This window comes from Streptococcus sp. sy018 (assembly GCF_007859185.1).
GTDB lineage: Bacteria > Bacillota > Bacilli > Lactobacillales > Streptococcaceae > Streptococcus.
In genome coordinates, this window is the sequence record NZ_VOHN01000003.1 from 57,672 (window position 1) to 169,181 (window position 111,510).

A 111,510-nucleotide genomic window follows, 5' to 3' on the forward strand; every position below is an offset into this window, starting at 1 on the left:
GCGATTTTTCAGGCTGGAGAAATTTGGCGGGAAGAACACACTGAAATTAAAGTAAATGAAAACACTGGAGAGGTTACTGAAAAAGTAGCACTACCGCAAACTTTCACAGTTGCTAAGATATTAAGTGAGATTGTAACCTTTGCTTTTATCACTAAAAGCAATATTCCTGATTACAGTTTGTTATATATCTATGATTTAGATGAAGGCATTTACACGGCGAGCAATGATCTTTTTAACTTGTTTTGTAAAACTTTTGATGTTAGGATTAAGCCCCGTGAGTGGTCACAGATTAAGTTAATGGTTAGAACCTTGACCAAGATTAAAAAACCTTTGGAGAGCGCAAACCTAGTACCAGTTGAGAATGGAATTATTGATTTGACAACCAAGGAACTTTTGCCATTTAGTCCTAAGTATGTTATCACAAGTAAAATTAACACTGCTTACAAAGCACCGGAGAAAGTCCCTGTTGACCGAGAGGGTAAAACTTTTGATGATTGGTTGAAGACGATAGCTTGTGATGATGAAGAACTGATTACTCTTTTTTGGCAGATTATCCTTGAAGCTATTAATCCTAACCATACCCGAAATAAGTTTGCTATTTTTTACGGTGAAGGGAATAACGGAAAAGGAACGTTTCAGCGTTTCTTGATTAACTTGATAGGAGAAAGCAACATCTCAGCTTTAAAACCTGCGCAGTTTGCTGAAAAGCATAATTTAGAAACGTTAGTCGGTAAAGTTTGCAATATTGGAGATGAAGCACCGAATGAATACCTAAAAAATCCATCCGATTTGATGAGTGTTACAAGCGGCGATACTGTGTTAGTCAATCCGAAAGGGCGACCAGCTTTTGAAGCCACGTTTAAGCTATTTAATATCTTTTCAGGGAACTATCTTCCAACTAGTGGCAATAAAGCCAAGGGGTGGTATCGTCGAATTATGATTGTACCTTTTAATGCCGATTTTAACGGTGAAAATGAGAAGCCCTGGATAAAAAATGAATTCCTAGCTGATAAAGAGGTTTTAGAGTATGCACTTTATAAGGCTATCAATCAAGAACCGTTTACTCATTTTATAGAACCTAAGGTAGTCAAGAGCTTGCTAGAGAGCTACCAAGAAGATAACGATTATTTGCTTTCATGGATAAAAAATGAATATATGGGAAGAGGTTGGCATGAATTGGAGGTTGTCCCCGTCTTTATCCTGACAAACTCACTAAAAGAGTATGCTCAAGATATGGGGATCCCTAAGCCAAATGTTTATGGAGCGGGTAAGGAAACCGTAAGACATCTGCATCAATTAACCAATAATCGGTATCAATTGAAAAAAGCAAGGGTTAAGGTAGAGGATTTTATAAAGCTAGATCCTGGAGGTTTTCAAGAGCGAAAATTGTCAGGGGTCAATCACTCAGTTACTAAGGAATAAAAAGTGTTGACCTTGTTTTGATAGCTTAAACCCTTGATATAACTGGATTTTTAGAAAAAATGTTGACCTTGTTGTTGTCCTTCTTTTTGAGAACGTCAACGTTAAAAAAACTGACACATCAACCCTTTTGGTTAGGTCTGTTTACCTTGTTACATTCTTTTTAACTCTTCATATAGAGAAAAAAAGTAGGTATATAAAAAAAATAGGGAGCGATAAAAAAAGAATGTAACAAAGTTACGATAAAGTGAAAACCCTTGGGGCTGTAAGGATTAGGGCAAAAAAAAGAACGTCAACAAAAAACGAAAGAACGTCAACAAAAATGTATCAAAAGAACAAACAATTAAAACAATATTAAAAAGGGGACTAGCAGATGAACTATTTATTATATTTTCTTGCTGCGTTATTAGGGTATCTAGTAGGTCGTTTGATTACTCGCTATTTTGAAAGGAAGGAGAAAAAGAAATGATCTTGACCAAGGACGATATGGCAGGCATGACTTATCAATTATCCGATGGCTCAAGATTGCCCTTAGAACAACTGGCTAAGTTTTTTGACGAGGTCGAAGATTTAATTTTAAGTCAAAAGCAGTTTACGATTGGCGACACCTTAGCCATGCAACTATTGGCCATGAATTACAATAATCAGATTTTGAATTATTTGAAAACCAACTAAAAAGAACAGGAGACAAAAAAACATGACATTAAAAACAATCTCAAACAAATCTAAAACTTTCATTTATGACTTTTCAGACGAAGAAACAGCAACAGTAGCAAGTCATGCAATTCTTGGCTATATGGTCGGAACATATCACGCGCCAATGGTTGACGTAAGAATTAAAAACACAAGTCAGTTGGTGCTGGAGTATGAAGCAGACAAGGACAAGAAACTGAATAAAATCTTTAAGAAGATTTGTGATAATCTCAAAGATTATAAGACAAAATCAAAAGAAAACGAACAGGTAGAAAAACAATATAAGCTGCAGCGTGTAGAACAACTGAAACAGTCAGAAACCTTTAATAGTTTGATTGAAAAGGTGGTGGCGTATGAGTTAGAGCTATTAGATTATGCTGACCGTTTGCTTAGTGATGAACCTCTTTTGATGGATAGTGAAACCGCACAAGGTACGCTTGATTTGGTTGGAGATGAAGCTGTTAAATTGTTAACGGAGCTTGATAGAAATCAAGATTATCAAGGATTGTCAGACTATTTTTAAGTTACTGATCAATGATTAAGAGGCTAAGGCCTCTTTTTGATTAGTGATGCTTTTTTCAAAACGAACACGGCAAGGGTGCGTGCATATAAGGGTGCAGGAAATGGAACGAGATAGTAGAGGGAGATTTTTACCTGGTAATCAAGTTGCCAAAGGTAATAAAGGCAATAGGCAACCCAAGTATGGAAATAAAAACGCTTTGAAACATGGCCTGAACCAACGTTACACAGGGTTATTACCTAGCCGGACGGGTGGTTTATCAATTTACAAGGGCGGTCTTTACTTGGGAACATTACCAAACAAGTATTTTCAGCGATCAAAAAGTGGTGAACTTTGGATAGATAAGCGAGCGCGTGATTATCTTATTTTGGTTTGTGGCTTTTCTGCTAATATGTTTGAGATTACAGAGTAGTTAAAACGAATTGGCATTAGTTGAGTAATTGGAATGTGTGAATAGGGAAAAGGTCGGAATAAAATCCTATATAGACGAACAATTAAACAAAAATAATGGAAAATACTGGAAAAATTTTTATTATAGGGGACTGGCATTGCTATCAAATGCTATGGTTAGACCTATATAGATATACTCACGCGCAGCATTACAATTTTATTTTATCAAGTCTTAAAAAATCTAACATGCTAACAAATGCTAACTTTTCACGTTATTAAGTAAACAAGATGAACAGCTAAGATAATCTTACTAAGAATTAGTCTTTAATTTTACTTACTCAATTAGTCATATTAAAAGACTTTGTCATAATCCTATATTAGAACTTGAGAATAAGACAGTATAAGTTGCTATAATATAGCTGAGATTAAAATTTAGGGGGTATTTTGGAGCGTTGGAGGATAAAACGATAAATAATATTAGTTGTTGTTAAAAGCTCTTAGAAACGATTTTAAGGGCTTATTTTGATATTGTTAAATTAGGAGTGATAAAATGCCAGATACTGAAGCATTAAGCAGACATGCCGACAGAGTACTAAAAAATTACCGTAACTTTCAAAAGTTGGCCAACTTATCAAGTAAGCCTTTTTCTTTGAAAGGTCAAAAGTTAGTCAATGAGATTGATCGTGTTATTGATGCCATGACTGGAACAGGTCAAGCTATTCTTATCAATCAGTACTTAAGAAGGCCTAAGGAGAGAAAGAGCCGTAAAGTCTTTTGTGAAACATACCAGATTAGCGTTAAGGAATATGACAAAGAAAGGCAGCAAGCACTCAATGAATTTGCCCAACAGTACCGAGGCGGAGCGTTATTGAAAATAGAACGATCTAGCTATTAAGTATTAAGATTATGATATAATACAACAGGCACTATCTAAACCGCCTTAGTAAGGAGGTGAGAGCATGCAACAACTTTTATTTTTCTTTCTTGAAACTATATCAAGAACAATAATCGGTTGGTTAGTCAATCAATTATTAAATTGGTATAAAGACAAGAAAAATAGATAGTGCTTAAACGCACAAAAGCCCCAAAGGTTGGCAGACCTAAGGGGCTTTTTAGCACTATTTGAGCAGTGCAACAACTTTTTTCATCACTATTATATCTTTTCTTAAGTCAATTAGCAAGCAGTACAAGCAAGCTAGAGAAGAAAAACAGAAGATAGTATTAGATTGACAGTAAGTAGGAACAATTACAGCAATTAAGTAAAAAATAACAGTAAGAAAGTATCAAAAATCTAGTCTTCACTTGAATACGTGCTATACGTGTGTCATAATAATAGTGTCAGGAGGTAAAAAAATATGCTTGTCACTTATCCAGCCTTATTTTATTATGACGGTACAGATGAATCTAACGTGCCTTATTTTGTTACTTTTCCAGATTTTGAACACTCAGCAACGCAAGGGGTAACTGTGGCTGATGCCTTAGCAATGGCTAGTGATTGGTTAGGAATTAACCTAGCTGATTATATTGAGAATGGTCGTGAATTACCTAAACCGTCAGACATTAACACCTTATCTTTAGTTGATAATAATCCGTTTTGTGATGATGAAGATATAGTATTTGATTATGATAAAAGTAAATCTTTTGTGTCTATGGTTGTTGTAGATCTTACTGATTACTTGAGTAGTCAAGAACCTGTAAAGAAGACATTAACTATCCCACGTTGGGCGGATAATTTAGGCCGTGAATTAGGTTTGAATTTTTCTCAAACATTAACTGAAGTAATCGCAGATAAGAAAATACAAGCCTAGTAATTAGACTAGGCTTTTTTCACGCACAATAGAAAAAAGCACCTCGTTAGGTGCTGTTTTCTTGCCTGCTGAACTCATTAAAGTTTACTTCCTTTTTTGTTACCCTTTAAGTTGCCTGTACTTGTTATTAAATGGTTGATTTTCTCAAACATTAAGCTGATTATGAATTAACATAAGCCTACTTTTACATATTTATCCAAGGTAGTATATCAAAATGCTTTAATTTTAAGTATTATATTCAAAAAGTCCATGTCTTATGGACTTTTTTATTTTGTTGAAAACCATACTTTCTTCTGGTTCAATTGACTGGTAAGATGGAGTAAATTGATAGTGCTGACAGTATTTTTGAACAGTTTAGGCTTTCTTTTATTTTTTCTTTATGTAAAAGTCATCTATTTTGTGAAAAAATATACTTGAAAATAAATGAGCGTACCCATTGACAAAACTCTTACTTTCTTGATATATTATTATATGAAAACGCTATCAAAATAAGGAGGTTGTTATGACAACTAAAGATATCAGCCCTAAAAAGGGTATTCTCATGTTTTATACCTTGCTGATTGCTTATATCACATTTGCAGCCAGCTGGGTCGGCGGATCTAGTTTAGGTCCCCAAGTAGTCGCAACGTTTTTTGGAGATAAAGGGGTTGACCCAACTATCTCGGAAATGGTTAACTATACAATCACGATTGCTCGTGTTATTGCCAATTTCTTAGCAGCGGCTGTTTTGGTTAAATTAGGTATTAAAAAAGCGGCACAAGTAGCCATTGCCCTTCTCTGTTTTGCCATGGTGGCAGCTTGGATGCCTAACTATTGGTTCTACATCGTAGCTCGTATGATTATGGCACTTGGTGGTTCAATGATCATGGTTTATATGAACCCAGTCGTTGTTCGCTTTGTTTCTCAAGATAAAAAACTGTTCTACTCATCTTTTATCACTGCTAGTTACAATATTGGCGCTTTCTTAATCGCAGTAGCTTTTGCTCTATGGGCAGACGCTTTGCGTATGGATTGGCGTATTACCCTTAGTGGTGTTGCATTAGTTGCGATTGTAACCTTTGTTGTTTGGTTGGTTTGTGCTGAAGATTTTGAAACAGGAGGTCAAAGTACCGATCAAGTGGCAACTTACTCATACGGTATGGCTCTTAAAGATTCGTTTGTATGGCGTTTTGCTGTCGGATTTGCAGCCTTTCTTATCCTTTATGTAATGTCACTAAATACTGTTCCAAATCAATTGGCAAAAGAATTCCCAGAAATTTTCCAAGCTAGTTACATGGTTCTTGCCGTATCTGGTGGTGGTATCATGGGAACCTTGGTTCGTTTGAAGAGTCCTGTAAACCGCGAACGTAAACCATACTTGGTAATGCTAGGTATTCTTGCAATTGCGTCAATGGCACTTGGTATTATTTCAGTAGCTGTTCTTAAATTATCGCTACTAGCTTATCTATTGTTCTTTGTGAGTGGTTTCTTGATTTTCTACCAATATGCAGTTTATCTCAATATTCCACATGAGTTGCCAAATATGAACCCACAAAAAGCAACCTTGATGTTTGGTATTATCTGGGGTGTAACTTATGGTCTTTACACTATCTTGAATTTCATTTGGAGTTGGATTTATGCCAACATGGGTTACTGGGCATCTAACATCTTCTACTTCCTAGTACCAGTTGTTTATCTTTTGATGATTATGACACTCCCAGAAACTTATAAGAAAAAATAACAGATAAAAAACAGTCTAAGTGACTGTTTTTTTGTTGTTTCAAAAAAATATATAAAAAATTTATATATTAGGCTTGACAGGACAATTAACTTGCTATATACTTGATGTATAAAATATTTATATATAAAAATTATATACAATAAAAAAGGAGGGAAAAGATGTACTTTCCAACATCATCTGTTTTGATTGAATTTTTAATCTTGGCAATTGTTGATCGTGACGATTCCTATGGTTATGAAATTAGTCAAACAGTTAAGTTTTTAGCAAGTATCAAGGAGTCAACCCTTTATCCAATCTTGAAAAAATTACAAAAGGCAGGTTATTTGGAAACCTATAGTAAGGAATATCAGGGACGACAGCGAAAATATTATACGATTACAGAACAAGGGCGTCAGCAGTTAGAATTTTTGAAGCTGGCTTGGCAGGATTATCGCACGACAGTGGATAACATTATTGAAGGGAGATTGAACAATGACTAAGACCGAGTATTTGGGAAAATTAAGTAAGTATTTGAAGAAGTTGCCTCGAGAAGATTATCAAGAGGCCATGGATTATTTTGAAGAATATTTTGCTGAGGCAGGGCCTGATAAAGAAGCTGAGATTATGGCAGAGTTAGGTAGTCCTAGGCAGGCAGCTCAAGATATTATTGACAATATTTTAGACAAACATTTGCTAGATGAGAATAAACAATCATCCAATAAAAAACTTATCTTAATTTTGATTTCAGCAATTCTAATTAGTCCCTTTGCGATTCCAATCTTTCTTCTGTTAATTGGTGTCGTGGTGGCTATGACCGTGTTTGGATTCGCTGTTATGATGACACTTGCTTTTGGCTTTGGAATTAGTTTGTGGGAAGCGTATATGTTGGCTCAAACATCTCTAGCAGCAGCGAGTATGTCAGTAGGATTAGCCTTGGTATGTTTAGCAATTTTCCTGTTCGGTGTTTGGTTTATCTTGATATTAGGAAAAATGCTGCTTTGGGTAGTTCTTGTGATGATGAAATGGATTAGAAAAAGAGGGAAAAAAGCATGAAAAAATGGCAAAAAAGACTGTTTCTAACAGGCAGTATTAGTGCAATGTTGGGTCTAGGATTTTTAGGACTTGGCTATCTTAATGGAGGTCTTGATGATATTAAAACGTATTCAGGAGATTTTGTTCAGCAAACCGAGACTTACGATCAAGTGACTGATGTGGATTTGACCTTGTTTACACGTCGTATGAAAATTGAAGAATCAAGTGATGACAAGGTTCACCTGTCTTACTATGATAATAAGAATTATCTAGATCAGCTAAACGTTAGAAATAATCAAGGTAAATTAACTCTTAGTGAAGAAAGTAATCAATCGAGAGTTACAGGTTTCTTGACTGCTGTTGGGTATTTTTTGAATGATAAACAATCAGAGAAGCAGACGGTAGTGCTATCTATTCCAAAGGGAAAACGTTTAACTAGTTTGGTTGGTGATGTTGTCCTAAGCGAAATTCAAATCAATAATCAAGTCATTGATCAAGTTGATTTAGTAGGCAGTGTTAATGTTCAATCGAGCCAAATTTTTGGTGGTCGTATCACAAGTGGAGAGACTGAAAGTATGCAGCTATCTTTTCAAAACAGTCAGTTGAATAATTTAAGATTAGATTTAGTAGAAAGTACTGTTCTATTTACTAATACCAATCTTGCTCAATCTAACATCATCTTGAGTGGAGGGGATTTGACTGCTAATAATCTAACTTTGGATAAGGTTACTCTTACTGGTTCTTCTACAGAGATTGACATTAGCGGCCTTTCTCTAAAAGAAGATGTTAAATTGACTAATGAGGACAATAGTATCAATCTTCAGTTAGCCTCAGATAGTAGAAACAAATTAGGACTTGACTTGTCGGTGATGGGTGGCACCTTAAAAGTTGCTCCTGATCTTATGAAGGGTGCCAACACTCAACAAGGAGAAGATGATTTCCAACAAGTCACCAAGACCTTGGATGACCAAACAGCACTGCTTACGCTTAATGTCACAGAAGGAGATGTAACACTTGAATAAGTTAATTCCACCTATACAAATAGATGGAGTTTTAAGGTTTTCAAATTAACTAAAATTTTTTAAAAAAATAAGAAAACTCTCGACAAAAGAAAGCGCTATCTATACAATATAAGTGTAAAGAGGTTAACGTTAACTGAATAAATTAATGATGGAGGTTTCATTATGAATTTTTTAAAAAAACTATTTTCTCGTAACGAAATTAATTTAGGTATTCTATCTTTTGGTTATACTGGAAAAAAATGGCATTGGTAGGAGTAAGGAGTATTTTAATCCTTGCATATTATATAATTTAAAGTAGCTACTAATAGTTGCAGTTGAAAGGAGATAGTTATTCCTTTCAACTGTTTTTATTTATTGAAAGTTTGATATATGACAGAAAACTATCATAAAGTTGAATCTGTAATGATTCCAATTGGAATAGTTGTAACGGCAGGACTGTTTATTAATGTGGGTAACATTTTAGTTATCTTGTTAGGTATAGATAATCAAGTGATGATGAATATAGTTTTAGCTATTTCATCTTCAATAGGATTTATAGCAATACCATTATTATTTTTACATTATTTAGGATTTAAACTCATTAAACTTAAATTTAATGTTGGTTCTGCTATTATTTTAACCACTATTGTTTTGTTTATTTCTATTTTTATTTTTAAATCAGAAGAGGTTGCTCATGCATTTATTATTGCAACGTGTGAGGAGATTTTATTTAGATTAATTATACTAAGCGTATTATTATCTAGTTTTAAAAAACGAGATGCTATAATTCTAGGATCTCTAATGTTTGGAATTCTTTTGCATTTAAATGGTGATTTTCTAATAAATTTTATGACAAAATTTCCTGCTAGTATTATTTTATATATTTTAGCAGATCGTTTTGGTCTACAAAGTGCAATTGCTTTTCACTGGTTTTATAATATTTGTATTGGAAGTCTGCTTGGATAAGGAGAGTGCTCTATGTTATTTTATATCATTATATCGAGTATACTAAATATTCTCGCAATAATTATTGGAACAAAATATCTGTCACATTTAACAATTTTAGGATTTACTTTTATTATTTATCTTTTTCCAATAATATTGAACTCAGTACTTTCTGTTTTAGCGATGTTGAAAAAGAATGTCACTGTATATTATTGTTTTGTTTTCCCATTATTTTCTCTATTGACTTATATTGTGATAGGATTATTTTTAGATGGTTCAACTCTATGGGTTAAATTTGTTCAGAATAATACGATAACCAACGGAGAGATGTATATTAAGGTAAATAATAGTTTAATTGAACCATCTCAGATAATATTTGTATTTTTGCTTTATTTTTTAGTGGAATACATCGGCTTAAAAATTTTAGAACGTATGGTACAAAAAAATGGCAGTAATTGAAGTAAAAAATTTAGGAAAAAAATATAAAGGCAATAGTTTCTACTCTTTGAAAGATGCTAACTTTATCATTGAAGAAGGAGATATTGTCGGATTAGTTGGTAAAAATGGTTCAGGAAAAAGTACTTTATTGAAAATATTATCAAAATCTCAAATGCCGACAGAAGGTAATGTGTTTTTTAATGGTAAAGATATTTTTAAAAAAGATAATATTCTTAAAGATTTCGGAATTATGATAGAACCTGTATTTTTCCCTCAAATTAGTGTTGAAGAAAACTTAAAATTATACCTTAAAATTCATAAAAAAGAACAATATTTGGATAATATTGAGAAAACATTGAGATTAGTTGGGCTTTGGGAGGCAAAAGATAGAAAACCAGTGGCTTTTTCGTTTGGTATGAAACAACGAACGGCTTTAGCTTTAGCGCTTATTACAGAGCCTAAAGTTGTATTATTAGACGAACCATTTGTTGGTTTAGATCCAATTGGAGTTAAAAATCTATTGGAGATTTTGAAAAAATGGTCAGAATTAAATAAAACATCAATGCTTATATCTAGTCACCAATTAGCAGAATTGGAAGGGTTATGCACCCGCTACATTTTTATTGAATCAGGGGTCACCAATGACAATATTAATACGAAGCAAAACAGCATGATGATAGAGTTAAATGATTGTTTAAGTGATGAAAATCGTTATTTGATAGAGGAGCTTATAAATCATTATGGATTAGATTATAACGAGAATAATATTGAAATAACTAATTCTATCAATAATCAAGAGTTAAATGATATTTTAGGACAACTTGCAGCTGCTAGTCTAATCAAAAATGTTTTATCAAAAAAAGATAGTTTAGAAAGATTATTTGTGGAGGAATAAACATGAATTACTTAACTTTACCTTTTTTTAAAGCATTGTTAAAGAAAAAAGAATCAAAGATTGCATTAGCTTTCAACTTATTTCCGATGTTACTTATTGCTGTAGGTCTATTTAATACAAATTTTATGCGACTAAGCGCACCAGAAGGTTCGTTAAGTTTTTTAGAATTTTTTAGTGCAGTCTTATCGACACAATATCAGATGACTCTACCATTGATCGTTTTTATTTATATTGTTAGTACAATTTTTAGAGATGAAATAACAAGTAGTGTGATGTATCTGTATAAGGATGTCAGTAGAAAAATTATTTTAGATGCAAAGCTAGGAGGAATCCAGCTATTTCAAATATTGTATCTGACGATAACCTTCTTTTCGTCATTAGTTACTTACTATACTTACTTGATTCATCAATCTTATACGTCCGGAAGATTGCTTCCTAATAATACTGACGATTTGCAATATACCATAATCAGTATTTTGGGGACGATTCTGGTATTTGTTCTGTGTATGATGGTGGCTAGTTTGTCTTCAATTGTTCTAACAAATGGTTTTACAATGCTTGTGGGAATTATTTTTGCACTTGTTTCATATATAGCTCCCCATCTTGATTTACTCAAATATGTATTTCCGAATGGTTATATTAATGTTTTGGACGAGTTCTCTTTTGGAGATAGTTTATTGATTCTTACGCTGTTATTCATGATATATTCAACTGTTATATATGTAGTTTCACTACACTTATATAATAAAATTCAATATTAGTAAGCTGAGGTGGAGGATGGGGAATAAAAAAAGATTACCTATCGTATTTCTAACTAAGCGTTTTTTTCTTAAGTCAGAACAATTCTTATTTTTATTAGGATTAGTTCTAAGTATAATAGGTGCTTTGTCTGCACTTATTTTACCTTTTATTGTAGGAAGTTTAACTGATAATGATAAAATGAATTATATTTTATCACATAAAGGCATACTTTTTATAGGAGTGGTTATCGTTTTTATCATTTATATTATTCAGGGATTATCTGCATTTTTACTGGGTAAAGTTGGTGCGGGTGTTATTAAGAATATGGAAAACGAATTTGTTAATCATAGTTTATCGTTGCCTATTGATCAATTAAATAAATTTTCGGCAGGAGATCTTGCAAGTCGCTTGACAAATGATATATCAGCAACAGCTAGAGTGATAACAACAACTATTCCCCAATTAGTGATAAATAGTATTATTGTTTTGGGTACGAGTATTATTCTTGTGTCAATAAACTTTAGACTTACAATGATAGCTTTTTTAGTAACAGGGCTGGCTAGTTTACTTTTTATACCATTTAATAGAAAGTTAGAACAACTTTATCATCTACATCAAAGTTATTTAGGTACGATTAGTGGAAATTTTACTCAAAGGATTTTGAATAATAAATTAGTGAAATCTTATTTAGGAGAAAAACAAGAAGCGAATTCCTTCAGTGCTAGATTTGATAATATTTATTCTAATTTTGTTAATATGGTTAAAACGGCATCTATTCTTAATACTTTAATATCTGGTTTGTTAATTTTTCTAGTATTTAGTTTTCTATTATATACTAGTTGGCAAGTCAATAAGGGACTTCTATCTATTGGTGAAATGGTGACCTTTATTTTATATATTATTCAAGTAATTAGTCCGATGACAAGTATTTTTACTAGTATATCGGAGTTTTTTGAATCTAGAGGAACCTTACAACGTATTACACATGTTTTAAATGCTGATATTGAGGTCGATTTATCAGAAGAAGCTAATTTTGATATTTTAAAAGGAGAGATTTCATTACATAACTTATCTTTCAGCTATAACAAAGATAAGAAAATTTTAAATAATATCAATATAGAACTCCCAGCCAAAAAATTTATAGCCATAGTTGGACCCAGCGGTTCTGGTAAGACAACTTTATTTTCTTTACTATTAAAATTTTTTAATAACTACGACGGAGATATTTTAATAGACAATATTTCTTTAAAAAATATTTCTGCGAAATCTATGAGGAAACAAATTTCTTGCGTTTTTCAGGAAAGTGGCTTTTTTTCAGGTTCTATCAGGGATAATTTACTATACGGAAAGAATAGCGATGCGACTGATGTAAGTGTCCAAGATGCCATACAAAAATCAGGAGCAAGTGAGTTCATCTTTCAATTTTCAGATGGCTTAGAAACCATTATTGGAGAGGAAGGAGTACAGCTTTCTGAGGGACAAAAACAAAGGTTAAATATTGCTCGAGCTCTAATAAGTAGTCCTAAAATTTTATTAATGGATGAGGTAACAGCAAATCTTGATACAATAACTGAAAATCTTGTTATTCAGAGTCTTTTGGAAATAAAAGAAACGGTAACTACTATTGTTATTGCACATCGTTTAAAAACTATTGTTGAATCTGATTTAATTATCGTATTGGAAAAGGATGGAACAATAAAACATTTTGGGCCCCATCAACAACTACTTGAACAAAGTGAAACTTATAAAAAGTTGTATAACGAAAGCTTATTTTAGAGATTTCGAGTATCAGTTTATTCAGGATATAAAAGTATACGAAATATCTCTGGAACATTTGATTCAAGAGGTTTTAATCATAAGAAATCAGTTTAACTAAGGTTTAAAATTTTTAAAAAGATAATTTTTATTTACTTACAGAAGATTCAATGTTTACTGGTAAACTTGAATCGTTAAAATAATTTTTCTAATTTAATATATATAAGAAAAGCCCATTAAATTGGGCTTTTTGAAAGGTTATTTATGCCCCCTGCAGGGATCGAACCTGCGACCCACGGATTAAGAGTCCGCTGCTCTGCCAGCTGAGCTAAGGAGGCGACATGCTGTATTGGTGCCGTTATCCACGATTTGTATTGAACCCGTACAAAGTAAACAGGTGGGCGACTCGCTTTGACTTAGTTGTTTCCGAGTGTAACGGCCTACATACTGCCAAAAGACTTTTGTCTCCCGAAAATACAAAAAATAGTCGGTCAACACTTAGTGTGGATTCGTACACCACAGCAATTTTTATATCTTTATCATATCACATTTATTAAAAAATTCAAGTCCTAGCAGTCATTTTTTGAGAAGGCTTTCATGGTTTTTTAAGAGTTGGTCGATTCGTTCTTTGGTCATGGCTAAGGCTCGTTCATACTTTCCTGTTTGATTGGGTTGAAAATAATTTGCCCTAGCCAATTGTTCAGGTAGGTAATCTTGTTTAACCCATTTGTCAGGATAGTTGTGGGGATAAAGATAGTTTTGGGCATTGCCTAATTCTTGGCTACCAGCATAATGCCCATCTCTTAAGTGTCTAGGAATAGGAAGATTGCCATGCGTTTTCAAATCAACTAGAGCTTGATCCATAGCCAGATAGGCTGAGTTGGATTTTGGAGATAAAGCTAAATCAATCACCACATTTGCAATCAATATCCTTGCTTCAGGAAAACCGATCTTTTGAGCGGCCTCAAGGGCAGTTACGGTATGAATTTGGGCTTCTGGGTTAGCGAGTCCAATATCTTCATAAGCAATCACAGTCAATCGTCTAGCCAAACTAGGTAAATCTCCTGCTGCAATCAGGCGAGCAGCGTAGTGAAGGCTAGCATTAACATCTGAACCACGGATTGATTTTTGTAGGGCTGATAAGGTATCGTAATGCCCATCACCATTTTTATCCATAGTGATGTAAGACCTTTGCAGGCTATTTTGGATAATATCTAGTGTGATATGACGACTACCGTCTTTTTCTTCTGGGGTAGATAAAGCGGCTAAATCAAGTGAATTGTAGGCTGAACGCAAATCACCATTGGTGGAAATGGCGATGAAGTCCAAGGCGTCCTCATCAAGTCTTACTGGGAAAGGAAACCCTCTTTCCTTATCAGTTAATGCTAGCTGGATAGCTTGTTTGACTTGTTCAGTGGTCAAGGGTTCTAGCTCAAAAATCTGTACTCGGCTACGAATGGCAGGGGTGACAGAGAAGAAAGGATTTTCTGTTGTTGCCCCAATCATAATCATTATTCCTTGCTCTAGGAGCGGCAGCAGAAAATCTTGCTTGGTTTTATCCAAACGGTGGATTTCATCAAGTAGAAGCACTAAACCACCTGAAAATTTGGCTTCTTCGGCAATTTCCTGTAGTCGTTTTTTGCTATCAATCGTAGCATTAAAGGTACGAAAGGCATACTTGGTTGTGCCAGCGATAGCACTAGCAATCGACGTCTTACCAATGCCAGGTGGCCCATACAAAATCATAGAGGTTAAACGGTTGGCTTCCACCATTCGACGGATAATTTTACCTGTGCCAACCAAATGCTCTTGGCCGATAATCTGATCAATGGTTTGGGGTCGCATGCGAAGAGCGAGATTGTCTATCATAAGTATCCTTTCCAATGCTTTATGGTATAATTATTATACTATATTTAGATAGTGGGGAAAAGAAGATGACTCAAGTGACAGTTGCGATTTTAGAAGATTATTTGCGTCATCGCTATGGAGCAGGAATGCCTGAGCAAGCTCTTTTTATGAAATTGGTGGAAGAAATTGGCGAAGTGGCAGAACTACTCAATCAGCGTGCAGGTCGTAAAGATATAGTAGCTGAAACAGACTTATCTGAACGTTTGGCAGAAGAGTTGGCAGATATTTTACATTATACCTTGGCTTTGGCTGCAGTTAATCAATTAGACATGACCAAGACAATCTTAGAAAAAGACAGGCAAGCATCGGTCAAATACGGTCATCAAACTAATCTAGAAACATTTATGGAACAAAGGAGATAACAATGGCAAAGTATGGTTTTTTATCAGTATTGGAAGATGAAATGGATAAGCATTTTCACTACGATTATGCGATTGATTGGCAAAAGCAAAATCATGCAGTGGAGTTGAGTTTTATTTTGGAAGTAGGGTTGGCAGATGTGGAAGAACCGGTAGCCTTAGAAGAATTTGTTCTTTTTTACAATCCAGAAAAGACCAAGTTTGACGCAGAAGACTACCTAGTGGCTCTGCCATTTGAACCTAAAAAAGGCTTTTCACGAGAGTTTCTATCCTATTTTGCTCAATACCTTAACCAAGTGGCAGATGAGGGCTTAGACGGTATTATGGACTTTCTCGTGGACGATGAGCAGGAAGATTTTGTCATGACTTGGGACAAGGAAACCTTTGAAAAAGGCAAGACAGAACTGACTGAAACAGCCTATTATGCTTATCCGAGGTATTGAGATAAAATTTAATCAGTAATTGAAGAATAGGGGAATTATATGAAAATTGATAAACCTCTTTTAGATATCGATTGTAATATCTGCAAAAATATTGAATCTATTTTGATTAACAATCAACGTGGCTTTTTCTCACAGAATATCTTAAATGTGTTACGTAATTTTGTTGAGCATATATCTATAAAAATTTATAACTATGATAAACAGTGTGATTTGAACTGGGAATATGCTAGTATTGAAGCTGGTATGAATTATATTAAGAGTAGGGGAGAGTACCGTTTTATAGCAAAATTTCATAAATTATTACAACTCTCTGTTTCACATTATACACTTGATGAAGGTAATGCTGAGAGATTGATATTGAAATATTACGAGTATCTTTTGAGAATTAAAAACTATATGAGAGATACTTTTGATTTCGAAGTTTTGCATAATTTAAATTTATTTCCGCTTTATCAAGACACGATATCGGAAGAGTACTATTCTAAAATTGTAACTGTAATTGACAATCCAACTTCTTCTAATGCTTTTAGCGAACGTTACTATATTCAGAAGATAAAGCCATTCTTTGTTAATCAAAAAATCTATTATGAGGTTACCTATACAATAACGCAGGGAGATTCTAGTAAATTTGATAGGATTATAGCATATACTGATAAAGAAATCTTATCCAATTATGCTACTAAGTTATGGTTAAAGAAGGAGAATATAGAAATTTATGGAGAACAGTTACCTATTTTAGTCGTAGCTAACTGGGAAGTTTCGGTTAGACCTTGTGAATTTAATACATTTAAAAAAATTTTGAAACTCAAAGGTCCAGATATTACTACTTCCCATAAGGAATATCAAATCTTAATGGCAGTTTTGAAACTATATAATATGAATTTTATCGATATTATAGATTTATCTGCTCAAGACTATAACAGATTACGTGATGTTGTTAGGAAAAAAGCTCAAGTATTGCCAATATTTGACATTCTTGACGTTGTTCGTGATGCTAGTATCCATCAATTACCAGGTGTTAATGTTCTTCGGTATTTGCTGTTTTATCTGAATAATAAAATATTGAAGAATCAGTATTATCACGATAGGTATTATTTGAATAAGTGCAATGGGGGAAATAGATATTTATCAGAATTTAGGTTGCATATGGCTTGTATTCCTTTTGATGAAATGCCTTTTTGTACTTCTTTAAGAAACCATAATCCAAAGTTATACGATTTATTGGAGTGTATTGATACTACTAATCGAGAGCATGAATTTTTAGCTCGCTTAGTAAAAAATAATACTGAAGTCAGAGGACTTTTATATACCCCACTTAAAGAAATTAAAGAGATATATGGAGACAATGCTGATGTATTAATAAATGAATATAATTCCAAATTATATAAAGAACATCGGCATAGAAGTATAATCTCGGATAAAGGACATGCATATTTATCTGGATATGAGAACAATGTGATAGCAGTTATCAAAAAACTACAAGATTTTTCTGTAAGGAACAATCGGAATCATAGTCAATTTGTCCGAGCTTGGCTAGACAAGGAAAATCATAATATAGATGATGAATTTAAAAAAGAAAAATTAGTAACATTATTTGAACATTCTGCGGTATCTTTGATATATGGTGCTGCAGGAACAGGAAAGACATACTTTTTGAACCATATTGCTCAATTATTCAATTCTTCTAAAAAGTTATTTCTTGCGATCACTCATACAGCCGTTGAAAATCTTAGACGCCGTATTACAGCAGCGAATTGTGAGTTTGGTACAATAGCTAGTACTATGTTTGTAGATACTGAATGTGATATCTTATTTGTCGATGAGTGTAGCACGGTTAGTAATGATGATATTAATCAACTTTTTGATAAAATAAAAGCTAGGTTTGTTGTGTTAGTTGGAGATATTTACCAGATTGAATCAATTCAGTTTGGAAATTGGTTTACAGTTGCTAGAGATTTTATAAAGCCAGAAGCGATTGTAGAATTAGAAAAACCGTATCGTACAACAGATGTTAACCTATTAGAGATTTGGTCGAAATTTAGAAAGTTAGATGATGATATTCTAGAATATTTAGCAAGATATAATTATAATTACCAAATAGATAATACTCTATTTCAACGTGATGATTCAGATGAAATTATATTGAGTTTAAACTATGATGGTATCTATGGTATTAATAATATAAACAGAATGTTACAAGCTGTTAATCCCAATCCAAGTATTGAGTGGAATTCTAAGTTATATAAAGTTGGAGATCCTATTGTTTTCAATGACTCAACCCGCTTTAAAGGTGTGTTATACAATAACCTCAAGGGAGTGATAAGAAAAATTGAAATACAGAGTGATGATTCAATTTTATTTGATGTAGAATTAATTGATAAACAACTGAGTGGGGTTGAAGTTGATGGGTATGAGCTAGAGTTGGTAGATGACTATCAGGATATAAGTAATTCGGTTGTTAGATTTTGGGTTAATAAATATAGAAGTACTGATGAAGATATTGATGATAATGGTGCTATTGTACCGTTTCAGATTTCTTATTGTATTTCGATTCACAGAGCTCAAGGTTTAGAATACAATTCAGTTAAAATAATCATTAACAAAGAAATTGACGAACAAATTACGCACAATATATTTTATACTGCAATCACAAGAACTAAAAATTATTTAAAAATATACTGGAGTCCGGAAACAAGTCAACATATTATTGGGAATTTGCAAATTAAACAAAATAACAAAGACAGGTCTTTTATAGAGCAAAAATTAAGTTCATAGGAATTTATAGAGTGTGAGTAATTGGCAAGAAGTAAGGATTCCGATTATATGGATATTGAGGAAGTGGTCTTTGATCATACGACTGTGACTGTATTTAGGCTTGTGTTTAGCGATATGGTGGTCCGTGTTTGTTAGATTTGAACTATTGAAAGGACAAATAATGGAAAAATGGCAGGAAATTGAACTCACGGTGGAGCGTGAGCAGGAAGAATTGGTTAGTAATCTCTTGATTGAAACAGGTAGTCAGGGGGTTGCTATTAGTGATTCGGCTGATTATCTTGGACAGGAAGATCGTTTTGGTGAGCTTTATCCTGATGTAGAGCAGTTAGATATGATTAAGGTGACGGGATACTATCCAGATACGATGGAGTTGATGCAAGTGCGTCAGCAAATCGAGCAGGGCTTGGCGATCTTACAGCTGAATGATGTGAGCATTCGTGTGCAAGAATTGGCTGAGGAAGATTGGGCTGATAATTGGAAGAAGTACTATGAACCGGCTCGGATTACCCATGATTTGACCATTGTGCCATCTTGGACGGAGTATCGGGCAAGTGCTAATGAAAAAGTTATCCGCCTAGATCCAGGCATGGCATTTGGGACGGGAACACACCCGACCACTAAGATGAGTTTATATGCCTTGTCGCATGTTTTGCGTGGTGGTGAGACCGTTCTTGATGTTGGGACAGGGAGCGGAGTTTTGTCTATTGCCAGTTCCTTACTGGGTGCTAAGGAAATATATGCCTATGATTTGGACGATGTGGCCGTGCGCGTGGCACAAGAAAACATTGCCCTTAATCAGACCGTGGCTAATATCAAGGTAGCAGCAGGCGATTTGTTACGTGGTGTGGAGCAAGAAGCTGACGTCATTGTTGCCAATATCCTAGCCGATATTTTGGTAAATTTGACAGACGACGCTTATCGCTTGCTCAAGCCAGAAGGTTACTTGATTATGTCAGGGATTATTTCAGACAAGTGGGACTTGGTTAAGACCAAGGCTGAAGAAGCGGGTTTCTTTTTAGAAACTCACATGATTCAAGGTGAGTGGAATGCCTGCATTTTCAAAAAAACAGAGAACGTTTCAGGAGTGATTGGTGGCTAATGCAAGAATACTTTGTAAAGGGAGTACCGACTGGGCAAAACGTGATAATAACAGATAAGGATACCATTAAACACATGTTTACGGTCATGCGTTTGCAAACGGATGCTCAAGTCATTTTGGTATTTGAAGATGGAATCAAACGTTTGGCAAAGGTAGTGGATCCAGCTAGTCAAACTTTTTTGATTGTAGAAGAATTGCCTGATCATGTTGAGCTACCAGTTGAGGTGACGATTGCCGTAGGATTTCCCAAGGGAGATAAGTTAGACTTTATCACGCAAAAGGCGACGGAATTAGGAGCTAGTCAGATTTGGGCCTTTCCGGCAGACTGGTCGGTTGTGCGTTGGGACAAGAAAAAATTAAACAAAAAAGTTGAGAAATTAACGAAGATTGCTCAAGGAGCAGCTCAACAAAGCAAGCGAAATCGCATACCTCATGTTGAACTTTTTGCAGACAAGCAGGAATTTTTAGCTCAATTATCCCAGTTTGATCAGATTTTTTTGGCTTATGAAGAGAGTGCCAAGGCGGGTGAAAAATCGAATTTGGTCAAGGGTCTAGAACGAGTCACGTCTGGTCAGAAATTGCTCTTTATTTTTGGGCCAGAAGGGGGCATATCGCCAGATGAATTTGAACGACTGACCACTCTTGGAGCTTGTGCAGTGGGCTTGGGTCCTAGAATTATGCGTGCAGAAACAGCTCCCCTATATGCCCTTAGTGCCCTTAGCTATGCCTTAGAGCTAAACACTTAACAGGCAGTAGAAAATAACATGCCTTTTCTAACAAATATGATAAAAAATACAGCTTTACCATGAGTGGTTTTAGTGGCTTGATTTGATAAGGTTTTGGGAATTTTAATCACTTATGGTATAATAAAAGGTAAGTTAGATAGGTGGAATAGCGTTTTGAGAAAAAGTTATCGGGTAAAAACAGAAAAAGACTTTAGTTTGATTTTTGATCAGGGAAAAAGTGTGGCCAATCGTAAGTTTGTTGTCTATTTTTTGGTCAAAGATCAAGCTCACTTTCGAGTTGGTTTATCAGTTAGCAAGAAGCTAGGTAATGCTGTTGTTCGTAATGGCATTAAACGACAATTTCGCCACTTATTACAAGAGTTTTCTCCTTATCTACTGGCCTATGATTTTGTCGTCATTGCTCGAAAAGGAGCGGAGGAACTTAATCATCAAGACTTCAAACAAAACCTGCGTCATGTGTTAAAATTAGCAGGACTTTACCAGGAAGGGAATAATCATGAAGAAAAAACTAATGTTTAGCACATGGATTTTAGGAGCACTTTTATTCCTATCAGCATGTGGTCAAGAACCTGTAACCAGTCAGTCAAAGGGCTTGTGGGATAGTTTGGTTTATCTCTTTGCCCAAGCCATCAAAGGACTGGGTTTTGGTGGCCAAGTTTGGTTGGGGATTGTGCTATTTACCTTGCTGATTAGAACGATTCTTCTGCCCTTGTTCAATATGCAGATGCGTTCGAGTCAGAAAATGCAAGAACTTCAACCGCAACTGCGTGCGTTACAGGTAAAATATTCTGGTCGTGACACAGACAGTCGTCTGCGTTTGGCAGAAGCCAGTCAAGCTCTATATAAGGAGTACGGCGTCAATCCGTACGCTAGTCTGTTACCACTACTGGTTCAGATGCCAGTGTTGTTGGCCCTTTACCAAGCACTGACTCGTGTAGATTTTCTCAAATCAGGAACATTTTTTTGGGCAGAGATTGCCCAACCAGATCCCTATTTTATCCTACCTGCTCTAGCAGCCATCTTTACTTTTTTATCGTCTTGGCTGATGAGTAAGGCTGCAGTAGAAAAGAACGGTGTCATGACAGCAATGACTTACATGATGCCAATCATGATTCTATTGATTAGTTTTAGCTTGGCAAGTGGAGTTGTCTTGTACTGGGTGGTGTCAAATGCCTATCAAGTTTTCCAAATTTTACTCTTGAACAATCCTTTCAAGGTGATTGCTGAGCGTGAACGTTTGGCCCAAGAAGAAAAAGAAAAAGCGTCCAAAATTCGCCGTGCACAAAAGAAAGCACAAAAGCGTAAAAAATAAGGAGACAAGTATGGTTTTATTCACAGGAAAAACTGTTGAAGAAGCAATTGAAAAGGGCTTGAAAGAATTAAACTTGTCACGTCTGAAGGCTCGTATTCAAGTGGTTTCTCGAGAAAAAAAGGGGTTCTTGGGTTTTGGTAAAAAACCTGCTCAGGTGGAAATAGAGTCCATTAGTCCAAGTCAGTCTGCCAATGTGTCAAAAAATCAAGAACGTGACCTTTCCCAAACGTTTGGTGATACAAGAGAGCTTCGCAAAGTAACCAGCATTATCAAACGTTTGGAAGAACGTGGCGAATTGCCGGTAGAGTCAGCTCCAATAGAGGATTTGTCAGAATCTAAGATTTTCTCAAAAGCCTTGTTGAAAGAAGCTCTAGGCTTAAATTTTGAACAAGAAGAGCAAGTAGTAGAAACAGAGCCTGAAGAAGAGTCCTTTAATATTGAAGATGAACCAGTAGCTCAGTCAGTAACAGAAGATGAACCACAAGAAGAAGTGGCTGATGTGGACACGACAAATGAGCAACTGGCTCAAGCAACTGAACAGGTCGTTGACTATGTGCAAACAATTATTGATGAAATGGATGTTGAGGCTGACATTGCAGTCAGTCATCAAGGGCGACGTATCAAATTGCAGATTGATACCTCAGAAGCTGGTCGTGTAATTGGTTATCATGGTAAGGTTTTGAAGTCCCTACAATTACTGGCTCAAAACTTTTTACATGACCGCTATGACCGTCAATTTGTGGTATCAATCAATGTGCATGATTATGTCGAGCATCGCATGGAAACCTTGGTTGATTTTACTCAGAAGATTGCAAATCGTGTCTTAGAGTCAGGTGAGGCCTATACGATGGATCCGATGAGCAATCAAGAGCGTAAGGTGGTTCATAAGACCATTTCCAAACAAGAAGGAGTAACCAGCTACTCAGAAGGTAGCGATCCGAATCGTTATGTGGTTGTAACCCCAATTAACTAGGAAAAGAGAGGAGTTCCCTCTCTTTTTATCTGCACAATTTAACCGTTGACGATTTAATATTAGCCACTTAGCCCAAGTTTACCCACAAGGTGTCTTTTATTTGCTATGATAAAGACAAGAAATGAGAAAGGAGAACACCATGAAATGGCAGTTTAAGGAAGACGTCACACAAAATGAATTAAGTGTCACAATCAGTAAGCAAGCCTACGATCAAGAAGTTGCTGCCTTGGTTTCTTATCTGGATGATTTTAGTCATGGAACAGCCACGATGATTCCCATAAAAACAGCCGATAGGATAGTCATGCTTGCAGTAGCTGATGTAGTTTTGGTTGAAGTATCTGGCGATGATTTGCTTATCAAAACTGAGCATCAAACCTTGGTTTTTCGAGAACGGTTGTACCGCTTCAAGGAAAAACTATCTACGACAGATTTTGTACAAGTTTCTCGTCAGACCATTATCAATATCAATCATCTCAAAAGTTTAGAGGCTAGTTTTTCAGGTAATCTGTTAGCCCATTTGACAGGTGGTTTGAAAACTAGTGTTAGTCGCCGTTACGTAAAAGATCTAGAAAGGATTTTAGGGATATGAAATTATTAAAATCATTTATCATTGGAGTAGGCATTGAAGCAATTATCTTTTTATGCTATATTGTCGCCATTGGTTTTGTGCCGACAGCTTATCAACTTATTAGTGTGCTAGGGTTTGGTGGCTTGATGGGAGTGGCAGCTTTGATTTTAGATTTGGAGAGTATTAACTTTGTGAGTCGATTGGTCTTGCATTTTTGTAGTATATTTCTACTTGTGGTTGTAATGCTTTTGTCAAATCAATGGTTAGATATGACAAACATTTTATCTATTGTCCCTAGTTTTGTGTTTATTTATGTTGTTATATGGCTAGTTTCATTTAGTTACGATATAGCTGTTTCAAAAAAGATTAACCAGCATTTGAAGAAAAACCTTGACAAGTAAGGTTATCTAATATAGAATGATAGAGTATGTTTAGTATCTGATCAAAAATAGCCGGCTAAACTAATACGAAAATCTATGAGGAGGTTCCTATCGTGAAACGTACTTATCAACCAAGTAAAATTCGTCGTCAACGTAAACACGGTTTCCGTCACCGCATGTCAACTAAAAACGGTCGTCGCGTACTAGCAAGCCGTCGTCGTAAAGGACGTAAAGTATTATCTGCATAAGATAAAAAGAACCAGCAGTAACTCGAGTCTGCTGGTTCTTCTTTTTTATTGTTCTTTGGGGACTTCTTTCATCAGATAGGTTAGGAATTTTTCGCCCATTTTCGAAAGATTGGCCTTTTGATGTTTCAGGTAAACGATTTCGATTTCGTCGTCAATATCTAAAGGGATGGATGCGATGTTATGGTCATTAAGCTGGCTATTGATGATACCCGTCGCCAAGGTGTAGCCGTTTAGGCCGACCATGAGATTAAAGAGGGTGGCGCGGTCACTGACCACGATGGACTTTTTATGTGACATTTGAGAGAGAATTTCCTCTGAAAAATAAAAGGAATTGTGAAAGCCCTGATCATAACTTAGGTAGGGAAAGTCAGCTAGTTCATCAAGGCTGACTCGCTCACGTTGTGATAAAGGGTTGTCCTTGCTGACAAAGATATGAGGATGGGCTTTGAAAAGACTGGCATAGGTCAGTTGATTGTCTTCAAACATCTTAGTTAGCACATCACGGTTATAGTTGTTAAGAAAGAGTACACCGATTTCTGAGCGAAAATTTTTCACGTCATCAATAATTTCCCAAGTCCGTGTTTCACGCAAAAACAGTTCATACTGGCTCATGTCGATTCCTTTTAACAAAGCCACAAAGGCATTGACTACAAAGGAGTAGTGCTGAGAAGAAACGCTAAACAGTTCACGATTGGGCGTTTGATTTTTATAACGTTCTTCCAAAAGAGATGTCTGCTCAACGACCTGTCTAGCATAGGATAGAAATTCAACGCCGTCTCTGGTTAGGGTAATCCCTTTTGAATGGCGAATAAAAATCTCAATCCCCATTTCTTGTTCGAGTTCACGAACGGCATGAGAAAGACTGGGCTGGGTAATAAAGAGTTGCTTGGCAGCTTCATTGATACTGCCGGTTTCAACAATTTTGATAATATAATGAAGTTGTTGGATACGCATAGTCCTATTTTAGCACAAAATAAAAGATAAAAATTGAAAAAAAATCTATTCTATGATAAAATGAAGTGATAATTTAAGAAATAATTAAGACAAAGGAACGATATGGCAAAGAGAAGTAGAAAGAGACGTAAGAAGCAGACCAGTTTGAGTGTCGTTAATTTAGCTTTGTTGCTACTTTATACACTTATTTCAATCCTTGTGGTTTTTACCATGTATTCCTATCAATTTTTAAACTTTAGCCAGGTTAACAATATCTATACAGGTGTTTTAGTCTTAGTCTTTGTTGTTGGCTTGCTATTTGTATTATTAAGGAAAGCGCCTCGTCTGACAGCTGTTTTGCTAGCACTATTTGTCTTCATTGGTGTTGTAACACTCTTTTTTTTCAAGTCGGCTATTGATGTTACAGGTAAATTAAACGAAACAGCCTCATTCTCTGAAATGGAAATGAGTGTGGTTGTTCCCAAAGATAGTAATATTTCAGCAATTTCTCAAGTAACGGAAGTTCAAGCGCCACTTGGTCGTGACAGAACCAATATTGAAAATGTCATCAATCAGGTACAAGCAGAAAAAAATCACACTTTGCAAGTGCAAGATGTCGAGTCTTACTCGGTTGCTTATGACAACTTGTTGGCTGGGTCAAGTCAGGCAATGGTTCTAAACAGTGCTTATGCTAGCTTATTAGAATCAGACTATACCAACAAGCTCAAAACGATTTACACCTATAAGATTAAAAAAGAAGTGACAACAACTGCCCAAACGAATGAAGCAGTTGACGCAGATGTTTTTAACGTCTATATCAGTGGTATCGACACTTACGGTCCGATTTCATCTGTTTCTCGTTCAGATGTCAATATCATTATGACGGTCAATCAAAAGACGAAAAAGGTCTTGTTAACCACCACACCTCGTGACTCTTATGTTCAGATTCCTGACGGTGGCAATAATCAGTACGATAAGCTGACTCATGCGGGATTATACGGTGTGGAAACATCAATGAAGACTCTGGAAAATCTATATGGTATCAATTTAGATTATTATGCGAGAATCAACTTTACTTCTTTCTTAACCCTCATTGATCAGGTTGGTGGTATTGAAGTTTATAACGACCAAGAATTTACCAGTTGGACAAATAGCAAATACACTTTCCCAGTGGGAAATGTGACCCTAAACTCTGAACAAGCCTTGGCATTTGTCAGAGAGCGTTATTCATTGGCTAATGGTGATAACGACCGTGGTAAAAATCAAGAAAAGGTCATTGCAGCAGTTATTGGTAAATTGGCTTCAATTAACTCAATTTCAAATTTCTCTGCTATTATCAATGGTTTAAGTGGTTCAATTCAGACTGATATGCCTTTGTCAACTATGATGACGATTGCTAATGGTCAGCTAGAATCAGGGACAAATTATGAAGTTATCTCACAAGCTTTAACAGGCACAGGTTCAACGGGTCAATTGCCATCATACGCTATGCCAAATGCTAGTTTGTATATGATGTCTATTGACGAGAATAGTCTGGCTACTGTTAAGCAAGCAATTACAGATGTTATGGAAGGTCGCTAAATGATTGATATTCATTCTCATATTATTTTTGATGTTGACGATGGTCCAAAAACATTAGCAGAAAGCATTGCTTTGGTTACAGAAAGTTACCAGCAAGGCGTTCGAACAATTGTAGCGACATCTCATCGTCGTAAAGGCATGTTTGAAACACCAGAAGATAAAATTTTGGCCAACTTTCAACAATTACAAGTTGAAATGTCAGAACGGTTGCCTGATTTAACCTTGTTGTATGGTGGAGAATTATATTATTCTGGTGATGTCCAAAAAGGATTAGAAAACCAGACCATTCCAACAATGGCAAACACACGATTTGCCTTGATTGAGTTTAGCATGGCAACACCTTGGAAAGAGATTCATAAGGCAGCGACGAAAGTTCTGCTGTTAGGGATTACTCCAATTATTGCTCATATCGAGCGTTATAATGCTTTAGAGTATGATAAAAAACGTGTGAAAGAGCTGATTGATATGGGGTGCTATACACAGGTTAACTCAAGTCATGTCTTGAAACCAAAGTTATTTGGTGATAAAGCCAAACTATTTAAAAAACGAGCGAGATTCTTTTTAGAAGAAAACCTGGTTCATTGTGTTGCGAGCGATATGCATAATTTAGCTGAACGTAAGCCATACATGAAACAGGCTAGAGAGATAATTGCTAAAGATTTCGGTTCGAAACGAGCCAAAGATTTATTTGAAAATAACCAAAAAATATTATTAGAAAATGATTTTATATAGGAGATAAAATGGATACACAAAGCTCTAAGCATTTAGAAATTGATTTTCTTTATTTATTGAGAAAACTATGGGGTAGTAAGTTTCTAATTACCTTGATTGCAACCATCGGCGCTACACTAGGATTGTTGGTTAGTCTTTTCCTAATCACTCCAGAATACACCTCAACAACCCGTATTTATGTAGTTAACCAAAACTCTAATACAAACAATATTACGACACAAGATTTACAAGCGGGTGATTATTTGGTTAATGACTATAAAGAAATCATCACGTCAAATGACGTCTTATCAGCAGTAATTGCTGAGAATGGTTTGGCTATGGATGTTAGTGAATTGTTGAAAAAGACTCGTGTCTCTATTCCTGCATCAACTCGTGTCATTTCGATTTCAGTAGAGGATAAAAATCCTCAAGAAGCAAGTAAATTAGCTAATTCAATTCGTGAATTATCAGCAGAAAAAATTAAGTCTGTGACGCGTGTCGAAGATGTTACAACATTGGAGGTTGCAGAGCCATCTGATAAGCCATCTTCACCAAAGACAAAACGTAATATCATTCTTGGCGCTTTAGTAGGAGCTATTCTAGCAGTTGTTGGGATTCTCTTAGGTGAAGCCTTTGATGATCGCGTGAAACGTCCAGAAGATATTGAAGAAGTTCTTGGAATGACACTATTAGGTGTTGTGCCAGATACGGATAAATTGTAAAAGAGAGGATTTTATGTCACAGTTAGAATTAGTTAGAAAAAAAGCTCTGCTAGCTAAGAAAGCAGAGGAGTATTATAATTCAATTCGTACTAATATTCAATTTAGTGGTGCACAGTTGAAAACAATTGTTGTTAGTTCCGTCCAACCAAATGAAGGAAAATCAACAACCTCAACTAACTTAGCAATTTCTTTTGCACGAGCAGGATTCAAGACTTTGTTGATTGATGCGGATACTCGTAACTCTGTTATGAGTGGAACGTTCAAAGCTAACGTTCGTATCACAGGGTTGTCGAGCTATTTGTCTGGCAATAGTCAATTGTCAGATGCCATTTGCGATACTAATGTGGAAAATCTGATGGTTATTCCGTCAGGTCAGGTACCACCTAATCCAACCAGTCTATTACAAAATAGTAATTTTACGATGATGTTGGAAACGGTACGTGATTTATATGATTATATTATCATTGACTCACCGCCGATTGGATTGGTTATTGATGCGGCAATTATTGCCAAACAATGTGATGCGAGCATTGTTGTTACAGAAGCAGGAAGTATCAAGCGTAAATTTGTTCAAAAAGCGAAAGAGCAAATGGAGCAAAGTGGTGCACAATTCTTGGGTATTATCTTGAATAAAGTAGATCCGACCTTAGATGCTTACGGTGGCTATGGTGGCTATGGTGGCTATGGTGGCTACGGTCGCTACGGTGAGTACGGTAAGAAAGCTCAAGAATCTAAGAAAAAACGTAAAAGAAAAGAAAAGAAGCAAAAATAGTAGTAAGTTAGGAGAGAAGAAAAATGACTCGTTCACAAACAATTTATATCAATGTTGTTAAACGATTTTTTGATATTATAATTGGTTTATTGGGGATTATTTTTCTTCTTTTTCCTAGTTTCCTTGTCATTTTTGCCATTTATAAATATAAAAAATATGAAGGCAGCATCTTTTTCACACAAGACCGATTCGGTAAAAATGGCAAATTATTTAAAATTATCAAGTTTCGTTCTATGGTGACAAATGCTGAAGAGTTATTGAAAGCTGACAAGGCACTTTATCAGAAATATATTGCTAATAGTTATAAATTACCACCTGAGGAGGATCCTCGTTTAACATCTATTGGTGGATTTATCCGTAAAACTAGCATCGATGAAATTCCTCAATTTGTGAATATTTTAAAAGGTGATATGAGTTTTATCGGCCCTCGCCCAATTTTAAGTGATGAATTAAGTGAATATTCTAAAGAAGAGCAACTTGTTTTGTTATCTGTTAAACCAGGAGCTACTGGTTGGTGGCAAGTGTCAGGACGTAGTGATGTTTTGTATCCTGAGCGTTGTGAGTTAGAGCTTTATTATGTTAGAAATGTTTCATTTATGTTGGATGTTAAGATTTTATTGTTGACGATTAAAAAAGTCTTAATAGGTCAAGGAGCTCATTGATACTAATAGAATAAGAGTATGAGGTAAATATGGCAAAAACATTCCAATCTGTCCGTGTAAATTTCATTATGAATTTTATTTTGACGATTTCTAATTTTATTTTCCCACTTATCACGTTTCCTTATGCTTCACGTGTTTTAGGAGCAAGTGGTGTTGGGACAGTAACGTTTGCCAGCTCGATTATTTCTTATTTTTCTATGGTTGGTATGCTTGGTATTCCAACCTATGCCATCCGAGCCTGTGCAAAGGTAAGAGATGACCAAAAAAAATTAGAAAAAACCGTACAAGAAGTCATGCTATTAAACTTTTTAGTCATGCTTGTTGCTATCTTTTTTCTATTGATTAGCATTTTTTCTATTGATCGCTTTGCTCAAGAAAAAACCTTGTATCTTATTTTATCGAGCACACTCATTTTTAATGTTTTAGGGGTCGATTGGCTATATCGTGCTCTTGAACGATACACTTATATTACAATTCGTTCCATTATCTTTAAGTTTTTGGCCTTAGTTTTGTTGCTGTTATTGGTTAAAACAACAGATGACTATGTTTTATATGGAGCTATTAGTGTGTTGGCGTCGGTGGGTTCAAACCTATTGAACTTTCTAAACTTACGTCGCATTATCAATTTAAAACCAAGTGAAAAATTAGATTTACGTCCCCACATTCGACCGAGCCTAACCTTTTTTTTGTTGTCAGTATCTGCAATTATTTATCAGAGCGTTGACACAACTTTATTAGGTTTTATGGCTGGCAATGAGGCTGTTGGCTATTATTCTGCTGCAGTAAGATTAAAGCAAATTTTAGTTGGTGTAGTAACCTCTCTAGGAGCTGTACTAATGCCACGCTTGTCTAATTATATTGAAAATGGACGACATGAAGAATTTCAGCGATTATTACAAAAAGCGATTAATTTTGTTTTTGTGGCCTCTTTGCCACTAGCTGTTTATTTTATCTTATTAGCTAAAGAAAGCATTTTATTTTTATCTGGTGATGGTTTTTTACCTTCAGTTCTTCCTTTGCAACTCATTATACCCAGCATTGTGTTTATTGGTTTTTCAAATGTTATGGGATTTCAGGTCTTGGTACCAACCAATCGAGAAATTTTAGTGGTTTATTCAACGATTGCAGGAGCCGTGGTTGATTTAATTCTAAATTTATTTCTCATTCCCTTGTTCGATGCAAGTGGTACTGCTTTTTCAAGTAGTGCGGCGGAATTTGTTGTTGTCTTAGTTCAGGTTTATCTATTGAGAGAACTCATACCGACCTTGTTAAAACAGAGTTCATTGACAAAGGCACTTGGTAGTGTTGTGATTGCAAGTGTCGTGACACTATTGGTAAAACCGTTGTTATCTGGTGTCTTTTTGACATTAGTTATCACAGCCCTGTTATTCTTTAGTTCTTATAGTATAGTTTTGTTATTAACAAAAGAAAAATTTATCACGGAGTTGGTCACTTCGCTAGTTAAAAAGTATAAATAGAGGAGTTATTATGTCACAATACGATTATTTAGTTGTTGGAGCGGGTCTCTTTGGAGCAGTTTTTGCTCATGAGGCAGCTTTGAAGGGTAAAAAAGTAAAAGTGATTGAAAAACGCGATCACATTGCAGGAAATATTTACACGCGTGAAGAAGAAGGCATTCAAGTTCATCAATATGGGGCACATATCTTTCACACATCAGATAAAGAGTTGTGGGATTATGTTAATCAATTTGCTGAATTTAATCGCTACACAAACACACCAATTGCTAACTACAAGGGAGAAATTTACAATCTTCCTTTCAATATGAATACCTTTAATAAATTATGGGGTGTAGTAACACCAGAAGAAGCGCAAGCTAAGATTGATGAGCAACGTTCAGTTCTTGGTGGTAAAACACCAGAAAACTTGGAAGAACAAGCTATTTCTTTGGTTGGTACGGATATTTATGAAAAGTTAATCAAAGACTATACTGAAAAACAATGGGGCAAGGCTTGTACTGAATTGCCAGCCTTTATCATCCGTCGTTTGCCAGTTCGTTTGACTTATGACAACAATTACTTTAACGATACTTACCAAGGGATCCCAATCGGTGGTTACACACAAATTGTTGAAAAAATGTTGGCTCATGAGAACATTGATGTTGAAGTGAACGTCGACTTCTTTGCCAACAAAGAGCAATACCTTGCAGATTATCCAAAAATTGTCTTTACAGGGATGATTGATGAGTTCTTTGACTACGAGTTGGGTGAGTTGGAATACCGTAGTTTGCATTTTGAAACAGAAACACTTGATATGGAAAACTATCAAGGAAATGCTGTGGTAAACTATACTGATAGTGAAACACCTTACACGCGTATCATTGAGCACAAGCATTTTGAATTTGGTACACAACCAAAAACGATTATTACTAAAGAGCATTCAAAAACATGGGCAAAAGGTGACGAGCCATACTACCCTGTTAATAATGATCGCAACAACCACCTTTACAAAGCCTACAAAGACTTGGCAGCAAAACAAGAAAATGTCATCTTTGGTGGACGCTTAGGTCATTATCGTTATTACGATATGCACCAAGTTATTGCGGCAGCTCTTCAATGTGTGCGTTCTGAATTAAAGGATTAGAGAGTTGAAAAACATAAAGATTATTGTCGCTACTCACAAACGTTTTCAAATGCCTGCTGATCAAAATCTCTACGTTCCAGTACATGTTGGTCATCAAGGTAAGGAAGATTTGGGTTATACAGGTGATGACACAGGGCAGCACATTTCACACCTAAATCCCTATTATTGTGAGTTGACAGGACTTTATTGGGCATGGAAAAATATGGATTGTGACTATCTAGGTTTGGCTCATTATCGTCGTTATTTGACAAAAAAAAGCCAAGCCTACCAAGAATCCATTCAAATTGATGATGTCATTTTGTCACAAGCAGATATTGAAAATCTATTACGTCAAGCAGATGTCATTTTACCAAAGAAACGACGTTATTATATCGAAACCTTGTATTCACATTATGCACACACGCACGAAGCAGAGCACTTAGATGTGACAAGAGAGATTTTGAAGGAGTTGTTCCCTGCAGATCTTGCTACTTTTGACCGTGTCATGAAACAACGTAGTGGCTATATGTTTAACATGTTTATCATGTCAAAAGAGTTGGTCAATCGCTATTGCGAGTGGTTGTTCCCAATCATTGACGAGTTGTATGCACGTTTGGATATTACAGGCTATTCTGCCTTTGATGCACGTTTGTTTGGTCGTGTGAGTGAACGCTTGTTTAACGTTTGGTTGGCAAAAGAAACTTTGGTTATTAAAGAAGTACCGTTTATGTATATGGAAAAAGTCAATCTGATTCATAAAGGGAAATCATTTTTGCAAGCCAAATTTCTAGGTAAAAAATATGGACAAAGTTTCTAAGAGGAGACTATGGATAATAAGTTAAAAATACAATTACATGAATTTATTTATTTTATGGCATTGATTCCTTATCTAATTGTTTCAATGTTAAAAACAACAATGTTTAGTATTCCTGGCATTACTTCAGATATTGTAATGGTTAGTCTCTTTTTTGCGGTTGTTAGTATTTTTGTTAAAGGTCAATTGAGCTTGACTTATTTATCAACGATAGGATTTTTTACAATTTTAGGAGTGGTTATTTGGCGACAAACAGGACAATTTACGGTTTTAGAATCAGCTATTTTGCTAGCAGGTGCTTATAAAGTAGATGTTAGCAAAATCATGAAAATTTATTTAGTGATTGTCGGTGGTCTAATAATTATTGCCTTTTTAGCCTCTCAAGTAGGTATTATTGAAAATTTAAGATACATTCGTCCACGTTCTGGAATTGTACGAAATTCGTTTGGGATTATTTATCCCACAGATTTTGCAGCACATATCTTTTTTCTCTATACGGTAATTATTTATCTATATGGTCGATATAAACATGTTTATTGGTTAACAGCTCTAGGTCTCTTTCTTGCATGGTTGGTTTATCGTTTCTCAGATGCTCGTTTAGACGCTGCTACCATAATGGTTTTGTCCATATTATACTTCTTGGTATGGCATCAAAAAGTGTGGATTAATCAATGGTTACGATTGACATCTTGGGTACTAATGATTGTGTATCCGATAGTTTCTTACTGGTTAACAATTAATTATCGTTATGGTGATACATTTTATTATACAATCAATCGTTTACTTTCTGGTCGTTTAATCTTGGGACAAGCAGCTTTACGTACCTATGGTATCAAGTTGTTTGGCCAAAATATTGTATTTATTGGTAATGGTGGTACCTTAAGAACTTCTAGAAATTATAACTTTGTTGATAGTTCTTATTTGAAGATTTTATTACTTTATGGTTTGATATTTTTAATGTGCTATGTTTTATTGATGGTTTTTTTCATCTTAAATCGTTCAAGAAAAAAAGATTATCTTTTTTTAGCGGTTTTTACGATGATTGGTGTTAATAGTATGGTTGCTCACCACTGGCAAGAACCTGTTTATAATATCTTTTCGATTTTAGTTTTTGCTAATTTTGATATATTAAAAACTAAATGGACAATAAAGAAAGATTTACATGATTATAATAGAGGAGTTATTGATACATAGCCAATAGTGAATCCAATTTGGCGTGAAGATTCATCTGTTTTGAGAGAAAAAAGACGAAATCAATCGAATTTATTATCAGATGTTAAAAGAGTTTGATGAATTTTGTAAGAATCAATTAATAATATAGACTATTAGCAAAAGGTGATTTTTTGATTAATGCTTATTTTTATCAAAGTATTATTCCTTGGGATGATATGGTTTTACAAACATGTGGTCAAGATAAGTTTTTAATAGTGTTAAAATTCACAAACAAAAAGATAAGATGAGTTGTTAAAATGATACACTATATTTTTTATGAAGGTAAACTTGCAAGTTATCAAAACTGTTATCTTAAAAATTTCTTTTAGAAAACAAAGATAAGACGATTTTACAATGAAAGAGATAAATATCATGAGAAAAAATGTCTTGATGATTGTTCCAACCTTTAATTATGCAGGTGGGATTGAAAGTTTTGTTATGAATACTCTTCGTTTTATGAATCACGAAGTCTTTCAGATTGATATTATGACACATGAATTAACAGCTCATGATTATGTTAAAGAAGTTGAAAAATATGGTGGACAGGTTTATCAACTTCCACGCTTTAGTCCACGAAACGTTTCTCAGATTAAAGAAATGTATGAGTCAATCTTGCAAGCGAAAAACTATGATGTTGTTCACTGTAATATGGCTAATGCGGCGTTTTTGTATTTAGGAATTGCCAAACGCTATCGTATTCCAGTAAGAATTTTACATAGTCATCAAAATAAAGCAGCTGACAAATTGAGTCATGCGATTAGAAATGTTCCGTTGCTTTATATTGGGAAAAAATGGCTGACCCATCGTATTGCTTGTTCAAAAATTGCAGGTGATTATTTATTTGGTAAAGCACCTTATGATCTTGTTTATAACGCTATTGATTATAATTTGTATCAATTTGATTCTAGTGTCAGACGTGAAGTGAGAACAGAACTAGGTTTTTCAGAATCGGATGTTATCCTAGGTCATACGGGACGCTTAACTCCTCAAAAAAATCAATTGTTTTTGATTCAACTTTTGTCAGATTTGCGTCAAAAATCGTTGGATAAATCGTATCATTTGGTTCTTGTTGGTGAAGGAGAAGATAAGGAAAGTCTGTTGAACTTAGCTGCTACCTTGCAAGTATCAGAATTTGTCCACTTTTTAGGTGAACGCAATGACATTCCAAGATTACTGCAAGCCTTTGATTTGTTTGTATTTCCTTCTTTATATGAAGGAGTTGGCATTTCTGTGTTAGAAGCACAAGCGGCAGGTTTATATAGTATTTGTTCAAGCGGTGTGCCAGAAGAAGCAGACATCTCACCAAGTATTGTTCATTTGGATTTGAATGATAAACAAGCTTGGTTAACAGCCATCGACCAAGTTTATCATCGAACAGCTACTCCACCTGTCTTAGATGAAAAATATGATATTCGACAAAATGCGGAAAGGTTAAGTAATCTTTATCATCGCTATTTGTCATAAAGGAAAATGAAGATAATGAAAGAATTGACTACTCGTGAAACGCAAGAGCAAATTTATCAAATATTAAAAGATTTTGTGTCTTTTTGTGACCGTCATCAGTTAGAATACCGTCTATGTGGGGGGACGATGCTCGGTGCCATTCGTCATTCAGGATTTATTCCTTGGGATGATGATATTGATATTTCTATGCCAAGACCAGATTACAATCGTTTTCTAGCTTTAAGTCAACGAGAGCCTATTGGCTCTCATCTTGTTGTGTCTTCTTATGAACAAGGTCAGTTGGATTATCCATTTGCTAAGCTATTAAACACTAAGACAAAGATTGAGAATTCTTTTGTTAATAATGATGGGTCGGATCATTTGTGGATTGATATTTTACCAGTTGATGGTTTACCATCAGATTCAAATGAATTAAATCATCATTATCGAAAGATTAAAAGATATCAGCAATTACTTATGGTGTCTCTATCAGCCTTTGGTACAGGTCAATCATTTTTAAAAATGGTAGTCAAATCGATTTTGGGTCCCATATTACGTTTAATTGGCTCAAAATATTTTGGAAGAAAATTAGATGAACTGGCCCAAAAATACCCATATGAAACTTCAGAAAATGTTGGTGTTGTTTCCTGGGGATTATACGGACCATCAGAATCATTAGTCAAATCAGATTATAGTGAAAGTGTTTTGGTAACGTTTGAGGGTGGACAATTCAAAGCTCCTAAAGCTTGGAAAACCTATTTAACAAATCTCTATAAGGATTATATGCAACTACCCCCAGAAGATAAACGGAAAGTTCATTTGTCTAAAGCCTGGTTATTAGATGATTGATGAGTTTAATATTAGTTATAAAATAACGATACGGATAAAGGAGAATCCATGAATAAAGTTTTAACCATATCAATAGCAGCTTATAATGTCGCCGACTATATACGTGAAACCTTGGATAGCTTAGTTGCCTCAAAATTTATTGATGATTTAGAAATTTTTGTGGTGGATGATGGCGGACAAGATGATACATTAGCTATTGCCCAAGACTACCAAAAACGTTATCCTAATAGTGTTATTCCTGTTCATAAAGAAAATGGCGGTTATGGGACAACTGTTAATTATAGTTTGGAGCATGCGACAGGTCGTTATTTTAAATTACTTGATGGTGATGATTGGGTTAAAACAGAATCTTTGGATCAATTGGTTGAACAATTAAAGAATATTGAGACGGATTTGGTAGTGACACCTTTTCTTAAAGGTCCTAGCATGGCTGAGATGGAGCTTCAGGATTATAGTTCACAATTACCGATAGCAAAAGAGCAACAGCTTAGTGAGCTTATGAATCCGCCAATTCTAGGAATGTGGGCGATGTGCTATAAAACAAGTGTTCTTAGAGAATCTGGTTTGAAATTACCAGAAAAACTGTTTTATACAGATCAGATTTTTTGTACGGTTCCTATTCCATTTGTGAAAACGATTCAATATTTTGATTTTCCGATTTATTGTTATCGTTTAGGTCGTGATGGTCAAAGTGTTAGTAAGGAATCTCGTATAAAAAATGCTCAAATGACGTTGGATATTTGCCGAGAATTGACAAGTTATATTGCTAAATATAAGGAACATGACAACTATCCGTATCTTTTAAAACGTGTATCGTCGTATTATTTATCAGCATTGAAAACAATTTTACTATCCCCTATATCTGCTGATACGATTTCTCGTTTTAAGGCGTATGATCAGTTGATCAAACAACTTTCTCCAGAAATGTATCAAGTTATCGTTTCAGAGGGTAAGTTTGGTAAAATTGTTCGTATGGCACGTCAAACCAATTATCTTGGTTTGTGGTTGTTGTCTATTATATACAAAAATGGAATTAAAAATTGGGCATAATGTGACTCATTTGGTAAATGAAATTATGTCTGCCACTAATGGCTTTGAAAGGATAAAAGATGATTTATGCAGGAATTTTAGCAGGTGGTAAAGGAACAAGGATGGGCCTTCAAGATATGCCTAAGCAATTCTTAGAATTGGGAAATCGTCCTATCTTGGTACATACACTAGAAAAATTTATCTTGGTACCTGAGATTGATGTAGTGGTTGTGGGTACGCATCCAGATTGGTTAACTTATACAGAAGATTTAATTGATAAGTATTTGGCCGCTTATAAGGAAAGAATCCTAGTAACAGCAGGTGGAGCAGATCGTAATACAACGATTAAACATATTATTGAATGTATTGATCATCACTATCCAATCACGGCTCAAGATATTATCATTACGCATGATTCAGTTCGTCCATTTGTTAGTCTAAAGACTATTCAAGAAAATATTCGATTGGCACAGATAAGTGATGCTGTAGATACGGTAGTAGAAGCGACTGATACAATTGTGCAAAGTCGAGATGGCCAAGTGATTTCAGAAATTCCAGAACGACAATACCTCTATCAAGGGCAAACGCCACAAAGTTTTAAACTGGTTGATTTCCTAGACTTGTATCAAAACCTTTCTGAAGAAGACAAGCAAATTTTAACAGATGCTTGTAAAATTTTTGTCATCAATGACAAACAAGTAGCCTTAGCCAAGGGTGATTATGCTAATATAAAAATCACCACAGTTACAGATTTGAAAATCGCTAGAAGTATGATTGAGGAAAATTAACTATGTTAAATCAAGTGTATCAGTTGATTAGACCGAAGACGATTTCTATAAAATATCAAGATTTATCTATTGATATGTCTGATAAAGTATTGATTAAACCTCATTATATGGCGATCTGTCATGCGGATCAACGCTATTATCAAGGCAAGCGTGATCCAAAAGCATTAGCCAAAAAATTGCCGATGGCTCCCATTCATGAAGCTAGTGGTATCGTATTGGCTGATCCAACAAATACCTATAAACCTGGACAAAAGGTGGTGATGATTCCTAATCAACCACCTCATCTTGGAGATGAAACGTTTTATGAGAATTACCTCAACGGTTTACATTTCCTCTCTAGTGGATTTGATGGCTTTATGCAGGAAACAATTGCTTTACCTGTTGATCGTGTAGTTCCTTATCAAGATATTGCCGATGAAATAGCTGCCTTGTCAGAATTCTCTAGTGTTAGTATGCATGCTATTGCTCGTTTTGATCAACTTGCTCACCACCAACGAGAACGTGTGGTCATTCTAGCAGATGGTAGTTTGTCTTATGTTTTAGCAACTGCCTTACACTATCGTTTTCCTGATATTAAAATAACAGTCATTGGTCGTAATCTAGAAAAACTACGTCTATTTAATTTTGTAGAATCAACCTATTTGACTAATGAAGTACCAGACGATTTGAAATTTGATCATGCCTTTGAGTGTGCAGGAGGTCAAGGAAGTGAACCTGCCATCAATGACATTATCGATTATCTTAAGCCTCAAGGTACAGTTGTTTTAATGGGAGTTAGTGAGAATAAGATTGCGATTAACACCAGAGATATTTTAGAAAAAGGCTTGACAGTCGTAGGGTCATCAAGGTCTGGTCGTAAAGATTTTGAAGCAGCTGTCGAGATGTTACAAGACCAAACCATTCAGAATCGTTTAAAAAATATCATTTATCTTGAAGCACCAGTTCAATCAGTAGATGATATTCATCGTGTTTTTGCAACAGATTTGACAACCTCTTTTAAAACAGTATTTAAGTGGGATATTTAGACTGATTTTTACGAAATCATATTATCCTTGATTGATGTAAGAAAGAATAATCGTGTCTCAAAAGTTAGTTAGTTTTATCATACCTGTTAATCGTTTAGATCAAATCATTAGACGAACCTTGTATAGTATTATAAATGCTTGCTCATTTGACCTTTCAATGATTGAAATCTTGATTGTTGAAAATGGAAAAGCTATTTCACTTAGCAAGACTTTGCAAGATGTACTAGAGTCTTATCCGGATTTGATTGTTTTATTACAATCTAAGGAACATGTTTCTGCTGCTAGAAATATAGGAATTCAACATAGTCGAGGTCGCTGGTTGGTTTTTGTTGATGCAGATGATGAACTGGTACCACAACACATGTCTGAGCTTGTCCAAGAGTTGCAAAATTCCCAAGCTGATTTTCTGGTATGTGATTTTTTTAAAAGCAATCAGTTGCTTCAATTATCTGTTTTATTATCTAATAAAACATTAGAAGAACAAAAGCGTCTTATGATTAGTAAACCAACGTTATTCATGACCGTTTGGAATAAATGTTTTTCTCGTGAGTTTATTATTAAGCAGCAAATTTTCTTTGATGAGCGTCTGCGTTTAGCAGAAGATGGTGATTTTATGTTGAATGTTTTGAGTCAAACAAGAGGTTTTAAAGTCTTTGCTCATCCATATTATCGTTATTATCAACATAGTCAATCCACGATGGGACGATTTGATGATAAGAGTAAGGATTACATTCAAGCAATGGTGCTCGCTAAGGAAAAATACTCAAGCTTACTAACGTTTCAAGGGGGATTAGAAAAGTATATATTGACACATTTGAATTTGATTCTGGTTAGAGAGACATTCAATTATCAAAATAATCAAAGTTTTCGAGATAAAAAGAAAGCATTGCAAGTTTTGATGGAACACCCTATTTTCAGAACGAGCTTGAGTCGTCTTTCGATTAGTTCATGTGTGTCTTTATATTATTTAACGATTGTGTTATTAAAATTACGTTGCCATACGTTAGTAGGTGTGGCTTGTACACTGAAATCTTATGTCAATAGCAAACGAATAACCTGATAGATTTTATGGAAAAAATAGATATTGTAGTACTCTGGGTTGATGATAAAGATTTAGAATGGCGTCAGTTAAGAGATGTTTATACAAATACGGTATCGTCAGAGCTTACAGAACGATTGTATCGTGACTATGGCACCTTTCAGTATTGGTTTAGAATGATTGAAAAGAATGCACCTTGGGTCAATCAGATTTATTTGATTACGCATGGTCATCTGCCACCGTGGTTGAAGCAAGATCATCCTAAATTGAAGATTATCAATCATCGTGATTATATTCCAGAGATGTATTTGCCGACATTTAATTCTAATGTGATTGAGTTAAATTTACATCGCATTGACTCACTGTCAGAGAATTTTATTTTGTTTAATGATGATACCTTTGTTATTAAACCTATTGCGCCTTCTGATTATTTTCAAGGCCAATTACCAAAATTATCTGCTGTTTATAATACGATAGTTCCTTTTGAGAGCTTTTCTCGAGTAATCTATAATAATGTGGAAGTATTAAATCGTCATTTTAAAACAAAAGCTGCTTTGAAAAAGAGTTGGTGGAAATTTTTTAATATTGCCTATGGTAAAGACATGCTAAGAAATATCTGTTTACTACCATGGGGTTTAACTGGTTATGTTAATTATCATCTTCCTAGCCCACTAAAAAAATCAACTTTGACGCGATTATGGGAGTTAGAGTATGATGTGTTACATGAAACTAGTCAACATCATGTTAGAGATAATCGAACAGACATCAATCATTGGTTGCTGAATTACTGGCAGATTGAAACAAATCAGTTTATGCCTGCTCCTACATGGTTTGGCCAGTATATGACAGTTAATGAAATTCATGCACTAGAGAGAGCATTCAAAAACAATAAGACAGCTGTTGTTTGCGTGAATGACTCTCAAGATACTGATGAGAAAAATTTTCAAGATCTACTAAAATTATTTGAAGAATATTTCCCTGAAAAATCATCTTTTGAGCAATAGGAGGACAAATGGATTATATTATTGAAACAAGAAATAAGGGTCAAAAGCATGCCGGAGCTAAGGCACCAGATGACATTGTAGCGATTTGCCAAAAACGTGGCATGGGAACATTTAGTTTTCCAATTTATCCATCACATTTACATAAGTTGATTCGTCAATTTTGGATGTTATTTACTTGTGTGAGAGTATGGTTGATGATTTTAATGAAAACTAAATCAGGTGACCGAGTGATTTGGCAACATCCTATTTATGGAATTCGTTATGCTTATTTTTTCATTGGTTTGATAAAAAAATGGAAAAAAGTAACCTTCATTGCTTTAATTCATGATTTAGAGAGTTTGCGTAGTACTGGTGGTGATTTCCATCTGATGAATTCTAATACTTCTGCCATAGCAGATAAGGGGTTATTATCTCGTTGTGATTTTGTGATTAGTCATAACCAGTTTATGACAAATTATTTATTGGAATTAGGTATTGTAAAAGAAAAAATTGTTAATTTAGAGATTTTTGATTACCTTTATAAAGATGTTCCAGATCGCGATACAAATTTGGGAACACCATCTGTTTTGATTGCGGGAAACTTAGGTCCGGTTAAAAGTCCTTATATCTATAAATTATTAGAGTTACCAATTGATTTGAGATTATATGGGATTTTATATGAGGGAGATAAGGATGACCCACGCTATAAGGGGGCATTTCCACCAGACGAGTTAATTGAACATTTGGATGCGAATTTTGGTATTGTTTGGGATGGTACTTCACTTGAAGAATGTACGGGAAATACAGGACAATATTTACGTTTTAATAATCCACATAAAACCTCTCTTTATTTGGCTGCCAAGCTACCTATCATCGTGTGGCGACAAGCTGCAATTGCGACATTTGTGTTAGAGAATGGTGTTGGTATTGCAATTGATCGCTTATCAGATTTGCCTCAAGTATTGGCGAATATGTCACAAGAAGAGTATGCTGAAATGCTCAATAATGTTAATCAGATTTCAGAACGTATTCGAACAGGTTATTATACCAATAAAGCCTTAGATGCTTGTCAATAAATAAAACTCGTTGATTAACGAGTTTTTATTATTTTCTGGTCTATGATATAATGGAACAAGATATAGAGAGATAGAAAGTAAGTAAATGAATATTTTTGATACGCATACTCACTTGAATGTGGAAGCATTTTTTGGTAAAGAGGCAGAAGAAATCCTACTAGCTAAGGAGCTTAGTGTCACGAAAATGAATGTGGTTGGTTTTGACCGTCCTACCATTGAGCGTAGTTTGATGTTGGCTGAAAAGTATGATGAGATTTATGCCACCATTGGTTGGCACCCGACAGAAGCTGCTTCTTATGATTTAGCTGTGGAAGATTTTATCAGTCAGCACTTAACTCATAAAAAAGTGGTAGCTCTGGGTGAGATTGGCTTGGATTATTACTGGATGACTGCCTCAAAGGAAAAGCAAGTAGAAGTTTTCCAGCGTCAGATAGAGTTAGCTAAAACTTATGATTTGCCTTTTGTTGTTCATACACGTGATGCTATGGCAGACACTTATTCAGCCATAGCAGAAGTGGGTGTGGGAGCAGCAGGTGGCATTATGCATTCTTATTCGGGTTCTTTAGAAATGGCAGAGCAGTTCCTTGAGCTTGGTATGATGATTTCATTTTCAGGAGTGGTGACCTTCAAAAAGGCGACAGACGTTCAGGAAGCAGCGACATATTTACCCTTAGACAAGATATTAGTTGAAACGGATGCTCCTTACCTTGCCCCTGTGCCTAAACGTGGTCGTGAAAATAAAACGGCCTATACACGTTATGTTGTTGAAAAAATAGCAGAATTGCGTGGATTGAGTGTTGAAGAAGTAGCAACTGCAACTTATGAAAATGCTATGAGGGTGTTTAAACTTGACCAATAAGATAAAAATTCAAGAAGTTATTGTGGTTGAAGGTCGAGATGATACGGTTAATTTGAAACGATTTTATGATGTTGATACCTATGAAACACGAGGCTCAGCCATCAATGTTGAGGATCTTGAACGGATTAGAAGATTGCATGAACAACGTGGTGTCATTGTCTTGACTGATCCGGATTATCAAGGGGAACGGATTCGACGGATGATTACTCAAGCGATTCCAACGGTCAAACATGCTTTTATCAACCCAGATGAAGCTGTGCCAGAATCTAAAAGTAAGGGGCGGTCTTTGGGGGTTGAACATGCTAATTTTGCAGATTTAGAAAAAGCCCTGCATGGCTTGCGCGGCCAAGGTCAAAAAACACGCTCATTTAATATTAGTCAGACAGATTTGATTCGTCTAGGGTTGTTGATGGGTGCAGATAGTCGTCAACGTCGAGAATATTTGGGTCAAAACCTTCGTATTGGCTACTGCAATGGGAAACAACTATTGAAACGTTTGGAGCTTTTTGGGGTGAATTTGCAAGAGGTTGAAAAATGTATGAAAGATTATGAAAGGAAAAGGGATGAGAATAGCAGACTATTCAGTAACTAAAGCTGTTTTAGAACGTCATGGGTTCACATTTAAGAAGTCTTTTGGTCAAAATTTTTTGACGGATACTAATATCTTACAAAAGATTGTGGCGACAGCAGAGATTGATAAGGGGGTCAATGTCATTGAGATTGGTCCAGGTATTGGGGCTTTGACTGAATTTTTGGCAGAACAAGCAGCAGAGGTCATGGCTTTTGAAATCGATGACCGCTTGCTTCCGATTTTAGCTGAAACCTTGACTGATTTTGACAATGTCCAGGTTATCAATGAAGACATTTTACAAGCTGATTTGCAGGAGCGAATTAAAGGTTTCAAAAACCCGAATTTGCCTATAAAAGTTGTGGCTAACTTGCCTTATTACATTACCACTCCTATTCTGATGCACTTGATTGAGAGTAAGATTCCTTTCAGTGAGTTTGTGGTGATGATGCAAAAGGAAGTAGCAGACCGCATCTCTGCTCAACCTAAAACTAAGGCTTACGGTAGCTTGTCTATTGCTGTTCAGTATTACATGACGGCTAAGATCGCCTTTATCGTGCCTCGGACAGTTTTTGTGCCTGCTCCTAATGTGGATTCTGCTATTTTGAAAATGGTTCGTCGCAAGGAACCGTTAGTGACTGTTAAAGACGAAGACTTTTTTTTCCGTGTGGCCAAAGCGTCTTTTGTTCATCGACGTAAAACCCTATGGAATAACTTGACTAATTATTTTGGTAAATCAGATGATGTCAAGATTAAACTTGAACAAGCCCTTACTCAAGCTCAGTTGGCAGTAAATTTAAGAGGGGAAGCCTTATCTATTGAAGAATTTGCTCGCTTAGCAGATTGTTTATGGGAACAATTCGCTCATTAAGTTGTAACACCTTATCTTAATAAGATAAGGTGTTTCCTTTTTTTGAAATCAGTTTCTAAAAAAGAAGAAAAATTTTCGAGTTATTGCTTACGCTTTCATTTTATGAAAAAACATGTTAAACTTAGGTTGTTAGGATATAAATATGCATAAGAGGGAAACGATGGACAAAAAGGAAGTCATTGGCAATAAAATCCGTGAGGAACGCAAGAAAAAAGGGTTAACTCGTGAGCAGTTTTGTGGCACTGAAACAGAGTTGACGGTAAGACAGCTCATGCGGATTGAACAAGGCAAGTCCCTACCAACCTTGGTTAAATTGGAATACATTGCTGAAACATTGGGACTTTATGTGACAGATATTTTGGGTGAAAATAGTATTCAGATTCCAGAAGAATACTTTGAGAAAAAGTACCTTTTGTTTAAGAGTAGTTCTTATGGTGATGCCGAACGAATTGCAGAGAAACACCGCATCATTGAAGAAATTTATCAAGATTATTTTGATTTTTTGCCAGATGAAGAACTGTTAACCTTAGATTTGATTGAACGTTTGTTAGATTGGCGAGTTAATCCTCAAGGTGAAAGTGGAGATTCGTTGTTTGCTGATTATTTTGGACAGGTTCTCACCAAAAAGGTTTATGTGTTGAATGATTTACTTTTACTACAATATTATGCGGTACAATGTCAGGATATTACTTATGAATCAAAAAAATTAGAAACTTGTTTTAAAAAAGTGCTACAACAAGGCATACAAGGAAATGAATTTTATAATGTTGCATTACTCGGAGTTCTAAGTGCATTTGCTGCCGTTTATCTTGTAAATCAAGATTATGAAAAGATGTTGCAGGCAGTTGAACAAATGGATAAGATTATTCAACAAACCTTGCAACAGGTGTATCGACCAGTGACCTTATGTTTTAGAGCTAAGTATATTACTTATCAGCTTCAAGATAAAGTAAAAGCTGAAAAGACCTATGATATGGCAATTTTATTGGCTCAAGACATGGGAGATGACATTCTTTTGGCTAATTTAGTCAGAGAAAAAGACATGGATTTAGCACATTTAAAGAACAAAAAGTGACATCTATGTCCTGTTGTTATTTTTGTTTTATAATATAATGGTGGTATCATGATAAGAAAGGATAACAGATATGAAAAAGCTATTAGTGCTTCAATTTGTTTTTAGTATTTGGCTTCTTATTACTGGTTAGTATAATGATTGATAAGAGAACATTTGTTCTCTTTTTTTATCAAATGATAGAGATTTGGTAAGGGGTATGACATTATTAGGTGTTAAGACATTTTTTTGCTATAATAAAATAAAGACAAAAGGGTAAAGGAGATCATTTGCAAGGAAGAATTGTTAAGGCTTTGGCTGGTTTTTATTATGTTGAGTCAGAGGGTGTGCTATATCAGACACGAGCGCGTGGTAATTTTCGTAAAAAGGGTCAGACGCCTTATGTTGGCGACTGGGTTGATTTTTCAGCTGATGAAAATTCGGAAGGCTATATTTTAGCGATTCATGAGCGACAAAATGCTTTAGTTCGTCCTCCTATTGTCAATATCGATCAAGCTGTCGTTATCATGAGTGCCAAGGAACCAGATTTTAATGCCAATCTTTTAGATCGTTTTTTAGTACTTTTGGAACACAAAGACATCAAGCCTTTGATTTATATTTCAAAAACAGATTTACTAGAAGATACTCAAAATCTTTCAGAAATAGCAAGTCATTACCAAGCTATTGGTTATGACTTTATAACTGAGATGGCTGACTTATTGCCTTATTTATCTGACTGTGTGACAGTTTTTATGGGGCAAACGGGTGTTGGAAAATCAACGCTGTTAAATAAGTTGGCACCAGAGTTAGCTTTGGCAACGGGTGAAATTTCTGATAGTTTGGGTCGAGGTCGTCATACGACCAGAGCAGTCAGTCTTTTTCATGTTTATAGTGGTCTGATTGCTGATACCCCTGGTTTTAGTGCCTTGGATTATGAAGTCACTACCAGTGAAGACCTCAATCAAGCTTTTCCAGAGATTAAACATCATTCAGCTAAATGTAAGTTTAGGACTTGTACACATACGCATGAACCAGCTTGTGAGGTCAAATCGGCTGTCGAAACGGGTCAAATTTGGCAGATGCGTTATGACAATTACTTGCAACTGCTCAGTGAGATTGAAAATCGACGTGAAACTTATAAAAAGACAATCAAGCGTCAGTAAAGAAAGCTGACGTTTTCATTAGAAAGAGGAAAAAATGAAACGAGTTAACCATATTGCACCATCTATTTTAGCGGCAGATTATGCTAATTTAGCAACTGAACTTAAACGCATTGAAGAAACTGGTGTTGATTATGTGCATATTGATTTGATGGATGGTCAATTTGTTCCTAACATTAGTTTTGGAACGGACTTGGTTGCAAGTATGCGTAAACACAGCCAATTATTTTTTGATTGTCATTTGATGGTGGTGCAGCCAGAACGTTATATTGATGCTTTGGCTCAAGCTGGTGCGGATATAATGACCATTCATACAGAAAGTACCGTTCATATTCATGGAGCCTTGCAAAAAATTAAGGCAAGTGGCATGAAGGCAGGAGTTGTCATTAACCCAGGGACTCCTGTTAGTGTATTAGAACCTGTTTTGGAGTTGGTGGATCAAGTCTTAATCATGACGGTCAACCCAGGATTTGGAGGTCAAGCCTTTATTCCTGAAATGATGAAAAAAGTTGAAGCGGTGGCAGCTATGCGTGAGGCTAGTGGCCTAGATTTTGACATTGAAGTTGATGGTGGTATTGATGATACTACGATTGGTTTAGCAAAATCTGCAGGGGCTAATGTCTTTGTGGCGGGCTCTTATCTCTTTAAGGACGATTTGTTGGCACAGGTCAATAAATTACGTGAGGCTCTGAATGACTAAGGTTGCCTTGTTTGCAGGTGGTGACTTGTCTTATTTTACTCGTCAATTTGATGTGTTTGTTGGGGTTGATCGTGGTAGTTTGTTTCTTTTGGAACAAGGTTTGGCTTTAGATTGGGCAATTGGCGATTTTGACTCAGTGAGTTCAGAAGAATTTGCGAGAATTGAGGCGTCGGCAGGTCATCTCATAACAGCACCTCGTCATAAGGATGATACGGATACTGAATTGGCTTTGATTAAGATTTTTCAAGCCTTTCCAAAAGCAGAAGTGACGATTTTTGGTGCCTTGGGAGGTCGTTTGGATCACACCTTGACCAATATTTTTCTACCAAGCCATCCAGAACTGAGTGCCTATGCTCACCAGATTTGTCTAGTGGATGATTTAAACCAAGTGACTTATCGACTGGCTGGTCAACATGAGTTGTATCCAGAAGCAAATTTTGATTATGTTTCTTTTTTGGTAGAAGGTTCAGGAATCTTGCAACTAGAAAATGCCAAGTATCCCTTGAATGAGGCGAATTTTTTTGAGCGAAAAATCTATACCAGTAATGAGTTTTTGACAGGTCCGATTAAACTTAGCCTAACGGATGGTTATGTTATCATAATTCAAACAAAAGATAGGAGCTGATAATGGAAATCCTTTTCTTAATCATACTGATTTGCTTGGGTCTTGCTTTGATAGTCTTGTATCGCCGTTTGGTCGAATTGCAGAGCAGTTTACAAGAAAATTTGGATAATCAGTCTGATCGATTATCAGATCAACTCACCTATCAACTGGATTTGGCCAATAAGGAGCAACTGCTCAGCTTGTCCAATCAGTCTAATCAGCAGCAAGCTGAGTTGTATCAGCAGTTGACAGATGTTCGTGACGTTTTGAATCGCAATTTGACTCAGCAACGTGATTGGTCAGACAAGAGAATGGAGAGTATCGCTCAGCAATTAAATCAAGCCGTTCATACTATGCAAACCTCCAATGAAGAACGTTTGGAGCAAATCAGACAAACTGTTGACGAAAAGCTAGAACAGACTCTTCATCGTCGCCTGCAAGCCTCCTTTGAAACGGTTTCTCTTCAGTTGGAAAATGTTAACAAAGGTTTGGGCGAAATGCAGAACTTGGCGCGTGATGTGGGAAGTTTGAGTAAGGTATTGTCTGGCAGTAAAACTCGTGGGATTTTAGGGGAATTGCAGCTGGGTCAAATCATCGAAGACATGCTCAGTCCTCAACAATACGAACGAGAGTTTGCTACCGTTAGTGGTAGTCAGAATCGAGTAGAGTATGCCATCAAGCTACCTGGTCAAGCTCAAGGTCAGTTTGTGTATTTGCCAGTTGATGCCAAGTTTCCTTTGGATGATTACTACCGTTTGGAAGAAGCCTATGATTTAGGAGATAAGCAAGTGATTGCTAAGGAGAGAAAACAGCTTCTAACCAGTATCAAGGGATTTGCCAAGGATATTGCCAATAAATATCTCAATCCACCAGAAACTACCCAGTTTGCCATCTTGTTTTTACCAACCGAAGGGCTTTATGCTGAAGTCGTGCGACAGGCTGATTTCTTTGATGCTCTTAGACGTGAACAACACATTTTAGTGGCTGGGCCAAGCACCTTGGCGGCACTTCTTAATTCTTTATCAGTCGGTTTTAAGACCTTGAATATTCAAAAAAATGCCCATGACATCAGCAAGATTTTGGGCAATGTTAAGACAGAATTTGGAAAATTTGGTGGGTTATTGGAAAAAACTCAAAAACAACTTCGTACAGCGAGCAATAGTTTAGATAGTTTGATGACCACTAGAACCAATGCGATTGTTCGAGCTTTAGATAAGGTTGATAGTTATCAAGATCAAGATACAGCCTTTTTACTGGGAATTTCTCAACTAGGAGGAGAGAATAATGAAAATTAGTCAGATGAAAAAAGACCAGAACTTTGAAGGATTTTACCTTATTAAAACAGCTGAAGTTCGTAAAACACGTGCGGGTAAGGATTATATCGCTCTAACTTTTCAAGATGATAGTGGTGAGATTCAGGGTAATCTTTGGGATGCTCAACCTCACAACGTCAAAGAGTTTATTGCCGGTCGAGTGATTTATATGACAGGACGACGCGAGGTTTATAATGGTACGCCTCAGGTAAATCAATTAAGTTTACGTCTGCCCCTAGAAGGTGAGCCGTCAGACCCTAGTCTGTTCAAGGAAAAACCACCTGTCAATGTGAACGAAGTCAGAAATTACTTGGAGCAGATGATGTTTAAAATTGAGCAGGCAACTTGGCAACGAATTGTTCGTGCTCTTTATCGTAAATATGATCAAGCTTTCTATCATTTTCCAGCTGCTAAAATCAATCACCATGCTTTTGAAACAGGTTTAGCCTATCATACGGCAACTATGGTTCGTTTAGCCGAAAGTATTTGTCAAATCTACCCTAATCTTAATTCAAGCTTACTATTTTCAGGTATCATGTTACATGATTTAGCCAAGGTTTTAGAACTATCAGGACCAGATCAAACAGAGTACACTTTAAGAGGTAACTTGTTAGGGCACATTGCTTTAATCAATGAAGAAGTGACAAAGATTGTTTTAGAATTAGGATTGGATGATGAGCGAGAAGATGTCGTGATGTTACGACACATGTTACTCAGCCATCATGGTCAGTTGGAATATGGCAGCCCAGTTCGTCCGCATTTAATGGAGGCTGAAATCTTGCATATGATTGATAATATTGATGCCAAAATGATGATGATGACAACTGCCCTCAATCGAGTGGATGATGGTGAATGGACAGCCAAACTTTTTGCGATGGAAAATCGTTCTTTTTACAAACCCAAATTGGACCAATAAAACTTTAGAACATTGTTGAAAACAATGTTCGTTTTTTGTATAATATTATCATATAATGACAGAAAGATATGAAAGAGAAGAAGCCTATGAAAATAAGACGAAGTGAGCGTATGGTGGTTATTTCCAATTATTTGCTCAATCATCCTTATAAATTAACAAGTCTTAGTTATTTTGCCGAACAATATAACTCAGCTAAGTCATCTATTTCTGAAGATATTGCCATTATCAAACGGGCTTTTGAAAAAACTTCTGTTGGTGAAATAGAAACCTTAGCTGGAGCCAGTGGTGGTGTGATATTTCGTCCAACTATGGATCAAGCTGAAGCCCGTCAGGTTTTGGAAGAGCTAAAAGAACTCTTGGCTCAGAGTGATCGCATTTTACCAGGAGGCTATATCTACCTATCAGATCTTTTGAGTACGCCTCGTATTTTGAAAAATGTCGGTCGAATTATTGCTAACCATTTTCGTCATGAAAAAATTGATGTGGTGATGACAGTAGCAACCAAGGGTGTGCCTCTAGCTAATGCAGTAGCCAATGTTCTTGACGTTCCTTTTGTCATTGTTCGCAGGGATTTGAAAATCACAGAAGGTTCAACGGTATCGATTAACTATGTCAGTGCTTCAAGTGATCGGGTGGAAAAAATGTTTCTCTCAAAGCGTAGCTTAAAACCCAATAGTCGTGTTTTGATTGTTGATGATTTTCTTAAAGGTGGGGGAACCATTACAGGTATGACGAGTCTGTTAGCAGAATTTGATTGTGATTTGGCAGGCGTAGCGGTTTTTGCAGAAAATAGCCAAGAAGAACGTGAGGATTTGACCTATAAGTCATTGCTAAAGGTGTCGAAAATTGATATGAAACACAATCAACTCACAGTTGAAATGGGCAATATCTTTGACTGATTATCTTGTCAGTTCATGAAAAATTTGATATAGTTAGAGATGCATTAAAGGAGGATTAAAATGCCATTATCAACCCTATTGATTTTTGTAGCCATGTTTGGACTCATGTTTTGGATGCAAAATCAACAAAAAAAACAAGCCAAAAAAGCAGAAGAAGAACGCCAAAATTTAAGTAAAGGTGATCAAATTGTCACAATTGGTGGTATGTACGCTGTCGTTGACGAAGTTGACTTGGCTAACAATAAGATTGTTTTAGATGTGGATGGTATTTATTTGCCATTTGAATTGACAGCCATTAAACGTGTCGTAGCCAAAGGAACAACTCAGGCTGCTAGCCCTGTCGTTGAAGAAGCAAGTGAAACAGCTATTGTAGAAGAGTAGGATTAGCCTACTCTTTTTGTGTAAAATGAACAAGTGACTAGCAAAAGCACCTTAAAATATGATAAAATAGTAGTAGTTCTAACAAGTAATAAGGAAATTTATGTTTACATTTAAGAAAAAAAAAGTTGTTGAAGAAGGTCTAGAAAAAATCCCTCAGCATATTGGCATTATCATGGACGGTAATGGTCGCTGGGCTAAAAAAAGATTGCAACCGCGTGTCTTTGGTCACAAAGCTGGTATGGATGCTTTGCAGGCTGTTACAATAAAAGCAGCTGACCTGGGTGTCAAGGTACTGACTGTCTATGCTTTTTCAACTGAAAATTGGTCTCGTCCAGAAGATGAAGTCAAGTTCATTATGAATCTTCCTGTTGAGTTTTTTGATCGCTATGTCCCGGAATTGCATAAAAATGGTGTGCGAGTTGAGGTGATTGGTGAAACAGATCGTTTACCCAAAGAAACTTTAGCTGCCTTAAATCAAGCACGTGAGTTGACCAAGGATAACCAAGGGTTGATTTTGAATTTTGCCTTGAATTATGGTGGTCGTAGAGAGTTGACCTTGGCAGTACAAGAATTGGCTCAACAGGTGGCTGATGGAAAACTGACAGCGACGCAGATAACAGAAGAGTTGATTGCTGAGCATTTACAGACCAAGCACTTACCAAAAGCTTATCAAGATCCAGACTTGGTAATTCGAACGAGTGGTGAGTTGCGTTTGAGCAATTTTTTACCTTGGCAGGCAGCTTATAGCGAGTTTTATTTTACAGAAGTGTTGTGGCCTGATTTTGATGATGAACAGTTATTGCTAGCACTAGTTGACTATAATAAACGTCATCGTCGTTTTGGAGGTCTTTAGAAGGGAAAGTCATGAATCGTGAACGTTTAATTTATGGTGGTATTGTTGGAGCAGTTTTTTTGTTCTTTCTATTGATAGGGGGCGTGTTTTTTCAACTATTTGTAGGTGGTTTGGCTATACTTGCTGTCGTTGAACTATTGCGAATGAAAAAATTAGAAGTTTTTTCACTAGAAGGCATGTTGACTATGTTAGCGACTTTTGTCTTGACGGTTCCGCTACAAAATTATTTTCCATCTTTACCGATGGACGCTAGTTTGGCAGCCTATGCTATTGTCGTGTTCTTGTTGTTATCAGGGACAGTATTCAATGCTAGCCAGTATAATTTTGATGATGTTTGTTTCCCTATTGCCGTCAGTTTTTATGTCGGCATTGGGTTTCAAAATTTAATCGCTGGTCAGATGGCAGGCTTAAATAAGATACTTTTGGCGATTTTCATTGTTTGGGCAACGGATATTGGTGCCTATGCTATCGGTCGTCGTTTTGGTCGCCATCAATTATTACCACAAGTATCACCTAATAAGACAATTGAAGGGAGCTTGGGTGGTATTGCGTCTGCTCTGTTTATAGCTATTCTTTTCATGTTGATTGATAAGTCAGTGTATGCGCCACGTCATTTTTTGACCATGTTGGTTTTAGTTGTTATTTTTAGTGTTTTTGCTCAATTTGGTGATTTAGTTGAAAGTGCCATTAAGCGTCATTTTGGCGTTAAAGATTCAGGTGATATTATTCCTGGTCATGGAGGGATTTTAGATCGCTTTGACAGTATGATTTTTGTGCTTCCGATTATGGACTTTTTCGGCTTATTTTAAGAGCAAGAGAGGAAGTTGATAATGTTTGGAATTTTAACATTTATTCTTATTTTTGGTGTGATTGTTACCGTTCATGAGTATGGCCATTTTTACTTTGCTAAAAAAGCGGGTATCTTGGTACGAGAGTTTGCCATTGGTATGGGACCTAAGATTTTTGCTCATCGAGGACAAGATGGTACACTTTATACCATTCGTCTGCTGCCTTTGGGAGGCTATGTGCGAATGGCAGGTTGGGGAGATGACAAGACTGAAATCAAAACCGGTAGTCCTGCCAGTTTGACGCTTAATCAAGCTGGAAAGGTTATTCGTATCAATTTATCTCAGAAACAATTAGATGTAAATAGCCTTCCCATGTCTGTTTTATCTTACGATTTAGAAGATAAGCTTCAAATCACAGGTCTGGTTTTAGATGAAACAAAGACGTTTACCGTTGATCATGACGCCACTATTGTTGAGGTTGATGGCACAGAATTGCGAATTGCTCCCAAGGATGTTCAATATCAAAATGCCACAGTGGCAGGTAAGTTGATGACCAACTTTGCTGGCCCAATGAATAATTTTATCTTGGGAACTGTGCTTTTTATGGTTTTAGTTTTTTTACAAGGTGGTGTTGCTGACTATTCTACCAATAAAATGGAAATCAATTCTCAAGGTGCCTTGGCAGCAGCAGGGGTTAAGACAGGCGATCAAATTTTAGCTGTCGGAGATTATCAAGTTACCAATTGGGAAGATTTAATAAAAGCTATGGATCAGACGACTGCTAACTTGACAGAAGGACAAGCCATTCCTGTTCGTGTCAAATCTGGTCAGACAGAAAAAACACTAGATGTCGTTCCCAAAAAAATCAGTGATACTTATGTGATTGGGGTTTCTCCTGGTCTCAAACGAGGCCTTTGGGACAAAATTTTCGGTGGCTTAAAAAGTTCAGTACTAGCAAGCGTAAGAATGATTGTGGCACTTAAAAATCTGATTTTACGTCCCAATTTGGACGGTCTCGGTGGCCCAGTAGCCATGTACCAAATCAGTAATCAAGTTGCCAATCAAGGCTTGAATCGTGTGATTGAATTGATGGCGTTACTGTCTATCAATATAGGTATCTTTAATTTAGTGCCAATTCCAGTTCTTGATGGTGGAAAAATTGTTATCAACTTATTAGAAGGCATTCGTCGTAAACCACTGAAACAAGAAACAGAGAGCTATCTGACTCTGGCTGGTGTGGTCTTTATGATTCTACTCATGCTGGCTGTAACATGGAATGATATCATGCGAACATTTTTTAATCAATAGAAGAAGGAAAAAGTTATGAAACAAAGTAAAATGCTTATCCCAACGTTAAGGGAGATGCCAAGTGATGCTCAGGTAATCAGTCATGCCTTGATGGTGCGTGCAGGATACGTTCGTCAAGTATCAGCGGGGATTTACGCTTATCTGCCCTTAGCTAGTCGCACCTTGGAGAAGTTCAAGACAATTATGCGAGAAGAGTTTGATAAAATTGGTGCGGTTGAGATGGAAGCTCCAGCTCTTTTGACGGCAGATTTGTGGCGTGAAAGTGGTCGTTATGACACCTATGGTGCCGACCTTTATCGTTTGAAAAACCGTGACCAGTCTGATTTTATCCTTGGACCAACCCATGAAGAAACCTTGACCATGTTGGTTCGTGATTCGGTTAAATCTTATAAACAGTTACCACTTAACCTTTATCAAATTCAATCTAAATACCGTGATGAAAAACGTCCTCGTAATGGTCTATTGCGTACGCGTGAATTTATCATGAAAGATGGTTATAGCTTCCACCAAGATTATGACAGCCTTGATGTGACTTATGAAGATTATCGCAAGGCTTATGAAGCAATTTATACCCGTGCTGGTCTTGATTTCAAGGCGATTATCGGAGATGGCGGAGCGATGGGTGGTAAAGATAGTCAAGAATTTATGGCGATTACACCAGACCGTACAGACCTAGATCACTGGTTGGTTTTGGACAAATCAATTGCTTCACTTGATGAAATCCCAACTGATGTGCTTGATGAAATCAAGAAAGAATTAACCTCTTGGGTGGTATCAGGTGAAGATACGATTGCCTACTCAAGTGAGTCAGACTATGCAGCTAATCTTGAAATGGCGACAGATTCCTTTACGCCGTCAACTAAGGTGGTAGCTCAAGACGAGATGGCTAAGGTGGAAACACCAGATTGCAAGACCATTGATGACGTGGCTGCCTTTTTACAAGTTGCCGAAGAACAAACCATCAAAACCCTTCTCTTTATGGCGGACGGTCAACCTGTTGTTGCTCTTTTGGTGGGTAATGACCAAGTCAATGATGTGAAATTAAAAAATCATTTAGCAGCAGATTTTCTTGAACCAGCTAGTGTAGAACAAGCTCAAGAGGTCTTTGGTGCAAGCTTTGGTTCGCTTGGTCCAGTTGGTTTGGCTGAAGATGTTCGTATCATTGCTGACCGTAAGGTTCAATATTGCTATAATGCCGTAGTTGGTGCCAATCAAGACGGTTATCATTTGACAGGTGTTAATCCAGAACGTGATTTCAAGGCAGAATACGTGGATATTCGTGAAGTGCGTGAAGGTGAATTGTCACCAGATGGAAAAGGCACACTCAAGTTCGCTCGTGGTATTGAGATTGGTCATATTTTCAAACTAGGGACACGCTATTCAGCTAGTATGGGGGCGAATATCCTTGATGAAAATGGTCGCAGTGTTCCAATGATTATGGGGTGCTATGGTATCGGTGTTAGCCGTATCTTGTCTGCTGTTATCGAGCAACATGCCCGCTTATTTGTCAGCAAGACACCAAAAGGTGATTTCAAATACGCTTGGGGAATCAACTTCCCTAAAGAATTGGCACCGTTTGACGTGCATTTGATTACGGTTAACGTTAAAGATGATGAAGCACAAGCTCTGACAGATAATTTAGAGAAACAGTTGATGTCAGCAGGTTATGATGTCTTGACAGACGATCGTAATGAACGTGTAGGTTCTAAGTTCTCAGATAGTGACTTGATTGGTTTGCCAATCCGTGTTACTGTTGGTAAGAAAGCCTCAGAAGGCATTGTGGAAGTTAAAATCAAAGAAACTGGTGATAGTATTGAAGTTCATCAAGAAAACCTACTTGAAACCTTGAAGATTTTGACAGAAGAAAAAGCATAAGATAACTAAATAACTCACTTGATTACTGATCAAGTGGGTTTCTTTTTAGAAAATATAAAAACCTATTGACAGAATTTGGGGAGTGTGGTAGAATAGTCTTTGTTGTTAGCGGGGATGGCGGAATTGGCAGACGCGCAGGACTAAGGATCCTGTGACCGCTTTAGGTCGTGTGGGTTCAAGTCCCACTCTCCGCAAAGTAAAAGGCTGAGGTAACTCGGTCTTTTTTATGTTTTCAGTAAAAATATCGGTAAAGACTAGAATTTCTCAAAAAAATGTGATAAAATTAACGTTGTAATGGGGAAACCCAAAATATTAGAGGAGGCCTAATTAAATGGCAATCGTTTCAGCAGAAAAATTTGTCCAAGCAGCCCGTGACAACGGTTATGCTGTTGGTGGATTTAACACAAACAACCTTGAGTGGACGCAAGCAATCTTGCGTGCAGCAGAAGCTAAAAAAGCTCCAGTTCTTATCCAAACATCTATGGGTGCTGCTAAGTACATGGGTGGTTACAAATTGGCTAAAGTGATGATTGAAACTCTTGTAGAATCAATGGGAATCACTGTACCAGTTGCAATCCATCTTGACCATGGTCATTATGAAGATGCACTTGAGTGTATTGAAGTAGGTTACACGTCAATCATGTTTGATGGTTCACATCTTCCAATCGAAGAAAACCTTGAAAAAGCTCGTGAAGTAGTAGCTTTGGCACATGCTAAAGGTGTATCAGTTGAGGCTGAAGTTGGAACTATCGGTGGTGAAGAAGACGGTATCGTTGGTAAAGGTGAATTGGCACCAATCGAAGATGCAAAAGCTATGGTTGAAGCAGGTGTTGACTTCTTGGCTGCAGGTATCGGTAACATCCACGGTCCATACCCAGAAAACTGGGAAGGTCTTGACCTTGAGCACTTGAAGAAATTGACAGAAGCTCTTCCAGGTTTCCCAATCGTTCTTCATGGCGGTTCTGGTATTCCAGATGAGCAAATCCAAGAAGCTATCCGTCTTGGTGTTGCAAAAGTTAACGTGAACACTGAAGGACAAATTGCCTTCTCAAACGCAACTCGTCAATTTGCAGCTGACTACAATGCTAATGCAGCAGACTACGACGCTAAAAAATTGTTTGACCCACGTAAATTCTTGGCACCAGGTATCAAGGCTGTTCAAGATGCTATCGAAGATCGTATCGAAGTATTCGGTTCAACAAATAAAGCTTAATTAAGATAAGAAATAAAGGCTTATTCTTTAGAATAAGTCTTTTTTCGTTGTAAAAGCAGGAAAAATAGAAGATTTACTTGCCAAAGTACATAAGGTGTGCTATACTATCTAGGTATGTGGTGCTAGCACATCCCTTATATTTGATCAAATTAGGAGGAAAAACCATGGCTAAAGTATGTTATTTTACTGGTCGTAAGACTGTTTCAGGAAACAACCGTTCACATGCGATGAACCAAACTAAGCGTGCCGTAAAACCAAACCTTCAAAAAGTTACTGTACTGATTGATGGTAAACCAAAAAAAGTTTGGGTTTCAGCTCGTGCTCTTAAATCTGGTAAAGTAGAACGCGTTTAATAAGCAAAGGCTAGGAAATATCTTAGCTTTTTCTTTTGTCATCGACTACTTTTATAACGATAGTGATTTGTATGAGCTCCTTTTTTACAAGTCCTTGATAATATGGTAAAATGAAGTAATAAAAAGATTTGAGGTAGAAAGTATGACTGTAAAAATCAATACCAAAGATGGTCAAATTGAACTATTAGATGAAGTCATTGCAACAGTTGTTGGAGCATCTGCAACTGAGATTTTTGGCGTTGTTGGTATGGCTAGCAAAAGCACTTTGAAAGACAATTTTCAAGCACTTCTACGCAAGGAAAACTATAGTAAAGGTGTCGTTGTTACCTCAACTGAAGCAGGTATCACAGTGGATGTTTACACCATTATGAGCTACGGTGTTAAGATTAGTGAAGTGTCTAAAAATATTCAAGAACGTGTAAAATTTAACCTTGAGCATCAGCTAGGAATCTCGGCTGACGTTGTCAATGTTTATGTTCAAGGCATTAAGGTTGTGGGAGAGTAAGATGTCAACGATTACAACAAGTTTATTACAAGAAATGGTACAAGCGGCAGCTACCCGTCTAAGCAAGCAATCTGAGTATGTTAATTCTTTAAATGTCTTTCCCGTTCCAGATGGCGATACTGGAACTAACATGAGCATGACCATGGATAACGGTGCTAAGGAAGTGTCTAATAAACCAGCTACAACAGTTGGTCAGGTTGGTCAGATTCTATCAAAAGGTTTGCTGATGGGAGCGCGTGGCAATTCTGGTGTAATCACATCTCAGTTATTCCGTGGTTTTGGTCAAGCGATTAAAGACAAGGAAGAATTAAACGGTAAAGATTTAGCTCAAGCTTTTCAATCAGGAGTTGAAGTTGCCTATAAGGCAGTGATGAAACCTGTTGAAGGAACCATTCTAACAGTTTCTCGTGGAGCAGCTGTAGGGGCAATGAAAAAAGCAGAAAGTACAGATGATGCGATTGAGGTCATGCGTGCAGCTCTTGACGGTGCTAAAATTGCTTTAGCTAAAACACCAGACCTCTTGCCTGTTCTTAAAGAGGTCGGCGTGGTTGACTCTGGTGGTCAAGGCTTGGTATTTATCTACGAAGGTTTTTTGTCTGCCTTAACAGGTGAATACTTAGTTTCAGAAGATTTCCAAGCAACTCCAGCAACTATGTCTGAGATGATCAACGCAACTCATCATCAATCTGTTGCTGGTCATGTGGCTACTGAAGAGATTACTTTTGGTTACTGTACAGAGATAATGGTTGCCCTAGGCCAAGGCCCAACCTATGCTAAAGAATTTAATTATGAGGAATTTCAAGGTTATTTGAGTGGTTTGGGTGATTCCCTTTTAGTTGTCAACGATGATGAGATTGTCAAAGTCCACGTTCATACTGAAGATCCAGGACTGGTGATGCAAGAAGGCTTGAAATATGGCTCTTTGGTTAAGGTCAAGGTTGACAATATGCGTGAGCAACATGAGGCTCAAATAGAAAAAGAAACGCAACAACTCCCTGTTCAAGAGGTTAAAGATTATGGTTTAATCGCAGTCGTAGCAGGTGATGGTCTAGCTGATATTTTCAAATCTCAAGGTGTTGATTACATCATCTCAGGTGGTCAAACCATGAACCCATCAACAGAAGATATTGTTACAGCCATTGAAGCAGTTAATGCTAAGCAAGTCATTATCTTGCCAAATAATAAAAATATCTTTATGGCAGCTCAGTCAGCAGCCGATGTTGTTGATTTGCCAGTTGCAGTCGTTGAAACGAAAACGGTCGTACAAGGTTTTACTAGTTTATTAGCCTTTAATCCAACACAGTCTTTAGAAGATAATGTTAAAGCTATGACGGACAGTCTTGCAGATGTGGTCAGTGGTAGCATGACCTTGGCAGTTCGTGACACAACCATTGATGGATTGGAAATTCATGAAAATGATGTTTTGGGTATGGTTGACGGTAAAATCGTTGTATCAATGCCAGATATGGCTCAGGCCTTGCGTGCAACCTTGGATAAGATGATTGATGAAGATAGTGAAATTGTAACGCTCTACGTTGGTCAAGATGGTCAAGAAGAGCTTGCCCAGGAGTTGACAGATTATCTTGAAGAAACTTATGAAGATATTGAAGTTGAAGTTTATCAAGGAGATCAACCAGTTTATCCTTATCTCATGAGTGTTGAATAATGAAAAAGATTGAGGCAAACTTGTCTCAATCTTTTTATATTTTTATTTGCTAATTACTTAATTAAGGGGTATGATAAGAAAAAGGAGGTTTTGCTATGTTCTTGTTAAATTTTCTAGTACCAATGATACTAATTTTTGTCGTTCTTAGTATTTTATTGAGTTGTTTGTATGTGGTACGTCAACAGACAGTTGCTATTATTGAACGTTTTGGTAAATATCAAACAACACAACAAAGTGGCATTCATTTTCGTATGCCTTTTGGCATTGATCGGATTGCTGCTCGAGTTCAATTACGTTTACTTCAAACAGAACTTGTCGTTGAAACCAAGACCAAAGATAATGTGTTTGTAACGCTAAATATCGCAACTCAGTATCGTGTCAACGAAGCAAACGTGACAGATGCCTACTACAAATTGATGCGTCCAGAAGATCAGATTAGATCTTATATCGAAGACGCTCTTCGTTCATCTGTGCCTAAATTAACCTTGGATGAATTATTTGAGAAAAAAGATGAAATTGCTCTGGAAGTCCAACATCAAGTGGCTGAAGAAATGACCACTTATGGTTATATCATTGTTAAGACCTTGATTACCAAGGTTGAACCTGATGCTGAAGTTAAGCAATCAATGAATGAAATCAATGCTGCCCAACGTAAGCGTGTGGCAGCTCAAGAATTAGCTAATGCGGACAAGATTAAAATTGTCACTGCAGCCGAGGCAGAGGCTGAAAAAGATCGCTTACACGGGGTCGGTATTGCCCAACAACGTAAGGCGATAGTGGATGGTTTGGCTGACTCCATTAAGGAACTCAAAGATGCCAATATTAGTCTAGATGAAGAGCAAATCATGTCTATTCTCTTGACCAATCAATACTTGGATACTCTCAATACCTTTGCCAGCAAAGGTAATCAAACGATTTTCCTACCTAACACACCAGATGGTGTAGCCGATATTCGCACACAAGTTCTTTCAGCTTTGAAAGCCAATCAGAAATAACAAAAACCAAGTCAAACGACTTGGTTTTTTATTAACGTAAGAAACGTTGCAAGAATTCTTTGGTACGTTCTTCTTGTGGGTTTTCAAAAATTTGTTCAGGAGTTCCTTGTTCTGCAATAACCCCTTTATCCATGAAAATAACACGGTCAGAAACGTCACGAGCAAATTCCATTTCATGAGTTACGATAATCATGGTCAAACCTGATTTTGCTAAATCTTGCATGGTTTTAAGCACTTCGCCAACCATTTCCGGATCAAGTGCAGAAGTAGGCTCATCAAAGAGAATAGCTTCTGGATCAACAGATAGAGCACGTGCAATTGCCACACGTTGTTTTTGTCCACCTGATAGTTGGCTTGGTTTTGCTTTCCAATATTGTTGTCCAAGACCAACTTTTTCAAGATTAGCTTTGGCAATTTTTTCTGCTTCAGTTCGGTCACGTTTGAGAACCGTTGTTTGAGCTACAACGGCATTATCTAAAACGTTTAAATTGTTAAAGAGATTAAAGGATTGGAATACCATACCGAGTTTCTCACGATAGGTCGTTAAGTCATAGCCCTTAGCCAGAACGTCTTGACCATGATAGAGAATCTGTCCTTCTGTTGGAGTTTCTAAAAGGTTAATTGAACGTAGAAAGGTTGATTTTCCAGATCCTGAACTACCGATGATAGAGATGACCTCGCCTTTTTTGACTTCTAGAGAGATGTCTTTAAGGACTAAGTTTTGGCCATACGATTTTTTCAAATGTTTGATTTCTAAAATGGTATTGGTCATTAGAGCACCTCCGTTTGCATTTGGTTAGCACCTGTTGTGTAATGATCCGTATCCATGCGGCGTTCAATGTAACGTAGGATACGAGTGACAGTGAAGGTCAAAACGAAGTAGATAATCGCAATGATGGTAAAGGTTTGGAAATATTGATAAGTTTGCGTTGCAACCGTATTTCCAGAGAAGTAAAGTTCAACAACGGAAATCACGTTCAAAACAGAAGTATCTTTGATGTTGATGACAAACTCATTACCAGTTGCGGGTAAGATATTACGAATAACCTGTGGCAGGACAACTTTTTTCATGGTTTGTGAATGTGTCATACCAAGGGCAGTTGCCGCTTCAAATTGTCCCTTATCCACAGCAAAGATACCACCACGAACGATTTCACTCATATAAGCACCTGTATTGATAGAAACAATAAAGATAGCAGCAAGTGTACGGTCAATCGAAATGCCAAAGGCTTGAGCTGTTCCGTAGTAGATAATCATGGCTTGAACGATCATTGGTGTACCACGGAAGACTTCAATATAGATATTGATTAACCAGCCAATGACCTGTTGAATAAGAGCAAGTCCTTTATTGGCAGCTTTTGGAGCAGTACGAAAGACACCAATCAAAAGACCAATCATGGTACCGATGACTGTACCCAAGATAGAAATTAAGAGTGTGATACCTGTTCCACGTAGGAATTGCTGCCAGTTTTTTGTCCAAATAGACCAAACTTGGTTGATAAAGTTTGTTTCTTCTGTGCTTTCTTCGACAGGTTGTTTAGCAATCATGTTATCCATCAGTGTTAGACGATCTTGATCTGAAATGGTAGCAAGGAGGTCATTGACTTTTCCTAGGCGATTATCATCTTTACGCATACCGACTGCAATACTGGCATCTGCTTCTGATACTTCAAAGCCTGTTTGAAGGTTAATCATTTTGAATTTGTCGTTGGCCATTTCAGCAGACAGGGCTTCTGGGCGTTCAGATACATACCCATCGATAACTCCAGAAAGAAGGGCTTGACGCATTTGAGAGAAATCTCCCATAGCAGTTTGCTGGTTGACCTCTTCGATTTGTGAAATGATACCATACAAGAACGTTCCTTGTTGGGCAGTAATTTTAGCTCCTGCAAAGTCAGCTAGGTTTTTAGCATTGGCATAATCACCGTCTTTGTTGACAACGACAACAGGTGAACCAGTGTAATAACTATTTGAAAAGGCAATTTCTTGCTTACGTTCATCAGTAGGGCTCATACCAGCCACAATCATATCGATTTTACCAGAAGTTAGGGCAGGGATCAAACCAGTCCAAGATGTCTTGACTACCAAGAGTTCTTTTCCTAAACTATCTGCAATCTTCTTAGCAATTTGGACATCATATCCGTTGGCATACTGGTTGGTTCCCTCGATAGGGACGGCCCCATTTTCATCAGTTTCTTGAGTCCAGTTAAAAGGTGCATAAGCAGCTTCCATTCCGACTCTGAGAAATTCATCTGCTTGTGCAGGGGTCCAACTTGTAAAGAGGAAAAAGACCGCTGTAAGACAAGCAAGGAGTACTTTTCTCATATTTAATCTCCTATCTATTATAAAATTATAACTATTTTACAAGAAAAGTTAGAAAATTTCAATACTCCGAGCCAAAAGGTAACGCTTCCATCCGAAAAATCACTAGATTTATGGTACAATGAAAAAAGAGTTTTAATAAAATAGAGGAGTTTATCATGTTTGAACTATTGAAGGCCATATTTTTTGGAATTGTTGAGGGGATTACCGAGTGGTTACCGATTTCTAGTACAGGTCATTTGATTTTGGTACAAGAATTTATCAATTTCAAGGGTCAGAGTCAAGAGTTTATGGATGTTTTTAATGTCGTCATCCAGTTAGGTGCTATCATGGCAGTTGTGGTCATCTACTTTGACCGTCTAAATCCGTTTCGCTCAGGTAAGACAGAGCAAGAAGTTAAGCAGACTTGGCAATTATGGTTAAAGGTGATCTTGGCTTGTTTACCCGTCATTGTCATGGCTATGTTGTTTGATGATTGGTTTGAAGCTAAGTTTTATAATTTCTTTAGTGTGGCATTGATGTTGATCATTTATGGTGTGGCATTTATCTGGATTGAAAATCGTCAAGTCAATCGTCAGCCAGAGATTACTGATTTAGCGAGCATGCCTTATGTGACAGCGATGCAAGTTGGCTTGTTTCAAATTCTTAGCTTAATGCCAGGAACTAGTCGTTCAGGTTCAACCATCATCGGTGGGATGTTGATGGGAACTAGTCGTTCAGTGGTGACAGAGTTCACTTTCTTCCTAGGTATTCCAATCATGTTTGGGGCGAGTGCTTGGAAACTTTTGAAGTTTTTCCTGGGGGGTAGTTTATTGACCTTGGAGCAGGTTTGCCTTATCTTAGTTGGTATGTTAACTGCTTTTGTGGTTAGTCTGTTTGTGATTCGTTTCTTGACAGGTTTTGTCAAACGCCATGATTTCAAGGGCTTTGGTTACTACCGTATCGCCTTGGGGATTTTACTGTTGATGTATTATGTCATCAAAGTATTATTCTTTGCTTAGATTTATCGAATAAAAAGGAGAGGGTAAGCTCTCCTTTTTAGTTGCAGTAAATGACAGATAAATTGATAAGTAAAAGAAAATTTGTTATCATTATAATATTCAGAAAAAATAGATTGCAAAGAGAAAATAATGAAACAATACGGTTTATTAGTTAAAGAAAAAAACTTTTTAGTCTTTATCTCAGCGATCAGTCTAATCTACCTAGCACAATCCATTGTAGATGTCGCAATCATTTGGTTGATTTATGAAAAAACGCAGCAACCCTTATTTATTGCCTTATCAGTGTTTATCACACAAGTACCGTCCTTGATTTCAGCTCCATTTTTAGGCGGGGTGATGGATAAGATAGCAGTGTCTAAAGCCATATCATTGGCTAGCTTGGTGAAGGCTTTTGTCTTTATCGTTTTATGTTTACTGTCAACTCATATCAATAACCTTGTGCTAATAGTCCTTGCTCTCTTGCTAATACTAAATAGTGCTGTCAGTCCCTTGATTTCGGCAGGCAGTATTGCAATTGTTAAGGATCTTTTAGATGACGAGCAATTTCATACTGCCAATGCTCTGGTCAATATTTCATTTGATGTGTGTTATTTGCTAGGGGCTTTTCTTTCAGGGCTGATTATTGCTCAGTTTAATCATCAGCTTATTTTTCTTTGCTCAGCTCTGTTATTCTTTTTGGCAACACTGTTGTTGTCTTTGATTCCATCACAAACGCATCAGAAGCAGGAAGAAGATAACAGAAAGAAAAGGCCACTTCTTCAAGCTTTTCAATATCTGACATCAACTCCTAAGTTATTGTCACTAGTTTGTTTAACGTCCTTATGGAATCTACTGATATGGGGAGCCTTTCCCATCGTTTTTCCGATTTTCGTAAAGACGATTTTGCAAGAAGGTGCAGCAACCTATGGCTTAATCAATGGAGTGCAATCGTTTGGTATCATTATTGGTTCTTTGATTGTAGGTGGTATCCCTAAGCATAAGAATAGCTTTCATTTAACTTTCTTATTTTTGATGGCTCATTGTGTCCTTATTGCGATTTTTTCCTTGCAAAACAATGTGCTATCGTCGATGATTTTGCTGATTGTAGCAGGAGTCATCTCATCTCCTGTTATGATTTATAAATCAACCTTTTTTCAAGAAACAACTCCAGATCAACTAAAAGGGAGAATTTTTAGTATCATTGGTTTGTTGGGTACAGTGACTTATCCGATTGGTAACTTTTTGACGGCATTGCTACTCAATGGTATTTCTGCTGAAAATGTGGGTATCTTGCTCTTTACTTATGCAGTTACTCTATTACTACTTTCGGTTGCCTTATTTGCTGTATTTTATCGTAAAGCTAATCATGAAACCTAAGAAAATAGCACTGTTTGAGTGCTATTTTTGCCTTGGTGGATAATTCAGAAAACATGTAGGTAACAGGAACAATAAATAACAAGACAGACTAGAGTAAAAATTGTATTTTTTTTGCTTTTTCGATATAATGATAAGAATGATGACTCGTATGAGTGAGGTAAATAAAATGGAAATGAAACAAATTAGCGAAACAACGCTAAAAATCACAGTTAGTCTAGATGATTTAGAGCTTTATGGCATGGAGTTGAAAGACTTTCTTGTTCCCAAGGAAAAAACAGAAGAATTTTTCTATACCATGCTAGATGAGGTGGATTTGCCTGACAACTTCAAAAATAGTGGCATGTTGAGTTTTCGTGTGACGCCGCGTAAGGATCGCATTGATGTCTTTGTGACCAAGTCCGAGTTGAAAGAGGATTTAGATTTTGAAGATTTGGCAAACTTGGATGATATTTCTCAGATGGATCCCGAAGAATTTTTCAAATCAATTGAGAAAAATCTCATGAAAAAAGGAGATACCAAGGCTCACGAAATGCTCAAGCAGGTTGAAGATATGGTGGATGGCATGTTAACAAAATCAGATAGCCAAGAAGATGTGGCATCGGATCATGCGATAGATAAAGATGTTGTGGAACAGTATGTTCACTATGTTTTTCGTTTTGACGATGTTAAAGAGGTGGTCGATTTTGCAACGGCAGTGACCTATGATTTAGAAGCGTCAGAACTGTATAAAGAAGAAAAAACTTATTACCTGACAATCTTACTAGACTTGGAGAATAAACCGAGCTACTATGCTAATCTAATGTATGCTCGTATGTTGGAGCATGCACAAGTCAGCCTAAGAACTAGGGCTTATTTGCAGGAGCATGCGACCTTACTCCTATCTTACCATGCAGTTGATGAGTTAAAACAATTAGGAGAATAAAAAGTGGTACCTTTTACCATTGAATACGTCATGATTTTAATTGGGACTTTTCTGCTCTCCCTCATTCTGACCCCTATAGTCAGATTTATAGCCTTTAGGGTGGGAGCTGTCGATCAGCCCAATGCTCGTCGTATCAATCAAGTCCCAATGCCAAGTAGCGGTGGTCTAGCAATCATCTTGTCTTTTCTACTAACTAGCTTGATTATTATGCCGTCTATTGTGCGGTCACTTTTGTCAACCCAATCCTATTTTGATTATATTTTACCAGTGGTAGTGGCTGGTCTTGTAGTTGGTATCACTGGTTTTATTGACGATATTTATGAATTATCTCCTAAATTTAAGATGTTAGGGATTATTCTAGCAGCCATCGTGGTTTGGTATTTTACAGACTTTCGTTTTGATAGTTTTAAGATTCCCTTTGGGGGAGCTTTGATTTCATTTGGTCCTGTGCTGACTTGTTTGTTGACGGTTTTGTGGATTATTTCCATAACCAATGCAGTCAATTTGATTGATGGTTTAGATGGTCTAGTTTCTGGGGTATCTATTGTCAGCCTTGGTACTATGGGTTTGGTTTCTTATTTTTTCTTACCCAAGTCAGATCTTTATCTAACCATGACCATCTTTGTTCTGCTAGCAGCCATTTTGGGCTTTTTCCCTTATAATTACCATCCAGCTATTATCTATCTCGGAGATACAGGAGCCCTGTTTATTGGCTTTATGATTGGTGTCCTATCTTTACAAGGGTTGAAAAATGCCACGGCTGTGGCAGTAGTGACGCCAGTGATTATCCTAGGTGTACCGATTATGGATACGGTGGTGGCGATTATTCGTCGGAAATTATCAGGTCAAAAAATAACGCAGCCAGATAAACGTCATCTACATCATCGCTTGTTAGCGATGGGCTTTACTCATCGTGGAGCAGTTTTTGTGGTCTATGGAATTGCGATTCTCTTTTCTTTAACCTCTCTTCTCTTAAATGTATCCAGTCGTCTAGGTGGAATTTTGTTGATAATCGGATTAACCTTTGGTCTGGAAATTTTTATTGAGGGTTTGGGCATTTGGGGTATGAATAAAACACCACTATTTAATCTTTTGAAATTCATTGGTAATAGTGATTTTCGTCAGACTACACTACTGAAATGGCAAGAAAAATCAAAGAAGTAGCAAGCTCTAAACAAAGCCTTACAAGGCTTTTTTTGTTATAATAAAGTCAAACTTAAAATGAAGGAGCCAATCATGTCTGTACTTGAAATTAAAAACTTACATGTCTCAATTGAAGACAAAGAAATTTTGCGTGGAGTTAATCTAACGTTAAAAACAGGAGAGATTGCAGCAATCATGGGACCAAACGGAACAGGAAAATCAACCCTATCAGCAGCCATTATGGGCAATCCCAACTTTGAAGTGACTGAGGGAGAAATCTTTTTTGACGGTGTTAATCTTTTGGAATTGGAAGTTGACGAACGTGCACGTTTAGGTTTGTTTCTTGCCATGCAATACCCAAGTGAGATTCCAGGAATTACCAATGCAGAATTTATCCGTGCAGCCATGAATGCTGGTAAAGAAGATGAGGATAAGATTTCTGTGCGTGATTTCATCACAAAATTGGATGAAAAAATGGAATTGCTTGGCATGAAAGAAGAAATGGCAGAACGCTATCTCAACGAAGGGTTTTCAGGTGGAGAGAAAAAACGCAATGAAATTCTCCAACTCTTGATGTTAGAGCCTAAATTTGCCTTGCTTGATGAGATTGACTCAGGTCTTGATATTGATGCCTTGAAGGTGGTTTCTAAGGGGGTCAATGCCATGCGTGGAGATGGCTTTGGTGCCATGATTATCACCCACTATCAACGCTTACTCAATTACATCACACCAGATGTGGTGCATGTGATGATGGATGGGCGCGTGGTACTATCGGGTGGTGCAGATTTGGCTAAACGTTTGGAAAATGAAGGTTACGCCAAAATCGCTGAGGAACTGGGCTTGGATTATCAAGAAGAGGCTTAGTCTAAGACTGGATAAAAGGAGAACGAAATGACAAGGGAAAGCATTCTTAATTTTTCACAAGGTCATGCTGAGCCAAAATGGTTACAAGAACGTCGTTTAGCAGCGTTTGATAAGTTAGACGACTTGGATTTTCCTGTGATTGAACGGGTTAAGTTTCATCGTTGGAATTTAGGCGATGGCACGGTGACAGATAGTCCAGAAGTTGCTAGTGTACCAGACTTTATCCAGCTAGATGACAATCCTAAGCTGGTGCAAGTAGGAACGCAGACTGTTTTGGAACAATTACCAGCCAAGCTCTTGGAACAAGGTGTGGTTTTGACAGATTTGAGAACTGCCTTGGAAGAAATCCCAGAGCAAATTGAGGCTAATTTTGGTCAAGCAGTTGCCTATGACGCCAATAAATTGGCAGCTTATCACACGGCTTATTTCAATAGCGGTGCCGTGCTTTATGTTCCTGACAATGTTGAGATTGAGCAACCTATCGAAAACATTTTTCTGCAAGATAGCGATAGCGATGTACCTTTCAACAAGCATGTCTTGATTATCTTAGGTAAAAATGCTAAAGTGACTTATTTGGAACGATTTGAATCAATTGGACAAAATACTCAACAAGCGACTGCTAATATCTGTGTAGAAGTGATTGCTGGAGCAGGTAGTCAAATTAAATTTGCAGCCATTGATCGTCTAGGTGAGAACGTGACAGCTTATGTCACACGTTGTGGTAGTCATGCCGATGATGCTACAATTGACTGGGCATTGGGTGTCATGAATGAAGGCAATGTGGTTTGTGATTTTGACAGTGAGTTAATTGGTCATGGTAGTCATGCCAACCTAAAAGTAGTAGCCGTTTCAAGTGGTCGTCAAGTACAAGGGATTGATACACGTGTCACCAATTATGGTCGTTCGTCAGTCGGTCATATTTTGCAACACGGGGTTATCTTAGAACGTGCGACCTTGACGTTCAATGGTATCGGCCATATCATCAAAGGGGCTAAAGGAGCAGATGCGCAACAAGAAAGCCGTGTGTTGATGTTGTCAGATAAGGCTCGTTCAGATGCCAATCCGATTCTTTTGATTGATGAAAATGAAGTCACGGCAGGTCATGCTGCCTCAATCGGTCAAGTTGATCCAGAAGACATGTATTATTTGATGAGTCGTGGTATCGATCAAGTTACTGCGGAAAAGTTAGTGATTCGTGGCTTCTTAGGGACTGTGATTACAGAAATTCCAGTCAAGTCAGTACGTGAAGACATGATTGCCGTAATTGATGAAAAGTTGGACAAACGCTAATGCAAGCAGAATTTTGGCGAGATTTTCCGATTTTACAAGAGCAGATACAGGGTGAACCTTTGGTTTATCTGGACAATGCAGCGACCAGCCAAAAGCCTCAAATGGTCTTAGATGCTCTCAATCAATACTATCGTACCAGCAATGCTAATGTTCATCGTGGGGTTCACAGTCTAGCTGAAAGAGCAACGATAGCCTATGAGATAGCTCGCGACAAGGTGGCAGATTTTATTGGTGCTAATCGAAAAGAAATCATTTTTACCAAAGGGGCTACTGCGGGTTTAAATATTGTTGCTACTTGGGCTGAACGACTCTTAAAACCAGGTGATGAGGTTTTGATTAGCATTATGGAACACCATGCCAATCTGATACCTTGGCAACAGGTTTGTCAACGAACAGGAGCTAAATTAGTCTATGTTTATCTAAAAGACGGACAATTGGATCTGGCTGACTTGAAAACGAAGTTAAATGCAAACACAAAGTTTGTGAGTATTGCTCATGTGTCAAATGTCCTTGGTTGTGTCAATCCAGTCAAAGAAATTGCTGATTTGGCTCATCAAGTAGGGGCCTATCTTGTCCTTGATGCTGCCCAATCAGTAGGTCATATTGCCTTGAATGTGGCTGATTTAGCTTGTGATTTTATGGTGTTTTCAGGCCACAAGATGTACGCTCCTACTGGGATTGGTGTCTTGTACGGACGAAAAAGTTTGTTGGAACAATTGCCACCTGTCGAATTTGGTGGGGAAATGATTGCCAGTGTGAGTGAGCAAGATGCTAGTTGGGCGGAGCTGCCTTATAAGTTTGAGGCTGGAACGCCTCCTATCGCAGAAGCCATTGGTTTGGGTGCTGCCATTGACTACCTTAACCAGATTGGCTTGTCTAAGGTTACCGCACATGAAGCGAATTTGATCGCCTATCTGTTGCCCAAATTGCAGCAAATTGATGGTTTGACCCTTTATGGTCCAAAAGATAGACAGAACAGACTGGGTGTTTTTTCCTTTAATCTAGAGGGGCTTCATCCGCATGATGTGGCGACAGCTCTTGATTATCAAGGGATTGCAGTTAGGGCAGGTCACCATTGTGCCCAACCCTTGATGACTTATCTAGGAACAAATGCTACAGTGCGAGCGAGCTTAGCCTGTTACAATACCAAGGCTGACTGTGATCGGTTGATTTCTGGTATTCAGGCAACAAAGGAGTTTTTCAATGGCCTTATCTAATCTTAATCAACTTTATATGACCTTGATAACTGATCATGCTAAAAGTCCTCATCATTATGGGACTTTGGCAGATGTTGAACCTGTGACCTTACATAATCCGAGTTGTGGTGATGTGATTCATCTCTTTGTCAAATGGGGAGATGATAAGGTTGAAGACATCAGTTTTTCTGGTCAAGGGTGTAGTATTTCAACGGCGTCAGCCAGTATGATGACAGATTTAGTCAAAGGTGAACGAAAAGATGACATTAACGAACTTTTGGAGTTGTTTTCTCAGCTAATGCAAGGGCAAAAGCTGGCTCAGTCAAAGCGTCTTGGCGATGCTGAATTTCTAGCAGGAGTGACCAAGTTTCCCCAACGGATAAAATGTGCTAATCTCGCTTGGCAAGCCATGACGAAGGTGTTAACAAAACAAGAAAATTGAACGAATAAAAAATATGAGGAGATAATTATGGCAGAAACAAATGAAATCGTTGAGCCAAAGCCGATTGATCTTGGTGAATATAAATTCGGTTTCCATGATGATGTTGATCCCATCTATTCCACAGGTAAGGGCTTGAGTGAAGCGGTGGTTAGGCAGATGTCAGCAGAAAAAAACGAACCTGAGTGGATGTTGGAGTTTCGCTTGAAATCCTTGGAAACCTTCCAAAAAATGCCTATGCAGGACTGGGGGCCAGATTTGTCTGATATTGATTTTGATGATATTATCTACTATCAAAAGCCATCAGATAAGCCAGCTCGTTCTTGGGATGATGTTCCTGAAAAGATTAAGGAAACCTTTGAACGCATTGGTATTCCAGAAGCTGAAAGAGCCTATTTGGCAGGAGCAGCGGCACAATATGAGTCTGAAGTGGTTTATCACAACATGAAAGAAGAATTTGAAAAGTTGGGGATTGTTTTTACGGATACAGATTCAGCCTTGCGTGAGTATCCAGAGCTTTTCAAGCAGTATTTTGCAAAGTTAGTGCCACCAACAGATAACAAACTTGCAGCCCTGAACTCAGCAGTGTGGTCAGGTGGTACCTTTATCTATGTGCCTAAGGGGGTTAAGGTCGATATTCCGTTACAGACTTACTTCCGTATCAACAACCAAAACACAGGTCAGTTTGAACGTACCTTGATCATCGTTGATGAAGGGGCTAGTGTACATTATGTTGAAGGTTGTACAGCACCGACCTATTCAACCAATAGTTTACATGCAGCTATTGTGGAAATTTTTGCCCTTGATGGTGCTTATGTTCGCTATACCACGATTCAAAACTGGTCGGACAATGTTTATAACCTAGTAACCAAGCGTGCTAGAGCTACTAAGAATGCTACCGTGGAGTGGATTGATGGCAATTTGGGTGCTAAAACAACCATGAAATACCCGTCAGTTTACTTGGACGGTGAAGGGGCTCGTGGTACCATGTTATCAATCGCCTTTGCCAATACTGGACAAAAGCAAGATACAGGAGCTAAGATGATTCATAATGCTCCTCATACTAGCTCGTCTATTGTTTCCAAATCGATTGCCAAGGGTGGTGGCGAGGTTAACTATCGTGGTCAGGTGACCTTTGCTAAAAATTCTAAGAAGTCTGTCAGCCATATCGAATGTGATACCATCATTATGGATGACCAGTCTAAGTCAGACACCATTCCATTCAATGAGATTCACAATTCACAAGTCGCTCTTGAGCATGAAGCCAAGGTTTCAAAAATCTCTGAAGAACAACTTTACTATCTGATGAGCCGTGGCCTGTCTGAGAGTGAGGCGACAGAGATGATTGTCATGGGCTTTGTTGAGCCTTTTACCAAGGAATTGCCAATGGAATATGCTGTCGAATTGAACCGTTTGATTAGTTATGAAATGGAAGGTTCAGTCGGCTAGATAAAACTTTGTTATAAAGAAAAACCAGTTAGGAAACTAACTGGTTTTATAATTTTTCATTAACGTAGCGAACAAAGTGATTCCACCAAACTTTTAGGAAGAAGCTACGTTTGACTTCATCAGCAGCGACCAATTCAGCTTGTGGAGGGTTATCAAGGTAGCCGACACCAACCAAGTCCTTGTCCTCAAAAGTAGCAAGAGCAACGACCTCGCCTTTCTTGATCGGAGCAGTGAGTTCATTGTTGGTAGAAATGGTGACGTTTTTGGTCAGCTGGTCAGATTTTTTTTGCACGACATTGAAATCTTTTTTGGCAATTGCTAAGACGCCTTTTTGTTTACCATCACTAACAGGAACGGTTTGTTTTTTGAAAGGTTGACCAGCCTCAATGACAGTCGTCATTTCATAGGTGCTTCTGACATAGTCTAGTAGGTTTGTTGTGGCAATAAAGCGAGCAAAGGGATTATTGTCAGGGTTATCAGCGTTCAAAACCACCGTAATAACTCGCATGCCGTTTTCAGTAGATGTTCCCACAAAGGATGGGCCAGCCAACTCGGTTGTTCCTGTTTTCAGACCGTCAACGCCTTCACGACCATAGGTTTGCTGAGGTAGCATGTAATTGAAGGTGTTCATGATAGTACCATCAAAATCGGCTGTACTTTTACTAGTGATTTTGAGAATTTCTGGGTAGTCTTGAATGAGATGACGAGCAATAATGGCCACAGACTTGGCAGACATCATGTTTTCATCATCGTTATTTGATTCAGGGTAGATATTATTGCCAAGGGCACTATTGTTTAGACCAGAAGCATTGACCAATTTGGCATCTGTAATTCCCCATTTTTTGAGTTGTTTTTGCATCATATCGACAAATGCAGGTTCGCTACCAGCAATTTTTTCAGCTAGAGCAATGGCAGCACTATTAGCTGAGGCAATCATACTGGCCTCTAAGAGTTGCTTAACGGTATATTGTCTAGCTTCCATAGGGACATTACTGGCTAGGCTGTTGGCAGTGAGTTGATAAGGATAATCAGAAATGTCAACCATATCATCCATACTAAGCCTACCGGCATTGACTTCTTGATAGACCATATAAGCAGTCATGATTTTTGTGATAGAAGCAATCCCTGCAACGGTTTCAGCGTCTTTTTCATAGAGAATTTTTCCTGTGCTGGCTTCAACGGCAATGGCATGTTTAGCAGACACATCAAAATTATCTGCTGCCCAGACCTTGACTGATGAAGAGAGAAATGATAATATAATTATTACAAAACAAGCTATTTTTTTCATTTTTATACAAACCTTTCAAACTGCTCTAAAATCATTATACCATAAAGAAAGTCAGTAATAAATGGAAGAATAGCCGAGCAGGATTGAGTTTGTTAAAAATATAATTTTCTAAAAATTTATGGAAAACACTTTCCTTTTAAGAAAACTTTATGGTATAATGTAAAACAAATTATTAGAAAAAGAGGAGTCGCTTATGGTGAATAAGAAAAAATTATTCCAATCAGCAGGTGTGACACTTTTAGCTACATCAGTTCTTGCAGCTTGTGGTAAGAGTGAAAACACTGCTTCAAATCAGTCTATCTATAACTATGTCTATACAGCAGATCCAGATACATTAGACTACATCAAGGCCAATCGTGCCTCAACGGGTGATGTGGTAACCCAAGGGGTTGATGGACTTCTTGAAAACGATGAGTATGGTAACTTGGTTGGTTCCTTGGCTAAGGACTGGAAAGTATCAGCTGATGGTTTGACTTATACTTATACCCTACGCGACGATGCTAAATGGTTTACATCAGACGGTGAAGAGTATGCAGACGTTACTGCACAAGACTTTGTGACAGGTTTGAAACATGCAGCAGACTCTCAATCGGACGCTCTTTATGTCGTGCAAGACTCAATCAAGGGCTTGCAAGACTATCTTGATGGTAAGACAAAAGACTTCTCAACAGTCGGCGTTAAAGCACTTGATGATAAGACGGTTCAATATACCCTAAATAAACCAGAATCTTATTGGAATTCTAAGGTTACTTATAGTATCTTGTTCCCAGTAAATGAAGAATTTTTGAAATCTCAAGGTGAAGACTTTGGTAAGGTTGATCCATCAAGTATCCTTTACAATGGACCATTCATCTTGAAATCATTGACTTCAAAATCTTCTATCGTCATGGAAAAAAATCCAAACTATTTTGATGCAGACAAGGTCAGCTTAGATGGTATCCAATGGACATATTATGATGGTTCAGATTCAGATAGCCTTTATAAAAACTTTGCTGAGGGTGTTTACAGTATAGCTCGTCTTTATCCAAATAAACCAAGTTATAAAGAAGCTGTTAAAAGCTATGGCGACAACATTGTTTATGGATTACAAGATGACACGACTTACTTTGCGAGATTTAACCTTGATCGTGGTGAGTACAAATTTACCGCTAAAGAAAGTGATAAGCAAAAAGCTGACACTAAGGCAGCTATCTTGAACAAAGACTTCCGTCAAGCCGTTAACTTTGCCCTAGACCGTGTTGCCTACAACTCACAGTTGGCTGGTGAAGAAGCAGCAACTAAGTCATTGCGTAACCTGCTTGTTCCACCAACTTTTGTATCAAGTGGCGACAAGACATTTGGTGCTTTGGTCAAAGAGCAACTCTCTACTTATGGCGAAGAGTGGGCTGATGTCAACCTAGATGACGCTCAAGACGGCATGTACAATGCTGAAAAAGCTAAGGCTGAGTTTGCTAAGGCAAAAGAAGCCCTTCAAGCTCAAGGTGTGGAATTCCCAATTCGCTTGGATATTCCTGCTGACCAAGCAAATGAAGTTCAAGTGCAACAAGTTAGCTCAGTGAAACAATCAATCGAAGCGGCACTTGGCAAAGAAAACGTTGTGGTTGATGTGAACAAGGTCTCAACAGACGAGTATGACAATGCGACTTACTTTGCTGAGTCAGCAGCTCAACATGATTATGATATCTACCTAGATGGTGGTTGGGGACCAGACTACAAAGATCCATCAACTTACCTTGACGTCTTTGATGTTGAAAATGGTGGTTTGATGAAGACGATCGGTATCGATCCAAAATCAACATCAGCAGCTGTTGCAGCGTCAGGTCTTGATGAGTACACTAAGTTACTTAAAGAAGCTAATGCTAACACAACAGACTTGGCAGCTCGTTACACAGCCTATGCGAAAGCTCAAGCTTGGTTGACAGATAGTGCTATCACGCTACCATTGGTATCAAGAGGTGGTTTGGCTACATTGACTAAGGTTGAGCCAGCGTCAGGTTCTTATGGTGCTATCGGTGTCAAAGGAAATGACTACTTCAAATACGTTAAGTTGAGAGATGAGGCGGTCACAACAAAAGAGCGTGATGAAGTCATTGCTAAATGGCAAGAAGAAAAAGCCAAATCTAATGCTGAGTACGAAGCTAATCTAGCTAGTCACGTTGAAAAATAGAAAACGAAAAAGGGAGTGGTAACTTTGAGTCCCACTCTCTTTTGAGTATTGAGGATAGCTATGAAAAAATATATTATTGAACGATTATTGCGGTCGCTAGTTTCTATTTTTCTAGTGACAACCTTGACCTATGCCATCGTTTTTTCTTTGGTACCAAGAAAGTTGATTTTCAAGCAGGACGCTAACTATAACAAACTAGCCAAAACCCCTGATATGAAAACCAACTATGAAAATACCATTTTTGAACGCATGGGTTATTTGGAGTATTATACCAGTAAAGAATTGCAAGCAAAAGCAGCTAAGACGAATCCTACGGTCACGACAGAAGCTAACGCTAGCAACGAAAAAATCTACCAAGACTACATCAAATCTATTGGACGTGGTTGGCAATTAAAACGCTTTGAAGAAAGCAAGGAATTTTATGCGACACGTGAGATTCCACTGTATGAGCGTGTGTGGAACTTCTATGCCAACTTGATTCAGATTGATCACCCATGGCGAGTACAAGACAAGTCTAACCCTGATTTGCCACGTTACATTCGCCTAGAAAATGATAAATCAGTCGGTTGGGCCTTGGTTGGTTCAGGAACGATTCATAAATACCTTGTGTATGTCAATGGTCAATTCCCTTATTTACACCAAAACTTGATTACGCTAAATCTAGGAACGTCTTACCCAACTTATGGCAATATCCCTGTTTTACAGGTCATTACGCAGGGTCAAGGACGAGCTAAGACCGAGCAGGTCACTTTCCCAACAGGAGTTACTAAAACGTCTTCTGTCAATATCTATAGTAGAACCTACAAGTCACCAAGTCAGGCTGATGCACGTGACAAGGCTAACTATGGAGCAGACGATCCTTATACAGCGACACAAACCAACTTTACCGACCCATCAATGATTTCAAGTTCCTTTAAGATTGGGATTATCGGTGTGATTATCTCTTATGTTTTAGGCTTGCCACTAGGTCTTTTGATGACTCGTTTCAAGGGGACTTGGTTTGATTCGCTATCAACTAGTGCCATGACTTTCTTACTTGCCCTACCAAGTGTTGCCGTTATCTATATTGTGCGTCAGACAGGGTCTAGTATCTTTGGTTTGCCAAATGCCTTTCCGATTTTGGGAGCGGCAGATATGCGATCTTATATCTTACCTGCTTTTATCCTTGGTTTCTTGGCAGTACCAGGACTGGCTCTATGGTTCAGACGTTACTTGGTGGATCAACAAAGCAGTGATTATGTCCGTTTTGCTCGTGCCAAAGGCTTGTCTGAGGCAGAAATTTCTAAAAAACACCTCTTCAAAAATGCCATGGTACCAATCGTTTCAGGTATCCCAGGGGCAATCATTTTTGCCATTGCTGGAGCGACCTTGACAGAAACCGTCTTTGCCTTTCCAGGTATGGGTAAAATGTTGATTGATTCCATTAGAGCAGCCAACAATGCTATGGTCATCGGTCTTGTCTTTATCTTTACAAGCCTGTCAATTATCTCACTTCTTTTGGGTGATATTTTGATGACCATTATTGACCCACGTATCAAACTAAGTAGTAAAGGAGGAAAATAATGGCTAAGATTGATAAAAGTAAATTTGAATTTGTTGCCTTGGATAACTATGCGTCAGAAACGATTGACGCACCTGCTTATTCTTATTGGAAGTCTGTTTTTCGCCAATTTTTCTCTAAGAAATCAACCTTGCTGATGTTGACGCTCTTGATTGGCATTATTGTCATGAGCTTTGTCTATCCCTTGTTTGCCAATTATGATTTTGAAGATGTCAGCAGTATCAATGATTTTTCAAAACGCTATATTTGGCCAAATGGTCAGTATTGGTTTGGTACCGATGAAAAAGGGCAATCGCTCTTTGACGGGGTTTGGTATGGAGCGAGAAACTCTATTGTCATCTCGATTATTGCGACTGTTATCAATACGGTTTTAGGTGTTGCCATTGGTGGTGTTTGGGGTGTGTCTAAACGTCTAGATAAGATTATGCTAGAAGTTTACAATGTCATTTCCAATATTCCAGAAATGTTAATCATCATTGTGATGACTTACTCTTTGGGTGCTGGTTTTTGGAATTTGATTTTGGCCTTCTGCTTGACAGGTTGGTTGGGCATTGCTTACAGCATTCGTTTGCAGGTCTTGCGTTATCGTGACTTGGAGTATAACTTAGCCAGTCAAACTTTGGGGACACCGATTTTGAAAATTGTCAGCAAGAACCTTTTGCCACAGTTGGTGTCTGTGATTGTGACCATGGTATCGCAAATGCTACCAAGTTATATTTCTTATGAAGCCTTTCTGTCATTCTTTGGTTTAGGTCTGCCTGTGACTGAACCAAGTTTGGGACGTTTGATTTCTAAGTATTCGACAGACTTGGTAAGTAATGGTTATTTATTCTGGATTCCATTGACCGTTTTGATTTTAGTATCCCTACCACTCTTTATCGTTGGGCAAAATTTGGCTGACGCGAGTGACCCACGTTCACATAGATAGGAGATTAGTATGACAGAAAAAGATGTAGTATTAAGTGCCAAAGATGTGGTCGTGGAATTTGCTGTCCGTGATCGTGTCTTAACGGCTATTCGAGGCATTTCACTTGATCTTTATGAGGGTGAGGTCTTGGCCTTGGTTGGAGAATCAGGGTCAGGTAAGTCTGTGTTGACCAAAACGTTTACTGGTATGTTGGAAGCCAATGGTCGTGTGGCAAAAGGCTCGATTATCTATCGTGGTCAAGATTTGACTCAGTTGACCTCGCATAAGGATTGGGAAAAAATCCGTGGTCAAAAAATTGCGACTATTTTCCAAGATCCGATGACCAGCTTAGATCCGATTAAGAGTATTGGTAGTCAGATTACAGATGTGATTCTTAAACATCAAGGCAAGAGCAAGGACGAGGCTAAACAGATCGCCATTGACTATATGACCAAGGTTGGTATTCCTGAAGCAGACAAGCGTTTCAATGACTATCCTTTCCAGTATTCAGGTGGTATGCGTCAACGGATTGTCATTGCCATTGCCCTTGCTTGTAAGCCAGATATTTTGGTCTGCGATGAGCCGACAACGGCTCTTGATGTGACCATTCAAGCACAAATCATTGCGCTACTCAAATCCTTACAAGAAGAATACAATTTCACTACCATCTTTATCACGCATGACTTAGGTGTGGTGGCAAGTATTGCTGATAAAGTTGCTGTCATGTATGCTGGTGATATTGTAGAATATGGTAGTGTTGAGGATATTTTCTATGATCCTCGTCATCCATACACTTGGAGTTTGCTGTCAAGCCTACCTCAGTTGGCTGACGATCAAGGTGTTCTCTTTTCAATTCCAGGAACTCCACCGTCTCTTTATAAGGAGATTAAGGGCGACGCCTTTGCAGCCAGATCGCCTTATGCCATGAAAATTGATTTTGAAGAAGATGTGCCTAGATTTGAAGTAAGTCCTAGCCATTGGGCAAAGACTTGGCTTTTGCATCCTGATGCACCAAAGGTGGAAAAACCAGTCTTGATTCAAAATCTACATGAGAAAATTTCACAAAAATACCAAGGAGGACTAAGGAAATGACTGAAAAATTAGTTGAGATTAAGGACTTAGAAATTTCCTTTGGCGAGGGTAAAAAGAAATTTGTCGCCGTGAAAAACGCCAATTTCTTTATCAATAAGGGTGAAACCTTTTCTCTTGTTGGCGAGTCAGGTTCAGGTAAAACAACCATCGGTCGTGCCATTATTGGGTTGAATGAAACCAGTGGTGGTGAGATTGTCTATGATGGTAAGGTCATCAACGGCAAGAAAAGTCAAACAGAGCAACAAGAGCTTATCCGTAAAATTCAAATGATTTTTCAAGACCCTGCTGCCAGTCTTAACGAGCGTGCAACGGTGGACTATATCATCTCAGAAGGCTTGTATAATTTTAACCTGTTCAAAGATGATCAAGAGCGTCAAGAAAAGGTTAAAGAGATGATGACTCAAGTGGGGTTGTTAGCAGAGCATTTGAGCCGTTACCCACATGAGTTTTCTGGTGGTCAGCGTCAGCGGATTGGAATTGCTAGAGCCTTGGTCATGGAACCAGAGTTTATTATTGCAGATGAGCCGATTTCAGCCTTGGACGTTTCTGTTCGTGCCCAAGTCCTTAATCTTTTGAAGAAATTCCAAGAAGAGAAAGGGTTGACTTATCTCTTTATCGCCCATGACTTATCTGTGGTACGTTTTGTTTCTGACCGTATTGCTGTGATTTACAAGGGGGTGATTGTGGAGGTGGCTGAAACTGAAGAACTCTTCCAAAATCCAATCCATCCTTACACGCAGTCGCTCTTATCTGCTGTGCCAATTCCTGACCCTATCTTGGAGCGTCAAAAGGAATTGATTGTTTATGATCCAAGTCAGCATGATTATAGCACTGACAAACCTGAAATGGTTGAGATCAAACCAGGTCACTTTGTTTGGGGCAATAAAAAAGAGATGGCTAACTATCGTGCAAAATTATAATTAAAAAGACAGGTCAGCCTGTCTTTTTTGATATAATAGACTAAGGAGGACACCATGAATTTTGAGAAAATTGAGCAAGCCTATGACTTGTTGTTAGAGAATATCCAAACCTTGCAAAATGAACTGCACACCCATAGTTATGATGCCTTGATTGAGCAAAATGCTTATTATCTTGGTGCTGAAACCACTCATGAAACCATCTTAAAAAACAATCAAATCTTGCGTGAGTTAGCCTTGACTAAGGAAGAATGGCGTCGTGCCTTTCAGTTTGTTTTTATCAAGGTCAGCCAAACAGAAACCCTGCAAACCAATCATCAGTTTACCCCAGATAGCATTGGTTTTATTTTGTTGTTTTTACTTGAGAGTTTAAGTCCATCACAAGAGTTAAGCGTTTTAGAAATTGGTAGTGGGACAGGCAATTTGGCTCAGACCTTAGTTAATAACAGTCAGAAAGAGTTAGACTATATGGGTCTAGAAGTTGATGATTTGTTGATTGACTTATCTGCTAGTATTGCTGATGTTATGGATTCAAGCGTTAGCTTTGTCCAAGAAGATGCGGTACGTCCCCAGTTGATTAAACCAAGCGATGTGATTATCAGTGATTTGCCAGTGGGCTATTATCCCAATGATGAGATTGCCAGTCGCTACCAAGTGGCAGCCAGTGATGAGCATACCTATGCCCATCATCTCTTGTTAGAACAATCTTTGAAGTATCTAAAACCTGACGGTCTGGCGATTTTTCTTGCCCCTGTTAATCTCTTAACCAGTCCTCAAAGCGACTTGTTGAAGAATTGGTTGAGCAAGGAAGCTAGTATTTTAGCCGTGATTACCCTACCAGAAGATCTTTTTGGTCATTCAGCTAATGCTAAGTCAATTTTTGTCTTGCAAAAACGCACGGAACAGCCAGTCGAAACCTTGGTTTACCCACTAAGAAGTCTGCAAGATCGTGTTCACTTGTCGGATTTTATGGAAAATGTAAAAAAATGGGTATCAAAGCAAGCCATTTAGATAAAATTTTGGTATAATAAAGATAATAACGCAAACGATTTCAGGAGAGGTGTTTATGTCAAAAACAATTGCAATTAACGCAGGTAGTTCAAGCCTTAAATGGCAACTTTATAAGATGCCAGAAGAAGAGGTTTTGGCACAAGGAATTATTGAACGTATTGGCTTGGGAGATTCAATCTCAACAGTAAAATTCAATGGTAAAAAAGAATCACAAACGCTTGATGTGGTTGACCATGTTCAAGCTGTTAAGCTAGTTTTAGATGATTTGATTCGTTTTGAAATCATTGCAGCTTACGATGAAATTACAGGCGTCGGTCATCGTGTCGTAGCTGGTGGTGAACTGTTCAAAGAATCTGTTTTGATTGATGACAAGGTTTTAGAACAGATCGAAGAGTTGTCATCTCTAGCACCACTACACAACCCAGCTAACGCAGCAGGAATTCGTGCCTTCAAGGATATTTTGCCAGATATTACAAGTGTGGCTGTCTTTGATACAGCCTTCCACACAACGATGCCAGAAGTCGCTTACCGCTATCCACTAGCTGAAAAATATTATACTGACTACAAAGTGCGTAAATATGGAGCACACGGAACTAGCCATTATTATGTTGCTCACGAAGCAGCTAAAATGCTAGGTAAACCAATTGAGGAGTTGAAGATTATTACTGCTCATATTGGTAACGGTGTATCAATTACTGCCAACCTACACGGCAAGTCTATCGACACCTCAATGGGCTTCACACCACTAGCTGGTTTGATGATGGGAACACGCACGGGAGATATTGATCCGGCTATCATTCCTTATTTGGTTGAACATGTTCCAGAACTGAAAGATGCCGCTGATGTGGTTAATGTTTTGAACAAAGAATCAGGGTTAGCAGGTGTATCAGGTCTGTCAAGTGACATGCGTGACATTGAAAATGCCATGGAAGAAGGTCACCAAGGTGCTATTCTTGCTTATAACATGTTTGTTGATCGCGTTAAGAAATTTATCGGTCAATACCTAGCCGTGCTTGATGGTGCAGACGCTATTGTCTTTACTGCCGGTATGGGTGAAAACGGCTGGATGATTCGTCGTGATGTAATCAATGGCATGAGCTGGTTTGGTATGGGTGTTGACCCAGAAAAGAATGTTTTTGGCTTCAAGGGTGACATTTCAAGTGCTGATTCTAAAGTTAAGATTTTGGTTATCCCAACTGACGAAGAATTAGTGATTGCTCGTGATGTTGAGCGTTTGAAATAATATTTTATTTGACGATTAAAAAAGGTATGATGACAATCATACCTTTTATGTTTGCTTAATAAGATTTAATCAAGTCCAGAGTACCTTTATCCAGTTTTTTAATCAAATCCTGTAAAAATGCTTGAGCTTCTAGGAAGTCATCAAGGGCATACAGGGTTTGATGGGAGTGGATATAACGAGCACAGACACCAATAGTTGTTGATGGAACTCCTGCATTTTGTAAATGAGAAGCCCCAGCGTCAGTTCCTCCCTTGCCACAATAATATTGGTATTTAATCCCTGCATCTTCAGCCGTATCAAGCAGGAAGTCTTTGAGATTTGGTAGCAATAGATGGCCTGGATCGTAGAAACGAATGAGAGTACCATCGCCGACCTTGCCTTGATCGCCATAGACATCACCAGCAGGTGAACAATCCACAGCAAAAAAGAGGTCTGGGTCAAATTGATTGGTGGCAACCTTGGCACCACGCAAGCCGACTTCTTCTTGAACGGTTGCCCCTGCGATTAGTTGATTGGGAAGTGGGGTATCTTGCAGTTTTTCTAGCAGTTCAGTTACCATCAAGATGCCAAAGCGATTGTCCCAACTTTTACCCATAACATATTTTTGATTAGCAGATAGGATGGTTTCGCTTTGTGGAATGATAACATCACCAGGTCGAATGCCAAAGGCTTCTGCGTCAGCCTTATCAGTAAATCCACCGTCAAAAATAATATCAGAAATAGCTGGCAAGCTAGCAGTTCCTTTGATTAAATGTGGTGGCATAGCGCCAGAAATCACTGGGATTTTGTTTCCCTGTCTCGTATAAAGAGTGAAACGTTGAGAACTGACTGTCAAGGGATTCCAGCCACCAATTTCCACCACACGCAGTGTGCCATCTGCTTGGATATGGCTCACCATAAACCCAACCTCGTCCATGTGGGCTGCCACCATTACCTTGGGAGCATCTGCTAGTTGACTATTTTTAATGCCAAACACTCCGCCCAATCCATCAGTTTCTACTCGGTCAACAAAAGGTTGCATTTTGCAACGTAAATGATTTCTCACTGGAGCTTCATGACCTGAAATGGCTTGTAATTCGGTTACTTCTTTAATCTTTGAAAATAAATCTGACATAGCTACCTCCTTTTCTTCATTATAGCAAAAATTTGTTAGAGTATCAGATAAAGCAGGGTCTTTTAGATTGATTTGTGATAAAATAGAGAGTATGAAACAAAAAAAGATAGCCTTACTAGGTCTAACCAGTCTAGCTGCTTGGTTAGTTTATCATAATTGGCAAAAACAAACGACCCAACAAGTTGAAGAAAAAGAAATGACGGATCACCTTCGTCAGTTTTTCAGTCAATTTGGTCAAATCGAGGTGCTTTACTTTAATGATTATCGGCTAGATGATGAAGCACGAACAGGTGGTGTCGTGATGACAACTGGCCAAGCTTATGAATTTAGTTATTATCAAGGAGACTTTACCTATCAGGAGGTGGCAAATGTTACAACCTAAGACCTTGGAAGAATTGACGAGCTATTTGGCAAGTGAGCAAAAAACAGTTTTTCTCTTTACGGCAGATTGGTGTCCAGATTGCCAAGTGTTGTATCCGAGCTTGCCAGAGATTGAAGCAGAAAATACAACTTTTAGATTTGTTCAAGTTGATCGTGATCGTTATCTAGACTTGGCTAGAGAATGGGATATTTTTGGCATTCCTAGCTTAGTGGTGCGTCAAAATGGACAAGAGCTGGCTCGTCTGGTAAATAAACAACGTAAGAGTAAGGCTGAAATCAATCAATTTTTAGCCGAGATTTAAGATAAGGAAGTAGATATGATTTATACCTATAATAAAGAACAAGTCGGAGATGTGTTAATGGTGATTGTGGCTGATGACCAAGGTCAGCCAGTAGCAGTTGAGAAAAAGGGCAAGATTGCTAGAGTATTTCAAGTTGACGGTGGTCAAACCGTTGCTTGGAATATTTTTGAGGTATCTAGTCTGATTGATGTTGAAGGAAATGGTCAAGTTTTTCTTAGCGATGAGAAAATCGCAAAATTAAATCAAGAATTAACCTCTCAAGGCTTTACCGAGGTTTTGGTTAATGATTTAAGTCCCAAATTTGTAGTTGGTGAAATTGTAGCCATGGAAGCACATCCAGATAGTGATCACTTAAATATCTGTCAAGTAGCAATTGGCCAAGATCAGATTGTACAGATTGTGGCAGGGGCTCCAAATGCAGCGAAAGGTTTGAAGACGATTGTGGCTCTGCCAGGAGCGATGATGCCAAAGGGTAGTCTGATTTTCCCAGGTAGCTTGCGTGGTGTGGCAAGTCATGGCATGATGTGTTCGCCTAGAGAACTCGCACTTCCTAATGCTCCAGAAAAACGAGGGATTATCGAGTTAGCACCAAGCACACCAGTTGGTCAGGCCTTTGATGCTAAGATTCATTGGCAGGGATAAAATTAAAGAGCAAGTTAGCTTGCTCTTTTTTATTATATTTATCGAATAATAAGATAAGGAGGTAAGAAAATGTATAATAAAGTGATTTTAATTGGGCGCTTGACAGCTAGTCCAGAATTGATTAAGACGCCAACAGATAAATACCTAACACGAGTGAGTTTGGCAGTCAATCGCCGATTTAAGAATCAAGAAGGGGAACGACAAGCTGATTTTATCAATCTAGTAATTTGGGGTCGCTTGGCTGAAACCTTAGCTAGCTATGCCAATAAAGGTAGTTTAATTTCTGTTGATGGTGAATTGCGTACCCGTAAGTATGAGAAAAATGGTTCTACTCATTATATGACAGAAGTTTTGGTGACAGCCTTTCAATTATTGGAGAGTCGTGCTCAGCGAGCCATTCGTGAAAACAACCAATCGAATGACTTGACCGATTTAGTTTTAGATGAAGAACCCCTACCTTTTTAATAAATTTAGCTGTCTTCGTTTTTTTGAAAACGTTACAAAAAAGAAGACTTTATTCTTGACTAATTCTGACTAAGTGATAAAATAGAAGTATCAATTAGCACTCTATATAAAAGAGTGCTAAAAATGGAGGTAGTTATGTTAAAACCCTTAGGCGATCGTGTTATCGTAAAAGTATTAGAAGAAAAAGAAGAAATGATTGGTGGCTTTGTCATGGCAACAAAATCGACCAACAAACCTAAAAAAGCTGAAATTTTAGCCGTTGGAGAAGGGCCACGCACCATCAATGGTGACTTGGTTACTCCTAGCGTAGCCGTAGGTCAAGTTGTTTTGTTTGAGCAAATGGCAGGTATCGACGTCAAAGAAGGAGATGAGGATCTTCTCATCATTCGTGAGGCAGATATTCTAGCGATTGTAGAGTAAAAGGAGTAGATGATAATGGCAAAAGAAATTAAATTTTCGTCAGATGCACGAACTAGCATGGTTCGTGGTGTAGATATTTTGGCTGATACAGTCAAGGTAACCTTAGGGCCTAAAGGTCGTAATGTGGTTTTAGAAAAATCTTTTGGGTCACCTTTGATTACTAATGATGGGGTAACCATTGCCAAAGAGATTGAGTTAGAAGATCATTTTGAAAATATGGGTGCAAAATTGGTGTCAGAAGTAGCGTCAAAAACTAATGACATCGCAGGTGACGGGACAACCACAGCAACTGTTTTGACTCAGGCTATTGTGCGTGAGGGCTTGAAAAACGTTACTGCTGGAGCTAATCCAATCGGTATCCGTCGAGGGATTGAGATGGCAGTTTCAACTGCTGTCGATGAATTAAAAGCCATTGCCCAACCAGTTGCGAATAAGGAAGCCATTGCCCAAGTTGCTGCCGTATCATCTCGTAGTCAAAAAGTTGGTGAGTACATCAGTGAAGCTATGGAACGTGTTGGTAAAGACGGTGTTATCACCATCGAAGAATCTCGTGGTATGGAAACTGAGCTTGACGTGGTTGAAGGGATGCAATTTGAGCGTGGTTACCTGTCACAATACATGGTAACGGATAACGAGAAAATGGTAGCAGATCTTGAAAATCCATTCATCTTGATTACGGACAAGAAGATTTCTAATATCCAAGATATTCTGCCACTTTTGGAAGAAGTGTTGAAAACAAGTCGTCCGCTTTTGATTGTGGCTGATGATGTTGACGGTGAGGCCCTGCCAACCCTTGTCTTGAACAAGATTCGTGGAACGTTCAATGTTGTTGCAGTTAAGGCACCTGGTTTTGGTGATCGTCGTAAAGCTATGTTGGAAGATATCGCTATCCTAACTGGTGGTACAGTCTTGACAGAAGATCTTGGTTTGGACTTGAAAGATGCTAATTTGACTCATTTGGGACAAGCTGCGCGTGTTACTGTTGATAAAGACAAGACTGTTATTGTTGAGGGTGCAGGTCAAGAGGCAGATATTCTTAACCGTGTAAATTTGATTAAATCACATATTGAAACAACAACGTCAGATTTTGACCGTGAAAAATTACAAGAACGCTTGGCTAAATTGTCAGGTGGTGTCGCAGTGATTAAGGTCGGTGCGGCAACAGAAACTGAACTGAAAGAGATGAAACTTCGTATTGAAGATGCTCTTAATGCAACGCGTGCGGCAGTTGAAGAAGGTATTGTTTCTGGTGGTGGAACAGCCTTTGTTAATGTGATTGCTAAGGTAGCCGAGTTGGATCTTGAAGGTGATGAGGCGACAGGTCGCAATATCGTTCTTCGTGCCTTGGAAGAGCCAGTTCGTCAGATTGCACTTAACGCAGGTTATGAAGGATCAGTGATTATTGATCGTTTGAAAAATAGCCCAGCAGGTACAGGATTTAATGCAGCTAATGGTGAGTGGGTTAACATGGTTGAAACAGGTATTATTGATCCTGTTAAGGTTAGTCGTTCAGCCCTTCAAAATGCAGCGTCTGTAGCGAGCTTGATTTTAACAACAGAGGCTGTTGTTGCCAATAAACCAGAGCCAGCAGCACCTGCTATGCCAGCTATGGATCCATCAATGATGATGTAAGAAATGATAAAAGAGAGTAGTTGACTACTCTCTTTTTGATGTCGTTTTAAGATGTGCTTCAAAAGTTTTGGACGTGGTGGTTAGGGTGATTTTTTCTCTGGTTAGGGGGTGAATAAATGCTAGTTTATGGGCATGTAGCATGAGTCGTTTGCTTTCTTTTCCATAAAGGGGGTCGCCAACCAAGGCAAAGCCATGATGACTAAGGTGCACTCTAATTTGGTGGGTACGACCAGATTCAAGTTGGCAGTTGACTAGACAGGTTTTTTCAAATTGTTTTAGTCTGCTAACATGGGTTTTGGCTGTCTGTCCTTGTCTGTTATCGACTAGACGCTTACGCCTGTCATGACGGTCACGTCCGATTTTGTCAGTGTAAGTTATGGTTTTATGTGGAAATTGTCCTTCAACTAATGCCCAATATTGCCTAGAAATCTGTCGTTTTTCCAATAGTTGATTGAGAATTGGTAGAATAAAGGGATTTTTGGCAAAAAGAATCAATCCACTAGTCTCACTATCTAGGCGATGAACAACATAACAAGTCTGTCCAGCATAAGCTGACACATGGTTAAGTAGGGCCAGTTCATCAGGTTGATTGGCGTGGGTTTTCATCTTTTCAGGTTTATTGACCACAATCAAATGCTCATCTTGGTAAACACAATCAACTAATTTCTTATCTCCAAACAGGATATTTTTTTGAGGGTAATCTTCTTCATCAAATGTTAATGTAATCACATCTCCCATCTGAACAGGGCTTTGCCAGTTGATTTGTTGTCCATTGATGAGCAAGTGCTTTTTGGTGCGAAGAAAATGTCGAATCTTACGGGGAACTAGCAGATGGTTCTCTAGCAGTTCCTTGACGGTGCAGGTGGGAAATGGACTGGTTAGTGTTACTGTAAATGTCATGTTTTTATTATAGCACGATTGTGCTTATCGTCCTATATTTTGTCCAGAATGGTTTTCTTCTGCTGATTTTAAGGAAACTTGGTATAATGTAAACATGAAAATAATGAAATTATTTAGCAAAAAATTAAGTTCAAAACCAAAACTTGAAGAAAGCTTGTCAAAAGAACAGCCTGAACAAAACTTCGCTCAAGAAAGCGATGTGACGTCTTCGGCTTATCAACGTAGCCAGTCTTATCAAGAAAAGGAAATGCATCAACCAGCGTGGTTTAAACGATTCAAACGTTTAATGCCATCTCCTCGTCACCCACTTCGTCGCTTTTGGCGACGTTATCGCTTAGGTAAGATATTGCTGATTTTTATGGTCAGTTTTGCTCTTTTGGCAGGTAGTTACCTCTTTTATCTGGCTAAAACAGCCAATGTGCGTGACTTACAAGAAGCACTTAAAGCGACAACACTTATCTATGATAAAAACGGTGAGCAGGCAGGAACGCTTTATGGACAGAAGGGGAGTTATGTTGAGTTAGATGCGATTTCTGATGATTTGGAAAATGCGGTTATTGCAACAGAAGACCGTAGTTTTTATCAGAATGATGGCATTAACTATAAGCGGACATTTCTGGCCTTGTTAACCTTGGGGCGTTCAGGTGGTGGGTCAACCATCACGCAACAGCTAGCTAAAAATGCCTACCTAACCCAAGACCAAACTATCAAACGTAAGGCGAGAGAGTTCTTTTTAGCTTTGGAATTGACCAAAAAATATACCAAGCAAGAAATCTTAACCATGTATTTGAATAATGCTTACTTTGGTAATGGTGTTTGGGGTGTTGAAGATGCCAGTCAAAAATACTTTGGCACAAGTGCAGCAAATCTTAGCTTAGATGAAGCAGCTACTTTGGCAGGTATGCTCAAAGGGCCTGAGATTTTCAATCCCTACTATTCTCTGGAAAGGTCAACCAACCGTCGTAACACCGTTTTACAAAACATGGTAGCCGCTGGTATGATTGGGCAAGAAGTGGCAGATCAGTCGGCAGAAGTTGGCATGGACAGTCGCCTTGTTGATACCTATACAGGTAAGGCTGATAATTACCAATACCCATCTTATTTTGATGCCGTAATCAATGAAGCCATCTCAGTATATGGCTTGAAAGAAGAAGATATTGTTAATAATGGCTACAAGATTTATACTGAATTAGATCAGAACTATCAAGTGGGCATGCAAACAACCTTTAATAATACGAGTTTGTTCCCAGTGGCTGCTGATGGTAGCAGTGCTCAAGCAGCCAGTGTTGCCCTTGATCCTAAAACAGGTGGTGTTCGTGGTCTAGTTGGTCGTGTTAATTCGACAATTGATCCAACCTTTAGGAGTTTTAACTATGCCACTCAATCAGCAAGAAGTCCTGGCTCAACCATTAAGCCCTTGGTCGTTTATAGTCCTGCCATAGCAACAGGTTGGTCGATGACGACGGAATTACCTAATAGCCCAATAGATTTTAATGGTTATCAACCCAATAACTATGGTGGCTATACCAGTGACGATGTACCCATGTATCAAGCTCTGGCCAATTCCTACAACATTCCAGCCGTTTATTTGGCCAATCAACTGGGGGTTGATCAGATGTTCAGTTATGGGAAAAAGTTCGGCCTTGATTTTAGTCAGACTCAGAAAGAGCTAGGAGTTGCTCTTGGTGGTAGCGTGACCACTAACCCACTAGAAATGGCTCAAGCCTATGCTGCCTTTGCCAATGACGGTGTCATGAACAAAGCTCATTTGATTACACGAATTGAAACCGCCAGTGGCGAGTTACTTAAAGAGTATAAACCAAGTGCCAAGCGAGTGATTAGTAAATCAGTTGCAGATAAGATGACTAGTATGTTGCTTGGAACCTTCTCTAATGGTACGGCGGTCAATGCCAATGCTTACGGCTATACCTTGGCTGGTAAGACAGGAACGACAGAAACGGATTTCAATCCTGACTTGGCTAGTGACCAGTGGGTGATTGGTTACACACCAGATGTGGTAATTAGCCAATGGGTAGGCTTTAGTGAAACCGATGAGAGCCATTATTTGAGCGATTCAAGTGCCGGAACGGCATCCTATATTTTCAGTAATCTAGCAAGCTATATTTTACCTTACACGACTGGCACGTCCTTTAGTGTGAGAAATGTCTATGAGCAAAATGGGATTTCGCCTGTTTACAGTATTGATACAGAAACAGAAAGCAATTCACAATCTATTATTGATAGTTTGAGAGATTCAGCCAAGCAAGCTCAAGAACAAATCAGCCAAGCTGTTGAAGAAGCCAATCTTCCACAGAAAGCTCAAGACTTGTGGAATCGTGTGCTGAATTATTTACAATAGCTCCCTACTCTTTTCAAGTAAAACATGTTATAATAAAAGATATTTTAGCCCTAATGACCGTTTAGGGCTATTTAGATAAAGACCAAGTCACAGGAGAAATTTATGTCTTACTACAATCACAAATCTGTCGAGCCTAAGTGGCAGGCTTTCTGGGCAGAAAATCAAACCTTTAAGACCACCAATGCCCCCAATAAACCAAATTTTTATGCCTTGGATATGTTTCCTTACCCAAGTGGAGCAGGGCTTCATGTTGGGCATCCAGAAGGCTATACGGCGACGGACATTTTAAGTCGTTATAAACGTGCTAAGGGGTATAATGTGCTTCATCCTATGGGATGGGACGCTTTTGGCTTACCTGCTGAACAGTATGCTATGGATACGGGAAATGACCCAGCAGAGTTTACCGCTCAAAATATTGCAAACTTCAAGCGTCAAATCAATGCCCTTGGTTTTTCTTACGATTGGGAACGTGAAATCAACACGACAGATCCAAATTATTACAAGTGGACGCAGTGGATTTTTACTAAACTTTATGAAAAAGGCTTGGCCTATGAAGCAGAAGTTCCTGTTAACTGGGTTGAGGAGCTAGGCACTGCCATTGCCAATGAAGAAGTCTTGCCAGATGGCACTTCTGAGCGTGGTGGCTACCCTGTTGTGCGTAAGCCAATGCGTCAATGGATGTTGAAAATCACTGCCTATGCGGAGCGTTTGTTAGAAGATTTAGAAGACCTTGACTGGCCAGAATCAATCAAGGACATGCAACGCAACTGGATTGGGAAATCAACAGGAGCGAACGTCACCTTTAAGATTAAAGACACCGATCATAGCTTTACCGTCTTTACAACTCGTCCTGACACCCTATTTGGTGTGAGTTATGCGGTCTTGTCACCAGAGCATGAATTGGTAGATATCATCACCAGTCCAGAACAAAAAGAATTGGTTGCTGACTACAAGCATCAAGCCAGCTTAAAATCTGACTTGGCGCGTACCGATCTTGCTAAGGATAAAACAGGTGTTTGGACAGGAGCTTATGCTATCAACCCAGCCAACAACCAAGCAGTGCCAGTTTGGATTTCAGATTATGTGCTAGCTAGTTATGGAACAGGGGCAGTTATGGGGGTACCAGCCCATGATGAGCGTGATTGGCAGTTTGCCAACCAATTTGACCTACCAATCCTTCCAGTGATTGAGGGTGGCGATATTAGCCAAGGAGCTTACACTGAAGATGGTATCCACATCAATTCAGATTTCTTAAATGGTTTGGATAAAGCAGCAGCGATTGATAGCATGTTGACTTGGTTGGAAGAAAAAGGTCTTGGTCAAAAACAAGTCACTTATCGCTTGCGTGATTGGCTCTTCAGTCGTCAACGCTATTGGGGTGAACCAATTCCAATTGTGCATTGGGAAGATGGGACAAGTACAGCCCTATCAGAAGATGAACTACCACTTGTTTTGCCAAAAACAGATAATATCAAACCGTCAGGTACAGGAGAAAGCCCACTAGCCAATCTAACAGACTGGTTGAGTGTGACGCGTGCAGATGGTGTTAAGGGTCGTCGTGAAACCAACACCATGCCACAGTGGGCAGGGTCAAGCTGGTATTATTTGCGTTATATCGATCCAAAAAATAATGACAAACTAGCTGACGAGGACTTGCTCAAGGCATGGTTGCCAGTTGATGTTTATATCGGTGGTGCAGAACATGCAGTCCTTCATCTCTTGTATGCTCGTTTCTGGCATAAATTCCTTTATGATTTGGGAGTTGTGCCTACTAAAGAGCCGTTCCAAAAACTCTTTAACCAAGGGATGATTTTGGGAACAAGCTACCGTGATGGTCGTGGTGCCTTGGTTGCTACGGACAAGGTTGAAAAACGTGATGGTGGTTTCTTCCATATTGAAACTGGCGAAGCACTAGAGCAGGCACCAGCTAAGATGTCGAAGTCCTTGAAAAATGTCGTCAATCCAGATGATGTCATTGAAGCCTATGGTGCTGACACCCTTCGTGTGTATGAGATGTTCATGGGGCCACTTGATGCGTCGATTGCTTGGTCAGAAGAAGGGCTAGAAGGTGCTCGTAAGTTCCTTGATCGTGTCTATCGTTTGATTATGACCAAGGAAACCACAACTGAAAACAATGGAAAACTTGACAAGGTTTATCATGAAACCGTTAAAGCAGTAACCGAGCAGGTTGAAACCCTTAAATTTAACACGGCGATTGCTCAGATGATGATCTTTGTCAATGCTGCAAACAAGGAAGACAAGCTCTACCTTGACTATGCCAAAGGTTTTGTGCAGTTGATTGCTCCATTTGCCCCTCACTTGGGTGAAGAGTTGTGGCAGGCTCTGACGTCTTCAGGTCAGTCTATTTCTTATGAACCGTTTCCTGCTTGGGATGACAAGTACTTAGTCGAAGATGAGATTGAGATTGTCGTTCAACTCAATGGTAAGGTAAAAACCAAGTTGATTGTAGCAAAAGACATGGAGCGTGATGCGCTTATTGAGCTAGCTCAAACAGATGACAAGGTACAAGAAGCTCTTGCAGGTAAGACTATCGTCAAAACTATTGCCGTACCAAACAAATTGGTCAATATCGTTGTGAAGTAGTCTTGTAGAGAAAGCAGATAATAACAATCAACTCCCAGCTAGTTTTCTAGTTGGGAGTTTTTGGAAATCAAGAGAAAACCTTGTGAGTTTATCAATCCCTTTTGGAAAAATCATCGTCACAGCTGTGAGCCGGTCAATTCCTTTTGGGATTTATCTCCTCACAAGAGTGATGAGCTTTGCCCATTTTGGGCCAGTCAGCTCACAAGTGTGAGGACGTCAATCTTTTTTGGGCAAACTAGACCAAGTTAGTTAGACAGGTTAATTTCTTTTGGACTTAAGGATATTAGTAAAAATCATCGCAGAAACTCTTTTTTTGTTATAATAAACAGAACATAGGTTGGAGGGGATTTGATGGAAAAAGAACAGCTAATCGCAGATACGAGACTGGTTATCAGAGATATTTTGGAGCGAAGTGGCTTAAAAAAGGGGCAGATTTTTGTGTTAGGTCTGTCAAGTAGTGAGGTTGTTGGTGGCGTGATTGGTCAGGCGTCCAGTAAAGAAGTAGGGCAGTGGCTTGTGGCGACCATTTTAGAAGAAGTGACAAAGATAGGTGCTCATCTGGCGGTACAAGGGTGTGAACACCTCAATCGTGCCTTGGTGGTGGAGCGTGATCTTGTCCACACCTATGGTTTGGAAGAAGTCAATGTCATTCCCCAACTTCATGCAGGGGGCAGTGGCATGTTGGCAGCATACCAACTGATGAAAGATCCAGTGGTGGTTGAAGAAATTGTGGCCCATGCAGGTCTAGATATTGGCGACACGTCTATTGGTATGCACGTCAAGCGAGTTCAGGTGCCTTTACGTCCCTGTCTGCGTGAACTGGGACAGGCTCATATCACCGCCCTAACCAGTCGTCCCAAACTGATAGGTGGTGAGCGTGCCGTTTATCATCCAAATCAGATTAAAAAATAACAGGTAGTTATTAACTACCTGTTATTTTTGTTTGAAATCATCTAGTAGATTTTCCATAAGAAGTTTAATCTCTTCCAAGGTTAAGATTTGCTGAGTTTCAACCATATCAATCAGAACAGTCAAAATGATACTGGCAAATAATTTTGCTTTTAATGCTTGATGTGATTGGTTTTGAGAAGAAATCGTTTTGTAGTAGTCCTTTTCAATAGTTGTTAATAAGTCTTGCTTGAGATTGATTTCTTCTGTTTGAATGGTTAGTAAGGCTAAAAATAATGTTCGATGTTGAGCAAAAATATCTAACTGCTGATTAACCGTCTCAAAAAGATTAATTTTGTTAGATGTTTGATGGTATCTAGCATCCAATAATTGCTTGATTTGTTCAATCAGTTGTTGATTAAGTTGTTGTGCCAAGTCATATTTATCTAAGTAATGTCGATAAAAGGTCGCACGATTGATTAAGGCCCTATCTAGAATATCTTGGATAGTAATTTTAGAAAATGGTTTTTCGTTTAGTAGAACAATAAAGCTGTCAATAATATTTTTTTTAGTTTTTATGACTCGTAAATCCTGATTATTCATAGGTCACATTATGACAAAAATAAAAAATACTGTCAATATAAAACAAAATTAGGCAAACTGTTGCATAAGCAATAATTTGGATCGTTTTATTGATTGAAAGAGTGAAAAAAGTCTCGTATAATGCCATTATCTTATGAAAGAAGGTATCATTATGATTCGTTTATTTATTCGTCGTTGGTATGATTTTGGTTTTGTTGCAGGACTTTTGACCATTGTTTTTCTTATGTTGAACTGGCAAAGTCTAGATGTCATGGTGCGTATTCAATTACTAAGTTTTATGGCTTTATGTTTTCATCAGTTTGAAGAATATCATTTCCCTGGTGGTGAACCAGCGATTATCAATCGTGTCTTTCAACATAAAAATACGATTCCAGGATTAGAGGATCGTTATCCCTTAAATCAATTTTCAGCCATGTTGGTTAACTCTTTATATACGTTTGTTCTCTATTTTCTACCAGCTTTTATTCCAAACGTGATATGGTTTGGAATGATGCCTATTCTTTTGGGCTTGGCTCAGTGTTTACTTCATGGTATTGTTGCTAATAAACTCTTGAAAACTTACTATAATCCAGGTCTTGCAGCCTGTTTATTGCTTCATTTACCGATTGGTATCTATTATATTTATTATGTAACGAGTAACCATTTAGCAACAGGTTGGGATTGGTTCTTTGGCTTTACTTATACGATTTCAGCATTTTTAATTTTATTAAATTGGATGACCTATAAAGTCCTACCAAATACAGCAACCAAATATCCTTTTGAAGCTAAAGAAATGCAACGCTTCAATATGGATCAACGTGTTAAGGAGTTGTTCAATAAATGAAATGGTATCTAAATAATTGGTATTACATTGGTGGCATTATTTTTGCTGTCTTATCCTTGTTGGTATCCTTATTTGGTCATCAATTGCCATTGCTACAACGGTTGATGATAATCCAATGGTTGTGTCTGTTACTTCATCAATTTGAAGAATATGCTCTACCTGGTGGCTTTCCATCAGCTTGGAATATAGGTATGTCTGGAGAAGTAGAAAAAGGCGATCGCTATCCGTTAAATACTAAAAGTGCTTTTGTCGTTAATATTTGTTGTGCCTATCCGTTATTTATCAGTGGTATTTTATTTAGTCAAGTTATTATGTTAGATTTATTTATCACTTATTTTAATCTAGCCCAAGTCATTGTTCATGGTTTTATCATGAACAAAAAGATGAAAACTATCTATAATCCAGGTCTGGCAAGTGTGATTTTTGCAATGTTACCGATTGGTTTATATACCTTATATATTATTCAGACTACTGTTCAACCAACCATGATGACTTGGCTACTTCCAGCTCTATTCTTTGTTCCAATTGCCTTTCTTATGATAATGCTTCCGATCTTACTTTTCAAAGATAAAAATACAAGCTATGCTTTTTTAGAAAGAGATGTTAAGGGGTTTTCAATTGAAAATAAAGTAGCTCGTATCAGACGCTAGTAAGTAAAAACAGATGATACTCAATCATCTGTTTTTATTTTAGTCAAGGCTTGCTGATATTTTGGGAAAAAGTGGAAATAAATGCTGTCATGTTGGTCAAGTCTTGCCCAAAACTCGACACGAAAAACCAAGTGACTGAGTGGGTTCAAACAAGCTCCTTTAATGTCAGGCGTTAGAGAATGCTGACGCAGAAAATGTTGTTCCTTGTCATGGATTGCCAAAACAGCTTGCCTTAATTGTGCGACATCTGTTTCCAGAGCGATAGGAAGATCTACTTGTAATCGGATAGCTTGTAGGGAGCGATTGCTCACCAGAGTGACTTGACGATTGGGCAGGGTGTGGAGCGTGCCGTCCTTATCAAGAATTTGTGTGGTACGAATCCCCACCTGTTTGACCGTACCAGAAATCGTGTTGATTGTTACTCGGTCACCGACATCGTATTGCCTTTCCAAAAGGATGAAAAAGCCGTTGATCACATCGGTTAAAAACCCCTGTGCCCCTAGCCCGAAAGCCAAACCAGCCAGTCCAGCCCCTGCTAGTAAACTGGAGATTGGCACGCCCAAGATAGCCAATGCCCAGTAACCTGTAAAGAAATAAAGTAAATAATCCAAACTATTGGTCAGCAGCGACGCTAGAGTCTGTTGTCGGTTAATGTCTTGTTGGGTGACACGAAGAGATTTCCAAATGAAACGATGAGCTATTGCATGAATGAGCTTTTTAAGTAACCAACAAGCCAAGGCTAAACTAACAAGAGCTAGGCATTTTTGCCCCACCAGATTGATGACACTTGACCACTCAACTGTCTTTAGATAAGAATTAAATGAAATCATGAGGCTAGTCTAACAAAAAAAGTTAAGGAAATCTAGTGACAAAAGTAGGAGATTTCCTGACAAATAAAAATTATAGCGATAAAATCTTTGAAAATCCGTTGAAATATGATAGAATGAATAGAAATATAAAATGTAATAAGGAGAAAGACGCGATGTCTGTATCATTTGAAAATAAAGAAACTAACCGTGGTGTGATGACGTTCACGATTAGTCAAGAAACCATTAAACCAGCCTTGGATGCTGCTTTTAACAAAGTTAAAAAAGAAATCAACGTGCCAGGTTTCCGTAAAGGTCACATGCCACGCGCCGTTTTCAATCAAAAATTTGGTGAAGAAGCACTTTATGAAGATGCCTTGAACCGTGTCTTGCCAACAGCTTATGAAGCAGCAGTTAAAGAACTAGACTTGGATGTTGTTGCGCAACCAAAAATTGACGTGACATCAATGGAAAAAGGTCAAGACTGGGTTATTACTGCTGAAGTAGTGACAAAACCTGAAGTAAAATTGGGTGACTACAAAAATCTAGCAGTATCAGTTGAAGCGTCTAAAGAAGTGACTGATGAAGAAGTTGATGCTAAGGTTGAACGTGAGCGTCAAAACTTGGCGGAATTAGTCATCAAAGAAGATGCAGCAGCTAAGGGTGATACAGTTGTTATCGACTTTGTTGGTTCAGTTGACGGTGTTGAATTTGACGGTGGTAAAGGTGATAACTTCTCACTTGAACTTGGTTCTGGTCAATTCATCCCAGGTTTTGAAGACCAATTGGTTGGTGCTAAAGCTGGTGAAACTGTCAATGTTAACGTAACATTCCCAGAAGATTATCAAGCAGCTGATTTGGCTGGTAAGGATGCTCTTTTTGTGACAACAGTTCATGAAGTGAAAACAAAAGAAGTTCCAGCTCTTGATGATGAATTGGCTAAAGACATCGATGAAGAAGTAGAAACTTTAGCTGATTTGAAAGCTAAATACCGTAAAGAATTAGAAGCTGCTAAAGCGATTGCTTTTGATGACGCAGTAGAAGCAGCAGCTCTTGAATTGGCTGTAGAAAATGCTGAGATTGTTGAACTTCCAGAAGAAATGCTTGAAGCAGAAACTCATCGTGCGATGAATGAGTTCATGAGCAACATGCAACGTCAAGGAATTTCACCAGAAATGTACTTCCAATTGACAGGTACTAACCAAGACGACCTTCACAACCAATACGCAGCAGAAGCAGAAAAACGTGTTCGCACTAACCTTGTGATCGAAGCAATTGCTAAGGCAGAAGGTTTTGAAGTATCTGATGCTGAAGTTGAAAAAGAAATCACTGACTTGGCAACAGAGTATAACATGGAAGCAGATCAAGTGCGTAACCTTCTATCAGCAGATATGTTGAAACATGACATCTCAATGAAAAAAGCTGTTGAAGTGATTACTAGTTCAGCAAGCGTGAAATAATTGACTTAAAAGAGCAGAAGGTAGCTTTACCTTTTGTTCTTTTTACTTGATTAAGCCTGAAACCGTCATAAATCCTTTGACGAAATGCCTTTTTTAGCGTAAAATAGAAAAGAACGATAATGTAAGGAGAAATGCTTTGGAATTAGCAGTATTTGCAGGTCAAGAAAAAAGTGAATTATCTTTGATTGAAGTAGCACGTGCCATTTTGGAAAGTCGTGGACGTGACAAGGAAATGTATTTTAGTGATTTGGTAAACGAGGTTCAGATTTTTCTTGAGAAATCAGATGCCGATATTCGTGAAGCATTGCCAGATTTTTACACTGAATTAAATACCGACGGTAGTTTTATTCCACTTGGTGAAAATAAGTGGGGGCTTCGTTCATGGTATGCGATTGATGAGATTGATGAAGAGATTATCACTTTAGAAGATGAAGAAGAAGGTCAGCCAAAACGCAAGAAGAAACGCGTGAATGCCTTTATGGTTAATGAAGACGATATTGACTATTCAGATGATGATCCAGAAGATGAAGCCTATGATTTACCAGCAGGTATTGAGTACGATGCTGAAAATCCTGATGATGAAAAATCAGAAGTGGAATCTTACGATTCAGAATTGAATGAGATTGTGCCAGATGCGGATTTGGATGAAGAAGTCGAGCTCAATGAAGAAGATGAAGATTATTCAGATGAGACGGAAGAGGAAGTCTAACAGTTGTTTCTTGACCGATTGTATGGGATAGGCTATAATAACTAGTGGGCGTCTCTTTTTGAGACAAGACGGAAGCTCCTCTATCATGGGGAGCATTTTTTGTTTTTAGTAAAAGGAGTTTATATGACTAAGTATATCTTTGTCACAGGTGGTGTTGTCAGTTCGATTGGTAAAGGTATTGTTGCAGCCAGTCTTGGTCGTCTATTGAAAAATCGTGGCTTGAAAGTCACCATTCAAAAGTTTGACCCTTATATCAATATTGATCCAGGAACCATGAGTCCTTATCAACACGGGGAAGTCTATGTCACAGATGATGGGGCAGAAACTGATTTGGACCTTGGTCACTATGAACGTTTTATTGACATTAACCTCAATCAATATTCAAATGTCACAACAGGTAAGATTTATAGTGAGGTTTTGCGTAAGGAACGTAAAGGTGAGTATCTAGGAGCAACGGTTCAGGTGATTCCTCATATTACGGATGCCCTTAAAGAAAAAATCAAACGTGCGGCAGTAACGACTGATTCAGATGTTGTCATTACTGAAGTTGGGGGAACAGTAGGTGATATTGAAAGCCTACCATTTCTTGAAGCCCTACGTCAGATGAAGGCTGATGTGGGTTCTGATAATGTGATGTATATCCATACCACCTTGTTGCCGTATTTGAAAGCGGCAGGTGAGATGAAAACCAAGCCAACGCAACACTCGGTTAAAGAATTGCGTGGTCTGGGAATTCAGCCTAACATGTTGGTCATTCGTACGGAGCAACCAGTTGAGCAAGGGGTGAAAAATAAACTGGCTCAATTTTGTGATGTGCAACCAGAAGCAGTTATTGAGTCGATGGATGTGGAGCATATCTATCAAGTGCCTTTGAATTTGCAGGCACAGGGTATGGATCAAATTGTTTGTGATCATCTTAAACTAGATGTGCCATCAGCTGATATGACTGAGTGGTCTAATATGGTAGATAAGGTACTCAATCTTAAAAAAACGGTCAAAATTGCCTTGGTTGGTAAGTATGTGGAATTGCCAGATGCCTATCTGTCAGTGGTTGAAGCCTTGAAACATTCAGGTTACGTTAATGATGCAGCCCTAGATCTTGATTGGGTTAATGCCAATGATTTGACAGCAGACAATGTTGCCGAACGTCTAGCAGGTGCTGATGGGATTATTGTACCAGGTGGCTTTGGTCATAGAGGAACAGAAGGTAAGATTCAAGCCATTCGTTATGCGCGTGAAAATGACGTGCCAATGCTAGGTGTCTGTCTGGGGATGCAACTAACTTGTGTCGAGTTTGCCCGTCATGTGCTTGGTTTAGAAAATGCTAATTCAGCAGAATTAAATCCAGAAACACCGTATCCAATCATTGACATCATGCGTGATCAGATTGATATTGAGGACATGGGTGGAACGCTTCGTCTTGGTCTTTATCCATGTAAACTTAAACCAGGTAGTAAGGCGGCAGCAGCTTATAATAATCAAGAAGTCGTTCAACGTCGCCATCGCCATCGCTATGAAGTCAACACGACATTCCGTACTCAGATGGAAGAGGCAGGTTTAGTCTTTTCAGGAGTTTCTCCGGATAATCGTTTAATGGAGATTGTGGAACTTCCTGATAAGAAATTTTTTGTGGCAGCTCAATACCATCCAGAACTATCAAGTCGTCCAAACCGTTCAGAAGAACTTTACACTGCTTTTGTGACGGCTGCCGTAGCAAATCAATCGAACTAATTTGAGTAAGAAAAGAACCTAGTAGTAACTGGGTTCTTATTTGCTACCGAAAAGATTGTTGTGACTTGACAGAAATTATGGGGCATTCAGGGTGTAAATGTCAGAAAAAATGGGCAAAATAGTAGTCAATATGGCATTCTCACCGAAATTGTGTTAATTTTTTGCTATAATAGAAATATGAATAGACTTGTAGATAAAGACCTTTTGCCAGATGAGGAACAGATAGAACGTAGTTTACGACCTCAGCGTTTCAAAGAATACATCGGTCAAGATAAGGTCAAAGATCAATTACAAATATTTATTGAAGCAGCCAAATTACGAGATGAAGCACTAGATCATGTTTTGTTGTTTGGGCCTCCCGGTTTGGGTAAGACCACTATGGCTTTTGTGATTGCTAATGAACTGGGTGTGAATCTGAAACAGACCTCTGGGCCAGCTATTGAGAAAGCTGGCGACTTGGTTGCTATTCTTAATGATTTGGAACCTGGGGACGTACTGTTTATTGATGAAATTCATCGCATGCCAATGGCGGTTGAAGAAGTGCTTTATAGTGCCATGGAAGACTTTTATATTGATATCATGATTGGGTCTGGTGAAACCAGTCGCAGTGTTCATTTGGAGCTTCCTCCCTTTACCTTGATTGGAGCAACAACACGAGCAGGTATGTTGAGTAATCCTTTGCGAGCTCGTTTTGGAATCAATGGCCATATGGAATATTATGAATTGGCTGATTTGACAGAGATTGTTGAACGGACAGCTTCCATTTTTAACACTGAAATTAGTCATGAAGCAGCTATTGAGTTAGCTCGTCGTAGTAGAGGAACACCAAGGATTGCCAATCGTTTGTTGAAACGAGTGCGAGATTATGCTCAAATCATGGGCGATGGTCAGATAGATCGTGAATTGACCATTAAAGGTTTGGCTCTACTTGATGTTGATAATGAAGGTTTGGATTATATTGACCAAAAAATCCTGAAAACCATGATTGAGGTTTATGGTGGTGGTCCAGTTGGTCTAGGAACCTTGGCTATCAATATTGCTGAAGAACGAGAAACCGTAGAGGACATGTACGAGCCTTATTTGATTCAAAAAGGTTTTATCATGCGAACGCGTTCTGGCCGAGTGGCGACTCAGAAAGCCTATGAACATTTAGGTTATGCCCCTATAGGAGAAGGAGAATAGGATGACAAGGATTTGTTTTGTGTGTTTAGGTAATATTTGTCGCAGTCCTATGGCAGAATTTGTCATGAAAGATTTGTTGGCAGATAGGGATGATGTCGTGGTTGAAAGCCGTGCAACGTCTTCTTGGGAGCATGGTAATTCGATTCATCAAGGGACACAGGCTATCTTAAAGAAGCATGCGATTACCTTTGATCAAGCCAAAACCTCCCAACAGATTAGTATGAAAGATTTAGCTGATTTTGACTTTGTGGTAGCCATGGATGAGCAAAATGTCAAAGACCTTAAAGCCTTGTCAGGTGGACGTTTTGATGATAAAATTAGTTTGCTTGTACCAGATGGTGTGCCAGATCCTTGGTACACAGGGGACTTCGATCAAACTTATGATTTGGTGAGTCAAGGTTGCAAGGATTTGCTTGCTCAGCTTTCAAATGAGGTGGTGACCAACTAAGTCAGTTGAGAAACATGAGCCAATTAAACAGGAGATGTTAAGGAATGAAAAAGCAAAAGATTAGTAGAGGGATGCTGGAAATTTTAGCTTGTCTGATCATTTTGATATTGGGAGCAGCGACTTTTTTCATCCCAATTAAAAGTCAAGCAGCATTGACGTATGATGAGGGGCGCTTGATTTACTCAGGTCAGGTCATCAATAGCCGTTTCAATGGTCAAGGAAAACTAACTTATGATAATGGTGATGTCTATGAGGGGCATTTTATCAATGGTGTGTTTAATGGTCAAGGTAAGTTTGTAGCGTCAACAGGCTGGAGCTATGAAGGAATGTTCAAAGCTGGACAACCTGAGGGTCAAGGTGTTTTGACAACAAAGGACAAGAAGGTTTATAAGGGAACGTTTAAGCAGGGGATTTATCAAAAATGAGAATAAAATGGTTTTCTTTGGTTAGGATAGTTGGACTGCTTTTAGTCCTTCTCTATCACTTTTATAAGACCAGATATACAGGTGGTTTTATTGGTGTTGATGTCTTTTATACCTTTTCAGGCTATCTGATTACTGGACTTTTGCTGGATCAGTATGCCAACAAGCAGCGAATTGATTTGTTAGAGTTTTATCGACGCCGATTTTATCGGATTGTTCCACCTTTAGTCTTGATGATTTTAGTGGTTCTACCCTTTACCTTCTTGGTCAAGCAAGATTTCATGGCTGATATTGGTCAACAGATAGGAGCGGCTCTAGGTTTTACTACTAACTTTTATGAAATTTTTACAGGTAGTAGTTACGAGAGTCAGTTTATCCCTCATCTCTTTGTGCATACATGGAGCTTGGCGATTGAAGTTCAATTCTATTTACTTTGGGCTTTTATCTTGTGGCTATTGGCTAAGAAAAAACTAAGCACGCAAAAGTTTCGTGGAACGGTATTTGTTGTTTCAAGTATTCTGTTTGTGGTTGGCTTTCTGAGCATGTTTGTTCGTGCCTTTTTCGCTGATAATTTTTCAACCATCTATTTTTCTAGTGTCAATCATAGTTTTGCCTTTTTCTTAGGCGCCATGTTTGCTACTTTGACAGGAATTAAAGAAACGACAGTTCGTTTTAGAAAGAATGTTGAACGTTGGCCTAAGAGTCGAACACTCCTTTATTTTATTGGTTCAGCTTCTTTACTCTTTCTTTTGAGTGTGGTTTTAGACTTTAATCAACTGTTGACCTATCTGTTTGGTTTTGTCTTGGCCAGTCTTTTTAGTGCTGTGATGATTTATTCGGCGCGTGTTTTGAATGATCAAACGCCAACTATTAAAGAGCCTGTTTTTGTGACTTATTTGGCTGACATTAGTTATGGTATGTATCTTTTCCATTGGCCGTTTTATGTGATCTTTACTCAGCTCATGCCAAATAATTTAGCAGTTTTCTTGACTATTCTGTTTTCTGCTATTTTTTCAAGCCTGTCATTCTATGTTTTAGAGCCTTTTATTGCAGGGAAGCCCGTTGTGCTTTTTGATTATGAACTTGATTTGCAAGGCTTCAAGAAATGGTTGTACGGTTTAGCTGGTTTGCTAGTGCTAGTGATGATGGTGATTGTCATTAGAGCTCCTAAAATAGGTGATTTTGAAAAAAATCTTTTGGTCAACTCACTTAATCAAGCTCAAGCCAATGTCAATCGAACTCATACACTAATTGCAGGTGATGCCAATGCCATGAGTGATGTCATGGTGATTGGTGATTCGGTTGCCTTACGTTCGAGTGATACCTTTACTGAATTGTTACCAGAGGTGCAGTTGGATGCGGCAGTGAGTCGTAATTTCACGGATGCCTACAGTATTTTCCAAAATCATGTGAAAAATAACACCCTTTCTAAAACAGTTGTTTTAGCGGTTGGTGTGAATTCTGTTGATGGTTATGCTAGTGCGATTCAGCCCTTCATTGATGAGTTACCCAAAGGTTATCGTCTTGTCTTGGTAACAGCTTATAATGCCAAAGATAGTCGTGTGGCAAGTATGCGTGACTATGAATTGACCCTTGCTAAAAAATACAAGTATGTCACCGTTGCTGACTGGTATAAAACAGCAGTCGAAAACCCAACGATTTGGCGTGGTACTGATGGTGTTCACTACTCAGATACAGGAACAGATGGAGCTAAACTGTATGTGGAAACCATTCAAAAAGCCATTAAAAAAGCGGCTAAAAATCCAGCCAAATAATGACTTGTTGAGAGAAACAAATGATGATTTTATAGATAAGAGAGCAATTGTGCTCTCTTTCTTAATGTAGAAAGGAGCTGAGAACAATACAAAAACGCTTGTTGACAATTGCGTTACCAGTTGTTTTAGAAAATTTTTTACAGGCTGCTCTGGGTCTGGTTGACGGCTATTTGGTCGCTCAAATAGGCTTAGTTGCTATTTCAGGTGTTGCAGTGGCCAATCAAATCATGACCCTTTATCAAGCTGTATTTATGGCTTTAGTAGGCGTCTTTTCAGGTTTATTAGCTCAAGCTAAAGGACAACACCAGTCAAACAAGGAAGATGACTTGATTCGACAAGGCGTGATGTTGACCCTTATCTTAGGTCTATTTTTTGGTCTTTTATCTGTTTTTGCAGGCGATGCCTTGTTGGGTTTATTAGGAACAATTAGTGAAGTTAAACAGTTGGGAAGAACTTATCTGTTTTACGTTGGTGGTTCTAGCGTGTTATTAGGGCTAAATTTAACTTTGTCAGCGATTGCTCGGGTTAGGGGGTTGGTCAATTTTCCTTTATGGGTTAGCTTTTTAACTAACCTTATCAATTTATTCTTATCATCTTGGGCGATTTTTGGATTGAAGCAGGGAGTGATTGGTGTTGCCTTGGCAACGATGCTGGCTCGCATGTTGGGTTTAGTCCTAATGTTAAGAAAACTAGATTTAACACTTAATTGGCAATTTTGTAAACCAGTAATAACTCGACAGTTACTCTCCCAGTTTCTCCCAGCTTTAGCAGAACGATTGATGATGCGTTTTGGTGATGTGGTTACTTTAGCGATGATCACAAGTTTTGGCACTAAAACTCTTGCTGCCAGTAGTTTAGGTGAAACGCTTAGCCAATTTAATTATCTTCCAGCTTTAGGGCTATCAACGGCTGTTTTGATTTTGGTGGCCGAAGAAAATCAGAATAAACAAAACCAATCAGACTACTTGAAACAGGCGTATTTTCTAGCGGCTGCTGCCATGCTAGTTATGAGTGGTAGTATCTACGTTTTTGGAAATTTTCTCCTTGGGTTATTTACGCAAAACCGACAGGTTTTAACTGAGGGTAAGATTGTTCTTCTGTATTCATTTTTAGGTAGTCCGATTACGGCAGGAGTCCTAGTACTCACAGGATTTTGGCAAGCTCTTCGTCAAAGTCAGCTTCCTTTTTATGCAACAAGTATAGGGATGTGGTTGATTCGGATAGGATTAGGCTATCTTTTTATTTACCATTATGGGCTAGGTTTGACAGGTTTGTGGTTAGCGACCTTGTTGGATAATTTTTGGCGACTGGCTTATCTCTTGTTTTATTATCGTTATCGTTTTATGAAGACATAAAACTGCTAGACCTTATTAGTCTAGCAGTTTCATTTATTAGTGATGTTAAAATAACAGAGATTTAGCGGTATTTTTTAGCAAGTGCCAAATCACCAGCGTATGCCATACGTTCTCCTTTAACAATTTGAAAAGCGTCAGCTCCCTTACCAGCAATAATCACAGCATCTTCTTCGCCCGTAGTCAAAGAAAGGGCTTGTTTAATAGCTTCTTCACGATCGATGATCATATCGACCGCCCTAGTAATTGGTTTGGCAATTTCTTGACAAATTGCTAAGGGATCTTCAAAATTGGGATCATCTGCTGTTAGAATAACGATTAAATCAGAGTAATCGTTAATGACTTGAGCAAAATCTGCTCGCCTACTTTCCCCCTTGTTACCCGGAGCACCAAGGATGAGAATAATTTTTCCTTTTTGGTAGGCTTTGACCACCTGAATTAATTTTGTTAGGCTATCTTGATTATGGGCGTAATCGACAAAAACCTTGGCACCATTCGTTTGGGTGAGAACCTCCATGCGACCAGGAACATGGGCTTTGGCAATTCCTGTTTGGATTGCTGCTTGACTAGCTCTCAGACGTAAGCAGGCCAATCCAGCAGCCAGAGCATTTTCTTGGTTAAATTCACCAAGTAATTGACAGTCATAAGAACCTGTTAATTTTCCACGTAATTCAAAAGAAAAGGCTTGACTATTGATGATTTGGTTATCACTATTAGCACCATAAAAATCATAATCTTGATTTTCAACTTGCTCTTTAATCAGTTCAAAATGCATCATTTGGCTATTGATGACAACCGCTCGGCTATTAGCCAATAATTGTCTTTTATGGTAAAAGTAATCCTCGAAAGTAGGGTGTTCAATCGGTCCGATATGGTCAGGGCTAATGTTTAGAAAAACTCCAACATCAAAGATTAGACCATAAACCCGCTTAACCAAATAGGCTTGGCTAGATACTTCCATGACAAGATGTGTCATGCCATTTTGTACTGCTTCAGCCATCATTCGCATGAGGTCTAGACTTTCAGGCGTGCTAAGAGTAGATTTGAAAAAGGTTTTGCCATCGAGGGTAGTATTCATAGTCGATAGCATAGCTGTTGGAAATTCTTGAGAAAGAATGCTGTAAGCAAAATAAGCAGCGGTTGTTTTCCCTTTGGTGCCGGTAAAGGCAAGAAGTTTTAATTTCTCTTGAGGGTTATCGTAGAAGGCCATAGCTACTAGACTCATTGCTTGCTTGACACAATTAACTAAAATAACAGGAATATCGACACCATAGTCGATTTCTGAAATATAGAAAGTTAGACCATTTTGAACAGCTTGAGTTAAAAACGCTTTTTTAAATTGTTGTCCTTTGGCAAAAAAGAGAGTCTGAGAGTCGGTTTGCCTACTGTCATAGCTTAGTTTGGAAAAGGTGGGATTTTCTTTCCAGTTCCAAGAGTAGTTTTCCTGAGAGTTGATGCTGCGAAAATTATTATCCTGTTTAAGAATATCTAAAACTTGTTTTAATGTAATCATATTTCTATTTTATATCTAACGTTCTCATTTTACAAGTGGCAGGGAAAAGTTTATAATAAAGTGGTAAAAAATCTTGAAAGAACAAATTATGACGAAAAAACAAAAACAATTGACTCAACAAGAACAATTAGTCCAAGGAACTGCTTGGTTAACAGCAGGTAATTTTATCAGTCGTCTTTTGGGAGCACTTTACATTATTCCTTGGTATGCTTGGATGGGACGTTTTGCACCAGAAGCTAATGCTCTTTTTGGTATGGGCTATGAAATTTATGCCCTCTTTTTATTGATTTCAACCGTCGGGATTCCTGTTGCAGTAGCCAAGCAAATTGCCAAATACAATACTTTAGATCAGACGGAAATGAGTTTTTATCTGGTGCGAAAAGTTTTGCAACTCATGCTCATCTTAGGTTTTATTTTTGCCAGTCTAATGTTTGGTTTAGCTCCTGTTTTAGCGGATATGAGTGGTGGTGGTGCTGCACTAATTCCTGTCATGCGTAGTTTAACTTTGGCAGTGTTAGTCTTTCCATCAATGAGTGTTTTACGTGGTTTCTTTCAAGGTTTCAATAAACTATACCCAAGTGCAGTCAGTCAAGTGGCAGAGCAGTTGATTCGTGTGGTTTGGATGTTATTAACAGCGTTTTTGATTATGAAATCAGGTTCAGGTAACTATGTTGAAGCAGTTACCCAATCGACTTTTGCTGCTTTCATTGGTATGCTAGCTAGTTTTGCGACTCTCTTTTATTTCTTGTGGCGAGAAGGTTTTCTCTTTTCTCTTTTTCGTTCAACACCCAAACAATTAACCGTTTCGACTAAATCGTTGTTATTAGAAACCGTCAAAGAGGCCATTCCATTTATCATTATGGGTTCAGCCGTTCAAATTTTTCGCTTAATTGATCAACTGACTTATATCAATACTATGGCTTTGTTTACTGATTTTTCACCAACAGAGTTAACAGTTCAGTTTGCTTATTTTGCTTCAAATCCTGGAAAATTAACGATGATTATTATTGCCGTTGCCACCTCTATTGGTGCAACGTCGATTCCATTGTTAACTGAAAGTTTCATTAAAAAAAATCGTCGAGAAACAGCCAGTTTAGTGATTGACAATCTAGTCATGCTCATGTTATTTATGACACCAGCCGTTATTGGTGGTATTGTGCTAGCTAAACCGCTATATGAAGTTTTTTATGGGCAAACAGACCAGTTAGCTTTAGGCTTATTCATTGCCTCTCTCTTACAAACGTTAATTTTATCACTTTATACTGTTATTTCTCCTATTTTACAAGCCTTTTTTGAAACCAAACGTTCTATTTTATATTTTGTTTATGGTTTGGTGACAAAAATTATTTTACAAATTCCATTTATTTATCAATTTCATGCGTATGGCCCCATCTGGTCAACCACTATCGGCTTATTGGTTCCCGTTGTTTTGAGCTATCGCCGTATTCATCAAGTGACCTCTTTTAATCGCCACTTAGTGATGACAAAGATTTTACAAATCAATATCATGACCATGATGATGTTTTGCGTTATTGCACCACTCACAGTGGCTTGGTATTTATTCTTACCAACTAATAGTCGCCTCTATGCTTTCTTGATAATTGCAATTATTGGAGGTTTGGGTCTGTTGGTTTATGCTTACCTAGCCTTAAAAACGCGTCTTGTTGATAGTATGATTGGAGCTAAGGCCAATTCGCTTCGACAACGTTTCCATATTGATTAAAAACTTTCTCTGACCTGTTCAATTTGAACAGGTTTTTTGTTTGATATAACAAAGAAACCTGTGATTATAACTGATGACTACGAATAGATACATGTAATCATTATTCAAGGAGGATTTTGAATGAGCAAAATCAAGTTTCATTTCTTACCACTACTAGTTGTCCTATCTTTTGTTTTGGTCAATCCAGTTTCTGCCGCAAGCAAAACGAGTGTGATTAACTGGGCTGAAAATTTAGCTCGCAGTGGTCAAGGTGTCGATTACGATGGTGTTTATGGCTGGCAATGTGTTGATATTGTCAATTGGGTTTTAGGTAAGCAATTTGGTAAGCCGATATGGGGTAATGCCATCAACTTATTAGATTCAGCTCAACAAGCAGGTTATACCATTATCCGTAATGATGGCAATGCCAAACCTCAAGCAGGTGACTTGTTTGTCATGCAAACATTCGCCCATAGTTATGGGCATGCAGGTTTAGTGGTCGCAGATAATGGAAATGGCACCTATCGTACTATTGAGCAAAATGTTGATGGTGGTGCAACGGCTTTAACTTTAGGTGGCCCAGCTCGGCAACTCAATCGACGTTTGTCTAGTCAGTATGGGAATATTATCGGTTGGATTCGTCCTCCATACGATAATAATCAAAATCTACCGTCAATAAATTCTAGTACCACAGTTGTTCAAAATACTAATAGTTCTTCTTCATCTACAACATATAAGAAACTTCGTAATGAGAGCGGTCGTTTTACAGTAACAGTCAGTCAACTAAATGTTCGTAATAGTCCAAGTACATCAGGCTCACCTGTTGCTACTTACAGCAGTGGTCAATATTTTAATTACGATAGTGTATATCAAGGAGACGGTTATTTGTGGCTATCTTATGTTTCTCATAGTGGTGTTCGTCGCTATGTTGCCCAAGGGCCAGAACAAAACGGTGTGCTAACCTCTAGTTATGGACGAGTTAATTAAATGTTAGTCCTTCCTTTATTTGAAGGAAGGGCTATTTTTATTAAAAATAAAGCATTTCAATTTTTTTTAAATTTTTTTGAGAAAGTAGTTGACAGTGTGTGTATAGTTTGATAGAATGTAATAGTTGTCGCCTGAGAGGTGACGTTAAGACCTTTGAGAACTGAATAAGACGAACCAAGTGCGGGTTATGAGAAATAACCTGTTAATAAAACAATAAGTCAGTGAAAA

At 38.0% G+C, this 111,510-nt stretch carries 110 protein-coding genes, 2 tRNA genes and 1 other RNA gene (1 of these 113 cut by a window edge); 101 read left to right on the forward strand and 12 right to left on the reverse strand.

The window, feature by feature from the left end; genetic code table 11:
• From FRX52_RS03610 to FRX52_RS03680, 15 genes are all read left to right on the forward strand, one after another.
• Window positions 1–1,422 carry the 3' portion of a DNA primase family protein gene (locus FRX52_RS03610; RefSeq protein ID WP_146538523.1) on the forward strand. It extends 78 nt beyond the left edge of the window, so the window shows 1,422 of its 1,500 coding nt (coding positions 79–1,500); its start codon lies off the left edge, out of view; its stop codon occupies window positions 1,420–1,422.
• Between the two features lie 462 nt (window positions 1,423–1,884).
• Complete coding sequence (locus tag FRX52_RS03615; protein ID WP_146538524.1) at window positions 1,885–2,094, forward strand: hypothetical protein; 210 nt, start codon at window positions 1,885–1,887, stop codon at window positions 2,092–2,094.
• A 22-nt stretch (window positions 2,095–2,116) separates the two neighbouring features.
• Complete coding sequence (locus FRX52_RS03620; protein ID WP_146538525.1) at window positions 2,117–2,635, forward strand: hypothetical protein; 519 nt, start codon at window positions 2,117–2,119, stop codon at window positions 2,633–2,635.
• 100 nt (window positions 2,636–2,735) lie between these two features.
• Window positions 2,736–3,044 carry a hypothetical protein gene (locus FRX52_RS03625; RefSeq protein WP_146538526.1) on the forward strand — a complete coding sequence of 103 codons (309 nt, stop codon included), beginning with the start codon at window positions 2,736–2,738 and terminating at the stop codon, window positions 3,042–3,044.
• Window positions 3,045–3,572: 528 nt separating this feature from the next.
• Window positions 3,573–3,917, forward strand: coding sequence for a hypothetical protein (locus FRX52_RS03630; protein WP_146538527.1), 345 nt, complete (start codon window positions 3,573–3,575; stop codon window positions 3,915–3,917).
• 460 nt (window positions 3,918–4,377) lie between these two features.
• Complete coding sequence (locus tag FRX52_RS03635; protein WP_146538528.1) at window positions 4,378–4,830, forward strand: type II toxin-antitoxin system HicB family antitoxin; 453 nt, start codon at window positions 4,378–4,380, stop codon at window positions 4,828–4,830.
• A gap of 502 nt (window positions 4,831–5,332) precedes the next feature.
• Window positions 5,333–6,550: an MFS transporter gene (locus tag FRX52_RS03640; RefSeq protein WP_146461364.1), complete on the forward strand. Its 1,218-nt coding sequence runs from the start codon at window positions 5,333–5,335 to the stop codon at window positions 6,548–6,550.
• A 158-nt stretch (window positions 6,551–6,708) separates the two neighbouring features.
• Window positions 6,709–7,029, forward strand: a complete 321-nt coding sequence (locus FRX52_RS03645) for a PadR family transcriptional regulator (protein ID WP_146496207.1) — start codon at window positions 6,709–6,711, stop codon at window positions 7,027–7,029.
• Complete coding sequence (locus FRX52_RS03650; protein ID WP_146538529.1) at window positions 7,022–7,582, forward strand: DUF1700 domain-containing protein; 561 nt, start codon at window positions 7,022–7,024, stop codon at window positions 7,580–7,582. Before FRX52_RS03645 ends, FRX52_RS03650 begins: the two co-directional genes overlap by 8 nt.
• Window positions 7,579–8,583, forward strand: coding sequence for a DUF4097 family beta strand repeat-containing protein (locus FRX52_RS03655; protein ID WP_146538530.1), 1,005 nt, complete (start codon window positions 7,579–7,581; stop codon window positions 8,581–8,583). Before FRX52_RS03650 ends, FRX52_RS03655 begins: the two co-directional genes overlap by 4 nt.
• A 369-nt stretch (window positions 8,584–8,952) precedes the next feature.
• Entirely contained in the window at window positions 8,953–9,528 is a 576-nt protein-coding gene (locus tag FRX52_RS03660) for a CPBP family intramembrane glutamic endopeptidase (RefSeq protein ID WP_146538531.1), read from the forward strand.
• A gap of 12 nt (window positions 9,529–9,540) precedes the next feature.
• Entirely contained in the window at window positions 9,541–9,966 is a 426-nt protein-coding gene (locus FRX52_RS03665; RefSeq protein WP_146496214.1) for an Msa family membrane protein, read from the forward strand.
• Window positions 9,953–10,840 carry an ABC transporter ATP-binding protein gene (locus FRX52_RS03670; protein WP_146496216.1) on the forward strand — a complete coding sequence of 296 codons (888 nt, stop codon included), beginning with the start codon at window positions 9,953–9,955 and terminating at the stop codon, window positions 10,838–10,840. Before FRX52_RS03665 ends, FRX52_RS03670 begins: the two co-directional genes overlap by 14 nt.
• A gap of 2 nt (window positions 10,841–10,842) precedes the next feature.
• Complete coding sequence (locus FRX52_RS03675; protein ID WP_146538532.1) at window positions 10,843–11,601, forward strand: hypothetical protein; 759 nt, start codon at window positions 10,843–10,845, stop codon at window positions 11,599–11,601.
• A 16-nt stretch (window positions 11,602–11,617) separates the two neighbouring features.
• Window positions 11,618–13,357 (forward strand): ABC transporter ATP-binding protein, encoded by a 1,740-nt coding sequence (locus tag FRX52_RS03680; RefSeq protein WP_146538533.1) that lies wholly within the window; start codon window positions 11,618–11,620, stop codon window positions 13,355–13,357.
• A gap of 244 nt (window positions 13,358–13,601) precedes the next feature.
• Here the strand turns inward: FRX52_RS03680 and FRX52_RS03685 are convergent.
• The 3 genes from FRX52_RS03685 to FRX52_RS03695 all read right to left on the reverse strand — a co-directional run bounded on the left by FRX52_RS03685 (window position 13,602) and on the right by FRX52_RS03695 (window position 15,205).
• Window positions 13,602–13,674, reverse strand: a tRNA-Lys gene (locus FRX52_RS03685).
• Window positions 13,674–13,864, reverse strand: a non-coding RNA gene (gene ssrS, locus FRX52_RS03690) — 6S RNA. The genes FRX52_RS03685 and ssrS overlap by 1 nt, the downstream gene beginning before the upstream one ends.
• Window positions 13,865–13,912: 48 nt before the next feature.
• Entirely contained in the window at window positions 13,913–15,205 is a 1,293-nt protein-coding gene (locus tag FRX52_RS03695; RefSeq protein WP_146538534.1) for a replication-associated recombination protein A, read from the reverse strand.
• Window positions 15,206–15,270: 65 nt separating this feature from the next.
• On the opposite strand from FRX52_RS03695, the gene FRX52_RS03700 reads away from it, so the two are divergent.
• The 11 genes from FRX52_RS03700 (at window position 15,271) to rpmH (ending at window position 24,147) form a co-directional block, all read left to right on the forward strand.
• A complete protein-coding gene (locus FRX52_RS03700; protein ID WP_146538535.1) occupies window positions 15,271–15,606 on the forward strand; it encodes a MazG nucleotide pyrophosphohydrolase domain-containing protein in 336 nt (111 codons plus the stop codon).
• 2 nt (window positions 15,607–15,608) lie between these two features.
• Window positions 15,609–16,046, forward strand: coding sequence for a DUF3013 family protein (locus FRX52_RS03705; RefSeq protein ID WP_146538536.1), 438 nt, complete (start codon window positions 15,609–15,611; stop codon window positions 16,044–16,046).
• A 39-nt stretch (window positions 16,047–16,085) separates the two neighbouring features.
• On the forward strand, window positions 16,086–18,821 hold the full coding sequence (locus FRX52_RS03710; RefSeq protein ID WP_146538537.1) for an ATP-dependent RecD-like DNA helicase: 2,736 nt from the start codon (window positions 16,086–16,088) through the stop codon (window positions 18,819–18,821).
• Between the two features lie 160 nt (window positions 18,822–18,981).
• Window positions 18,982–19,920 carry a 50S ribosomal protein L11 methyltransferase gene (prmA, locus tag FRX52_RS03715; protein WP_146538538.1) on the forward strand — a complete coding sequence of 313 codons (939 nt, stop codon included), beginning with the start codon at window positions 18,982–18,984 and terminating at the stop codon, window positions 19,918–19,920.
• Complete coding sequence (locus tag FRX52_RS03720) at window positions 19,920–20,666, forward strand: 16S rRNA (uracil(1498)-N(3))-methyltransferase (protein ID WP_146538539.1); 747 nt, start codon at window positions 19,920–19,922, stop codon at window positions 20,664–20,666. Before prmA ends, FRX52_RS03720 begins: the two co-directional genes overlap by 1 nt.
• Before the next feature lie 153 nt (window positions 20,667–20,819).
• Window positions 20,820–21,185 carry a ribonuclease P protein component gene (rnpA, locus tag FRX52_RS03725; RefSeq protein ID WP_146538540.1) on the forward strand — a complete coding sequence of 122 codons (366 nt, stop codon included), beginning with the start codon at window positions 20,820–20,822 and terminating at the stop codon, window positions 21,183–21,185.
• Window positions 21,163–21,978, forward strand: a complete 816-nt coding sequence (locus FRX52_RS03730) for a YidC/Oxa1 family membrane protein insertase (protein ID WP_146538541.1) — start codon at window positions 21,163–21,165, stop codon at window positions 21,976–21,978. The genes rnpA and FRX52_RS03730 overlap by 23 nt, the downstream gene beginning before the upstream one ends.
• A 10-nt stretch (window positions 21,979–21,988) precedes the next feature.
• Entirely contained in the window at window positions 21,989–22,951 is a 963-nt protein-coding gene (gene jag, locus FRX52_RS03735) for an RNA-binding cell elongation regulator Jag/EloR (protein ID WP_146538542.1), read from the forward strand.
• 139 nt (window positions 22,952–23,090) lie between these two features.
• Window positions 23,091–23,540, forward strand: coding sequence for a LytTR family DNA-binding domain-containing protein (locus FRX52_RS03740; protein ID WP_146538543.1), 450 nt, complete (start codon window positions 23,091–23,093; stop codon window positions 23,538–23,540).
• The gene (locus FRX52_RS03745; RefSeq protein ID WP_146496243.1) at window positions 23,537–23,920 is read left to right on the forward strand and encodes a DUF3021 family protein; all 384 of its coding nucleotides are present in this window, start codon (window positions 23,537–23,539) and stop codon (window positions 23,918–23,920) included. The genes FRX52_RS03740 and FRX52_RS03745 overlap by 4 nt, the downstream gene beginning before the upstream one ends.
• Window positions 23,921–24,012: 92 nt before the next feature.
• Window positions 24,013–24,147 (forward strand): 50S ribosomal protein L34, encoded by a 135-nt coding sequence (gene rpmH, locus FRX52_RS03750; RefSeq protein WP_000831903.1) that lies wholly within the window; start codon window positions 24,013–24,015, stop codon window positions 24,145–24,147.
• 45 nt (window positions 24,148–24,192) lie between these two features.
• Here the strand turns inward: rpmH and FRX52_RS03755 are convergent, their stop codons facing one another.
• Window positions 24,193–25,101 carry a LysR family transcriptional regulator gene (locus tag FRX52_RS03755; protein WP_146538544.1) on the reverse strand — a complete coding sequence of 303 codons (909 nt, stop codon included), beginning with the start codon at window positions 25,099–25,101 and terminating at the stop codon, window positions 24,193–24,195.
• A gap of 102 nt (window positions 25,102–25,203) precedes the next feature.
• Here FRX52_RS03755 and FRX52_RS03760 point away from each other — a divergent pair, with 102 nt between their 5' ends.
• From FRX52_RS03760 to FRX52_RS03945, 38 genes are all read left to right on the forward strand, one after another.
• Window positions 25,204–26,661: an LCP family protein gene (locus tag FRX52_RS03760; protein WP_146538545.1), complete on the forward strand. Its 1,458-nt coding sequence runs from the start codon at window positions 25,204–25,206 to the stop codon at window positions 26,659–26,661.
• Complete coding sequence (gene cps4B / locus FRX52_RS03765; protein WP_146496249.1) at window positions 26,662–27,393, forward strand: capsular polysaccharide biosynthesis protein Cps4B; 732 nt, start codon at window positions 26,662–26,664, stop codon at window positions 27,391–27,393.
• An 8-nt stretch (window positions 27,394–27,401) separates the two neighbouring features.
• Window positions 27,402–28,094: a Wzz/FepE/Etk N-terminal domain-containing protein gene (locus FRX52_RS03770; protein WP_146538546.1), complete on the forward strand. Its 693-nt coding sequence runs from the start codon at window positions 27,402–27,404 to the stop codon at window positions 28,092–28,094.
• A gap of 13 nt (window positions 28,095–28,107) precedes the next feature.
• Entirely contained in the window at window positions 28,108–28,866 is a 759-nt protein-coding gene (locus FRX52_RS03775; RefSeq protein ID WP_146496253.1) for a tyrosine-protein kinase, read from the forward strand.
• A gap of 23 nt (window positions 28,867–28,889) precedes the next feature.
• Window positions 28,890–29,528 carry a sugar transferase gene (locus tag FRX52_RS03780; protein ID WP_146496256.1) on the forward strand — a complete coding sequence of 213 codons (639 nt, stop codon included), beginning with the start codon at window positions 28,890–28,892 and terminating at the stop codon, window positions 29,526–29,528.
• Window positions 29,529–29,557: 29 nt separating this feature from the next.
• Complete coding sequence (locus FRX52_RS03785; protein WP_146538547.1) at window positions 29,558–31,006, forward strand: oligosaccharide flippase family protein; 1,449 nt, start codon at window positions 29,558–29,560, stop codon at window positions 31,004–31,006.
• A 10-nt stretch (window positions 31,007–31,016) separates the two neighbouring features.
• Entirely contained in the window at window positions 31,017–32,129 is a 1,113-nt protein-coding gene (gene glf / locus FRX52_RS03790; protein ID WP_146538548.1) for a UDP-galactopyranose mutase, read from the forward strand.
• 4 nt (window positions 32,130–32,133) lie between these two features.
• Window positions 32,134–32,925, forward strand: coding sequence for a DUF4422 domain-containing protein (locus tag FRX52_RS03795; RefSeq protein WP_146538549.1), 792 nt, complete (start codon window positions 32,134–32,136; stop codon window positions 32,923–32,925).
• 9 nt (window positions 32,926–32,934) lie between these two features.
• Window positions 32,935–34,116, forward strand: a complete 1,182-nt coding sequence (locus FRX52_RS03800; protein ID WP_146538550.1) for a hypothetical protein — start codon at window positions 32,935–32,937, stop codon at window positions 34,114–34,116.
• Between the two features lie 390 nt (window positions 34,117–34,506).
• Window positions 34,507–35,598 (forward strand): glycosyltransferase, encoded by a 1,092-nt coding sequence (locus FRX52_RS03805; RefSeq protein ID WP_186603336.1) that lies wholly within the window; start codon window positions 34,507–34,509, stop codon window positions 35,596–35,598.
• A gap of 15 nt (window positions 35,599–35,613) precedes the next feature.
• Window positions 35,614–36,426, forward strand: a complete 813-nt coding sequence (locus FRX52_RS03810; protein ID WP_186603337.1) for a phosphorylcholine transferase LicD — start codon at window positions 35,614–35,616, stop codon at window positions 36,424–36,426.
• Between the two features lie 48 nt (window positions 36,427–36,474).
• Entirely contained in the window at window positions 36,475–37,476 is a 1,002-nt protein-coding gene (locus FRX52_RS03815) for a glycosyltransferase family 2 protein (RefSeq protein WP_146538552.1), read from the forward strand.
• 59 nt (window positions 37,477–37,535) lie between these two features.
• On the forward strand, window positions 37,536–38,243 hold the full coding sequence (locus FRX52_RS03820) for a 2-C-methyl-D-erythritol 4-phosphate cytidylyltransferase (RefSeq protein WP_146538553.1): 708 nt from the start codon (window positions 37,536–37,538) through the stop codon (window positions 38,241–38,243).
• Between the two features lie 2 nt (window positions 38,244–38,245).
• On the forward strand, window positions 38,246–39,268 hold the full coding sequence (locus FRX52_RS03825; RefSeq protein WP_146496275.1) for a zinc-binding dehydrogenase: 1,023 nt from the start codon (window positions 38,246–38,248) through the stop codon (window positions 39,266–39,268).
• 52 nt (window positions 39,269–39,320) lie between these two features.
• Window positions 39,321–40,328 carry a glycosyltransferase family 2 protein gene (locus FRX52_RS03830; RefSeq protein WP_186603338.1) on the forward strand — a complete coding sequence of 336 codons (1,008 nt, stop codon included), beginning with the start codon at window positions 39,321–39,323 and terminating at the stop codon, window positions 40,326–40,328.
• 8 nt (window positions 40,329–40,336) lie between these two features.
• The gene (locus tag FRX52_RS03835) at window positions 40,337–41,311 is read left to right on the forward strand and encodes a capsular biosynthesis protein (RefSeq protein WP_146538555.1); all 975 of its coding nucleotides are present in this window, start codon (window positions 40,337–40,339) and stop codon (window positions 41,309–41,311) included.
• An 8-nt stretch (window positions 41,312–41,319) separates the two neighbouring features.
• Window positions 41,320–42,366: a galactofuranosyltransferase gene (locus FRX52_RS03840; RefSeq protein ID WP_146496281.1), complete on the forward strand. Its 1,047-nt coding sequence runs from the start codon at window positions 41,320–41,322 to the stop codon at window positions 42,364–42,366.
• An 85-nt stretch (window positions 42,367–42,451) separates the two neighbouring features.
• Window positions 42,452–43,225: a TatD family hydrolase gene (locus FRX52_RS03845; protein ID WP_146538556.1), complete on the forward strand. Its 774-nt coding sequence runs from the start codon at window positions 42,452–42,454 to the stop codon at window positions 43,223–43,225.
• The gene (gene rnmV, locus FRX52_RS03850; protein ID WP_146538557.1) at window positions 43,215–43,817 is read left to right on the forward strand and encodes a ribonuclease M5; all 603 of its coding nucleotides are present in this window, start codon (window positions 43,215–43,217) and stop codon (window positions 43,815–43,817) included. Before FRX52_RS03845 ends, rnmV begins: the two co-directional genes overlap by 11 nt.
• Window positions 43,789–44,664: a 16S rRNA (adenine(1518)-N(6)/adenine(1519)-N(6))-dimethyltransferase RsmA gene (gene rsmA / locus FRX52_RS03855; RefSeq protein ID WP_146538558.1), complete on the forward strand. Its 876-nt coding sequence runs from the start codon at window positions 43,789–43,791 to the stop codon at window positions 44,662–44,664. The genes rnmV and rsmA overlap by 29 nt, the downstream gene beginning before the upstream one ends.
• Window positions 44,665–44,824: 160 nt before the next feature.
• Complete coding sequence (locus FRX52_RS03860; RefSeq protein WP_146538559.1) at window positions 44,825–45,739, forward strand: XRE family transcriptional regulator; 915 nt, start codon at window positions 44,825–44,827, stop codon at window positions 45,737–45,739.
• A 266-nt stretch (window positions 45,740–46,005) separates the two neighbouring features.
• On the forward strand, window positions 46,006–46,878 hold the full coding sequence (gene rsgA, locus FRX52_RS03865; RefSeq protein ID WP_146538560.1) for a ribosome small subunit-dependent GTPase A: 873 nt from the start codon (window positions 46,006–46,008) through the stop codon (window positions 46,876–46,878).
• A 34-nt stretch (window positions 46,879–46,912) separates the two neighbouring features.
• Entirely contained in the window at window positions 46,913–47,575 is a 663-nt protein-coding gene (gene rpe, locus FRX52_RS03870; RefSeq protein WP_146538561.1) for a ribulose-phosphate 3-epimerase, read from the forward strand.
• On the forward strand, window positions 47,568–48,200 hold the full coding sequence (locus FRX52_RS03875) for a thiamine diphosphokinase (RefSeq protein WP_146538562.1): 633 nt from the start codon (window positions 47,568–47,570) through the stop codon (window positions 48,198–48,200). Before rpe ends, FRX52_RS03875 begins: the two co-directional genes overlap by 8 nt.
• A gap of 2 nt (window positions 48,201–48,202) precedes the next feature.
• Window positions 48,203–49,474: a DNA recombination protein RmuC gene (gene rmuC / locus FRX52_RS03880; protein ID WP_146538563.1), complete on the forward strand. Its 1,272-nt coding sequence runs from the start codon at window positions 48,203–48,205 to the stop codon at window positions 49,472–49,474.
• Complete coding sequence (locus FRX52_RS03885; RefSeq protein ID WP_146538564.1) at window positions 49,464–50,408, forward strand: 3'-5' exoribonuclease YhaM family protein; 945 nt, start codon at window positions 49,464–49,466, stop codon at window positions 50,406–50,408. Before rmuC ends, FRX52_RS03885 begins: the two co-directional genes overlap by 11 nt.
• A gap of 86 nt (window positions 50,409–50,494) precedes the next feature.
• Window positions 50,495–51,307: a pur operon repressor gene (gene purR / locus FRX52_RS03890; protein WP_146496301.1), complete on the forward strand. Its 813-nt coding sequence runs from the start codon at window positions 50,495–50,497 to the stop codon at window positions 51,305–51,307.
• A 60-nt stretch (window positions 51,308–51,367) separates the two neighbouring features.
• Window positions 51,368–51,688, forward strand: a complete 321-nt coding sequence (gene yajC, locus FRX52_RS03895) for a preprotein translocase subunit YajC (protein WP_146538565.1) — start codon at window positions 51,368–51,370, stop codon at window positions 51,686–51,688.
• Between the two features lie 100 nt (window positions 51,689–51,788).
• Window positions 51,789–52,541 (forward strand): isoprenyl transferase, encoded by a 753-nt coding sequence (locus tag FRX52_RS03900; protein WP_146538566.1) that lies wholly within the window; start codon window positions 51,789–51,791, stop codon window positions 52,539–52,541.
• A gap of 11 nt (window positions 52,542–52,552) precedes the next feature.
• Entirely contained in the window at window positions 52,553–53,350 is a 798-nt protein-coding gene (locus tag FRX52_RS03905; protein WP_146538567.1) for a phosphatidate cytidylyltransferase, read from the forward strand.
• 21 nt (window positions 53,351–53,371) lie between these two features.
• A complete protein-coding gene (rseP, locus tag FRX52_RS03910; RefSeq protein WP_146538568.1) occupies window positions 53,372–54,637 on the forward strand; it encodes an RIP metalloprotease RseP in 1,266 nt (421 codons plus the stop codon).
• Window positions 54,638–54,652: 15 nt separating this feature from the next.
• A complete protein-coding gene (locus FRX52_RS03915) occupies window positions 54,653–56,512 on the forward strand; it encodes a proline--tRNA ligase (RefSeq protein ID WP_146538569.1) in 1,860 nt (619 codons plus the stop codon).
• Between the two features lie 108 nt (window positions 56,513–56,620).
• Window positions 56,621–56,706 (forward strand) — tRNA-Leu (locus FRX52_RS03920).
• 137 nt (window positions 56,707–56,843) lie between these two features.
• Window positions 56,844–57,725 (forward strand): class II fructose-bisphosphate aldolase, encoded by an 882-nt coding sequence (locus FRX52_RS03925; RefSeq protein WP_146496311.1) that lies wholly within the window; start codon window positions 56,844–56,846, stop codon window positions 57,723–57,725.
• 164 nt (window positions 57,726–57,889) lie between these two features.
• The gene (gene rpmB / locus FRX52_RS03930; protein WP_135029489.1) at window positions 57,890–58,078 is read left to right on the forward strand and encodes a 50S ribosomal protein L28; all 189 of its coding nucleotides are present in this window, start codon (window positions 57,890–57,892) and stop codon (window positions 58,076–58,078) included.
• A gap of 142 nt (window positions 58,079–58,220) precedes the next feature.
• Window positions 58,221–58,583 (forward strand): Asp23/Gls24 family envelope stress response protein, encoded by a 363-nt coding sequence (locus FRX52_RS03935; protein ID WP_146461261.1) that lies wholly within the window; start codon window positions 58,221–58,223, stop codon window positions 58,581–58,583.
• A 1-nt stretch (window position 58,584) separates the two neighbouring features.
• Window positions 58,585–60,249, forward strand: coding sequence for a DAK2 domain-containing protein (locus FRX52_RS03940; RefSeq protein ID WP_146538570.1), 1,665 nt, complete (start codon window positions 58,585–58,587; stop codon window positions 60,247–60,249).
• A 95-nt stretch (window positions 60,250–60,344) separates the two neighbouring features.
• Entirely contained in the window at window positions 60,345–61,244 is a 900-nt protein-coding gene (locus tag FRX52_RS03945; protein ID WP_146538571.1) for an SPFH domain-containing protein, read from the forward strand.
• A 31-nt stretch (window positions 61,245–61,275) separates the two neighbouring features.
• Here FRX52_RS03945 and FRX52_RS03950 read toward each other — a convergent pair whose 3' ends face one another.
• Both FRX52_RS03950 and FRX52_RS03955 read right to left on the reverse strand, forming a co-directional pair.
• Window positions 61,276–62,016: an amino acid ABC transporter ATP-binding protein gene (locus tag FRX52_RS03950; RefSeq protein WP_146461255.1), complete on the reverse strand. Its 741-nt coding sequence runs from the start codon at window positions 62,014–62,016 to the stop codon at window positions 61,276–61,278.
• Window positions 62,016–63,569, reverse strand: coding sequence for an ABC transporter substrate-binding protein/permease (locus tag FRX52_RS03955; RefSeq protein WP_146461253.1), 1,554 nt, complete (start codon window positions 63,567–63,569; stop codon window positions 62,016–62,018). The genes FRX52_RS03950 and FRX52_RS03955 overlap by 1 nt, the downstream gene beginning before the upstream one ends.
• A 155-nt stretch (window positions 63,570–63,724) precedes the next feature.
• On the opposite strand from FRX52_RS03955, the gene FRX52_RS03960 reads away from it, so the two are divergent.
• The 9 genes from FRX52_RS03960 to sufB all read left to right on the forward strand — a co-directional run bounded on the left by FRX52_RS03960 (window position 63,725) and on the right by sufB (window position 73,226).
• Entirely contained in the window at window positions 63,725–64,567 is an 843-nt protein-coding gene (locus FRX52_RS03960; RefSeq protein ID WP_146538572.1) for an undecaprenyl-diphosphate phosphatase, read from the forward strand.
• A 129-nt stretch (window positions 64,568–64,696) separates the two neighbouring features.
• Complete coding sequence (locus tag FRX52_RS03965; RefSeq protein WP_146538573.1) at window positions 64,697–65,923, forward strand: MFS transporter; 1,227 nt, start codon at window positions 64,697–64,699, stop codon at window positions 65,921–65,923.
• Window positions 65,924–66,089: 166 nt separating this feature from the next.
• A complete protein-coding gene (gene mecA, locus FRX52_RS03970) occupies window positions 66,090–66,845 on the forward strand; it encodes an adaptor protein MecA (RefSeq protein ID WP_146538574.1) in 756 nt (251 codons plus the stop codon).
• A gap of 3 nt (window positions 66,846–66,848) precedes the next feature.
• Window positions 66,849–68,009, forward strand: a complete 1,161-nt coding sequence (locus tag FRX52_RS03975) for a glycosyltransferase family 4 protein (RefSeq protein ID WP_146538575.1) — start codon at window positions 66,849–66,851, stop codon at window positions 68,007–68,009.
• 72 nt (window positions 68,010–68,081) lie between these two features.
• Entirely contained in the window at window positions 68,082–68,852 is a 771-nt protein-coding gene (gene sufC, locus FRX52_RS03980) for a Fe-S cluster assembly ATPase SufC (protein WP_146538576.1), read from the forward strand.
• A 27-nt stretch (window positions 68,853–68,879) separates the two neighbouring features.
• Window positions 68,880–70,142 (forward strand): Fe-S cluster assembly protein SufD, encoded by a 1,263-nt coding sequence (sufD, locus tag FRX52_RS03985; RefSeq protein WP_146538577.1) that lies wholly within the window; start codon window positions 68,880–68,882, stop codon window positions 70,140–70,142.
• Window positions 70,142–71,359, forward strand: coding sequence for a cysteine desulfurase (locus tag FRX52_RS03990; RefSeq protein ID WP_146538578.1), 1,218 nt, complete (start codon window positions 70,142–70,144; stop codon window positions 71,357–71,359). Before sufD ends, FRX52_RS03990 begins: the two co-directional genes overlap by 1 nt.
• On the forward strand, window positions 71,346–71,780 hold the full coding sequence (gene sufU, locus FRX52_RS03995; RefSeq protein ID WP_146538579.1) for a Fe-S cluster assembly sulfur transfer protein SufU: 435 nt from the start codon (window positions 71,346–71,348) through the stop codon (window positions 71,778–71,780). The genes FRX52_RS03990 and sufU overlap by 14 nt, the downstream gene beginning before the upstream one ends.
• A gap of 27 nt (window positions 71,781–71,807) precedes the next feature.
• On the forward strand, window positions 71,808–73,226 hold the full coding sequence (gene sufB / locus FRX52_RS04000) for a Fe-S cluster assembly protein SufB (protein ID WP_146496333.1): 1,419 nt from the start codon (window positions 71,808–71,810) through the stop codon (window positions 73,224–73,226).
• 46 nt (window positions 73,227–73,272) lie between these two features.
• Here the strand turns inward: sufB and pbp3 are convergent, their stop codons facing one another.
• Window positions 73,273–74,514, reverse strand: coding sequence for a D-alanyl-D-alanine carboxypeptidase PBP3 (pbp3, locus tag FRX52_RS04005; RefSeq protein ID WP_146538580.1), 1,242 nt, complete (start codon window positions 74,512–74,514; stop codon window positions 73,273–73,275).
• 196 nt (window positions 74,515–74,710) lie between these two features.
• Here pbp3 and FRX52_RS04010 point away from each other — a divergent pair, with 196 nt between their 5' ends.
• Genes FRX52_RS04010 through FRX52_RS04040 form a run of 7 tightly spaced genes read left to right on the forward strand, consistent with a single transcriptional unit; the run spans window position 74,711 to window position 83,412 of the window.
• Window positions 74,711–76,681 carry a peptide ABC transporter substrate-binding protein gene (locus FRX52_RS04010; RefSeq protein ID WP_398586896.1) on the forward strand — a complete coding sequence of 657 codons (1,971 nt, stop codon included), beginning with the start codon at window positions 74,711–74,713 and terminating at the stop codon, window positions 76,679–76,681.
• Between the two features lie 60 nt (window positions 76,682–76,741).
• On the forward strand, window positions 76,742–78,244 hold the full coding sequence (locus FRX52_RS04015; RefSeq protein WP_146538582.1) for an ABC transporter permease: 1,503 nt from the start codon (window positions 76,742–76,744) through the stop codon (window positions 78,242–78,244).
• The gene (gene oppC, locus FRX52_RS04020) at window positions 78,244–79,170 is read left to right on the forward strand and encodes an oligopeptide ABC transporter permease OppC (protein WP_146461228.1); all 927 of its coding nucleotides are present in this window, start codon (window positions 78,244–78,246) and stop codon (window positions 79,168–79,170) included. Before FRX52_RS04015 ends, oppC begins: the two co-directional genes overlap by 1 nt.
• A 9-nt stretch (window positions 79,171–79,179) precedes the next feature.
• A complete protein-coding gene (locus FRX52_RS04025) occupies window positions 79,180–80,241 on the forward strand; it encodes an ABC transporter ATP-binding protein (protein ID WP_146538583.1) in 1,062 nt (353 codons plus the stop codon).
• Complete coding sequence (locus FRX52_RS04030) at window positions 80,238–81,161, forward strand: ATP-binding cassette domain-containing protein (protein ID WP_146538584.1); 924 nt, start codon at window positions 80,238–80,240, stop codon at window positions 81,159–81,161. Before FRX52_RS04025 ends, FRX52_RS04030 begins: the two co-directional genes overlap by 4 nt.
• Before the next feature lie 54 nt (window positions 81,162–81,215).
• Window positions 81,216–82,169: a class I SAM-dependent methyltransferase gene (locus FRX52_RS04035; protein WP_146538585.1), complete on the forward strand. Its 954-nt coding sequence runs from the start codon at window positions 81,216–81,218 to the stop codon at window positions 82,167–82,169.
• Window positions 82,170–82,224: 55 nt separating this feature from the next.
• The gene (locus FRX52_RS04040; protein ID WP_146496346.1) at window positions 82,225–83,412 is read left to right on the forward strand and encodes an acetate kinase; all 1,188 of its coding nucleotides are present in this window, start codon (window positions 82,225–82,227) and stop codon (window positions 83,410–83,412) included.
• 55 nt (window positions 83,413–83,467) lie between these two features.
• On the opposite strand, the gene pepA is transcribed toward FRX52_RS04040, so the two are convergent.
• Window positions 83,468–84,526: a glutamyl aminopeptidase gene (gene pepA, locus FRX52_RS04045; RefSeq protein WP_146538586.1), complete on the reverse strand. Its 1,059-nt coding sequence runs from the start codon at window positions 84,524–84,526 to the stop codon at window positions 83,468–83,470.
• A 91-nt stretch (window positions 84,527–84,617) separates the two neighbouring features.
• On the opposite strand from pepA, the gene FRX52_RS04050 reads away from it, so the two are divergent.
• From FRX52_RS04050 to groL, 6 genes are all read left to right on the forward strand, one after another.
• Window positions 84,618–84,908: a DUF4651 domain-containing protein gene (locus tag FRX52_RS04050; protein WP_146538587.1), complete on the forward strand. Its 291-nt coding sequence runs from the start codon at window positions 84,618–84,620 to the stop codon at window positions 84,906–84,908.
• On the forward strand, window positions 84,895–85,209 hold the full coding sequence (locus tag FRX52_RS04055) for a thioredoxin family protein (RefSeq protein WP_146538588.1): 315 nt from the start codon (window positions 84,895–84,897) through the stop codon (window positions 85,207–85,209). Before FRX52_RS04050 ends, FRX52_RS04055 begins: the two co-directional genes overlap by 14 nt.
• Before the next feature lie 15 nt (window positions 85,210–85,224).
• On the forward strand, window positions 85,225–85,851 hold the full coding sequence (gene ytpR / locus FRX52_RS04060) for a YtpR family tRNA-binding protein (protein WP_146538589.1): 627 nt from the start codon (window positions 85,225–85,227) through the stop codon (window positions 85,849–85,851).
• A gap of 69 nt (window positions 85,852–85,920) precedes the next feature.
• Window positions 85,921–86,316, forward strand: coding sequence for a single-stranded DNA-binding protein (locus FRX52_RS04065; protein WP_146538590.1), 396 nt, complete (start codon window positions 85,921–85,923; stop codon window positions 86,314–86,316).
• Between the two features lie 135 nt (window positions 86,317–86,451).
• Window positions 86,452–86,736 (forward strand): co-chaperone GroES, encoded by a 285-nt coding sequence (gene groES / locus FRX52_RS04070; protein WP_146538591.1) that lies wholly within the window; start codon window positions 86,452–86,454, stop codon window positions 86,734–86,736.
• A 15-nt stretch (window positions 86,737–86,751) separates the two neighbouring features.
• Window positions 86,752–88,368 carry a chaperonin GroEL gene (gene groL / locus FRX52_RS04075; RefSeq protein ID WP_146538592.1) on the forward strand — a complete coding sequence of 539 codons (1,617 nt, stop codon included), beginning with the start codon at window positions 86,752–86,754 and terminating at the stop codon, window positions 88,366–88,368.
• A gap of 24 nt (window positions 88,369–88,392) precedes the next feature.
• On the opposite strand, the gene FRX52_RS04080 is transcribed toward groL, so the two are convergent.
• Window positions 88,393–89,268 (reverse strand): RluA family pseudouridine synthase, encoded by an 876-nt coding sequence (locus FRX52_RS04080; protein WP_146538593.1) that lies wholly within the window; start codon window positions 89,266–89,268, stop codon window positions 88,393–88,395.
• A 94-nt stretch (window positions 89,269–89,362) separates the two neighbouring features.
• Between FRX52_RS04080 and pbp2a the strand changes: the two genes are divergently transcribed.
• From pbp2a to FRX52_RS04095, 3 genes are all read left to right on the forward strand, one after another.
• Complete coding sequence (gene pbp2a, locus FRX52_RS04085) at window positions 89,363–91,627, forward strand: penicillin-binding protein PBP2A (RefSeq protein ID WP_186603342.1); 2,265 nt, start codon at window positions 89,363–89,365, stop codon at window positions 91,625–91,627.
• A 102-nt stretch (window positions 91,628–91,729) separates the two neighbouring features.
• Window positions 91,730–94,231 (forward strand): leucine--tRNA ligase, encoded by a 2,502-nt coding sequence (leuS, locus tag FRX52_RS04090; protein ID WP_146538595.1) that lies wholly within the window; start codon window positions 91,730–91,732, stop codon window positions 94,229–94,231.
• 351 nt (window positions 94,232–94,582) lie between these two features.
• The gene (locus FRX52_RS04095) at window positions 94,583–95,143 is read left to right on the forward strand and encodes a TIGR01440 family protein (RefSeq protein ID WP_146538596.1); all 561 of its coding nucleotides are present in this window, start codon (window positions 94,583–94,585) and stop codon (window positions 95,141–95,143) included.
• Window positions 95,144–95,164: 21 nt separating this feature from the next.
• Here the strand turns inward: FRX52_RS04095 and FRX52_RS04100 are convergent, their stop codons facing one another.
• Window positions 95,165–95,722 carry a TetR/AcrR family transcriptional regulator gene (locus FRX52_RS04100; protein WP_146538597.1) on the reverse strand — a complete coding sequence of 186 codons (558 nt, stop codon included), beginning with the start codon at window positions 95,720–95,722 and terminating at the stop codon, window positions 95,165–95,167.
• Between the two features lie 151 nt (window positions 95,723–95,873).
• Between FRX52_RS04100 and FRX52_RS04105 the strand changes: the two genes are divergently transcribed.
• The gene (locus tag FRX52_RS04105; protein ID WP_222426101.1) at window positions 95,874–96,545 is read left to right on the forward strand and encodes an HXXEE domain-containing protein; all 672 of its coding nucleotides are present in this window, start codon (window positions 95,874–95,876) and stop codon (window positions 96,543–96,545) included.
• Window positions 96,542–97,195: an HXXEE domain-containing protein gene (locus FRX52_RS04110; protein WP_146538598.1), complete on the forward strand. Its 654-nt coding sequence runs from the start codon at window positions 96,542–96,544 to the stop codon at window positions 97,193–97,195. The genes FRX52_RS04105 and FRX52_RS04110 overlap by 4 nt, the downstream gene beginning before the upstream one ends.
• A 20-nt stretch (window positions 97,196–97,215) precedes the next feature.
• On the opposite strand, the gene FRX52_RS04115 is transcribed toward FRX52_RS04110, so the two are convergent.
• Window positions 97,216–98,025, reverse strand: coding sequence for a mechanosensitive ion channel family protein (locus FRX52_RS04115; protein ID WP_146538599.1), 810 nt, complete (start codon window positions 98,023–98,025; stop codon window positions 97,216–97,218).
• A 152-nt stretch (window positions 98,026–98,177) separates the two neighbouring features.
• On the opposite strand from FRX52_RS04115, the gene tig reads away from it, so the two are divergent.
• From tig to FRX52_RS04155, 8 genes are all read left to right on the forward strand, one after another.
• Window positions 98,178–99,461, forward strand: coding sequence for a trigger factor (tig, locus tag FRX52_RS04120; RefSeq protein WP_146496375.1), 1,284 nt, complete (start codon window positions 98,178–98,180; stop codon window positions 99,459–99,461).
• A gap of 136 nt (window positions 99,462–99,597) precedes the next feature.
• Entirely contained in the window at window positions 99,598–100,170 is a 573-nt protein-coding gene (rpoE, locus tag FRX52_RS04125) for a DNA-directed RNA polymerase subunit delta (RefSeq protein ID WP_146461184.1), read from the forward strand.
• A 123-nt stretch (window positions 100,171–100,293) separates the two neighbouring features.
• A complete protein-coding gene (locus FRX52_RS04130) occupies window positions 100,294–101,901 on the forward strand; it encodes a CTP synthase (RefSeq protein WP_146461182.1) in 1,608 nt (535 codons plus the stop codon).
• 177 nt (window positions 101,902–102,078) lie between these two features.
• Entirely contained in the window at window positions 102,079–103,083 is a 1,005-nt protein-coding gene (ruvB, locus tag FRX52_RS04135; RefSeq protein ID WP_146538600.1) for a Holliday junction branch migration DNA helicase RuvB, read from the forward strand.
• A 1-nt stretch (window position 103,084) separates the two neighbouring features.
• A complete protein-coding gene (locus FRX52_RS04140) occupies window positions 103,085–103,531 on the forward strand; it encodes a low molecular weight protein-tyrosine-phosphatase (RefSeq protein ID WP_146538601.1) in 447 nt (148 codons plus the stop codon).
• A gap of 44 nt (window positions 103,532–103,575) precedes the next feature.
• On the forward strand, window positions 103,576–103,956 hold the full coding sequence (locus FRX52_RS04145; RefSeq protein ID WP_146461177.1) for a hypothetical protein: 381 nt from the start codon (window positions 103,576–103,578) through the stop codon (window positions 103,954–103,956).
• Complete coding sequence (locus FRX52_RS04150) at window positions 103,953–105,728, forward strand: acyltransferase family protein (protein ID WP_146538602.1); 1,776 nt, start codon at window positions 103,953–103,955, stop codon at window positions 105,726–105,728. The genes FRX52_RS04145 and FRX52_RS04150 overlap by 4 nt, the downstream gene beginning before the upstream one ends.
• A 101-nt stretch (window positions 105,729–105,829) precedes the next feature.
• A complete protein-coding gene (locus tag FRX52_RS04155; protein ID WP_186603343.1) occupies window positions 105,830–107,083 on the forward strand; it encodes an MATE family efflux transporter in 1,254 nt (417 codons plus the stop codon).
• 61 nt (window positions 107,084–107,144) lie between these two features.
• Here the strand turns inward: FRX52_RS04155 and FRX52_RS04160 are convergent, their stop codons facing one another.
• A complete protein-coding gene (locus FRX52_RS04160) occupies window positions 107,145–108,593 on the reverse strand; it encodes a UDP-N-acetylmuramoyl-L-alanyl-D-glutamate--L-lysine ligase (RefSeq protein WP_146538604.1) in 1,449 nt (482 codons plus the stop codon).
• An 88-nt stretch (window positions 108,594–108,681) separates the two neighbouring features.
• Between FRX52_RS04160 and FRX52_RS04165 the strand changes: the two genes are divergently transcribed.
• Both FRX52_RS04165 and FRX52_RS04170 read left to right on the forward strand, forming a co-directional pair.
• Entirely contained in the window at window positions 108,682–110,316 is a 1,635-nt protein-coding gene (locus FRX52_RS04165) for a polysaccharide biosynthesis protein (RefSeq protein WP_146538605.1), read from the forward strand.
• Between the two features lie 120 nt (window positions 110,317–110,436).
• Entirely contained in the window at window positions 110,437–111,282 is an 846-nt protein-coding gene (locus FRX52_RS04170; protein WP_146496393.1) for a CHAP domain-containing protein, read from the forward strand.
• Window positions 111,283–111,510 lie beyond the last annotated feature (228 nt).

What these genes read in the sequence shown, in the direction of transcription:
- FRX52_RS03815 (WP_146538552.1), top strand. Translation starts at nt 36,475, where the DNA reads ATGAATAAAGTTTTAACCATATCAATAGCAGCTTATAATGTCGCCGAC.
- cps4B (WP_146496249.1), top strand. Translation starts at nt 26,662, where the DNA reads ATGATTGATATTCATTCTCATATTATTTTTGATGTTGACGATGGTCCA.
- FRX52_RS04165 (WP_146538605.1), top strand. Translation starts at nt 108,682, where the DNA reads ATGACGAAAAAACAAAAACAATTGACTCAACAAGAACAATTAGTCCAA.
- FRX52_RS03720 (WP_146538539.1), top strand. Translation starts at nt 19,920, where the DNA reads ATGCAAGAATACTTTGTAAAGGGAGTACCGACTGGGCAAAACGTGATA.
- FRX52_RS03845 (WP_146538556.1), top strand. Translation starts at nt 42,452, where the DNA reads ATGAATATTTTTGATACGCATACTCACTTGAATGTGGAAGCATTTTTT.
- FRX52_RS04050 (WP_146538587.1), top strand. Translation starts at nt 84,618, where the DNA reads ATGAAACAAAAAAAGATAGCCTTACTAGGTCTAACCAGTCTAGCTGCT.
- FRX52_RS03710 (WP_146538537.1), top strand. Translation starts at nt 16,086, where the DNA reads ATGAAAATTGATAAACCTCTTTTAGATATCGATTGTAATATCTGCAAA.
- groL (WP_146538592.1), top strand. Translation starts at nt 86,752, where the DNA reads ATGGCAAAAGAAATTAAATTTTCGTCAGATGCACGAACTAGCATGGTT.
- FRX52_RS03640 (WP_146461364.1), top strand. Translation starts at nt 5,333, where the DNA reads ATGACAACTAAAGATATCAGCCCTAAAAAGGGTATTCTCATGTTTTAT.
- FRX52_RS03950 (WP_146461255.1), bottom strand. Translation starts at nt 62,016, where the DNA reads ATGACCAATACCATTTTAGAAATCAAACATTTGAAAAAATCGTATGGC.
- FRX52_RS04055 (WP_146538588.1), top strand. Translation starts at nt 84,895, where the DNA reads ATGTTACAACCTAAGACCTTGGAAGAATTGACGAGCTATTTGGCAAGT.
- FRX52_RS03905 (WP_146538567.1), top strand. Translation starts at nt 52,553, where the DNA reads ATGAATCGTGAACGTTTAATTTATGGTGGTATTGTTGGAGCAGTTTTT.
- rmuC (WP_146538563.1), top strand. Translation starts at nt 48,203, where the DNA reads ATGGAAATCCTTTTCTTAATCATACTGATTTGCTTGGGTCTTGCTTTG.
- FRX52_RS03755 (WP_146538544.1), bottom strand. Translation starts at nt 25,101, where the DNA reads ATGCGTATCCAACAACTTCATTATATTATCAAAATTGTTGAAACCGGC.
- FRX52_RS03695 (WP_146538534.1), bottom strand. Translation starts at nt 15,205, where the DNA reads ATGATAGACAATCTCGCTCTTCGCATGCGACCCCAAACCATTGATCAG.
- FRX52_RS03935 (WP_146461261.1), top strand. Translation starts at nt 58,221, where the DNA reads ATGACTGTAAAAATCAATACCAAAGATGGTCAAATTGAACTATTAGAT.
- FRX52_RS03705 (WP_146538536.1), top strand. Translation starts at nt 15,609, where the DNA reads ATGGCAAAGTATGGTTTTTTATCAGTATTGGAAGATGAAATGGATAAG.
- FRX52_RS04100 (WP_146538597.1), bottom strand. Translation starts at nt 95,722, where the DNA reads ATGAATAATCAGGATTTACGAGTCATAAAAACTAAAAAAAATATTATT.
- glf (WP_146538548.1), top strand. Translation starts at nt 31,017, where the DNA reads ATGTCACAATACGATTATTTAGTTGTTGGAGCGGGTCTCTTTGGAGCA.
- FRX52_RS03760 (WP_146538545.1), top strand. Translation starts at nt 25,204, where the DNA reads ATGGCAAAGAGAAGTAGAAAGAGACGTAAGAAGCAGACCAGTTTGAGT.
- FRX52_RS03810 (WP_186603337.1), top strand. Translation starts at nt 35,614, where the DNA reads ATGAAAGAATTGACTACTCGTGAAACGCAAGAGCAAATTTATCAAATA.
- FRX52_RS03875 (WP_146538562.1), top strand. Translation starts at nt 47,568, where the DNA reads ATGACTAAGGTTGCCTTGTTTGCAGGTGGTGACTTGTCTTATTTTACT.
- rpmB (WP_135029489.1), top strand. Translation starts at nt 57,890, where the DNA reads ATGGCTAAAGTATGTTATTTTACTGGTCGTAAGACTGTTTCAGGAAAC.
- FRX52_RS04065 (WP_146538590.1), top strand. Translation starts at nt 85,921, where the DNA reads ATGTATAATAAAGTGATTTTAATTGGGCGCTTGACAGCTAGTCCAGAA.
- FRX52_RS03770 (WP_146538546.1), top strand. Translation starts at nt 27,402, where the DNA reads ATGGATACACAAAGCTCTAAGCATTTAGAAATTGATTTTCTTTATTTA.
- FRX52_RS04150 (WP_146538602.1), top strand. Translation starts at nt 103,953, where the DNA reads ATGAGAATAAAATGGTTTTCTTTGGTTAGGATAGTTGGACTGCTTTTA.
- ruvB (WP_146538600.1), top strand. Translation starts at nt 102,079, where the DNA reads ATGAATAGACTTGTAGATAAAGACCTTTTGCCAGATGAGGAACAGATA.
- FRX52_RS03730 (WP_146538541.1), top strand. Translation starts at nt 21,163, where the DNA reads ATGAAGAAAAAACTAATGTTTAGCACATGGATTTTAGGAGCACTTTTA.
- rsmA (WP_146538558.1), top strand. Translation starts at nt 43,789, where the DNA reads ATGAGAATAGCAGACTATTCAGTAACTAAAGCTGTTTTAGAACGTCAT.
- FRX52_RS03925 (WP_146496311.1), top strand. Translation starts at nt 56,844, where the DNA reads ATGGCAATCGTTTCAGCAGAAAAATTTGTCCAAGCAGCCCGTGACAAC.
- prmA (WP_146538538.1), top strand. Translation starts at nt 18,982, where the DNA reads ATGGAAAAATGGCAGGAAATTGAACTCACGGTGGAGCGTGAGCAGGAA.
- groES (WP_146538591.1), top strand. Translation starts at nt 86,452, where the DNA reads ATGTTAAAACCCTTAGGCGATCGTGTTATCGTAAAAGTATTAGAAGAA.
- oppC (WP_146461228.1), top strand. Translation starts at nt 78,244, where the DNA reads ATGGCTAAGATTGATAAAAGTAAATTTGAATTTGTTGCCTTGGATAAC.
- FRX52_RS03620 (WP_146538525.1), top strand. Translation starts at nt 2,117, where the DNA reads ATGACATTAAAAACAATCTCAAACAAATCTAAAACTTTCATTTATGAC.
- FRX52_RS04015 (WP_146538582.1), top strand. Translation starts at nt 76,742, where the DNA reads ATGAAAAAATATATTATTGAACGATTATTGCGGTCGCTAGTTTCTATT.
- FRX52_RS03645 (WP_146496207.1), top strand. Translation starts at nt 6,709, where the DNA reads ATGTACTTTCCAACATCATCTGTTTTGATTGAATTTTTAATCTTGGCA.
- FRX52_RS03675 (WP_146538532.1), top strand. Translation starts at nt 10,843, where the DNA reads ATGAATTACTTAACTTTACCTTTTTTTAAAGCATTGTTAAAGAAAAAA.
- sufD (WP_146538577.1), top strand. Translation starts at nt 68,880, where the DNA reads ATGACAAGGGAAAGCATTCTTAATTTTTCACAAGGTCATGCTGAGCCA.
- purR (WP_146496301.1), top strand. Translation starts at nt 50,495, where the DNA reads ATGAAAATAAGACGAAGTGAGCGTATGGTGGTTATTTCCAATTATTTG.
- FRX52_RS03885 (WP_146538564.1), top strand. Translation starts at nt 49,464, where the DNA reads ATGAAAATTAGTCAGATGAAAAAAGACCAGAACTTTGAAGGATTTTAC.
- FRX52_RS03740 (WP_146538543.1), top strand. Translation starts at nt 23,091, where the DNA reads ATGAAATGGCAGTTTAAGGAAGACGTCACACAAAATGAATTAAGTGTC.
- FRX52_RS04035 (WP_146538585.1), top strand. Translation starts at nt 81,216, where the DNA reads ATGAATTTTGAGAAAATTGAGCAAGCCTATGACTTGTTGTTAGAGAAT.
- FRX52_RS03860 (WP_146538559.1), top strand. Translation starts at nt 44,825, where the DNA reads ATGGACAAAAAGGAAGTCATTGGCAATAAAATCCGTGAGGAACGCAAG.
- FRX52_RS03900 (WP_146538566.1), top strand. Translation starts at nt 51,789, where the DNA reads ATGTTTACATTTAAGAAAAAAAAAGTTGTTGAAGAAGGTCTAGAAAAA.
- FRX52_RS04130 (WP_146461182.1), top strand. Translation starts at nt 100,294, where the DNA reads ATGACTAAGTATATCTTTGTCACAGGTGGTGTTGTCAGTTCGATTGGT.
- rseP (WP_146538568.1), top strand. Translation starts at nt 53,372, where the DNA reads ATGTTTGGAATTTTAACATTTATTCTTATTTTTGGTGTGATTGTTACC.
- FRX52_RS03780 (WP_146496256.1), top strand. Translation starts at nt 28,890, where the DNA reads ATGACTCGTTCACAAACAATTTATATCAATGTTGTTAAACGATTTTTT.
- jag (WP_146538542.1), top strand. Translation starts at nt 21,989, where the DNA reads ATGGTTTTATTCACAGGAAAAACTGTTGAAGAAGCAATTGAAAAGGGC.
- ytpR (WP_146538589.1), top strand. Translation starts at nt 85,225, where the DNA reads ATGATTTATACCTATAATAAAGAACAAGTCGGAGATGTGTTAATGGTG.
- FRX52_RS03775 (WP_146496253.1), top strand. Translation starts at nt 28,108, where the DNA reads ATGTCACAGTTAGAATTAGTTAGAAAAAAAGCTCTGCTAGCTAAGAAA.
- FRX52_RS03660 (WP_146538531.1), top strand. Translation starts at nt 8,953, where the DNA reads ATGACAGAAAACTATCATAAAGTTGAATCTGTAATGATTCCAATTGGA.
- sufC (WP_146538576.1), top strand. Translation starts at nt 68,082, where the DNA reads ATGTCTGTACTTGAAATTAAAAACTTACATGTCTCAATTGAAGACAAA.
- FRX52_RS03835 (WP_146538555.1), top strand. Translation starts at nt 40,337, where the DNA reads ATGGAAAAAATAGATATTGTAGTACTCTGGGTTGATGATAAAGATTTA.
- FRX52_RS04025 (WP_146538583.1), top strand. Translation starts at nt 79,180, where the DNA reads ATGACAGAAAAAGATGTAGTATTAAGTGCCAAAGATGTGGTCGTGGAA.
- yajC (WP_146538565.1), top strand. Translation starts at nt 51,368, where the DNA reads ATGCCATTATCAACCCTATTGATTTTTGTAGCCATGTTTGGACTCATG.
- FRX52_RS03825 (WP_146496275.1), top strand. Translation starts at nt 38,246, where the DNA reads ATGTTAAATCAAGTGTATCAGTTGATTAGACCGAAGACGATTTCTATA.
- FRX52_RS04095 (WP_146538596.1), top strand. Translation starts at nt 94,583, where the DNA reads ATGGAAAAAGAACAGCTAATCGCAGATACGAGACTGGTTATCAGAGAT.
- mecA (WP_146538574.1), top strand. Translation starts at nt 66,090, where the DNA reads ATGGAAATGAAACAAATTAGCGAAACAACGCTAAAAATCACAGTTAGT.
- FRX52_RS03630 (WP_146538527.1), top strand. Translation starts at nt 3,573, where the DNA reads ATGCCAGATACTGAAGCATTAAGCAGACATGCCGACAGAGTACTAAAA.
- sufU (WP_146538579.1), top strand. Translation starts at nt 71,346, where the DNA reads ATGGCCTTATCTAATCTTAATCAACTTTATATGACCTTGATAACTGAT.
- FRX52_RS04040 (WP_146496346.1), top strand. Translation starts at nt 82,225, where the DNA reads ATGTCAAAAACAATTGCAATTAACGCAGGTAGTTCAAGCCTTAAATGG.
- leuS (WP_146538595.1), top strand. Translation starts at nt 91,730, where the DNA reads ATGTCTTACTACAATCACAAATCTGTCGAGCCTAAGTGGCAGGCTTTC.
- FRX52_RS03945 (WP_146538571.1), top strand. Translation starts at nt 60,345, where the DNA reads ATGTTCTTGTTAAATTTTCTAGTACCAATGATACTAATTTTTGTCGTT.
- FRX52_RS03745 (WP_146496243.1), top strand. Translation starts at nt 23,537, where the DNA reads ATGAAATTATTAAAATCATTTATCATTGGAGTAGGCATTGAAGCAATT.
- FRX52_RS03805 (WP_186603336.1), top strand. Translation starts at nt 34,507, where the DNA reads ATGAGAAAAAATGTCTTGATGATTGTTCCAACCTTTAATTATGCAGGT.
- FRX52_RS03670 (WP_146496216.1), top strand. Translation starts at nt 9,953, where the DNA reads ATGGCAGTAATTGAAGTAAAAAATTTAGGAAAAAAATATAAAGGCAAT.
- FRX52_RS04115 (WP_146538599.1), bottom strand. Translation starts at nt 98,025, where the DNA reads ATGATTTCATTTAATTCTTATCTAAAGACAGTTGAGTGGTCAAGTGTC.
- FRX52_RS03940 (WP_146538570.1), top strand. Translation starts at nt 58,585, where the DNA reads ATGTCAACGATTACAACAAGTTTATTACAAGAAATGGTACAAGCGGCA.
- FRX52_RS04030 (WP_146538584.1), top strand. Translation starts at nt 80,238, where the DNA reads ATGACTGAAAAATTAGTTGAGATTAAGGACTTAGAAATTTCCTTTGGC.
- FRX52_RS03785 (WP_146538547.1), top strand. Translation starts at nt 29,558, where the DNA reads ATGGCAAAAACATTCCAATCTGTCCGTGTAAATTTCATTATGAATTTT.
- FRX52_RS04140 (WP_146538601.1), top strand. Translation starts at nt 103,085, where the DNA reads ATGACAAGGATTTGTTTTGTGTGTTTAGGTAATATTTGTCGCAGTCCT.
- FRX52_RS03625 (WP_146538526.1), top strand. Translation starts at nt 2,736, where the DNA reads ATGGAACGAGATAGTAGAGGGAGATTTTTACCTGGTAATCAAGTTGCC.
- FRX52_RS03965 (WP_146538573.1), top strand. Translation starts at nt 64,697, where the DNA reads ATGAAACAATACGGTTTATTAGTTAAAGAAAAAAACTTTTTAGTCTTT.
- FRX52_RS03840 (WP_146496281.1), top strand. Translation starts at nt 41,320, where the DNA reads ATGGATTATATTATTGAAACAAGAAATAAGGGTCAAAAGCATGCCGGA.
- pbp2a (WP_186603342.1), top strand. Translation starts at nt 89,363, where the DNA reads ATGAAAATAATGAAATTATTTAGCAAAAAATTAAGTTCAAAACCAAAA.
- sufB (WP_146496333.1), top strand. Translation starts at nt 71,808, where the DNA reads ATGGCAGAAACAAATGAAATCGTTGAGCCAAAGCCGATTGATCTTGGT.
- FRX52_RS03915 (WP_146538569.1), top strand. Translation starts at nt 54,653, where the DNA reads ATGAAACAAAGTAAAATGCTTATCCCAACGTTAAGGGAGATGCCAAGT.
- FRX52_RS03960 (WP_146538572.1), top strand. Translation starts at nt 63,725, where the DNA reads ATGTTTGAACTATTGAAGGCCATATTTTTTGGAATTGTTGAGGGGATT.
- pbp3 (WP_146538580.1), bottom strand. Translation starts at nt 74,514, where the DNA reads ATGAAAAAAATAGCTTGTTTTGTAATAATTATATTATCATTTCTCTCT.
- FRX52_RS03635 (WP_146538528.1), top strand. Translation starts at nt 4,378, where the DNA reads ATGCTTGTCACTTATCCAGCCTTATTTTATTATGACGGTACAGATGAA.
- FRX52_RS04110 (WP_146538598.1), top strand. Translation starts at nt 96,542, where the DNA reads ATGAAATGGTATCTAAATAATTGGTATTACATTGGTGGCATTATTTTT.
- FRX52_RS04105 (WP_222426101.1), top strand. Translation starts at nt 95,874, where the DNA reads ATGATTCGTTTATTTATTCGTCGTTGGTATGATTTTGGTTTTGTTGCA.
- FRX52_RS03990 (WP_146538578.1), top strand. Translation starts at nt 70,142, where the DNA reads ATGCAAGCAGAATTTTGGCGAGATTTTCCGATTTTACAAGAGCAGATA.
- FRX52_RS03820 (WP_146538553.1), top strand. Translation starts at nt 37,536, where the DNA reads ATGATTTATGCAGGAATTTTAGCAGGTGGTAAAGGAACAAGGATGGGC.
- FRX52_RS03800 (WP_146538550.1), top strand. Translation starts at nt 32,935, where the DNA reads ATGGATAATAAGTTAAAAATACAATTACATGAATTTATTTATTTTATG.
- rpe (WP_146538561.1), top strand. Translation starts at nt 46,913, where the DNA reads ATGAAACGAGTTAACCATATTGCACCATCTATTTTAGCGGCAGATTAT.
- FRX52_RS03665 (WP_146496214.1), top strand. Translation starts at nt 9,541, where the DNA reads ATGTTATTTTATATCATTATATCGAGTATACTAAATATTCTCGCAATA.
- FRX52_RS03650 (WP_146538529.1), top strand. Translation starts at nt 7,022, where the DNA reads ATGACTAAGACCGAGTATTTGGGAAAATTAAGTAAGTATTTGAAGAAG.
- FRX52_RS04160 (WP_146538604.1), bottom strand. Translation starts at nt 108,593, where the DNA reads ATGATTACATTAAAACAAGTTTTAGATATTCTTAAACAGGATAATAAT.
- pepA (WP_146538586.1), bottom strand. Translation starts at nt 84,526, where the DNA reads ATGTCAGATTTATTTTCAAAGATTAAAGAAGTAACCGAATTACAAGCC.
- FRX52_RS04145 (WP_146461177.1), top strand. Translation starts at nt 103,576, where the DNA reads ATGAAAAAGCAAAAGATTAGTAGAGGGATGCTGGAAATTTTAGCTTGT.
- FRX52_RS03955 (WP_146461253.1), bottom strand. Translation starts at nt 63,569, where the DNA reads ATGAGAAAAGTACTCCTTGCTTGTCTTACAGCGGTCTTTTTCCTCTTT.
- FRX52_RS03680 (WP_146538533.1), top strand. Translation starts at nt 11,618, where the DNA reads ATGGGGAATAAAAAAAGATTACCTATCGTATTTCTAACTAAGCGTTTT.
- FRX52_RS03700 (WP_146538535.1), top strand. Translation starts at nt 15,271, where the DNA reads ATGACTCAAGTGACAGTTGCGATTTTAGAAGATTATTTGCGTCATCGC.
- FRX52_RS03655 (WP_146538530.1), top strand. Translation starts at nt 7,579, where the DNA reads ATGAAAAAATGGCAAAAAAGACTGTTTCTAACAGGCAGTATTAGTGCA.
- FRX52_RS04170 (WP_146496393.1), top strand. Translation starts at nt 110,437, where the DNA reads ATGAGCAAAATCAAGTTTCATTTCTTACCACTACTAGTTGTCCTATCT.
- FRX52_RS04080 (WP_146538593.1), bottom strand. Translation starts at nt 89,268, where the DNA reads ATGACATTTACAGTAACACTAACCAGTCCATTTCCCACCTGCACCGTC.
- tig (WP_146496375.1), top strand. Translation starts at nt 98,178, where the DNA reads ATGTCTGTATCATTTGAAAATAAAGAAACTAACCGTGGTGTGATGACG.
- FRX52_RS03615 (WP_146538524.1), top strand. Translation starts at nt 1,885, where the DNA reads ATGATCTTGACCAAGGACGATATGGCAGGCATGACTTATCAATTATCC.